The sequence below is a fragment of the Fundidesulfovibrio magnetotacticus genome (assembly GCF_013019105.1).
GTDB lineage: Bacteria > Desulfobacterota > Desulfovibrionia > Desulfovibrionales > Desulfovibrionaceae > Fundidesulfovibrio > Fundidesulfovibrio magnetotacticus.
In genome coordinates, this window is sequence record NZ_BLTE01000001.1 from 500,672 (window position 1) to 612,555 (window position 111,884).

The 111,884-nt window shown below is 67.6% G+C and carries 104 protein-coding genes, 2 tRNA genes and 1 pseudogene (3 of these 107 only partly in view); 58 read left to right on the forward strand and 49 right to left on the reverse strand.

The window, feature by feature from the left end:
* Positions 1–2, reverse strand: a 2-nt sliver of a protein-coding gene (locus NNJEOMEG_RS20870) for an ABC transporter ATP-binding protein (protein WP_173080870.1). The gene continues 1,396 nt to the left of window position 1, outside the view; a 2-nt sliver of its 1,398-nt coding sequence is all that appears in the window; its start codon straddles the left edge of the window (only 2 of its three bases are visible, at positions 1–2); its stop codon lies beyond the left edge, outside the window.
* Positions 1–867 carry the 5' portion of an ABC transporter permease gene (locus NNJEOMEG_RS02290; RefSeq protein ID WP_173080872.1) on the reverse strand. Its footprint begins 9 nt before the window's first position, so only the first 867 of its 876 coding nucleotides appear in the window; its start codon is at positions 865–867; its stop codon lies off the left edge, out of view. The genes NNJEOMEG_RS20870 and NNJEOMEG_RS02290 overlap by 11 nt, the downstream gene beginning before the upstream one ends.
* A 57-nt stretch (positions 868–924) precedes the next feature.
* Here NNJEOMEG_RS02290 and NNJEOMEG_RS20425 point away from each other — a divergent pair, with 57 nt between their 5' ends.
* The 13 genes from NNJEOMEG_RS20425 (at position 925) to NNJEOMEG_RS02350 (ending at position 15,232) form a co-directional block, all read left to right on the forward strand.
* Entirely contained in the window at positions 925–2,073 is a 1,149-nt protein-coding gene (locus tag NNJEOMEG_RS20425) for a glycosyltransferase family 4 protein (RefSeq protein WP_235956798.1), read from the forward strand.
* A 3-nt stretch (positions 2,074–2,076) separates the two neighbouring features.
* Entirely contained in the window at positions 2,077–2,931 is an 855-nt protein-coding gene (locus tag NNJEOMEG_RS20430) for a glycosyltransferase family 2 protein (RefSeq protein WP_235956799.1), read from the forward strand.
* A 20-nt stretch (positions 2,932–2,951) separates the two neighbouring features.
* Positions 2,952–3,512 (forward strand): hypothetical protein, encoded by a 561-nt coding sequence (locus NNJEOMEG_RS02300; RefSeq protein WP_173080874.1) that lies wholly within the window; start codon positions 2,952–2,954, stop codon positions 3,510–3,512.
* A 177-nt stretch (positions 3,513–3,689) separates the two neighbouring features.
* Positions 3,690–4,790: a glycosyltransferase family 4 protein gene (locus NNJEOMEG_RS02305; RefSeq protein ID WP_173080876.1), complete on the forward strand. Its 1,101-nt coding sequence runs from the start codon at positions 3,690–3,692 to the stop codon at positions 4,788–4,790.
* Between the two features lie 198 nt (positions 4,791–4,988).
* Complete coding sequence (locus NNJEOMEG_RS02310; RefSeq protein ID WP_173080878.1) at positions 4,989–6,950, forward strand: monovalent cation:proton antiporter family protein; 1,962 nt, start codon at positions 4,989–4,991, stop codon at positions 6,948–6,950.
* Between the two features lie 176 nt (positions 6,951–7,126).
* Positions 7,127–8,707: a nickel ABC transporter substrate-binding protein gene (nikA, locus tag NNJEOMEG_RS02315; protein WP_173080880.1), complete on the forward strand. Its 1,581-nt coding sequence runs from the start codon at positions 7,127–7,129 to the stop codon at positions 8,705–8,707.
* 509 nt (positions 8,708–9,216) lie between these two features.
* The gene (gene nikB, locus NNJEOMEG_RS02320) at positions 9,217–10,164 is read left to right on the forward strand and encodes a nickel ABC transporter permease subunit NikB (RefSeq protein WP_173080882.1); all 948 of its coding nucleotides are present in this window, start codon (positions 9,217–9,219) and stop codon (positions 10,162–10,164) included.
* 5 nt (positions 10,165–10,169) lie between these two features.
* Positions 10,170–11,000: a nickel ABC transporter permease subunit NikC gene (gene nikC, locus NNJEOMEG_RS02325; protein ID WP_173081204.1), complete on the forward strand. Its 831-nt coding sequence runs from the start codon at positions 10,170–10,172 to the stop codon at positions 10,998–11,000.
* A complete protein-coding gene (locus NNJEOMEG_RS02330; protein WP_173080884.1) occupies positions 10,990–11,814 on the forward strand; it encodes an ABC transporter ATP-binding protein in 825 nt (274 codons plus the stop codon). Before nikC ends, NNJEOMEG_RS02330 begins: the two co-directional genes overlap by 11 nt.
* Positions 11,811–12,578 carry an ABC transporter ATP-binding protein gene (locus NNJEOMEG_RS02335; protein ID WP_173080886.1) on the forward strand — a complete coding sequence of 256 codons (768 nt, stop codon included), beginning with the start codon at positions 11,811–11,813 and terminating at the stop codon, positions 12,576–12,578. Before NNJEOMEG_RS02330 ends, NNJEOMEG_RS02335 begins: the two co-directional genes overlap by 4 nt.
* 84 nt (positions 12,579–12,662) lie before the next feature.
* The gene (locus NNJEOMEG_RS02340) at positions 12,663–13,424 is read left to right on the forward strand and encodes an ABC transporter ATP-binding protein (RefSeq protein ID WP_173080888.1); all 762 of its coding nucleotides are present in this window, start codon (positions 12,663–12,665) and stop codon (positions 13,422–13,424) included.
* Positions 13,425–13,485: 61 nt separating this feature from the next.
* Positions 13,486–14,613, forward strand: a complete 1,128-nt coding sequence (locus tag NNJEOMEG_RS02345; protein ID WP_173080890.1) for a branched-chain amino acid ABC transporter substrate-binding protein — start codon at positions 13,486–13,488, stop codon at positions 14,611–14,613.
* 271 nt (positions 14,614–14,884) lie between these two features.
* The gene (locus NNJEOMEG_RS02350) at positions 14,885–15,232 is read left to right on the forward strand and encodes a DMT family protein (protein WP_173080892.1); all 348 of its coding nucleotides are present in this window, start codon (positions 14,885–14,887) and stop codon (positions 15,230–15,232) included.
* Between the two features lie 174 nt (positions 15,233–15,406).
* Here the strand turns inward: NNJEOMEG_RS02350 and NNJEOMEG_RS02355 are convergent, their stop codons facing one another.
* A complete protein-coding gene (locus NNJEOMEG_RS02355) occupies positions 15,407–15,688 on the reverse strand; it encodes a thiamine-binding protein (RefSeq protein ID WP_173080894.1) in 282 nt (93 codons plus the stop codon).
* 167 nt (positions 15,689–15,855) lie between these two features.
* Here NNJEOMEG_RS02355 and NNJEOMEG_RS02360 point away from each other — a divergent pair, with 167 nt between their 5' ends.
* From NNJEOMEG_RS02360 to NNJEOMEG_RS02400, 9 genes are all read left to right on the forward strand, one after another.
* Positions 15,856–16,101 (forward strand): FitA-like ribbon-helix-helix domain-containing protein, encoded by a 246-nt coding sequence (locus tag NNJEOMEG_RS02360; RefSeq protein ID WP_173080896.1) that lies wholly within the window; start codon positions 15,856–15,858, stop codon positions 16,099–16,101.
* Positions 16,098–16,532 (forward strand): type II toxin-antitoxin system VapC family toxin, encoded by a 435-nt coding sequence (locus NNJEOMEG_RS02365; RefSeq protein ID WP_173080898.1) that lies wholly within the window; start codon positions 16,098–16,100, stop codon positions 16,530–16,532. The genes NNJEOMEG_RS02360 and NNJEOMEG_RS02365 overlap by 4 nt, the downstream gene beginning before the upstream one ends.
* A 14-nt stretch (positions 16,533–16,546) precedes the next feature.
* Positions 16,547–17,458, forward strand: a complete 912-nt coding sequence (locus NNJEOMEG_RS02370) for a branched-chain amino acid ABC transporter permease (RefSeq protein ID WP_173080900.1) — start codon at positions 16,547–16,549, stop codon at positions 17,456–17,458.
* A complete protein-coding gene (locus NNJEOMEG_RS02375; protein ID WP_173080902.1) occupies positions 17,442–18,647 on the forward strand; it encodes an ABC transporter permease subunit in 1,206 nt (401 codons plus the stop codon). The genes NNJEOMEG_RS02370 and NNJEOMEG_RS02375 overlap by 17 nt, the downstream gene beginning before the upstream one ends.
* Positions 18,648–19,367 (forward strand): ABC transporter ATP-binding protein, encoded by a 720-nt coding sequence (locus NNJEOMEG_RS02380; protein ID WP_173080904.1) that lies wholly within the window; start codon positions 18,648–18,650, stop codon positions 19,365–19,367. It begins immediately after the preceding gene.
* A 76-nt stretch (positions 19,368–19,443) separates the two neighbouring features.
* On the forward strand, positions 19,444–20,280 hold the full coding sequence (locus NNJEOMEG_RS02385) for a DMT family transporter (RefSeq protein WP_173080906.1): 837 nt from the start codon (positions 19,444–19,446) through the stop codon (positions 20,278–20,280).
* Entirely contained in the window at positions 20,277–21,161 is an 885-nt protein-coding gene (locus NNJEOMEG_RS02390) for a DMT family transporter (protein ID WP_173080908.1), read from the forward strand. Before NNJEOMEG_RS02385 ends, NNJEOMEG_RS02390 begins: the two co-directional genes overlap by 4 nt.
* A gap of 72 nt (positions 21,162–21,233) precedes the next feature.
* Positions 21,234–22,091, forward strand: coding sequence for a DMT family transporter (locus NNJEOMEG_RS02395; RefSeq protein ID WP_173080910.1), 858 nt, complete (start codon positions 21,234–21,236; stop codon positions 22,089–22,091).
* Positions 22,082–22,798: a hypothetical protein gene (locus NNJEOMEG_RS02400; protein ID WP_173080912.1), complete on the forward strand. Its 717-nt coding sequence runs from the start codon at positions 22,082–22,084 to the stop codon at positions 22,796–22,798. The genes NNJEOMEG_RS02395 and NNJEOMEG_RS02400 overlap by 10 nt, the downstream gene beginning before the upstream one ends.
* 70 nt (positions 22,799–22,868) lie before the next feature.
* Here NNJEOMEG_RS02400 and NNJEOMEG_RS02405 read toward each other — a convergent pair whose 3' ends face one another.
* The gene (locus NNJEOMEG_RS02405) at positions 22,869–23,918 is read right to left on the reverse strand and encodes an OmpA family protein (protein WP_235956800.1); all 1,050 of its coding nucleotides are present in this window, start codon (positions 23,916–23,918) and stop codon (positions 22,869–22,871) included.
* Positions 23,919–24,151: 233 nt separating this feature from the next.
* Here NNJEOMEG_RS02405 and NNJEOMEG_RS02410 point away from each other — a divergent pair, with 233 nt between their 5' ends.
* From NNJEOMEG_RS02410 to NNJEOMEG_RS02435, 6 genes are all read left to right on the forward strand, one after another.
* On the forward strand, positions 24,152–25,432 hold the full coding sequence (locus NNJEOMEG_RS02410) for a magnesium transporter (protein ID WP_173080914.1): 1,281 nt from the start codon (positions 24,152–24,154) through the stop codon (positions 25,430–25,432).
* A gap of 9 nt (positions 25,433–25,441) precedes the next feature.
* Complete coding sequence (locus NNJEOMEG_RS02415) at positions 25,442–26,716, forward strand: Nramp family divalent metal transporter (protein ID WP_173080916.1); 1,275 nt, start codon at positions 25,442–25,444, stop codon at positions 26,714–26,716.
* Positions 26,717–26,787: 71 nt separating this feature from the next.
* Positions 26,788–28,155: a protoporphyrinogen/coproporphyrinogen oxidase gene (locus NNJEOMEG_RS02420; RefSeq protein WP_173080918.1), complete on the forward strand. Its 1,368-nt coding sequence runs from the start codon at positions 26,788–26,790 to the stop codon at positions 28,153–28,155.
* 8 nt (positions 28,156–28,163) lie between these two features.
* A complete protein-coding gene (locus NNJEOMEG_RS02425) occupies positions 28,164–29,261 on the forward strand; it encodes a M24 family metallopeptidase (protein ID WP_268885670.1) in 1,098 nt (365 codons plus the stop codon).
* The gene (locus NNJEOMEG_RS02430; RefSeq protein WP_173080920.1) at positions 29,258–29,701 is read left to right on the forward strand and encodes a DUF4911 domain-containing protein; all 444 of its coding nucleotides are present in this window, start codon (positions 29,258–29,260) and stop codon (positions 29,699–29,701) included. Before NNJEOMEG_RS02425 ends, NNJEOMEG_RS02430 begins: the two co-directional genes overlap by 4 nt.
* Before the next feature lie 483 nt (positions 29,702–30,184).
* Entirely contained in the window at positions 30,185–33,319 is a 3,135-nt protein-coding gene (locus NNJEOMEG_RS02435) for an AfsR/SARP family transcriptional regulator (protein ID WP_217270463.1), read from the forward strand.
* Positions 33,320–33,353: 34 nt separating this feature from the next.
* Here the strand turns inward: NNJEOMEG_RS02435 and NNJEOMEG_RS20435 are convergent.
* The 3 genes and pseudogenes from NNJEOMEG_RS20435 to NNJEOMEG_RS02445 form a co-directional block, all read right to left on the reverse strand.
* Positions 33,354–33,679 (reverse strand): annotated as a pseudogene (locus tag NNJEOMEG_RS20435) (IS481 family transposase); the annotation flags it as partial.
* Between the two features lie 132 nt (positions 33,680–33,811).
* The gene (locus tag NNJEOMEG_RS02440; RefSeq protein ID WP_173080924.1) at positions 33,812–34,840 is read right to left on the reverse strand and encodes a radical SAM protein; all 1,029 of its coding nucleotides are present in this window, start codon (positions 34,838–34,840) and stop codon (positions 33,812–33,814) included.
* 592 nt (positions 34,841–35,432) lie between these two features.
* Positions 35,433–35,508, reverse strand: a tRNA-Lys gene (locus tag NNJEOMEG_RS02445).
* Positions 35,509–35,724: 216 nt separating this feature from the next.
* Between NNJEOMEG_RS02445 and NNJEOMEG_RS02450 the strand changes: the two genes are divergently transcribed.
* The 4 genes from NNJEOMEG_RS02450 to NNJEOMEG_RS02465 all read left to right on the forward strand — a co-directional run bounded on the left by NNJEOMEG_RS02450 (position 35,725) and on the right by NNJEOMEG_RS02465 (position 41,734).
* Positions 35,725–36,780, forward strand: coding sequence for a PSP1 domain-containing protein (locus NNJEOMEG_RS02450; protein WP_173080926.1), 1,056 nt, complete (start codon positions 35,725–35,727; stop codon positions 36,778–36,780).
* A gap of 2 nt (positions 36,781–36,782) precedes the next feature.
* The gene (gene metG / locus NNJEOMEG_RS02455) at positions 36,783–38,726 is read left to right on the forward strand and encodes a methionine--tRNA ligase (RefSeq protein WP_173080928.1); all 1,944 of its coding nucleotides are present in this window, start codon (positions 36,783–36,785) and stop codon (positions 38,724–38,726) included.
* 711 nt (positions 38,727–39,437) lie between these two features.
* Positions 39,438–40,820: an MFS transporter gene (locus tag NNJEOMEG_RS02460; protein WP_173080930.1), complete on the forward strand. Its 1,383-nt coding sequence runs from the start codon at positions 39,438–39,440 to the stop codon at positions 40,818–40,820.
* Complete coding sequence (locus tag NNJEOMEG_RS02465) at positions 40,817–41,734, forward strand: TolB family protein (RefSeq protein ID WP_173080931.1); 918 nt, start codon at positions 40,817–40,819, stop codon at positions 41,732–41,734. The genes NNJEOMEG_RS02460 and NNJEOMEG_RS02465 overlap by 4 nt, the downstream gene beginning before the upstream one ends.
* A gap of 50 nt (positions 41,735–41,784) precedes the next feature.
* Here the strand turns inward: NNJEOMEG_RS02465 and der are convergent, their stop codons facing one another.
* The 12 genes from der to gatB all read right to left on the reverse strand — a co-directional run bounded on the left by der (position 41,785) and on the right by gatB (position 51,679).
* Complete coding sequence (der, locus tag NNJEOMEG_RS02470) at positions 41,785–43,431, reverse strand: ribosome biogenesis GTPase Der (RefSeq protein ID WP_173080932.1); 1,647 nt, start codon at positions 43,429–43,431, stop codon at positions 41,785–41,787.
* Positions 43,432–43,513: 82 nt separating this feature from the next.
* Positions 43,514–43,699, reverse strand: coding sequence for a hypothetical protein (locus NNJEOMEG_RS02475; RefSeq protein WP_173080933.1), 186 nt, complete (start codon positions 43,697–43,699; stop codon positions 43,514–43,516).
* A gap of 21 nt (positions 43,700–43,720) precedes the next feature.
* Positions 43,721–44,272: a cysteine hydrolase family protein gene (locus NNJEOMEG_RS02480; protein WP_173080934.1), complete on the reverse strand. Its 552-nt coding sequence runs from the start codon at positions 44,270–44,272 to the stop codon at positions 43,721–43,723.
* A gap of 75 nt (positions 44,273–44,347) precedes the next feature.
* Positions 44,348–44,698 (reverse strand): cupin domain-containing protein, encoded by a 351-nt coding sequence (locus tag NNJEOMEG_RS02485; protein WP_173080935.1) that lies wholly within the window; start codon positions 44,696–44,698, stop codon positions 44,348–44,350.
* A gap of 13 nt (positions 44,699–44,711) precedes the next feature.
* On the reverse strand, positions 44,712–45,356 hold the full coding sequence (thiE, locus tag NNJEOMEG_RS02490; protein ID WP_173080936.1) for a thiamine phosphate synthase: 645 nt from the start codon (positions 45,354–45,356) through the stop codon (positions 44,712–44,714).
* The gene (gene thiF, locus NNJEOMEG_RS02495; protein ID WP_173080938.1) at positions 45,353–45,967 is read right to left on the reverse strand and encodes a sulfur carrier protein ThiS adenylyltransferase ThiF; all 615 of its coding nucleotides are present in this window, start codon (positions 45,965–45,967) and stop codon (positions 45,353–45,355) included. Before thiF ends, thiE begins: the two co-directional genes overlap by 4 nt.
* Before the next feature lie 9 nt (positions 45,968–45,976).
* A complete protein-coding gene (thiH, locus tag NNJEOMEG_RS02500) occupies positions 45,977–47,080 on the reverse strand; it encodes a 2-iminoacetate synthase ThiH (protein ID WP_173080940.1) in 1,104 nt (367 codons plus the stop codon).
* A 261-nt stretch (positions 47,081–47,341) separates the two neighbouring features.
* Entirely contained in the window at positions 47,342–48,112 is a 771-nt protein-coding gene (locus tag NNJEOMEG_RS02505) for a thiazole synthase (RefSeq protein ID WP_173080942.1), read from the reverse strand.
* Positions 48,113–48,116: 4 nt separating this feature from the next.
* The gene (thiS, locus tag NNJEOMEG_RS02510) at positions 48,117–48,317 is read right to left on the reverse strand and encodes a sulfur carrier protein ThiS (protein WP_173080944.1); all 201 of its coding nucleotides are present in this window, start codon (positions 48,315–48,317) and stop codon (positions 48,117–48,119) included.
* Between the two features lie 35 nt (positions 48,318–48,352).
* Positions 48,353–48,955, reverse strand: coding sequence for a toll/interleukin-1 receptor domain-containing protein (locus tag NNJEOMEG_RS02515; protein ID WP_173080946.1), 603 nt, complete (start codon positions 48,953–48,955; stop codon positions 48,353–48,355).
* A 240-nt stretch (positions 48,956–49,195) separates the two neighbouring features.
* Complete coding sequence (gene mtnA, locus NNJEOMEG_RS02520) at positions 49,196–50,239, reverse strand: S-methyl-5-thioribose-1-phosphate isomerase (RefSeq protein ID WP_173080949.1); 1,044 nt, start codon at positions 50,237–50,239, stop codon at positions 49,196–49,198.
* Positions 50,240–50,248: 9 nt separating this feature from the next.
* The gene (gene gatB / locus NNJEOMEG_RS02525) at positions 50,249–51,679 is read right to left on the reverse strand and encodes an Asp-tRNA(Asn)/Glu-tRNA(Gln) amidotransferase subunit GatB (RefSeq protein ID WP_173080951.1); all 1,431 of its coding nucleotides are present in this window, start codon (positions 51,677–51,679) and stop codon (positions 50,249–50,251) included.
* A gap of 144 nt (positions 51,680–51,823) precedes the next feature.
* Between gatB and NNJEOMEG_RS02530 the strand changes: the two genes are divergently transcribed.
* Both NNJEOMEG_RS02530 and NNJEOMEG_RS02535 read left to right on the forward strand, forming a co-directional pair.
* Positions 51,824–52,072, forward strand: coding sequence for a hypothetical protein (locus NNJEOMEG_RS02530; protein WP_173080953.1), 249 nt, complete (start codon positions 51,824–51,826; stop codon positions 52,070–52,072).
* Between the two features lie 222 nt (positions 52,073–52,294).
* Positions 52,295–52,972 carry a GNAT family N-acetyltransferase gene (locus NNJEOMEG_RS02535; RefSeq protein ID WP_173080955.1) on the forward strand — a complete coding sequence of 226 codons (678 nt, stop codon included), beginning with the start codon at positions 52,295–52,297 and terminating at the stop codon, positions 52,970–52,972.
* An 80-nt stretch (positions 52,973–53,052) separates the two neighbouring features.
* Here the strand turns inward: NNJEOMEG_RS02535 and NNJEOMEG_RS02540 are convergent, their stop codons facing one another.
* The 4 genes from NNJEOMEG_RS02540 to fdnG all read right to left on the reverse strand — a co-directional run bounded on the left by NNJEOMEG_RS02540 (position 53,053) and on the right by fdnG (position 58,649).
* The gene (locus NNJEOMEG_RS02540) at positions 53,053–53,544 is read right to left on the reverse strand and encodes a winged helix-turn-helix domain-containing protein (protein WP_173080957.1); all 492 of its coding nucleotides are present in this window, start codon (positions 53,542–53,544) and stop codon (positions 53,053–53,055) included.
* A 197-nt stretch (positions 53,545–53,741) separates the two neighbouring features.
* Positions 53,742–54,650, reverse strand: coding sequence for a formate dehydrogenase accessory protein FdhE (locus NNJEOMEG_RS02545; protein ID WP_173080959.1), 909 nt, complete (start codon positions 54,648–54,650; stop codon positions 53,742–53,744).
* A gap of 102 nt (positions 54,651–54,752) precedes the next feature.
* Positions 54,753–55,484: a 4Fe-4S dicluster domain-containing protein gene (locus NNJEOMEG_RS02550; RefSeq protein ID WP_173080961.1), complete on the reverse strand. Its 732-nt coding sequence runs from the start codon at positions 55,482–55,484 to the stop codon at positions 54,753–54,755.
* 117 nt (positions 55,485–55,601) lie between these two features.
* Positions 55,602–58,649 (reverse strand): formate dehydrogenase-N subunit alpha, encoded by a 3,048-nt coding sequence (gene fdnG, locus NNJEOMEG_RS02555; protein WP_173080963.1) that lies wholly within the window; start codon positions 58,647–58,649, stop codon positions 55,602–55,604.
* A 1,006-nt stretch (positions 58,650–59,655) separates the two neighbouring features.
* On the opposite strand from fdnG, the gene NNJEOMEG_RS02560 reads away from it, so the two are divergent.
* From NNJEOMEG_RS02560 to NNJEOMEG_RS02570, 3 genes are all read left to right on the forward strand, one after another.
* Positions 59,656–60,519 carry a substrate-binding domain-containing protein gene (locus NNJEOMEG_RS02560; RefSeq protein ID WP_173080965.1) on the forward strand — a complete coding sequence of 288 codons (864 nt, stop codon included), beginning with the start codon at positions 59,656–59,658 and terminating at the stop codon, positions 60,517–60,519.
* The gene (locus NNJEOMEG_RS02565) at positions 60,512–61,285 is read left to right on the forward strand and encodes a 4Fe-4S binding protein (RefSeq protein ID WP_173080967.1); all 774 of its coding nucleotides are present in this window, start codon (positions 60,512–60,514) and stop codon (positions 61,283–61,285) included. Before NNJEOMEG_RS02560 ends, NNJEOMEG_RS02565 begins: the two co-directional genes overlap by 8 nt.
* A gap of 164 nt (positions 61,286–61,449) precedes the next feature.
* Positions 61,450–62,322, forward strand: a complete 873-nt coding sequence (locus NNJEOMEG_RS02570) for a radical SAM protein (protein WP_173080969.1) — start codon at positions 61,450–61,452, stop codon at positions 62,320–62,322.
* Positions 62,323–62,479: 157 nt separating this feature from the next.
* Here the strand turns inward: NNJEOMEG_RS02570 and NNJEOMEG_RS02575 are convergent, their stop codons facing one another.
* Entirely contained in the window at positions 62,480–64,234 is a 1,755-nt protein-coding gene (locus NNJEOMEG_RS02575) for an ARMT1-like domain-containing protein (RefSeq protein ID WP_173080971.1), read from the reverse strand.
* 7 nt (positions 64,235–64,241) lie between these two features.
* Positions 64,242–65,105, reverse strand: a complete 864-nt coding sequence (locus NNJEOMEG_RS02580) for an NAD(+)/NADH kinase (RefSeq protein ID WP_173080973.1) — start codon at positions 65,103–65,105, stop codon at positions 64,242–64,244.
* A 129-nt stretch (positions 65,106–65,234) separates the two neighbouring features.
* Between NNJEOMEG_RS02580 and NNJEOMEG_RS02585 the strand changes: the two genes are divergently transcribed.
* A complete protein-coding gene (locus NNJEOMEG_RS02585; RefSeq protein ID WP_173080975.1) occupies positions 65,235–65,654 on the forward strand; it encodes a DVU0524 family FlgM-associated protein in 420 nt (139 codons plus the stop codon).
* A gap of 120 nt (positions 65,655–65,774) precedes the next feature.
* Entirely contained in the window at positions 65,775–66,098 is a 324-nt protein-coding gene (gene flgM / locus NNJEOMEG_RS02590; RefSeq protein ID WP_173080977.1) for a flagellar biosynthesis anti-sigma factor FlgM, read from the forward strand.
* Between the two features lie 234 nt (positions 66,099–66,332).
* Here flgM and fliW read toward each other — a convergent pair whose 3' ends face one another.
* The 14 genes from fliW to NNJEOMEG_RS02660 form a co-directional block, all read right to left on the reverse strand.
* Positions 66,333–66,842 carry a flagellar assembly protein FliW gene (gene fliW, locus NNJEOMEG_RS02595; protein WP_173080979.1) on the reverse strand — a complete coding sequence of 170 codons (510 nt, stop codon included), beginning with the start codon at positions 66,840–66,842 and terminating at the stop codon, positions 66,333–66,335.
* A complete protein-coding gene (gene csrA / locus NNJEOMEG_RS02600; RefSeq protein WP_173080981.1) occupies positions 66,818–67,057 on the reverse strand; it encodes a carbon storage regulator CsrA in 240 nt (79 codons plus the stop codon). Before csrA ends, fliW begins: the two co-directional genes overlap by 25 nt.
* 71 nt (positions 67,058–67,128) lie before the next feature.
* Positions 67,129–68,679, reverse strand: a complete 1,551-nt coding sequence (gene flgL / locus NNJEOMEG_RS02605) for a flagellar hook-associated protein FlgL (protein ID WP_173080983.1) — start codon at positions 68,677–68,679, stop codon at positions 67,129–67,131.
* Between the two features lie 10 nt (positions 68,680–68,689).
* Positions 68,690–70,813, reverse strand: a complete 2,124-nt coding sequence (gene flgK, locus NNJEOMEG_RS02610; protein WP_173080985.1) for a flagellar hook-associated protein FlgK — start codon at positions 70,811–70,813, stop codon at positions 68,690–68,692.
* Entirely contained in the window at positions 70,814–71,287 is a 474-nt protein-coding gene (flgN, locus tag NNJEOMEG_RS02615; protein ID WP_173080987.1) for a flagellar export chaperone FlgN, read from the reverse strand.
* Between the two features lie 12 nt (positions 71,288–71,299).
* On the reverse strand, positions 71,300–72,529 hold the full coding sequence (locus tag NNJEOMEG_RS02620; protein ID WP_173080989.1) for a peptidoglycan DD-metalloendopeptidase family protein: 1,230 nt from the start codon (positions 72,527–72,529) through the stop codon (positions 71,300–71,302).
* Between the two features lie 42 nt (positions 72,530–72,571).
* A complete protein-coding gene (locus NNJEOMEG_RS02625) occupies positions 72,572–73,690 on the reverse strand; it encodes a flagellar basal body P-ring protein FlgI (RefSeq protein ID WP_173080991.1) in 1,119 nt (372 codons plus the stop codon).
* 68 nt (positions 73,691–73,758) lie between these two features.
* Entirely contained in the window at positions 73,759–74,523 is a 765-nt protein-coding gene (locus tag NNJEOMEG_RS02630; protein ID WP_173080993.1) for a flagellar basal body L-ring protein FlgH, read from the reverse strand.
* 18 nt (positions 74,524–74,541) lie between these two features.
* Positions 74,542–75,558: a flagellar basal body P-ring formation chaperone FlgA gene (gene flgA / locus NNJEOMEG_RS02635; RefSeq protein ID WP_173080995.1), complete on the reverse strand. Its 1,017-nt coding sequence runs from the start codon at positions 75,556–75,558 to the stop codon at positions 74,542–74,544.
* A gap of 14 nt (positions 75,559–75,572) precedes the next feature.
* Positions 75,573–76,358 (reverse strand): flagellar basal-body rod protein FlgG, encoded by a 786-nt coding sequence (flgG, locus tag NNJEOMEG_RS02640; protein ID WP_173080997.1) that lies wholly within the window; start codon positions 76,356–76,358, stop codon positions 75,573–75,575.
* A gap of 13 nt (positions 76,359–76,371) precedes the next feature.
* Positions 76,372–77,157, reverse strand: coding sequence for a flagellar basal-body rod protein FlgF (gene flgF, locus NNJEOMEG_RS02645; protein ID WP_173080999.1), 786 nt, complete (start codon positions 77,155–77,157; stop codon positions 76,372–76,374).
* Positions 77,158–77,222: 65 nt separating this feature from the next.
* Positions 77,223–79,196: a tetratricopeptide repeat protein gene (locus tag NNJEOMEG_RS02650; protein WP_173081001.1), complete on the reverse strand. Its 1,974-nt coding sequence runs from the start codon at positions 79,194–79,196 to the stop codon at positions 77,223–77,225.
* An 87-nt stretch (positions 79,197–79,283) separates the two neighbouring features.
* The gene (locus NNJEOMEG_RS02655; RefSeq protein WP_173081003.1) at positions 79,284–80,150 is read right to left on the reverse strand and encodes a tetratricopeptide repeat protein; all 867 of its coding nucleotides are present in this window, start codon (positions 80,148–80,150) and stop codon (positions 79,284–79,286) included.
* Positions 80,151–80,192: 42 nt separating this feature from the next.
* Positions 80,193–82,577 carry a glycosyltransferase family 39 protein gene (locus NNJEOMEG_RS02660; protein ID WP_173081005.1) on the reverse strand — a complete coding sequence of 795 codons (2,385 nt, stop codon included), beginning with the start codon at positions 82,575–82,577 and terminating at the stop codon, positions 80,193–80,195.
* Positions 82,578–82,690: 113 nt separating this feature from the next.
* Here NNJEOMEG_RS02660 and NNJEOMEG_RS02665 point away from each other — a divergent pair.
* The 16 genes from NNJEOMEG_RS02665 to pnp all read left to right on the forward strand — a co-directional run bounded on the left by NNJEOMEG_RS02665 (position 82,691) and on the right by pnp (position 98,779).
* A tRNA-Gly gene (locus tag NNJEOMEG_RS02665) sits at positions 82,691–82,766 on the forward strand.
* A 79-nt stretch (positions 82,767–82,845) separates the two neighbouring features.
* Positions 82,846–83,388 (forward strand): ribosome maturation factor RimP, encoded by a 543-nt coding sequence (gene rimP, locus NNJEOMEG_RS02670; RefSeq protein WP_173081007.1) that lies wholly within the window; start codon positions 82,846–82,848, stop codon positions 83,386–83,388.
* A 20-nt stretch (positions 83,389–83,408) separates the two neighbouring features.
* Positions 83,409–84,731 (forward strand): transcription termination factor NusA, encoded by a 1,323-nt coding sequence (gene nusA / locus NNJEOMEG_RS02675; protein WP_173081009.1) that lies wholly within the window; start codon positions 83,409–83,411, stop codon positions 84,729–84,731.
* 28 nt (positions 84,732–84,759) lie between these two features.
* Positions 84,760–84,957: a DUF448 domain-containing protein gene (locus NNJEOMEG_RS02680; RefSeq protein ID WP_235956801.1), complete on the forward strand. Its 198-nt coding sequence runs from the start codon at positions 84,760–84,762 to the stop codon at positions 84,955–84,957.
* Positions 84,944–87,898, forward strand: coding sequence for a translation initiation factor IF-2 (gene infB / locus NNJEOMEG_RS02685; RefSeq protein ID WP_173081013.1), 2,955 nt, complete (start codon positions 84,944–84,946; stop codon positions 87,896–87,898). The genes NNJEOMEG_RS02680 and infB overlap by 14 nt, the downstream gene beginning before the upstream one ends.
* Before the next feature lie 6 nt (positions 87,899–87,904).
* Entirely contained in the window at positions 87,905–88,489 is a 585-nt protein-coding gene (locus NNJEOMEG_RS02690) for a hypothetical protein (protein WP_173081015.1), read from the forward strand.
* Complete coding sequence (locus NNJEOMEG_RS02695; RefSeq protein WP_173081017.1) at positions 88,470–89,978, forward strand: hypothetical protein; 1,509 nt, start codon at positions 88,470–88,472, stop codon at positions 89,976–89,978. Before NNJEOMEG_RS02690 ends, NNJEOMEG_RS02695 begins: the two co-directional genes overlap by 20 nt.
* Positions 89,979–90,013: 35 nt before the next feature.
* Positions 90,014–91,588 (forward strand): B12-binding domain-containing radical SAM protein, encoded by a 1,575-nt coding sequence (locus tag NNJEOMEG_RS02700; protein WP_173081020.1) that lies wholly within the window; start codon positions 90,014–90,016, stop codon positions 91,586–91,588.
* Positions 91,585–92,583: a glycosyltransferase family 2 protein gene (locus tag NNJEOMEG_RS02705; protein WP_173081022.1), complete on the forward strand. Its 999-nt coding sequence runs from the start codon at positions 91,585–91,587 to the stop codon at positions 92,581–92,583. The genes NNJEOMEG_RS02700 and NNJEOMEG_RS02705 overlap by 4 nt, the downstream gene beginning before the upstream one ends.
* Positions 92,580–93,287, forward strand: coding sequence for a class I SAM-dependent methyltransferase (locus NNJEOMEG_RS02710; protein ID WP_217270464.1), 708 nt, complete (start codon positions 92,580–92,582; stop codon positions 93,285–93,287). Before NNJEOMEG_RS02705 ends, NNJEOMEG_RS02710 begins: the two co-directional genes overlap by 4 nt.
* Positions 93,284–93,571 (forward strand): DUF503 domain-containing protein, encoded by a 288-nt coding sequence (locus NNJEOMEG_RS02715; protein ID WP_173081024.1) that lies wholly within the window; start codon positions 93,284–93,286, stop codon positions 93,569–93,571. Before NNJEOMEG_RS02710 ends, NNJEOMEG_RS02715 begins: the two co-directional genes overlap by 4 nt.
* Positions 93,572–93,699: 128 nt before the next feature.
* A complete protein-coding gene (rbfA, locus tag NNJEOMEG_RS02720) occupies positions 93,700–94,044 on the forward strand; it encodes a 30S ribosome-binding factor RbfA (protein ID WP_173081026.1) in 345 nt (114 codons plus the stop codon).
* Positions 94,037–95,002, forward strand: a complete 966-nt coding sequence (locus NNJEOMEG_RS02725; RefSeq protein WP_173081028.1) for a DHH family phosphoesterase — start codon at positions 94,037–94,039, stop codon at positions 95,000–95,002. Before rbfA ends, NNJEOMEG_RS02725 begins: the two co-directional genes overlap by 8 nt.
* Positions 95,003–95,040: 38 nt before the next feature.
* Positions 95,041–95,964: a tRNA pseudouridine(55) synthase TruB gene (gene truB, locus NNJEOMEG_RS02730; protein ID WP_173081030.1), complete on the forward strand. Its 924-nt coding sequence runs from the start codon at positions 95,041–95,043 to the stop codon at positions 95,962–95,964.
* Positions 95,965–96,013: 49 nt separating this feature from the next.
* Complete coding sequence (rpsO, locus tag NNJEOMEG_RS02735) at positions 96,014–96,283, forward strand: 30S ribosomal protein S15 (RefSeq protein WP_173081032.1); 270 nt, start codon at positions 96,014–96,016, stop codon at positions 96,281–96,283.
* Between the two features lie 267 nt (positions 96,284–96,550).
* Positions 96,551–98,779 carry a polyribonucleotide nucleotidyltransferase gene (pnp, locus tag NNJEOMEG_RS02740; RefSeq protein ID WP_173081034.1) on the forward strand — a complete coding sequence of 743 codons (2,229 nt, stop codon included), beginning with the start codon at positions 96,551–96,553 and terminating at the stop codon, positions 98,777–98,779.
* A 130-nt stretch (positions 98,780–98,909) separates the two neighbouring features.
* Here the strand turns inward: pnp and NNJEOMEG_RS02745 are convergent, their stop codons facing one another.
* Positions 98,910–99,572, reverse strand: coding sequence for a hypothetical protein (locus NNJEOMEG_RS02745; protein ID WP_173081036.1), 663 nt, complete (start codon positions 99,570–99,572; stop codon positions 98,910–98,912).
* A 354-nt stretch (positions 99,573–99,926) separates the two neighbouring features.
* Here NNJEOMEG_RS02745 and NNJEOMEG_RS02750 point away from each other — a divergent pair, with 354 nt between their 5' ends.
* On the forward strand, positions 99,927–100,688 hold the full coding sequence (locus NNJEOMEG_RS02750) for an SDR family NAD(P)-dependent oxidoreductase (protein ID WP_173081038.1): 762 nt from the start codon (positions 99,927–99,929) through the stop codon (positions 100,686–100,688).
* 21 nt (positions 100,689–100,709) lie between these two features.
* On the opposite strand, the gene NNJEOMEG_RS02755 is transcribed toward NNJEOMEG_RS02750, so the two are convergent.
* From NNJEOMEG_RS02755 to NNJEOMEG_RS20875, 6 genes are all read right to left on the reverse strand, one after another.
* Complete coding sequence (locus tag NNJEOMEG_RS02755; protein ID WP_173081040.1) at positions 100,710–101,618, reverse strand: hypothetical protein; 909 nt, start codon at positions 101,616–101,618, stop codon at positions 100,710–100,712.
* A 69-nt stretch (positions 101,619–101,687) separates the two neighbouring features.
* Positions 101,688–102,359, reverse strand: a complete 672-nt coding sequence (locus NNJEOMEG_RS02760) for a TVP38/TMEM64 family protein (RefSeq protein ID WP_173081042.1) — start codon at positions 102,357–102,359, stop codon at positions 101,688–101,690.
* A gap of 257 nt (positions 102,360–102,616) precedes the next feature.
* On the reverse strand, positions 102,617–103,426 hold the full coding sequence (gene amrB / locus NNJEOMEG_RS02765) for an AmmeMemoRadiSam system protein B (RefSeq protein WP_173081044.1): 810 nt from the start codon (positions 103,424–103,426) through the stop codon (positions 102,617–102,619).
* A gap of 89 nt (positions 103,427–103,515) precedes the next feature.
* Positions 103,516–107,184: a tetratricopeptide repeat protein gene (locus NNJEOMEG_RS02770; protein WP_173081046.1), complete on the reverse strand. Its 3,669-nt coding sequence runs from the start codon at positions 107,182–107,184 to the stop codon at positions 103,516–103,518.
* A 49-nt stretch (positions 107,185–107,233) separates the two neighbouring features.
* A complete protein-coding gene (locus NNJEOMEG_RS02775; protein WP_173081048.1) occupies positions 107,234–108,253 on the reverse strand; it encodes a sigma-54 interaction domain-containing protein in 1,020 nt (339 codons plus the stop codon).
* A 118-nt stretch (positions 108,254–108,371) separates the two neighbouring features.
* A complete protein-coding gene (locus NNJEOMEG_RS20875; protein ID WP_173081050.1) occupies positions 108,372–108,755 on the reverse strand; it encodes a flagellar basal body rod C-terminal domain-containing protein in 384 nt (127 codons plus the stop codon).
* Positions 108,756–108,902: 147 nt separating this feature from the next.
* On the opposite strand from NNJEOMEG_RS20875, the gene NNJEOMEG_RS02785 reads away from it, so the two are divergent.
* Entirely contained in the window at positions 108,903–109,460 is a 558-nt protein-coding gene (locus tag NNJEOMEG_RS02785) for a hypothetical protein (protein WP_173081052.1), read from the forward strand.
* 19 nt (positions 109,461–109,479) lie between these two features.
* On the opposite strand, the gene folE2 is transcribed toward NNJEOMEG_RS02785, so the two are convergent.
* The 3 genes from folE2 to NNJEOMEG_RS02800 all read right to left on the reverse strand — a co-directional run bounded on the left by folE2 (position 109,480) and on the right by NNJEOMEG_RS02800 (position 111,550).
* On the reverse strand, positions 109,480–110,253 hold the full coding sequence (gene folE2, locus NNJEOMEG_RS02790) for a GTP cyclohydrolase FolE2 (protein ID WP_173081054.1): 774 nt from the start codon (positions 110,251–110,253) through the stop codon (positions 109,480–109,482).
* Between the two features lie 56 nt (positions 110,254–110,309).
* The gene (gene nikR / locus NNJEOMEG_RS02795; protein WP_173081056.1) at positions 110,310–110,729 is read right to left on the reverse strand and encodes a nickel-responsive transcriptional regulator NikR; all 420 of its coding nucleotides are present in this window, start codon (positions 110,727–110,729) and stop codon (positions 110,310–110,312) included.
* A 113-nt stretch (positions 110,730–110,842) separates the two neighbouring features.
* The gene (locus NNJEOMEG_RS02800) at positions 110,843–111,550 is read right to left on the reverse strand and encodes a class I SAM-dependent methyltransferase (RefSeq protein ID WP_173081058.1); all 708 of its coding nucleotides are present in this window, start codon (positions 111,548–111,550) and stop codon (positions 110,843–110,845) included.
* Between the two features lie 180 nt (positions 111,551–111,730).
* Between NNJEOMEG_RS02800 and gcvH the strand changes: the two genes are divergently transcribed.
* Positions 111,731–111,884, forward strand: the beginning of a protein-coding gene (gcvH, locus tag NNJEOMEG_RS02805; RefSeq protein ID WP_173081060.1) for a glycine cleavage system protein GcvH. The gene runs 224 nt beyond the window's last position; the window shows 154 of its 378 coding nt (coding positions 1–154); its start codon is at positions 111,731–111,733; the stop codon falls past the right edge of the window.

The window sequence follows — 111,884 nt, forward strand, 5'->3', positions numbered from 1 at the left end:
ATCGGCGAACACCTTCTTGAGCTGCATGAACCACGCGAACCCCGCCAGCAGGAAGGTCAGGGCGAAGAGCGTGCACAGGCCGAGCGCCGTCCAGTCCGGGGTCTGGCCCCAGAGGAGCGTGCGCCGGAAGTGCTCGATGATCGGATGCAGCGGGTTGAGCGACAGGAGGAAGCGGTAGCGCTCGGGCACGGCCGTGAGCGGGTAGACGATGGGCGTCAGGAAGAAATAAAGCTGCATGAAGGCCCCCACCGCGTGCCCGGCGTCCTTGGCGGCCACGCCTACGGGCGCCAGCCACAGCCCCAGGCCCGAGGCGAAGAGCGCCAGCGGCACGTAGCCCAACGGGGCCAGCAGCGCCGTGGCGGGCAGCCCCTCCCCGGTGAAGGCCCGGGCCAGGCACACCAGCCCAAGAGCCACCAGCGATTGCAGGCACAAAGCCAGCACCACGCTGACGGGCAGCACCTCCAGGGGGAAGACCACTTTTTTGACGAAGTTCACGTTCTCGCTCATCACCGTGGCCCCGCGCGCGGCGGCCCCGGCCACAACCTCGAAGCAGGCCAGGCCGGTAAGGAGCGCCAGGGCGAACTCCATCACCCCGCCCTGTCCGGCCCCGCTCCAGGTGGCCTTGAGCACCACCGAGAAGACGAAGGTGTAAACGGCCAGGCTGGTCAGGGGCGTCACCAGACTCCAGAGCATGCCGAGCACGGTGCCCTGGTAACGCCCGGAAAACTCCAGGCGGGTGAATTCGCGCAGGATTTCGCCATGGCGCGCGAAATGGCGGGCCACCCCCAGGGGGGAGGCCAGACGCGCGGTCTGTCGCAGAGTGGAGGCGAGCCCCAGGGGCGGCTGGGCCAGGATGATCTTTCGCATGAACAGGCTTGCCTATTCCAGAAATTTGGCGCATGTCAACGCGCCGGAGACCCCGGCATGCCCAAGGTCCTGCGCGTCGGCATCGACGCAAGCCCCTTAAGCTACCCCTACCGCACCGGCATCGGCCGCTACCTGGAGAGCATTCTGCCCCATGTGGTGGAGTCCGCCGGGGACAGGGCCCGCTTCACGCTCTTCGCGGGCAAGCCCCTGGTGAACCCCGTGGCCCTGGACCTGGTGGAACGAGGCCTGGCGCGGGCGCGCACCGTGAACACCCCCTCGCTCTACGCCTGGCAGCAGACCGGCATGCTGGTCCAGCGCCTTTTCACGCGCCTGGACGTGTTTTTCTCGCCCGACGGGCTCTTTCCGCCCTTCCTGCCCGGCAAGGCCGTGGGCATGTACCACGACGTGCTCTGGGAGGCCCACCCCGAAACGCTGGCCTGGCACATCCGCTCGGTGTTCCGCCTGCGCCACAAGGCCGGGCTCAAGCGCGCGGACCGTGCCCTCACGTGCAGCCAGGCCTCGCGCGGGGAGATGCTGAGGGTGTTCGGCAAGGTGGCCCAGAAACTGGAAATCCTGCCCACCCACGGCGTGGACATGGTGCACTTCCGCCCCCCCGGCGAGGACGAGGCCCACCTGGCCCGCGATTTCCGCGAGCGCCACGGCCTCACCGAACCGTTCCTGCTCACGGCGGGCAACCTTCAGCCCCACAAGAACCTCTCCGTGGTGCCCCTCGCGCTGGACATCCTGCGCCGCGCCGGACGCGAGATCCCCATGCTGGCGGTGGCCGGATTCGGCGACCGGGAGGCCCTGCTGGCCACCCTGCCCGAGGGCTTCCCCAAGGAGCGCGTGCGCTGCCTGGGCTACCTCTCCGAGGCCGACCTCTGCCAGGCCTACCGCCTGGCGCTGGCCTACGTGTTCCCCTCGCTCTACGAGGGGTTCGGGTTTCCCGTGGTGGAGGCCCAGGCCAGCGGCGCGCCCGTGGTCTACGCCGACGCCGCGAGCCTGCCCGAGGTGGCGGGCGACGCCGGGCTGGCCTTCGACCCCGCCTCCCCGGAAGACCTGGCCGCCCGCCTCGCCCAGGTGCTTGACGACCCGGACCTGCGCAAACGCATGGTGGCCAAGGGCTTCGTCCAGTCCTCCCGCTACCGCTGGGACCGCGCCGGGGAAACCCTCTGGCGCGTGCTGCGCGAAACCGCCGGAGCGTAAGCCGTGGCCGCGCTGCCCACGTTCACCATCGTCACGCCCTCCTTCAACCAGGGGCGCTACCTGCGGCGCAACCTGGAGAGCGTGGCCGGCCAGCAGGGCGTTTCCGTGGAGCACATCCTCCTGGACGGCGGCTCCACCGACGACACCCTGGACGTGATCGCACGCCACGGCGGCCACCTGGCCCACTGGCGCAGCGCCCCGGACGGCGGGCAGACGGCATCGCTCATCGAGGGATTTTCGCGGGCCAGGGGCCAGGTCTGGGGCTGGCTCAACTCCGACGACTACCTCTGGGACGAGCGCGCCCTGCTCCACGTGGCCGAAGCCTTCGCGGCAAGGCCCGAGGCGGCCATGGTCAGCGGAGACACCGTGCTCGTCACCGAGGACGAACGGCCCGCCATGCTGGACATGGTGCCCGGCCCCTCGGCCCGCAAGATGCGCTACACCATGTGCGTGCCGCAGCAGTCCACGTTCTGGCGCGCCGAGGCCTACCGCGCCGTGGGCGGCATCGACCCCGCCTTCCGCTACTGCATGGATTTCGACCTCTTCCAGCGCATGAGCCAGGGGCGGGCCATGGCGCGCGTGCCGCGCTTCGTGGCGGCCTTCCGGCTTCAGCCCGCCTCCAAGACAGCCACCTGGGGCGACGTGTACCGCCGCGAGGTGGCCCTGTGCCAGTCCCGCTACGGCAGGGGGGCGCTCCACTGGCTGGCCGTGAAGGCCGTGACCATGGAACTGCGCCTTGGCTCGGCCGCGGCCGAACTGGCGGCCCTGGCCTCGGGGCGCAAGCTCCCCTGCCTGGCCAACTGCCGCTGGGAGCCGTGCCGCGCCTTCGCCAGGAAACGCCACGGGCTTTCGTTCTGAGACGCCTTCCCACCGGCGCGATGCAAGACTCTCTCTTTCCCAGACTCCTGCGCCACCTGCGTCTGAAGCCGGACACCCCGGCCGCCGCCGAAGCCCTGCCCCTCTGGGACGAGGCCCTTGCGCTGGCCCGCCCGACAACCTGGCGCGAGCAACTGCCCATCGGGGACTTCCTCCGGGAATTCGCGCCCCACGCGGCCCAAAGCCGCGACCTGGCACGCACCCTGGTGGGCTGTACGAGCGTTGTTCTGCTCGCCGCCACCCTGGGCGAGGGCGTGGAGCGACGCGCCGGGGAGCGCTTCGCCTCGGGCAGGCCCTTCGCGGGCTACGTGCTGGACAGGATGGGCAGCTTCCTTGTGGAGCAGGCCATGAAGGAGCTGCACGCCGGGGTGCGCTCCGGCCAGGCCACGCGCGGGGGCCGGGCCACACGCCGCTACAGCCCCGGCTACGGCGACTTCCCCCTGGAGGCCCAGGCCCACTTTCTGCGCCTGGCGGGCCCTGCCCTGCAGGGCCTCGGCCTCACGGCCGGGTTCGCCCTGGTCCCGGCCAAGACCGTCACCGCCGTGTGCGGCCTCGCGGACTGATCCCGCGGAGTCCGCCCCATGGTCTCGCGGCGGCGGGAGTCGCCTCCGGGCGCGCCCTCGCGGGCTGAGCGCCGGGAGCGCGCCAGGGCGCTGCCCGCCGCCGACGCCCCCCCGCCTCGTGCGGCATCACGGGCCCTGCCCCTTCCCCTGGGGCCTCCGGGCGGCTATACCTCCTCCATGCGCATCGCCGTCAGCTGCCGCAGCCTCGAATACCCCTCCGGGGGGGTGCGGGAATACCTCGTGAGCCTTTTGGACGCCCTCCTGGAACTGGACCGGCGCAACACCTACGTGCTCTTCCATTCCGACGCCCGCTTCCTGGGCCGCTTCCCGGGGGCCGAGGAGGTCTCGCTGGGCTGCTCCAACCGCCTCGTCTTCGACTGGTTCCGCCTGCCTCCCGCGCTCAAGCGCCACGGCATCGACCTGGCCTTCTTCCCCTCCTCCAACATGCCCCCCGGCGTGCCCTGCAAGGCCGTGGCCGCCATGATGGACCTGGGCTACTTCCACGGCGAATACCGCATGTACCGTCTGGCCGACACGCTCTACATGCGCGTGGCCATGGCCCGCACCGCCCGGCGCGCCGAGCGCCTGCTGGCCATCTCCGGGCACACCAGGCGCGAGCTGGAAGACATCCTGGGCGTGCCCGGCCACAAGGTGAGCGTGACCCACCTGGCCGCCGACCCCCTCTACCACCGCCCCGTCCCCCCCGAGGCCGTGGCGGAACTCAAGTCCCGCCTGGGCCTGACGCGTCCCTTCTTCCTTTACACGGGCAACATCTCGCCGCGCAAAAACCTCAAGGGGCTTCTGGAGGCCTTCGCGGACGTGAAGGACCGCGCGGACGCCGATCTGGTGGTCACGGGCGGCTCGGGCTGGAGCCAGGATTTCGAGCGGTGGGTCGCCGCCCTTGGCCTGGAGGGCCGCGTGCGCCGCCTGGGCCACGTGGAGCGCGCGGACATGCCCGCGCTCTACGCCGCCGCTCTGGCCTTCGTCTTTCCCTCGCTCTACGAGGGCTTCGGCCTGCCCGTGCTGGAGGCCCAGGCCGTGGGGACCCCCGTGGTCTGCTCCACGGCGGCCAGCCTGCCCGAGGTGGCGGGCCAAAGCGCCCTCATGGCCGACCCGGCCGACCGCCGGGCCATGGCCCAGGCCCTGGCGGACGTGGCCGCCGACCCGGCCCTGCGCGCCCGCCTGAGCGAGGCGGGCCGCGCCAACGCCGCGCGCTTCTCCTGGCGCGAGACGGCCCGACAGACCCTGGAGGTCTTCGAGGAGGCGCTCAGGGCCTGAACCTGCGTCCCGGCCCGGGAGACGCAGCGCGCCCAGACCGCCCGGGGCCAGATCGAAAGCCTATTTCCCCTACGGGCCCGAGGGGTTGCGCTCGCCATCGGAATATGCAACCCTTCCGGGACGTTTCGCTCATGCGTAGCATCCCGCATGCGACGCGCCTCTGAAACCGCATCCTTCCAAGCAACGGAGCCTCATCCGATGGATTTGTCGTTCCTGAACGAAATCGTGCTCATTCTCGCAATGAGCGTGGGCGTCATGTTCGCCTGCCACAAGATCGGCCTGCCCCCGGTGGTGGGCTTCCTTGTCGCGGGCGTGCTCTGCGGTCCGGGCGGGTTCGCCCTGGTCAAGAACGTGCATCAGGTGGAGATGATCGCGGAGATGGGCGTCGTGCTGCTCCTGTTCTCCATCGGCATGGAGCTTTCGGCCTCGGAGCTGGTGCGCCTGAAACGTCCGGTCTTCCTGGGCGGGCTCGTGCAAATCGGGCTGACCATCGCCCTCTTCGAGGCCCTTTCCGTGGCGGGCGGCTTCGAATCCAGCCAGGGCCTCTTCTTCGGGTTCCTGGCCGCGCTCTCCTCCACGGCCATCGTGCTCAAGGAGCTGCAGCGCCGCGCCGAGCTGGAGAGCCCCCACGGCCGCATGAGCCTGGCCATCCTCATCTTCCAGGACCTGGCCATCGTGCCGCTCATGCTTCTCACGCCCTTCCTGGGCGGCAAGGGGGGCGACCTGGCCAGTTCCCTGGGCATCATGGCCCTCAAGGGCGTCGGCGTGGTGGGCGTGGTGCTCGTGCTGGCCCGCTACGTGGTGCCGCGCTTCTTCCTCTCGGTGGCCAAGGTGCGCAGCCGCGAGCTGTTCCTGATGGCCACCATCGTGTTCTGCCTCTCCGTGGCCCTGCTCACGGCCAGCGTGGGGCTCTCGCTTTCGCTGGGCGCGTTCCTGGCCGGACTCATGCTCTCGGAGTCGGAATACGCCCTCAACGCCCTGGAGGGCGTGCTCCCCTTCAAGGACATCTTCACCAGCCTGTTCTTCGTCTCGGTGGGCATGCTGGTGGACGTGGGCTTCATCGCCCACAACCCCGGGCTCGTGCTGGGCGCCGCCCTGGCGGTCATCGTGCTCAAGGCCCTGGCCGCCGGAGGCGCGGTGATGGCCCTGGGCTACCCCCTGCGCACCGCCGTCGCGGGCGGCCTGGTGCTTGCCCAGGTGGGCGAGTTCTCCTTCGTGCTGGCCAAGGTGGGCATGGACACGGGGCTCCTGGAGGGCGACACCTACCAGCTCTTCCTGGCCTCCAGCGTGATCACCATGGCCGTGACGCCCTGGCTCATCCAGTTGGGGCCGGTGCTGGCGGCCCGCCTGGGCGGGGCCGCCCCCGCCAACGCCCAGGCCCCCAACGAAAAGACAGCCCTCAAGGACCACCTGATCATCGTGGGTTTCGGCCCCGGCGGGCAGCGCATCGCCCACGCCGCCAAACGCGCCGGCATCGCCTACTACGTGCTGGAGATGAACATCGACACCGTGCGCCGCGAAAGGGAAAAGGGCGAGCCCATCCACTACGGCGACGCCTCCTACCCCGAAGTGCTCCGCCACGCGGGCATCCTGGGCGCGCGCGTGATGGTGGTGGTAATCTCCGACCCCTCCGCCGCCCGGCGCATGGTCTCCGCCGCCCGGGAGCTCTCGCCCGCCCTGCGCATCGTGGTGCGCACCCGCTTCATGGGCGAGGTGGAGGAACTGCTCGCCCTGGGGGCCAACGACGTGGTGCCCGAGGAATTCGAGACCTCCATCGAAATCTTCACCCGCGTCCTGGTGGACTACCTCGTGCCCAACCAGACCATCGAACGTTTCATCCTGGAGGCGCGCGGGGCCAACTACCGCATGCTGCGCACCCCCGCCCTGCCCCAGGACGGCCAGAAGCTCATGACGCCGCAGCTCTCGGGCATGGACCTGGCCGTGCTCACCGTGGAACAGGGCTCGCGCCTCGACGGCAACACCCTCCAGGAATCCCACCTGCGCCGCGAGCACGGCCTCACCGTCGTCGCCGTGGACCGCGACGGCGCCATGACCCTCAACCCCGAAGGCTCCTACCGGTTCCAGGCCGGAGACAAGGCCTACGTCTTCAGCCGCCAGGAGGACATCGTGGACAAGGCCTGGCTCTTCTCCGCCGCCTGACGCCCTTTCCCGCCAAGGAACCACGCCAAGCCCGGGAGCCGTCTCCCGGGCTTTTTTCACCCCTACATTGCACCATTCTTGAAAAAACATGCCACGATATTGACATGAATTTCAACTTAGTGCTACTTCGTGCCACCTGTTCACAAATCGTATCACCTTCACCACGGGGGAAGTCCATGGGTTTCCGGTTGCGCGTCGCGCTCATGCTCTGCTGTCTCCTGCTGCCGCTCCAGGCCCTTGCCGCCGGGAACGAGCTGCGTTTCTCCTGGCAGTCCAACTGCGGGCCGCTCAACCCGCACATGTACTCGCCCAACCAGATGTACGCCCAGAACATGCTCTACGAGCCCCTGGTGAAGTACGCCCGCAACGGCGACATCGTGCCGTGGCTGGCCGAAAAATGGACCGTCTCCTCCGACGGCAAGACCTACACCTTCACCCTGCGCAAAGGTGTGCGCTTCTCCGACGGCACGCCCTTCGACGCCCAGGCCGTGGTGAAAAACTTCGAGGCCGTGCGCGCCAACCTCAAGCGGCACAAGTGGCTCGAACTGGTCAACCAGCTTGATGTCCTCGAAGCCCCCGCGCCCGACACCTTCGTCATGAAGCTCAAGAGCGCCTACTACCCGGCGCTCCAGGAACTCGCCCTCATCCGCCCCCTGCGCTTCCTCTCCCCCGCCGCCTTCCCCGACTCCGGCAACACCGCCGACGGCATCAGGAAGCCAGCCGGAACCGGCCCCTGGCTCCTGGTGGAGTCCCGCCTGGGCGAATACGACGCGTTCAAGCGCAACGACAACTACTGGGGCCCCAAACCCGCCATCGAGAAGATCACCGTGCGCGTCATCACCGACCCCAACTCGCGCCTCACCGCCTACGAAACCGGCGAGATCGACCTGATCTACGGCTCCGGCGGCCACGCCTCGGGCCAGATCGGCATGGACGCCTACCAACTCCTCGCCAAAGACCCCAAGAACGCCGCCTCAGTCTCCGGCCCCCTGGGTACCCGCGCCCTGTGCCTCAACTCCGGGCGCGGCCCCACCGCCGAACTTGCCGTGCGCCAGGCCGTGTCCCACGCAGTGGACAAGGAAGCCCTGGTCAAGGGCGTCTTCCTGGGTGTGGAACAGCGCGCAGACACCCTCTTCGCCCCCTCCATCCCCTACTGCGACCTCAAGCTTCCCCCCTTCGCCTTCGACCGCGCCAAGGCCGCCAAACTCCTCGACGACGCGGGCTGGAAACTCCCCCAGGGCGGCAAGGTGCGCCAGAAGGACGGCAAGCCCCTGGAAATCGACTTCTGCTTCGTTGGCAACGACGCCCTCCAGAAAACCATCGCCGAACTCATGCAGGGCGAACTCGCCAAGGTGGGCATCGCCGTGAAACTCGTCGGCGAAGAGCAGGACGCCTTCGGCAACCGCCAGAAAGACGGCGACTTCGGTTTCATCTTCAACGACACCTGGGGCCCCCCCTACGAGCCCCACGCCATGGTCGGCTCCATGCGTTCACCATCCCACGCCGACTACCAGGCCCAGGTCGGACTGCCCATGAAGGCCGACATCGACGCCAAGATCAGCAAGGTCTTCGAAACCACCGACATCGCACAACGCCAGGCACTCTACACCGACATCCTGACCACCCTGCACCAGCAGGCCGTCTACCTGCCCCTCACCTACATGACCAACATCATGGTCCACGGGAAAAAGCTGACAGACAAAGGCTTCGGCCCAACCAAAAGCGAAATCCCCTTTGAGGCCATGGCCTGGAAATGACGGTCCGGGACAACGCGACAGGCAGGTCGGGGGAGGAGCCTCCGGCGGCCAGGGCTCTGCCCTGGACCCGGCAGTTGCGGCGCGGGTTTCACCGGCTACGGCGTCGCCGGACGGGCGGCCGTGGCGCTGCGCGCCAGGGGGTCGGTTCAATGTCTTTGTCTTCGGATTTCATGGGTAATTCCTTGTTCATCGCCGCTTGCGGCGATGGCGGTCCGCCGGGATAAGCGCTGCTTTGAGCGCGTTCCCGGCGGGTGTCTGCTGCTGTGCTTTGGGCGTTTCCCGTTCCGGGTCACGCCCAGGGCCACCCGGAACCGGGACACGACGGCGTAGCCGGTGAAGCCCGCGAAGCCGTTGCGGGGTCTGGGGGGATCATCCCCCCAGTGGGTCCAGGGCGGAGCCCTGGCGGGAGAGTGCAGAGAGGGCAGCGCCCTCTCTGCCCGCCGGAGGCAACTTCCCTAGACGCGACGGTGGCGTCTGCGCGAAACAAACATCAACCCAAAGGATACTTCATGGCACGCTACATCCTTGGCCGCCTGGCGATGCTGCCGGTGATCCTGCTGGCGGTGTCGCTGGTGGTGTTTTTGATCCTGCGGATGGCGCCGGGCGATCCTGCTCAGTCGTGGCTGCGGATATCGCAGATTCCGCCCACGGAGGAGAACCTTGTCATGGCGCGGGAGTTGTTGGGGTTGGACCGGCCGTTGCCGGTGCAGTACGCCCTGTGGCTGGAGAAGGCGTCGCGTCTTGATTTCGGCCGTTCGTACGTGACGGGCCGCCCCGTGATGGACGAGATCCTGTACTACCTGCCTGCCACGTTGGAGCTGGCGGGGGCGTCGCTGTTGATCACCATGGGCTTGTCCGTGCCGTTGGGCGTGCTGGCGGCTCTCAGAAAGGACAGGCTGCCGGACCATCTTACGCGGGCCATGGCCTTCGCTGGGGTGTCCATCCCCAATTTCTGGTTCGGGTTCCTGCTTGTGTGGCTGTTCTCCATGGAGTTGGGCTGGCTGCCGCCGCTGGGCCGGGGCGGCTGGGAACGCCTGGTGATGCCCGCGTTCTCGCTGGCGCTCATGTCGCTGGCGGTAAACACGCGGCTTATCCGGGCGAGCATGCTGGAAACCATGCACCAGCGGTATGTGTTGTATGCGCGGGCGCGAGGCGTTGGCGAGGGCGCGGTGGTGTGGCGCCACATGTTCGTGAACGCGCTTATCCCGATTTTGACGGCAACAGGGATGCATGTGGGCGAGCTTCTGGGGGGCGCGGTGGTGGTGGAGAGCGTCTTCTCCTGGCCCGGCGTGGGCCGTTTCGCGGTGGGGAGCATCTTCAACAGGGATTTCCCGGTGCTCCAGTGCTTCATGCTGGTGATGACCACCATCTTCGTGGTGTGCAACCTGGCGGTGGACGTGGCCTACGCCGTAGCCGACCCGAGGATGCGCCTGGGCGGCGCGGGAGGCAGGCCGTGAGGCGCATGTTGCGGGAGCACAGGCTGGTCGGCCCGGCCCTGGTCATGGTGGCTCTGCTGGCGTGCATGGCGCTCTTCGCGCCCTGGATGGCCACGCAGGACCCGGACCTCACGGACATCGCGCGCAAGCTGGAACCGCCGAGTTGGGAGGAGCCCCTGGGCACGGACCATCTGGGCCGGTCCATCTGGTCGCGGCTGGTGTACGGCACGCGGGCCTCCATGGGGTCGGTGGCGGTGATCGCGGGGAGCATCCTGGTGCTGGCCTTCGCGGTGGGCGGGTTGTCGGGCTACGCTGGGGGCTGGGTGGACGGGGCGATCATGCGCGTGTGCGACGTGGTGCTCACGTTTCCCACGTTCATCATGGCCCTGTTTCTGATCGGGATACTGGGCACGGGGCTGACCAACGTGATCATCGCCATCGTGTTCACGCACTGGGCCTGGTACGCCCGGATGGTGCGCGGCATGGTGCTGCAGTTGCGCCACCGGGAACACGTGCTGGCTGCGCGGGTGGCGGGCACGTCGGGGGCGATGCTGACGGTGCGCCACATCCTGCCGCCGGTGCTGGCGCAGATGGCGGTGCTGGCCACGCTGGACATCGGGCATATGATGCTCCACGTGTCGGGGCTTTCGTTCCTGGGGCTTGGGGTGCAGCCGCCCACGCCCGAGTGGGGGGTGATGATCGGCGACGCGCGCCAGTACATCCGCACCGCTCCGCAGTTGATCCTGTTCCCGGGGCTGATGATCTTTCTTTCGGTGATGGCCTTCAACGTGCTGGGCGACGCCCTGCGCGACCACCTGGACCCCAACCTGGCGGGGGAGCACGACCATGGACATTGAGCGCCTTCTGGAGATCGAGGAACTGCGCGTGGAGACCGCTGGGGCCGCACCCCGGGAACTGGTGCGCGGCGTGAGCCTGCACGTGGCCCCGGGCGAGGTGCTGGGGCTGGTGGGCGCTTCGGGATCGGGCAAGTCCCTGACGTGCCTGTCGGTGATGGACCTGCTGCCCTCGGGGCTTCGCCGGGCGGGGGGCCGCGTGCGCGTGTCCGGGCGGGAGACGGTGCGCCGGGGCCTGGACGCGGCCATGGTGCTCCAGAACCCTTCGAGCTGCTTCGACCCGGTGATGACCGTCCGGGGGCACTTCAAGGAGACCCTGAAGGCCCAGGGAACCGGCTGGGCGCGGGGCGCGGCCCGGGCCGAAGAGTCCCTGGCCGAGGCGGGCTTCGAGGAGCCCGGCGCGATTCTGGGGCTCTATCCCTTCCAGATGAGCGGGGGCATGCTCCAGCGGGTGGCCGTGGCCCTGGCCATGCTGGGCGGACCGCGCCTGCTCCTGGCCGACGAGCCCACCACGGACCTGGACATGCCCGCCCAGGCGAAGGTGCTGGACCTCATCGACAGGCTGCGCCGCGCGCGGGGCCTGGGGGTGCTCCTGGTGACGCACGACCTCTCCGTGGTGGCGCGTCTGGCCGACCGCGTGGCCGTGATGCAGGACGGACGCCTCGTGGAGACGGGTCCGGTGTCCCGGGTGTTCGAGGCCCCGTCGCACCCCTACGCCCGCACGCTTCTGGCCGCGCACCTGGAACTGCACGAGGCCTTCGAGGCCCGGTCCGGAACCGAGGCCGGGACAGGCGAGCGGACCGGGGAGGCGGCATGAGCCTCCTGCGACTGGAAAAGGTGCGCAAGGCCTACCGGCGCGGCGGGCTCTTCGGCGGGGGGGAGGTCCACGAGGTGCTGCGCGGGGTGGACCTGGAGCTGCACCCGGGCGAATGCCTGGGGCTGGTTGGGCGCAGCGGCTGCGGCAAGTCCACGCTTGGCCGCGTGGTTCTGGGTTTGGAGCGCCCGGACGCCGGGAGCGTGCGCTTCCGGGGGCGCGAGATCGCCTCGTTGAGGGGCGCGGACTGGCGGGCGTTCCGGCGGCGGGTTCAGGTGGTTTTCCAGAATTTCGTGGGCGCGGTGAACCCGCGCTTGACGGCAGGGGAGATCGTGGCCGAGCCGCTGCGCAATTTCGAGGGGCTCGCCGGGGCGGCCCTGGAGCGCCGCGTGGTGGGGCTCCTGGAGATGGTGGGACTCGAAGCTTCGGACGCGCGCAAGCTGCCCGGGCGCTTCAGCGGCGGCCAGCTTCAGCGGGTGTGCATCGCGCGGGCCGTGGCGCCCGAGCCCGAGGTGCTGGTGCTGGACGAATCGGTGAGCTCGCTGGACATGCAGGTGCAGGGCCAGATCCTCGACCTCCTGGAGCACCTGGGGCGCGAGCGGGGCCTGGCGTGCCTGTTCATCTCCCACGACCTGCGGGTGGTCTCGCGGCTGTGCACGCGGCTGGCCGTGATGCAGGAAGGCGTGCTGGAGCACGGCTCCGGGGCGGAGCGGGGCGAGGCCTACGCGGAGCTGGCCCGGGCGGTGCTGCCCGCGCGCCCTTCCTGAGCCGACCGTCTGACAATCTTGCCAATCCGGGGCCATGCGGGGTACAGGGGCCGTTCCTATCCCCCCAAGGAGCGTTCATCCCGCATGGCCCATCTGGTGTTCGAGGACGTCAGCGTCAGTTTCGGCGGTCTCCAGGCCCTCTCCGAGGTCAGTTTCGAGCTGCGCGAGGGCGAGATCCTGGGGCTCATCGGCCCCAACGGCGCGGGCAAGACCACCGTGTTCAACGTGATCACCGGCGTCTACCGCGTGAGCGCCGGGCGCGCCGCCTACGACGGCCGCACCCTGGCCGGGGAGCCGCCCCACCGCATCCTGGCCATGGGCCTGGCCCGCACCTTCCAGAACATCCGCCTCTTCCAGAACATGACGGCCCTGGAAAACGTGATGATCGCCCGCCACGGCCGCACCGGCGCGGGCGTGCTGGGCGCGGTGCTGCGCCTGCCCTCGCAACAGGCCGAGGAGCGCGCCATCCGGGAGAAGTCCCGCTGGGCGCTCGACTTCATGGGCCTTGGCGACATGGAGTCCGAAGAAGCGCGCAACCTTCCCTACGGCCTGCAACGCCGCCTGGAGATCGCCCGCGCCCTGGCCAGCGAGCCCCGCACCATCCTGCTGGACGAGCCCGCCGCCGGGCTCAACCCCACGGAGTCGGCGGCGCTCATGAAGGACATCGAGGCCATCCTGGGCCTGGGCGTCAACGTGCTCATGGTGGAGCACGACATGAAAGTGGTCATGGGGCTTTGCACGCGCATCGTGGTGCTGGAGCACGGCGAGAAGATCGCCGAGGGCGCTCCGGCGGACATCCGCAAGGACCCGCGCGTGGTGGAGGCCTACCTGGGCGTGGCCCATTAGAAACCCGGCGAGCGCCAAGGTCGGCGCGACCCGTTCGGCATCAACCCATCAGGAGGACGACATGGCGAAACGTTTCACGTGGCTTCTGGCCCTGGCCTTCACCCTCTGCGCGGGCGCGGCCTGGGCGGCCCCGCTCAAGATCGGCGTGCTGGCCCCCATCTCCGGCTCGTCGGCCGCCGACGGCAACGACATCGTCAAAGGCGTGAAGACCGCCGTGGAGGTGTTCAAGGCCGAGGGCGGCATGCCCGGCTTCGACGCCATCGAGGTGGAAGTGCAGGACAGCGCCTGCGACCCCCGCCAGGCCGTGGCCGGCGCCAACAAGCTGGCCAACTCCAAGGTCGCCGGCGTCATCGGGGCCTACTGCTCCTCGGCCACCCTGCCCGCCTCCGACGTGCTCAACGAAGAAAAGATCACCATGATCACCCCGGCCTCCACCAACCCCAAGGTCACCCAGCGCGGCTACAAGTACATGTTCCGCATGTGCGGCCTGGACATCCACCAGTCCGACGCGGCCGCCAAGTTCATGAAGGACCAGCTCAAGGCCAAGAGCGTCTTCATCGTGGACGACAAGACCACCTACTCCCAGCACCTGGCCGAGTACGTGGCCGAGGAGGCCAAGAAGCTGGGCATCACCGTGGCCGCCCACGAGCACGTGAACGAAGGCGACATGGACTACTCCGCCATCCTCACCAAGGTGAAGGCCGCCAATCCCGACGTGTTCTACATGAGCCTGCAGAACAACTCCGCCGGCATCCGCATGATCAAGCAGTTCCGTCAGCTCGGCCTCAAGTGCGCCGTGCTCTCCCAGGACGCCGTGTACCATCCCAACTTCATCAAGGAAGCCCCCGAACAGGCCCAGGGCGTGTTCTTCACCTTCGGCTACGCCGACAAGAACTCCCCGGTCTACAAGAAGTTCCTGGAGAAATACACCGCCATGCACGGCGAGCCCGGCGCGTACTCGGCCTACGCCTTCGACTCGGCCTACGCCCTGCTCACCGCCATCAAGGCCGCCAAGTCCACCAAGGCCGACGCCATCCGCGCGGAGCTCATGAAGCTCAACCTGCCCGGCGCGTCCAAGGTCATCAAGTTCCAGGACAACGGCGACTCCGGCTCCAACTACGTGGTCTTCAAGGTGGAAGGCGACAAGTTCAAGGAGTACTGGAACCCCGCCACCGGCAAGCTGTTCTAGCGCCCACGGACGATGATACCCGGGGGATCGCCGCGCGTGCGGCGGTCCCCTTTTGCGTGGCGGCGGGCGGCACGGCCGACGTGAAAGAAGCCTCCGGCGGCCAAAGGGCTGCGCCCTCTGGACTCCCTCGTTGCTTCGCGACGGCGGGTGATCCGCAGGCGCGAGACGACGGAACGTCCAGGACTGGTCCGGCCCGATCAGATGCGATCCTGCCAGATCCGGTCCAGCCCCATCAACACTTCAACAGTCTCTCGAAACCGGAACACCAAGCATGTTCAACCGCACCGTCCTCATCACCGTCGGCCTGCTCATCGCCTCCAACGTATTCATGACCTTCGCCTGGTACGCCCATCTGAAGAACCTGCACTCGCGCCCCTGGTGGCTCGCCGCGCTCTTCTCCTGGGGCATCGCGCTCTTCGAGTACCTGCTCCAGGTGCCCGCCAACCGCATCGGCTACACCACGCTCAGCCTGCCGCAGCTCAAGATCATGCAGGAGGTGATCACCCTCTCGGTGTTCGCGCCTTTCTCCATCTGGTACATGAACCAGCCCCTCAAGCTCGACCACCTCTGGGCCGGGCTCTGCCTGGTGGGCGCGGTCTACTTCATCTTCCGGTCCTGAGGGGAAGCTACGAAAGAACGCCGCCCCGGAGGGCGGCAGGAAACGGCGGGAAATAGCGCGCATTCCCGAGGGCTCGACAGGAGAGCGCCGCCTGAAGCGGCGGGATCGCAAACGCCCCGCGCACCGGCAAGAAGGCATCGCTCAGGGAGCGGCAGTCTCCCCGGCCGGGCGCTCTCAGGCGGGGGCGTCCTGGCCCGAAAGGTGCCCCTGCCTGCCCTTGCGCCAGTGGATGCGCAGCTCGATGAGCAGATGCGTGGAGTCCTTCGAGTTCTCCTCGAAGCACCGGGTTGCCAGTTCCATGAGCTGCTGCCAGCTTCCTTCCACCACCGTGACCGTGGGGCCAGTCTGGTAGGGCAGGCCGCTCGCGCGCACCACCTCCACCAGCCGGGCGATGTGCTGGCTGATGGCCTCGTTCCTGTCCAGGGGGATCATCCGAAAATCCATGACGCAGGGCATGTCGCACCTCCTGCCTGTTGGTCCGTCGAGATCCGACGCCGACTACATCCGCCCGCACCCTACCCCGTCGCCCCGGCCAGCGCCAGCGCGGGCCGCTCCACGGACCGCCTTGCCCGATCTCCCGGCCGGTGCTATCATTGATAGCATCCGGCCCGAAGGACAACGAAATGGCCCAGCTCATCGTGAGAAACCTTGACGAAGACCTTGTTCGTCTGCTCAAACAGCGGGCCGCCGCGAAGGGCGTGAGCGTGGAGTCCGAGCACAGGCGCATCCTGGAGGAGGCCCTGCGCCCCGGGGCCGACGACTTCTGGGACATGGCCCGCAGGCTCCAGGAGTCCTCCAGGCCCCAGAAGACGGACAGCGCCGAACTCATCCGCCAGGAGCGCGACCGCAGAGCCGGATTCGTGAAATGACCCATACCGTTGTCGTGGACGCCAGCGTGGCCGTGAAATGGCTGGTGCGCGAACCCGACAGCGACCGGGCCTTCGCCCTGCGCATGCTGCGCATGGTCGCTCCGGCGCTGCTCGTCGCGGAATGCGGCAGCGCGCTGTGGCGCAAGGTCAAGGCGGGCGATCTGGACGCGGACGATGCGGCGCCAAGGCTCAGGGTGTTGCGCGGCGCCCCCGTGCTTCTCCAGCCCGATCACGAACTGGCCCAGAAGGCCCTGCCCCTGGCGGTGGAACTCGAACACCCGATTTACGACTGCATGTACGTGGCCCTGGCGATCGAACTTTCCGCCCCGCTGATCACGGCGGACAAGAAGCTGGCCTCCCTGATCCGCAACAGGATGCCTGACCGGTGCCGGGTAATCGGCCTGCACGAGATAGAAACACAGCTTTACTGAGACACACACCGCACATGGACTTCTTTCTCCAGCAGCTCATCAACGCCGTGACCCTGGGGGGCTTCTACGCCCTCATCGCCCTGGGCTACACCATGGTCTACGGCATCATCCAGCTCATCAACTTCGCCCACGGCGAGTTCTTCGCGGCGGGGGGCTACATGGGCGTGATCCTCCTGGCCTGGATGGACTCCCAGGGCTACATGCAGACCCACCCCTGGCTGTGCCTCACCGTGGCCTTCCTCCTGGCCATGGCCTACTGCGCCGTGCTGGCCATGGGCGTGGAGAAGGTGGCCTACAAGCCCCTGCGGCGCGCCTCCAAGCTCTCGGTGCTCCTCTCGGCCCTGGGCATGTCCATCTTCCTGCAGAACGGGCTCATGCTCACCCAGGGCGTCTACGACAAGACCTACCCCGGCGTGTACGCCAAGGGAGCCCTCCAGGTGGGCGACTTCAACCTCACCTACCTCCAGCTCATCGCCCTGGCGCTCACGGCCCTTCTCATGGTGGGGCTCAACCTTCTGGTGTTCCGGACGCGCCTGGGCAAAGCCATGCGCGCCACCGCACAGGACCGCGTGATGGCCACCCTGGTGGGCATCAGCTCCGACCGCATCATCTCCCTCACCTTCGCCATCGGCGCGGCGCTGGCCGCCGCCTCGGGCATCCTGGTGGGGCTCTACTACGGCTCCGTGCGCTTCGACATGGGCTTCGTGCCGGGCATCAAGGCCTTCGCCGCCGCCGTGCTGGGCGGGGTGGGCTCCATCACCGGGGCCATGCTGGGCGGCCTGATCATCGGCGCCACGGAAATCTTCACCGCGGCCTACATCTCCGGCGAATACAAGGACGTGTTCGCCTTCGTGATCCTCATCGCGGTGCTCTACTTCCGGCCCACCGGCCTTCTGGGCGAGAACATCAATGACACCCGCGTCTAAAGGGCTTCCCGCCAAGCTGGCCTTCGGGGCCTTGTGGGTCTACCTGCTCGTGTGGCCCATGACCGGCATCGGCGCGCAGGGGCTCGATTTCGTCCCGGCCGCGAAGATCACCGGCGCGGCCCTGCTGGCCGTGCTTGCCTGCCTGGGCCTGTGGAAGCTCAACCGCGCCGGGGGCGACCAGATGGGACGCCTGGGCCGGAGCGTCTCAGGGGCCGCGGCCCGCGTGCCCGTGAAGCTGGCCCTCTGGGGCGGCCTCGCGGCCCTGCTGGTCTTCCCGCTGCTCAGTTCGCGCTACGGCCAGGACGTGGCCATCAACGTGCTGGTCTACGTGACGCTGGGCCTGGGCCTCAACGTGGTGGTGGGCCTGGCCGGGCTCCTGGACCTGGGCTACATCGCCTTCTACGGCGTGGGGGCCTACACCTACGCCCTGCTCTCGGTGCACTACGAACTTTCCTTCTGGCTGGCCCTGCCCCTGTGCGCCGCGCTGGCCGCCCTGGCCGGATGCCTTATCGGCTATCCCACGCTGCGCATGCGCGGCGACTACCTGGCCATCGTCACCCTGGGCTTCGGGGAGATCCTGCGCTTGGTGCTCAACAACTGGATGAAGCTCACCGGCGGCCCCAACGGCATCCTTGGGGTCAAGCCCGCAGCGGTCTGGCTCCCCGACCCGGAGGAAGGCTGGGAGCTCACGCGCATGCTGGTGAAGAGCCCCCTGTCGCAGTATTACCTCATCCTGGCCATCGCGCTCTTCACGGTGCTGGCGGTGCGCCGCCTGGGCGATTCGCGCATCGGCCGCGCCTGGGAGGCCATCCGCGAGGACGAGACGGCCGCCTCCATCATGGGCGTGGACACCTTCCGCCTGAAGCTGCTGGCCTACGCCATGGGCGCGGTGTTCGGCGGCCTGGCCGGAGCCTTCTTCGCGGCCAAGATGCGCTTCGTGTCGCCTGGGTCGTTCACGTTCATCGAGTCGGCCATGGTGCTGGCCATGGTGGTGCTGGGCGGCATGGGCTCGGTGCCGGGCATCGTGCTGGGGGCGCTGGCGCTCATCGCGCTGCCGGAATTCTTCCGCGATTTCGAGAACTACCGCATGCTCGTCTTCGGGGCGGCCATGGCGCTCATGATGCTCTTCCGCCCCGCCGGGCTCATCCCGGCCAAGCGCCTGGGCAAGCGCTCCGAGGAGGACCACTAGATGGACGCCCCCATCCTGGAGCTGCGCGGCCTCTCGGCCGGCTGGGGCCGCGCCCCGGCCGTGAAGGAGCTGGACCTCGCCGTGGCCCAAGGCGAGATCGTGACCATCATCGGGGCCAACGGCGCGGGCAAGTCCACCACGCTCATGGCCATCTCGGGCATCCTCAAGCCCATGGCCGGACAGGTGCTCTACCAGGGCCGCGACGCCTCCACCGTGCCCCCCGAGGAGCTGCCCGCCATGGGGCTCTGCCAGGTGCCCGAGGGGCGGCGCATCTTCCCCCGCCTCACCGTGGCCGAGAACCTGGACATGGGAGCCTTCCGACGCCGCGACCACGACGCCGTGCGCCGCGACATGGACCGCGTGTTCGAGCTTTTCCCGCGCCTCAAGGAGCGCGAGCGCCAGCAGGGCGGCACCCTCTCCGGCGGCGAACAGCAGATGCTGGCCATCGGCCGCGCCCTCATGGGCAGGCCCAGGCTTCTGCTGCTGGACGAGCCCTCCCTGGGCCTGGCCCCGCTCATCGTGGAGCACATCTTTTCCATCATCCGCCGCGTCAACGAGACCGAGGGCATGACCGTGCTCCTGGTGGAGCAGAACGCCAACCTGGCCCTCAAGCTGGCCCACCGGGGCTACGTGATGGAGACAGGGCGCATCGTGCTCTCCGGCACCGGACGCGAACTCCTGGACAATCCCGACATCCGCCGGGCCTACCTGGGCGAATAGCCCTTCCCCGAGGCCATCCCATGCCCATCGCGTCCCTCGCGGCCCCGCCGCATTGCCGCGCGTCCAGAGACCGCCCGTGACCCGCGCCTCGGCGACCCTGGCCCTGGTGGTCACCGCCCTGCTCTGGAGCGTGGGCGGCGTGTTCATCAAGAGCGTGGAGTGGAACCCCCTGGCCATCGCGGGGACGCGCTCGGGCATCGCCGCGCTCTTCATGCTGGCCGTGCTGGGCAGGCCCCGCATCCGCCCGAGCTGGCCCCTGCTTGGCGCGGCCCTCTCCACCTCCCTCACGCTTTTGCTCTTCGTGTGCGCCACGCGCCTGACCACCGCCGCCAACGCCGTGGTGCTCCAGTACCTGGCCCCCCTCTGGGTGGCCATCCTGGCCCCAAGGTTCCTGGGCGAGCCCACCCGGGGGCGGGACTGGCTCTGCCTGGCCCTGGCCCTGGCGGGCATGACCCTCTTCTTCTGGGGCGACATCTCCCCCGACGGGAAGCTCGGCATCATCCTGGCCCTGGCCTCCAGCCTGACCTTCGCAGGCATCCCCCTCTTCCTGCGCAAGCTGGGCGACCAGGGCGGACAGACCGAGGCCGTGCTCCTGGGCAACGCCTTGCTGGCCCTGGGCTGCCTGCCCTTCTGCTTCCAGGGCCCCTGGCCGGACCTCAAGGGCGTGGGCGCGCTCCTGACGCTGGGCGTGGTGCAGACCGGCCTGGCCTACTACCTCTACACCCGGGCCATCCGCCACGTGCGCGCCCTGCCCGCCATGATCATCCCGGTGATCGAGCCCATCCTCAACCCCGTGTGGGTGTTCCTTTTCCTGGGCGAGGCCCCCTCGGCCACGGCCCTGGCGGGCATGGCCGTGGTGCTTGGCGCGGCCACCGTGCAGGGGCTTTTGGCCGTGAAGGACAGGGGCCGATGAGCCTGACCACCGTCAAGCTCTTCGCCACGGCGGTGATCTGGGGCGGCACGTTCATCGCGGGGCGCATGCTCGGCCCCGAGATAGCGCCCCTCTCGGCCTCGTTCCTGCGCTTCGTGGCCGCCAACCTCTTCCTGGTCCCCCTGTGGCTGCTCACCGAGGGCAGACCCAAACGCCCCGACACGGGCACCGCGCTCCTGGTGCTGGGCCTGGGGGCCACGGGCGTCTTCGGCTACAACGTCTTCTTCCTCTGGGGCCTCAAGAGCGTGCCCGCCGCGCGCGCGGCCATGATCGTGGCGGGCAACCCGGTGTTCATCGCCCTGCTCTCGCGCCTGTTCTTCAAGGAACCGCTGGGCCGCGTGAAGGCCATGGGCGTGTGCCTGTGCATCCTGGGGGCGTCGGTGGTCATCGGGCGGGGCAACCCGCTGGAGGTCTTCTCCGGGGCCGTCACCCTGGGCGATGCGGCCATCGTGGGGGCCATGCTCACCTGGGTGGCCTATTCGCTGCTGGGCAAGCGCGTCATGGGCAGGCTCACGCCCCTGGCCGCCGTGACCCTCTCCTGCCTGGCGGGCATGTGCATGCTGCTGCCACCGGCCCTGGCCGAGGGGCTGGCCGCCCAGGCGGCCGGGCTCTCCTGGAAGGGCTGGGCTGCCATCGTCTACCTGGGCTTCTTCGGCACGGGGCTGGGCTTCCTCTGGTTCTACCAGGGCATCCAGCGCCTGGGGGCCTCGCGGGCGGCGGTGTTCATCAACTTCGTGCCCGTCTCCGCCGCCGTGCTGGGCGCGGCCCTGCTGGGCGAGCCTGTGGACGCCTCCATCATCGCGGGCGGCGCGCTGGTGCTCACCGGCGTGGCCCTGGCCAACCGGCCGCCGCGCGCCCGGTAGCCTCTCCTACCGGACCGGTTCGCAATCGATTCTCCTTCCCATGGGGGGGCCGAAGGGGTACAAGCTCCCGCCATGTTCTCGGGATACCTGCTCGTGGCCCTGGCGGCCCTGCTCTGGGGCATGATCGGCCCCCTCTCCAAGTTGGCCATCCAGGAGGGCATGACGCCCCTGGAAGTCGCCTTCTGGCGGGCCTCCATGGCCTGGGTGCTCTACGCCGGACACGCCCTGGCCCTGCGCCGCGTGCGCGTGGACCTGAAGGACCTGCCCTGGGTGGGGCTCTTCGGCGTGGCCTGCATCTTCGGGCTCTTCGCCAGCTACGTGCTGGCCGTGCGCGCGGGCGGGGCGGCGTTGGCCTCCGTGCTCCTCTACACGGCCCCGGCGTGGGTGGCCCTGCTGGCCTGGAAGTTCCTCAAGGAGCGCATGACCGCCGTGAAGCTCATCGCCGTGGCCGCCACCCTGGCGGGCGTGACGGGCGTGAGCCTGGGCCACGGACTGGACGGCCCGGTGAACACCACGGCCATCGCCATGGGCCTGCTCTCGGGGCTCACCTACGCGCTCTACTACATCTTCGGGAAGCTCCTGCTGGGGCGCTACCCCACGCCCACCATCTTTCTCTACGCCCTGCCCGTGGGCGCGGCCTGCATGACGCCCTTCTTCGACTTCGGCCCCCGCTCCCCGGCGGCCTGGACCGCCTGCGCCGTGCTGGCGGCCATGAGCACCTACGGGGCCTACTCGCTCTACTACGCGGGCCTTCGGCGCATCGAGGCCAGCCGCGCGGCCGTCATCGCCACCCTGGAGCCCGTGGTGGCGGCCCTGCTGGCCTTCTCGCTCTTCGACGAGCGCTTCACGCCCCTGGGCTACGCGGGCTCGGCGCTCATCCTGGCCGCCGTGCTCCTGACCATCCTCGGAGGCAGACGCCCATGTACGTGACCCACCCCGTCCCCGCCGACCTGCGCATCCTGGACGACGCCCCCGTTCCGGCCCCGGACCCCGACCTCCTGGCCCGGACGGACGCCCTCTGGGAGTGCGAACGCCTGGAGCGCCCCGGACTCCACGACGGGCGCATCTTCAGCCTGGCGGGGATGGAAGGCGGAACGCTCCACGGCTTCGCCGCGCCCTACCGCTGGCACGTGGCCCGCTGCCGCGAGCCCAAGCGCTTCGCGGCCCTGCCCGTGCGCTCACTGGCCGTGACGGGGCTGGTCACGGCCTCGGGGCATCTCTTCTTCGGTCTGCGCAAGACGTCCCTGGCCATCGAGGGCGGGCTCTGGGAGACGGTGCCCGCTGGCACGCTGCACTTGGGCCGCAAGGAGGAGGACGGCGCGCTCTCCTGGCGCGATCTCTTCCTGGAGGAACTGCGCGAGGAGCTGGGCGTCTCGGCCCCGGCCGCGTCGCTTCGCCCCGTGGCCCTTGTGGAGGACACGGTGACGGGCATCTGGGAGCTGGGCGTGGCCGTGGACCTCCAGGCCGACCACCGCGACGTGCTGGGAGCCTGGGCCATGCTCGAGACCACCGAACATTCGGAACTGGCCGCCGTGCCCCTGGCCGACGTGCCCCGCTTCGTGCGGGAGCGCGGCCCCTCCCTGGTGGGGGCCTGCCCCCATCTGGCGGCCGCCGCCGGGTTCGCCCCGGCTTTGTAGGCCTCTCGCCCGGAAGACCGGGCCGGGCAGGCCCCGACGCGGACCTGCCCGGACGGCCTGATGCGGGCCGCTACTTCATTCCCTTGAACTTGATCTCCACGCGGCGGTTGAGCTTGCGTCCATCCGCCGTGGAGTTGTCGGCGCGGGGCCTGGACTCGCCGAACCCAACCGCCTCGATCCGCCCGCCGTCCACGCCCTTCTTCACGAAGTAGGCTTTCACCGACTGGGCCCTGCGGTTGGACAGGCCCAGGTTGTAGGCATCGGAGCCCACGGAGTCGGTGTGTCCCTCAAGGATCACCAGGGTGTCGGGCTTGGAGCGGATCATGGCCACTCCCTCATCGAGCACGGGCACGAACACGGCCTTGATGTTGTGCCTGTCGAAGTCGAAGTAGATGGACCGGAAGAGCACCACTTCGTCCATCACCTCATCCCAGAGGCCGCACTTGAGGAACGCCAGGCGGGCCGCCTGGTTGCGCAGGAAGTCCTCGCCCTTGACCAGGCAGGAGCAGCGCGACAGGGCGGCGATCTGCCTGTTCACCTCCTCGCCGTATTTGGTGTCGGCGAAGCTCACCACCATGAAGCAGAGACGGTCGCCGTACTTGCCCTGCAGCGCCTTTGCCTGGGCCACGGCGTTCACGCCCAGGTTCTCGTGGCCGTCGGTGAAGAGGACCACGGCCGTCCTGCCGGAGAGCCCGGCCAGCACCTTGTCCAGGTCCTGGAGGCCGGGCCCCATGGGCGTGACGCGACCGTAGGTCTCGTAATCGATGCTTATGGGGTCAATGGCCTTCTCCACGGCCGCCCTGTTGTACGGAGCCATGCCCGCGTACTGCCTGAAGGGCGCGAACGTGTAGACGCCGCTCTGGTAGCCCAGATCGGGCACGAGGTTGTTGAACTCCACCATGGCCGACTTGGCCAGCACGACTTTCGATTGGCCGCCGAGATCGGGGGTCGTCACGCCTTTGTAGAAGAATTTCATGGAGCTGGAGTGGTCCAAGAAGAGGATGAAGTTGTCCACTTTTTTGACAAGCTTCGCTTGCGCCGCCGGTGCGGCGACCGCAAGCATGACGGCGACGGCGAGCACTCCGAACAACATGCGGTGCGTGGAAATGATGCGTTTCATGGTTCCTCCGCTGTTTGTGTTGTATGCAACACCTGCATCGCAAGCACGAGGGCGTGCGGCCCCTCTCGATGTTTGGGGCGGCCATAGCACATCCTGGGGATGAAGGACAGCCTTCAGCGGGAAAAAATGGCCGCCGCCCAGCGCGAAACCGCTGATTTCCCCCCACGGCTTGCCCTGGCCGGGCGGTTGGGTTAGTGCAGCGCTGCCGCGAACGCGCCCCAGAAGGAACCGCCATGGCAGCAAGCAACGCATCCTATTTCGCCAGCGCCCTTTTGGGCAGGCCTGTCATCGACAAACTCGGCCAGCCCCTGGGCGTGCTGCACGACCTTTCCATGGAACGCGGCGAGCGCCTGCCCTACATCGCCGGGCTCGTGGTGCGCAAAGGCCAGGAGACCTCCTGCATCCCCTGGATCGCCGTGGACCTCTTCAACGCCTACGTCATCGCCGTGGACCTGGAACGCGCCCCGGCCGAGCCCTTCGATCCCGACGGCGAGGGCGTGATCCTCGTGCGCCGCGACATCATGGACAAGCAGATCGTGGACGTGGAGGGCGCGCGCCTGGTGCGCGTCAACGACCTCAAGGTGGAGGGCTGCCTGGACGCCCTGTGCGTCACCGCCGTGGACACGGGCGTGCGCGGCCTGGCCCGCAGGCTGGGCCAGGAGCGGCTCTGGGGCTTCGTCTCGGGCCTCTTCCGCAAGGACCTGCCCCACAAGGAGATCAGCTGGCAGTTCGTGCAGCCCCTGGACGACAAGGTCACCTCGCTCTCGCTCACGGTGAGCCGCGACAAGCTCGTGGACATGCACCCGGCGGACCTGGCCGAGATCATCTCCCAGCTGCCCCACGAAGACGCCGAGAAGATGCTCCTCTCCCTGGACGACGAGACCGCGGGCGAGGCCCTGGCCGAGATGGAGCCAGAAGAGGGCGGACGCCTCCTCTCGCGCATGGAGAAGGAGCGCGCCTCCGACATCCTGGAGGAGATGGCCCCCGACGAGGCCGCCGACGTGCTCACCGAGCTGCCCGACGACGAGGCCCAGGAACTGCTGGGGCTCATGGACGCCGAGGACGCCGAAAAGGTCCAGGAACTCCTGGAGCACGAGGAGGACACGGCGGGGGCGCTCATGGTCAACGAGTTCTTCGCGCTGCCCCCGGCCATGACCGCCGAGGAGGCCCTGGGGCACATCCGCTCCAAGGCCCTGGAGACGGAGCTCATCTACTACGTCTACGTGCTGGGCGAGGACCAGCGCCCCCTGGGCGTGGCCAGCCTGCGCGAGATCCTGGGCGCGCCGCCCCAGGCCACCCTCGGGGAGATCATGAGCCAGTCCATCAAGGCCGTGCACACCGACTCCACCGCCGACGAGGCCCTGGAGATGGTGGAGAAGTACGGCCTGTGGGCCGTGCCCGTGCTGGGCGAGGACGGCTCCCTGGAGGGCGTGATCACCGCCGACGACATGCTCAGCCACTCGCTGCGCGACAGCAACCGCCGCAAGCGCTTCCGGGCCAAGCGCAGCTTCTAGGAGATTCCCATGGCCGCCGTCCTGCGCAAGCTCTCGCGCCGCAACATCCTGCTCTTCCTGAGCATCCTCGGCCCCGGCATCATCACCGCCAACGTGGACAACGACGCCGGCGGCATCACCACCTATTCCCTGGCCGGGGCGCGCTACGGCTACGGCCTGCTCTGGATGATGCTGCCCACCATGGCCGCCCTGGTGGTGGTGCAGGAGATGTGCGCCCGCATGGGCGCGGTGACCGGCAAGGGCCTCTCGGACCTCATCCGCGAACGCTTCGGCGTGGGCGTCACCTTCTACGTGATGATCGCCCTCTACCTGACCAACCTGGGCAACACCGTCTCGGAGTTCGCGGGCATCGCCGCCAGCCTGGAGATCTTCGGGGTGAGCCGCTTCATCTCCGTGCCCCTTTCGGCGGCGGCGGTGTGGCTGCTCATCGTGAAGGGCTCCTACCGGATCGTGGAGAAGGTGTTCCTCTTCGCCTGCCTGATCTATCTGGCCTACCCCCTGGCCGCCATCCTGGCCAAGCCCGACTGGATGGAGGTGGCCCGCGCCGCCGTGGTCCCGGACATCCGCTGGGACGGCGGCTACGTGACCATGATGATCGCCATGGTGGGCACCACCATCGCCCCCTGGATGCAGTTCTATCAGCAGGCCACCGTGGTGGAGAAGGGCATCACCCGCGAGCAGTACGCCTTCGCCCGCCTGGACGTGATCGTGGGCTGCTTCCTGGCCATCGTGGTGGCTTTCTTCATCGTGGCCTCCTGCGCGGCGGCCATCCACCAGCAGGGCCTCACCGTGGAGACCGCCGCCGACGCCGCCCAGGCCCTGGCCCCGGCCGCCGGCCCCTACGCCACGCTGCTCTTCGCCGTGGGGCTTTTCAACGCCTCGCTCTTCGCGGCCTGCGTGCTGCCGCTCTCCACGGCCTACTACATCTGCGAGGGCATGGGCTGGGAACTGGGCGTGGACAAGAGCTTCCGGGAGGCCCCCCAGTTCTTCGGGCTCTTCACCCTGTCCATCGTGCTCTCGGCCCTGGTGATCATGGTCCCGGACGCTCCGCTTTTGGCCATCATGTACCTCTCCCAGGTGGTCAACGGGGCCGTGCTCCCGGCCGTGCTGGTGCTCATGCTGCTCATCGTCAACGACCGGCGGATCATGGGCGCCTTCGTCAACGGTCCGGCGTTCAACGCGGTCTCCTGGTTCACGGTGGGGGTGGTCACGCTGCTCACGCTCATCCTCACGGCCGACGCCGTGTGGCCGGGCTTCATGGAGCTCATCCTGCCCAAGGGCTGACTCCGGCCGAAGCGCCGCACGCCTCGGCGCGAAGCTTGCATGTCGACTCCGACCATCCCGGGAGGAACACCATGCGCACGCAATACCTCATCATCGGAGCCGGACCCACCGGACTGGGCGCGGCAAGGCGTCTTTCGGAACTGGGCATCCGCGACTTCCTGGTGCTCGAAGCCAAGGACCACCCCGGCGGCCTGGCCGCCAGCCACCGCGACGCCAAGGGCTTCACCTGGGACGTGGGCGGCCACGTGGTGTTCTCCCACTACGAATACTTCGACCGCATGCTCGAAGACGTGCTGGGCGAGGAGTACCTGGAGCACCGCCGCGAGGCCTGGGTTCGCATCGCCAAACGCTGGGTGCCCTACCCCTTCCAGAACAACATCCGCCACCTGCCCCCCGAGATGGCCTGGGACTGCGTGCGCGGCCTCCTGCCCCATGTGCGCCCGGCCCTGCAGAACGACCATCCCGCCCACTTCCGGGAATGGATCGAGCACGTCTTCGGCCCGGGTCTGGCCCGGCACTTCATGCTGCCCTACAACTTCAAGGTCTGGGCCACCCCGCCCGAGGACATGGACTACAAGTGGATCGGCGAACGCGTGAGCGTGATCGATCTGGAAAAGACCCTGGAAAACCTCGTGCTGGCCAAGGACGACGTGAACTGGGGCCCCAACAGCAGCTTCCGCTTCCCACTCACGGGCGGCACGGGCGAGATCTACCGCCGCGTGGCCGCGCGCCTGGGCGACCACATCCGCTACGGACGCGGCGTGGTCCGCGTGGACGCGCACGCCAAGACCGTCCACTGCGACACCGGCGAGACCTACGCCTACGAGAAGCTCCTCACCACCGGCCCCCTGGACATCCTGGCCCGCGACCGCCTGACGGACGCCCCCGACGCCGTGCGCGAGGCCGCCTCGGGCCTGGCGCACTCCGGCGGCTGGATCGGCGGCGTGGGCGTGGAAGGCCCCAAGACGGACTCCCGCTGCTGGATGTACTTCCCCGAGTCCGACAACCCCTTCTACCGCGTCACCAACTTCCACCACTACTCGCCCAACAACACCCCCGACCCCGACGGCATGACGGTGCGACACCGCGCCTACATGACCGAGGTGAGCTTCTCCGAACACAAGCCCGAGCCAGCTTCCCACCTGGACAGCGTGGTGGACGGTCTTGTAAACGTCTCGCTCATGGCCGAATCGGAACGCGACGCCGTCGTCTCCACATGGGAGATGCGCCTCGACTACTCCTACCCCGTGCCCACCCTGGGCCGCGACGCCGCCCTGCGCACCGTCCAGCCCTGGCTGGAAGGCCACGGCATCTTCTCGCGCGGACGCTTCGGGGGCTGGAAGTACGAGGTGAGCAACATGGACCACTCCGTCATGCAGGGCGTGGAGTGGGCCGAACGCATGGCGCTCGGAAAGCCGGAAACCACCTACGCCCTCTGAGGACTCCCGTGAGCTTCGAACCCTTCGCCCCCGCCGTCTACCAAAACCGGCGGGAAAAACTGCGCGCGCGCATGCGCCAGGCCGGACACAAGGCCCTGCTCGTCTCCCACGCCGCCAACCGCTTCTACCTGAGCGGCTTCGAGCTGTCGGACTCCCAGTGCAACGAGTCCTCGGGCATGCTCCTCATCCGCGTGGACGGCCCCGACAAGCTCCTCACGGACCCCCGCTTCCTCGACGCCGCCCGCCGCCTCTGGCCCGAGGACGACATCTTCATCTACGCCGGGCAGCGCTTCGCCCAGATCCGCGAGTTTTTGTCCAAGACCCACTCCGGCCCCATCGCCTTCGAGAGCCGCGCCATGAGCGTGGACACCCACGGCCACCTGCGCGAATCCCTGGACCTGGCCCCCACCCACGGCCTGGTGGAGGAGCTGCGCCGCTTCAAGGAGCCCGAGGAGCTCAAGCGCCTGGAGCTCTCCTGCGCGGTGAACGAGCGCGTGATGCGCGCCGCGCCCGACGTGCTCCTGCCCGGGCGCAGCGAGGGCGAGATCGCCTGGCGGCTCGAACAGCTCTTCCGCGACTTCGGGGCCACCGAGCTGGCCTTCTCGCCCATCGTGGCCGTGGACGCCAACGCCGCCCTGCCCCACGCCGAGCCCGGCCGCGACGTGGTGAAGGACGAGTGCATGGTTCTGGTGGACATGGGCGGACGCTACGCCGAATACAACTCCGACCAGACCCGCACCTTCTGGGTGGGCAACCGCCCCCCCGACCACTTCCGCAAGGCCCTGGAGCTGACCCAGCAGGCCCAGGCCAAAGCCATCAAGGCCATCCGCCCGGGCCTGACCTTCGCAGAGGCCTACCAGGCCGCCCGGGGCTACTTCGAGCGCTTCGGCGTGGAAAAGGCCTTCACCCACGCCCTGGGGCACGGCATCGGCCTGGAGACCCACGAGTTCCCGAGCCTCTCTCCCGTGGCCCAGGGCACGCTGGAGCCGGGCATGGTGGTCACCGTGGAGCCGGGGCTCTATTACCCCGAGTGGGGCGGCATCCGCTGGGAGCACATGGTGGCGGTGACCGAAGACGGCTGCCGCATCCTGGGACAGGGCGCGTGACGCCGGACCGGAACGGAGGGGCGGCGCACGTCCCTCCGGGCAGCGACGCCGCAGGGGAGACGCGCGGGAACGGAACTTCGCTGGCCTCTCCCCGAAACCCGGCCGCCGGGGGCGGCAAGACGGGCGGCGGAGGCGGCAAGGGCCGTCGACGCCGCGTCCCGGACACCTGGCCCGAACCGGCCCCGCGCAAACGGCGCGATCCCTACGCGGCCCCGCGCCGCTCCGCACGGCTCTACCTGCGCGCCGACCCGGCCCACATCGCCCTGCTGCGCTTCCTGCTGGAGGCCCACGGGCACCTTGGCGTGCTCTCCACCCTGGACAGCCACCGCGCGGTGCTCTGCATCGTCCACTCCCCGGAGAGCGCGACCGAGATGCGCGAATTCCTGGAAGAGGCCCGCGAACTGGTCCCCTTCGAGGTCATCCCCCGCCCCGGCCGCTGAACGACCGCCCCCTTACGCCTCCAGGCAGCGCACCAGCAGCGCGGTGACGTTGTCGCGCGCCCCGCGCTCCAGGGCCAGGCCGACAAAGCGGCCCTTGCCCCGCCCGGAGCGACCATGCCGGGAACACGGATGAGGATCGCTTCCCGGACTTCATGCCTGTCTTTAACAGCCCCCCTGACATTTTCCTTACTGCTGAACCGATGCCGACATGTGAGAGGCACTTGCACACAGGATGTTCCATTTCAGCATGTTAGATCGGATCAGCGTCCGCGCCCCGTGGTCGGCGGCACATCCCGCTCCCCTCCGTCAGCCGCCCGAAACAAAAGGAGCATTTGATCTTTCAAGCAGTTATCCGTATGCAGGACAATCATCGGCACGCCACCGCGTTAGGAGTCCGGCTTGCAGGTTCGCGCCGACAAGTTTTACCCTCACCAGGTCCACGCGCCCCGGTTGTTCCCCCGGGAACGGGTCGTCGAGGATTTCTTGCGCCGCATCGGCACGCGCCGCCCGGACATCGTGGTGGAGGCCCAGGCCGGGCAGGGCAAATCCACCCTCATCCGTCAGATTCTCGACCGGCTCGACACGGCCGCCGTCTGGTTCCAGGTGGACCCGGAAGACCGCGACCCCGCCGTGTTCCTGGCCGCCGTCCAGGCCTGCCTGGCGCGCAGCCTGCCCGCCTGCCCCGACACCGCTCCGGGTGGCCCGGGCAGCGGCGGCATGGCCTCCGCGGACCTGCCCCGGCGCATCGCCCCCCTGCTCCAGGCCCTCCGGAGCTGCCTGATCGGCGACGTCTACATGGTCTTCGACGACCTCCACCACCTGACAGGCCACCTCACGAGCCTTTTCATCCTGGAATACCTGCTCGCCAACGCCCCGCCCCAGCTACACTTCGTCCTCTCCTCGCGCGAGCCCCTGCCCTTCTCCGGCGCAAACGGCCAGGCCGCCGGGCGCTCCGCCGTGCACCTGGGCAACCACGACCTCTCCCTCGGCCTGGACGAGACCGCCGACCTGCTCCACCACGTCTTCGAGCTCACCCCTTCCCAGGACGCCGTGCGCGAGATCGTCGAGCGCACGGACGGCTGGATCATGGGCACGCTGCTCCTGGGGCTGCGCATGGCCAAGGGCAAGAAGCTGCCGGGCGACGACCCTGACGCGTCCCCGGGCGGCGGCATTCGGGACTACTTCCGGCGCAAGGTCTTCGCCCCCCTGGAGCCCGCTTTGCGCCGCCCGCTCATGGCCCTCTCCCTCCTGGAGGAAATCCCCGCGGCACTGGCCGTCGCCGTGGCCCGGCGGCCCGGGGTGGGCGGGGAACTGGACGAGCTGGCCCGTCGCAACCTCTTCGTGCGCCGTCTGGACCCGCAAGGCACTCTCTTCGGGCTCCACCACCTCTTCCGGGAATACCTGCGCGAAAAGGCCCGCGAAGAGCTGACCCCGGAGGAGATCCGGGACGTGCATCTCCAGGCCGGACGCCACTTCTTCGCCCAGGGCAACAACGCCCAGGCCCTGCGCCACCTGCTGGCGGCCGGGGACCACGCCGCCATGGAGGACGTGCTGCGCCGCCAGGGCCTGGCCATGCTCGCGGCCAACCAGACAGCCACCCTCGCGGACATCCTGGGCGGGATGCCGCCCGGGGCGCTCGCCCGCCACGGCTGGTGCGCCCTCTGCCTGGCCCTGGCCCACCTGGACTTCGCCCCCGCCCGGGCGCTCCCCCTGCTGCACGGCGCGCTCCGGGAACTGCGCGCGCGCGGCGACGAACTGGGCGAGCTGGTGTGTCTGGCCCACGTCATCTCCATCCACATCACCACCACCGGGCATTATCGCGAAGGCGAGGAATTCCTGGGCCGCGCCGAGGAGCTTTTCGGGCGCCACGCGCAGTCCCTGGACCCTTCAACCTTCATTCTGCTTTCGCGCAGCCTGGCCATGGGCCATTGCATCTTCCTGGCCGACTCCTACACGGCCACGCTCCACGCGGAGAGCGCCCTTGCCCTGGCCCGCGCGGAAAGCCTGGTGAACTGCGAAGCGGCGCTCCTCCTGGTCCGGGGCTATATTGAGATCTTCGCGGGCCGCCTGAGCCTTTCGCGGCCCTGGCTGGAGCGGGCGGCGGCCATGGTGCGCCGCCCGGAGGTGGGCACGTTCAACTGCATGGCCATCCGGATGATGCTCATCAACTTCCTGTTCCACGACGGAGATTTCGACAACTATTTCCGGCAGAAAGCCCAGCTCGTGGAAGACTACGGCGCGGACATGGTCTCGCAGTCCATCGTGGGGCCGTTCTGCCTGATCTGGGAGATGGACACGGCCATCACCAGGGGAGAGACCGAGGAGGCCCTCCACCTGGCCGCCCAGGCCGGACAGGCCCCGCTCAGCCCGCACCTGGCCAGCCAGATCCTCCAGCTCCAGGGGGTGGCCATGGCCCTGCAGGGACGCCACGCCGAGGCCCTGGATGCGTCCGACGAGGCCACGCGCCTGCGGCGCCGGGCAGGGGGGCTCTATTTCGCCTCGCTCAACCACACCCTCACCGGCCTGACCCTGGGCCTCTGCGGACGCCACGCCGAGGCTCTGGCGCGTCTGGACCAGGGCATCGTGGAGGCGCGCGCCATGCCCACGGCCTACCTGGAGTCCGGGGGGCTTCTGCACCGGAGCTTCGTCCGCCTGGAAACGGGCGACGAGGAAGGCGCGGCCGACGACGCGGCGTCCGCGCTCGGTCTCCTGCGCGCCAACGCCTACCGGCACTTCTGGGGCTGGACGCCCCGGGCGGCCAGGCGCGTGCTGGGTATGGCCGTGCGCCGGGGCATCCACGCGGGCTACGCCCGCGCCCTGGCGGCCAGGCAGCTCGACGAGGCGATCCTGGACGACGGCTCGACCCTGCCGCTGCTCAACTTCCAGACCCTGGGCGGCTTCGCCGTCCGGGCCGCGGGCAGGACCGTGCTGGTGGCCCAGGACTTCACGCCCGCACAACGCGAACTGCTCTGCCTGCTCCTGGCCTCGCCGGAGTTGCGCATGCCCCAGGACGTGGCCCAGTTGCACTTCTGGCCCGACAGCTCCCCGGGAGCGGCGAAGATCAAGTTCGACACCATGGTCTCGCGCCTGCGCAAGACCTTCTCGGGCGCGTTGCCGGGCATGGACGTGCAGCGCTACCTCAACCGGGACAAGGGGATCGTCTGGCTGGAACACTGCCGGGTGGACGCCCTGGAGTTCCAGGAGGCCGCGACGCAGGGCCTGGAGCATTCCAGACTCCGGGAGCACTGGCAGTCCGGCAACGCCTTCGCCAGGGCCGAAGCCTTCTGGAAAGGCGACTTCGCGCCGGGCGTAACGGGGGAGGACCGCACCCGGGCCTTCCGGGACGCCCTCGGCAAGGCCCTGGCCCGCATGGTGCTGGTGTGGGGGGGGCAGCTGGCCGACGCGGGGCGCACGCGCCATGCCCTGGAACTGGCGGAAAAGGCCCTGGCCGCCGACCCCCTGAGCGACGTGCTCTGGGGTCTGCTCTACCGCCTGCACGGGCGGGACTCGGCCCTTCAGGCGCGCCAGGCCCTCAACCGTTTCGTGAAGCTCCTGCGGGACGAAGGCTACCCCGAGGACGAGATCGCCCAGATGGCGGAGGCCATCGCCCGCCCCTGAGGGCGGACCGCGTAGAAGCGCCTCTCTTGCCGTGATGGGGGGGCAGCAGCCCATGTCGGCTCCAGACGCCGCGCACGCCTACGAGCATCAGGTGCTGGGCCACGCGCAACGGGCCGTGCGTGAGATGCGTCAGGCAGTAGTCCAGGATGGCCTTCTCCACGGCTTCGTCCACGCGGTTGGAGAGCGGGCCGCGCGGGCCAGGCATCCGGTCAAGAGCCACTCGGCGCCGAACGCCTGGGAATTCCGGCGAATCTCTTAGGGCTGCTGCCGGGAATAACCGGCAAGTTGGCAGGCCTTGCTCACGCTGCCAAGTTCCTTCGCCAACTCTAGCAAGGCCAGTTTCCTTCGTGCTACCTTCATCGCGGTGGTCCTGACGGTCTCCTCGGTTAGGGTTTGTGAAGTTTCGCAACTCCAGCGCTACCCCAGCCAGGACCGGCATGACCACTTCCTCTTTCGAGGAGGGACTGTCAGGTTATACCTATCTCACTTCACTCAAATAAAAGGCCTCACATAGTCTGAACCGAGACAGCAATGCTCACACTCCTTCAACACAGGAAAACTAGACACAAAATCAGACCTTAACGCCTTGAACACCCCACCATTCCATACATCAACATCTTTATATATATTGCCATAGCGTGGATTTGCTGGCGTGGCCAAACAACACGGAAAAAGATTGCCATGTCTATCGATAAATACGGCAATCGACGGCTGAGGGCAGTGCCTACGGGACACGGGAACCAGAGGCGACGGCAACGAAAGACTTATCTTCTTCCCATAGCGACGCTTAAGCTCCAAAAAATACTCAATGATATGCGAATCACCGTCTGTAATGATAGAGGAAATATCATCAGGAGACGGATCACCTCCCTGTTGCGGCAAAAAATTCTGAATAACTATGCTGTTCGCCTTCATATCCAGTGCAGAAACGATAACATCCTCAGCCTCCAAGTATGTCTCCCTGGTCACCCAGTGTGACAAACACACGGAAACCTTGGAATTCTTACTCCTAAGCAATTCCATGGCCTCAAACTGACGGCCCTTATGCTCATTATAAACACTAATCTGGATCGCATCCACCGGAGACTTTGCCAACTCATCTATTCGTTGGCCAATCAGAAGAGCGTTCGTCGGGAACATCGTCAACTTGCTGTCTCGATGCGCCATCCAAATCATTTCGAAAAGATCACGATGAACAAGTGGCTCACCGCCAACAAAAGACACTCTGACGGCATCCCTCGAAAAGTCAGACTTCAACAACCTATCAAAATCTGAAACCGTAAAATCCATATCCGCAAATTCGCGCGAATTAACACACCGGCTAAAACACTTCGCACACCTGATATTACACTTGAATGTCACAAAGACACCGACACTTACCGGGTTGTACCGCAGAACTTTTTGCCTGCATCCACAGACACAGTAATTATATGCAAATTTTGCGGCATTCACGACTTGAGACGGACGAGGCATACGACGCAAAATCTGCGAAGAAAGCTTAAGAGCTTCAACAAAATTCATCGCCACCCCTAATCACTAACACTATTGATTTGTTTTCTTTTATGGACCATACTCAAAAAATCGCAGCAAATCAATTGGATGACAGCCCGCGAGGCGCCCACTTGCACATTACGGCCTGCCCCGCTGTTATCGGATCATTGCAGCGGTCCAAGACTTCTCGGACAGGCACGCCGCTTGATTCAGACCGCACTGGCTACCTCCCGTCTGCTTTGTTCTGGCTTGTTCCAGCGTTCGGTAGCCGTGCCGTCCAATGCGCCACTGCCGACTGCAGATGTCTTTGAAGGCCAAGCGGGCGAGGCACAGATCCTCGACCGCCAGGAAACACCGCACCCCGAGCAGGTTTTTACTGAGGATGCGTACGACGCGTTCCGCGATGCCGACGCCTTCCGGCACGCTCCCTTCGGATTGGCTTGGGATTCCTGTCTTGCGCTCCTAGCGGTTTCCGGCGCGCCCTGTCCAGCCGGAACTTTCCGGCACGCCTGGACACTGTAAAGCCCCGCCGGGGAGGGCGCGCGGAACGTCGCGCACGCCATCGCTCGCGCAAAACCAAAGAAAAAGGGGTTACGGCTGCTTACCGTAACCCCTGTCTTTCTGGTGGGCCATGTAGGACTCGAACCTACAACCAACGGATTAAGAGTCCGCTGCTCTACCAATTGAGCTAATGACCCGTTTTGCGCTTCAGGAGTTGCCCCCCGTCGCGGAAGAAGGGGATTACGCGTTCAGCCCCACCTTGTCAATCAATCGTCAACAAATTTTCAGAAATTTCTCCGCCGCCCGCCCGTCGGTTCCCCATGCCCAGGGGGATTTGAAGTTCTCCCCGGCTTGGGCTATGGTTGCTTGTTCGACTCATCTTCAACCGCCCGCCGGGCGTTTCGGATATCGCCATGACTACCATTCTGGGACTCAGGTTCCGGGAGAACGGCCAGATATACTACTATTGCGCGCCCAACCAGGTGATTCTGGCCGGGCAGCATGTCCTGGTCAAGACCGATCAGGGACCGGCCATGGCACAGGTGGCCCTCCTGACCGAAAACCTCCCGCAGGACGTGGAGCCGACGGAGCTCAAGCCCATCCAGCGCCTCGCCGAACAGGAGGACCTCGTGCAGCACGAGGAGAACAGTCTCCTCGCCCGCGAAGCCATCCGTCACTGTCGGCGCTGCATCTCCCAGCGCAATCTCGACATGAAGCTCGTGGACGTGGAGATCCTCCTCGACCGCTCCAAGATGATCTTCTACTTCACCGCGCCGGGACGCATCGACTTCCGCGAGCTCGTCAAGGACCTCGTCAAGGCTTACCGCACCCGCATCGAGCTGCGCCAGATCGGCGTGCGCCACGAGACGCAGATGCTCGGCGCCATCGGCAACTGCGGGCAGATGTGCTGCTGCGCACGGTTCATCCGCAAGTTCCAGCCCGTCACCATCAAGATGGCCAAGGAACAGAACCTCTTCCTCAACCCCACAAAAATCTCCGGCATGTGCGGCAGGCTTCTCTGCTGCCTGGCCTACGAACAGTCCACCTACGAGGAATTCCAGCGCCGCTGCCCCAAGATCGGCAAGAAATACCAGACCAACCAGGGCCCCGTGAAAGTCCTGCGCTCCAACATCTTCCGCGAGACCATCTCCGTGTTCAACGAGCACGGCGAAGAGCGGGAACTCACCCTGGAGGAATGGAAGGCCATCGCGGGCGAAACCTGGACGCCCTACATTCCGCCGCAGCAGCAGCCGCAACAACGGCCCAGCGCGCCACCCAGGCCCAGGCCCGAACCGGAATCCGCCCCGGACCAGTCCGACACCGCCACCCACGGCGACGACGGCGAACTCGTGGCCGCCGGACTCCCCGACGACCCCTCCCAGCCCAGGCCCAAGCGCAAGCGCAAACGCAAGCCCAAGCCCAGACGACAGGACGCGCCCCAAGCACCGCACGCCGAACCCGGAGAATGACCGTGGAACGCTTCTACATCACAACGCCCATCTACTACGTGAACGCCAGGCCCCACCTGGGCCACGCCCACACCACCATCCTGGCCGACGCCATGGCCCGCTTCCACCGCGTCATGGGCCACGACGTGCGCTTCCTCACCGGCACGGACGAGCACGGCGACAAGATCGTCAAAGCCTCCAGCGCCGCCGGGCAGACCCCGCAGGCCTACTGCGACGCCATCAGCGCCCTCTTCAAGGATCTCTGGCCCCAGCTTGGCGTCGAGTACTCCCAGTTCATCCGCACCACGGACCCCGAGCACAAGCGGCTTGTCCAGAAGGCCCTGCAACAGGTCTATGACGCGGGCGATATCTACTTCGGAGAATACGGCGGGCACTACTGCTTCGGATGCGAACGTTTCTACACCGAGAAGGAGCTCGTGGACGGCCTCTGCCCGGACCACAAGATCAAGCCCGAATACATCGCGGAAAAGAACTACTTCTTCCGCATGGCCAAGTATCAGCAGTGGCTCCTGGACCACATCAAAGCCAACCCGGAATTCATCCGCCCCGAGCAGTATCGCAACGAGGTGGTGGCCCTCCTGGAGTCCGGCGCGCTCGAAGACCTCTGCATCTCCCGTCCCAAGTCCCGACTGGACTGGGGCGTGGAACTGCCCTTCGACAAGGACTACGTGGCCTACGTCTGGTTCGACGCGCTCCTCAACTACCTCACCGCCCTGGGCTGGCCCGACTCCAAAACCATGGCCGACTACTGGCCGCACACCAACCACCTGATCGCCAAGGACATCCTCAAGCCCCACGCCGTGTTCTGGCCCACCATGCTCAAGGCCATGGGCCTCGAACCCTACCAGCACCTCAACGTGCACGGCTACTGGCTCGTCAAGGACACCAAGATGTCCAAGTCCCTGGGCAACGTGGTGGAACCCCTGGCCCTCAAGGACAAATACGGCCTCTCCGGCTTCCGCTACTTCCTCCTGCGCGAGATGACCTTCGGCTACGACTCCTCCTTCTCCGAAGAGGCCCTCTGCGCCCGCTTCAACTCCGACCTCGCCAACGACCTGGGCAACCTCTTCAGCCGCTCCCTGGCCATGACCCACAAATACTTCGACGGACGCATCCCCCAGGCCGGACAGGGCGGACCCGACGAAGACGAACTGCGCTCCATGGCCAAGGAAGCCTGCCTCAACTTCCAGCGCCTCTTCGAACGCTTCCAGACCGCCAAGGCCCTCGACTCCCTCTGGGAACTCGTGCGCGGCCTCAACAAATACATCGACACCCAGGCCCCCTGGACCCTCTACAAGGAACAGAACCCCTCGCGCCTGGCCACCGTGATGGTCCACGTGCTCGAATGTCTGCGCAAGGTGGCCGCACACCTGCTCCCCGTCATGCCCGAAGCCGCCGCCGCCATGCTCGAACAACTGGGCTGCAACCCCGACCAAGCCGCCATCAACCTCCCCGTGGAAGCCGAAGGATGGGGCCAACTCACCCCCGGAACCCTCGTGGCCAAGGCCTCCAACCTCTTCCCGCGCATCGAGGCCCCCGCCGCCCTCGCGCCCGAAGCGGCCCCCAAAGCCAAAGCCCCCAAGCCCCAGCCCGCACCGGCAGCCCCCGCCGGCCCCAAGGAACCCATCGACTTCGAGGACTTCCAGAAGCTCGACCTGCGCGTCGCCACCGTGCTCGAAGCCACGCCCGTGCCCAAGGCCGACAAGCTCCTCCTCGTCAAACTCGACGCGGGCGATCCCGAACCCCGCCAGGTGGTCGCGGGAATCGCCGAGTTCTGGAAGCCCGAAGACCTCGTGGGACGCCAGGTCGTCGTGGTCGCCAACCTCAAACCCCGCAAACTGCGCGGCGTGGAATCCCAAGGCATGATCCTCGCCGTCAAACGCGAAGGCGGCCTGGAACTGCTGCGCCCTTCCGAGCCCGTCATCCCCGGCAGCGCCGTCTCCTGATCGCAACGCCCCCGAGCAGCCAGCACCAGCCGCCCCGGAGCCACCAGGCCCGGGGCGGTTTTTTATGGCGGACACGCAGGGACTGGCCGGGCATGCAGGCACGGGACTTCGCGACGGCGTAAGGTACGGCAGGGATGAGCGGCTAGGCAGTCGGGGAATATGCCTCCGGCGGCCAAAGGGCTACGCCCTTTGGAATCCCTTTCCGCTTCGCGGGCTTCACCGGAAGGTCTGTGTTGCCGGAGCCGGGCCTTTGCGCGGGGAGAGGCCCGGCTCCGGCTGGCAAGACCCTTGCGGCTGCGCCGCCTGTCGCGCGGGAATTCGCGCAAAGCCGCGAATCCCCGCTCGGGGGGCCGTGGCGCTTCGCGCCAGGGAATCGAGCAAGAATCAATTCTTGGATTTTAAGATGATAATTCCTTGTTCATCGTCGCTTGCGACGATGGCAGTCCGCCGGGATAAGCGCTGCTTTGAGCGCGTTCCCGGCGGGTGTCCCTGAAGCCCCTGGACAACGGCGGCCCAGCCGGGAGAAGAAAGCCCCACACCCCACTCCTGCCTTTGCCGGTGAAGCCCGCAAAGCAATTGCGGGGTCTGGGGGGATCATCCCCCCAGCGGGTCCAGGGCGGAGCCCTGGCGGGTGCAGGGCGGAACCCTGCCGGGTCCGGGCGGAGCCCGGCTGGGTGCCGGGCGGAGCCCTGGCAAGAGAATGGAGGCTGCATGGACGAAGTAGAGCGCCGGTCGTTGGAGGCGCAGGCTGCGGTTGGCCTGGCGTCGTTTCTCACGCCGTTCTTGTACGGGGCGTTGTCGGTGGCCATGCCGACGATGAGCGTGGCGTTCGGGTTCACGCCGCGCGAGATGGCCATGGTGATGATGGTGCATCTGCTGTTTTCCACGGCGTGCATGCTGTCGTTCGGGCGTTTGTCGGACTTCATCGGCCGCAAGGGCCTGTTCATGACCGGGAGCGTGCTGTTCACGGCGAGTTCGCTGCTTGGCGGGCTGGCGCAGGACGCCTGGACGTTGCTGGCGGCCAGGGCGGTGCAGGGCGTGGGCGACGCCATGACGTTCGGGGTGGCGGGTGCGATCCTGTTCGGGATCGTGCCGCCGGAGCGCACGGGCCGGGCGGTCGGTTTCAACGTGATGTTCGTGTTCGCGGGTTTGACGTTGGGGCCGCTGGTGGGTGGCGTGCTCACGTCGTGGTTGTCCTGGCGCGTGACCTTTTTCGTGTGCGCGGCGGCGGGCGTCGCGGCATGGTGGCTGATCCGCCAGGGCTACCGGGAGCGGCCGGGACGCGGCGCGGGGGCGATGCCGTGGGGCGACGCGGCGTGGTTCACGGCCTCGATGCTGGGGTTGATCTTCGGCGTGTCGACGCAGCCGTCGTGGCGCGGGGCGGCGTTGGCGACCGTTTCGGGATGGATGCTGGCGCGTTTTGCGCGGGGCCAGTCCGGGCGGTCGCATCCGCTGGTGGACGTGGACTACCTGGGGTGCAACCGGCCGTTCGCGTTGTCCAACATGGTGTCGGCGCTGGGGTACGCGGCGGCGTTCTCCACAAGTTTCCTGTTGAGCCTGCTCATGCAGACGGTGCTGGGGATGGCGGCGCACGACGCGGGTTTTCTGCTGCTGGTGCAGCCGCTGGTCCAGGCGCTGGCCTCGCCGCTGGCCGGGCGCGTGGCAGACCGGCTCTCGCCCGGTCGCGTGAGCGCGGCGGGGCTGATGGTGCTGGGTGCGGGCCTCCTGGTGGTGGCCTGGGAGGGAAGCGCGGCCACGGCGTGGTGGCTCGCCGGGGTGCAGGTGGTGCTGGGGCTCGGATTCGCGCTCTTCGTGTCGCCCAACTTCCAGGCTGTGATGTCCAACGCGGACGCAGGACACAAGGGGATGGCCTCGGGCCTGATGGCCACCATGCGCGGCCTGGGCATGTGCGCTTCCATGTCGGCCACGGGCCTGCTCTTAGCGTTGCTGGCAGGCGGCGCGGGGCAGGCGGTCCCGGTGGATGCTTTGCGGGCGTGCTTCGTGCTGTTCGGCGTGGTGGGGCTGGGCGCTGCGTGCCTTTCGTGGCATACGGGAGGCGTGGTGTCCACATGCGCGGAGGAGGCGGCGGAATGAAACGTAGGGCATTTCTGACGGCGCTGGGCGTCGCGACGCTGTGCGCGCGCGGCTGGGGCGAATCCTTGGCGGCGGCGACGGGCTGGCCCGTGGTTTACGAGCACAAGGGATCGGTGTTCCTGCTTCCCCCCGGGGGCGGCAAGGGAAGGCGGCTGGGTCGCGGCGGCCAGCCCACGCTCTCGCCGGGCGGGACGCGGGCGGCCTGGGTGGACGATGCGGGCGGCAAGCCCCGGGTGATGGTTTGCGAGACGGCCACGGGCGCGGCGAGCGCGCTGGCCGGACCGGAGGAGTTCCTGCTGTCGCCCCGGTTCTCGCCGGACGGCGCGCGCGTGGCGTGGCTGCGCCGGGGCAAGGGGGGCGACGCGCTGATGCTGGCGCGCCCGGGGCAGGCCCCGACGGAACTGGTGCGCGGCGGCAAAGGCGGGGCGAGCCTCTTCGAGCCTCTGTGGACTCCCGACGGCGCGCATGTGGTGACCCAGGACATGAAGGAGCTGACCTACTGGAGCCTGGACGGCAAGGCGGCGCGCAAGGTTCCTCTGGGGCAACTCACGGGATCGGGGACGAAGATGATCTCCAGCGCGGACCGTTTCGCGGTGCGCCCGGGGAATCCCGGCCAGATCGCGTTCAGCATGGCGGTGGAGGGCACGCCGCTGTTTCGGCGCAAGGTTCCGGACGTGAGTTCGTCGCTGTTCCTGCACGACGCGGGCACGGGAAAGACCCAGGCCCTGACGCCGCCGGAGCTGACGGCCTTCGCGCCCGCATGGACGCCGGACGGCCGGACGCTGGTGTTCTGCGGCTACACGGACGCCCAGGCTGGCGGAGAGTACCCTTTCAGGGTGTGGACGCTGGAGCCCGGCGGCAAGCCCGTGGAGCTTTGCCCGGGGGCCGACCCCATGCCGCCGTCGGGGGCGTGAGCCCGGTCGGATGAGCGCCGGGCGCTGCCCGGCGTCTCCCCCGCCCTCCCTTATCCCTTCTTAGTGCCGGGCCTGGGCGGGCGTTTGCGTCCCGTGCCGGACTTCTCGCCGGGGCGGGTGCTGGAGGGCTTCGACTTTCCCGCACCGGGCTTGCCCGCGCCGGAACGGGGCGCACGGGCCTTGGGAGCGCCAGTTCTCGAACCGGAAGGCTTCGGGCCTGCGGGCTTCGGGGAAGCAGGCCTGGACGAAGCGGTCTTCACCGGCCTGTCCTCGGTCTCCACAGACTTGGCCACCCTGTCCGATCCGGCCCGGGGCGAGCGCTTTTTGGGCGTGCCGGGCTTCTGGGGCGCGGGCCTGGGGCGCTGGATGATGTCGCCGTCCTCGTTGCGCTGGCGGCTGCCCCGGAACATGAGCTTGATGGGCGCGTGGCGGATGCCGAAGAGCTTGCGCAGCTGGTTTTCCAGATAGCGGGCGTAGCTGGCCTTGATACGCTCGGGATCGTTGACGAAAAAGACGAACGTGGCGGGCACGGTGTCGGTCTGGGTGAGGTAGTAGAACTTGGGGCGCTTGCCCTTCACCAGGGGGGCTTGGTGGCGCTCCACGGCCTCGCGCAGCAGGCGGTTGAGTTCGCCGGTGCCCACGCGGATGCGGCACTCCTCGCGAATGGCCCGGGCCGTGGGCAGCACGTCGCGCAGGCCCTTGCCCGTGAGCGCGGAGACGAACAGCACGGGAACGTGGGGGCAGATGCGCAACTCCTCGCTCATCTCCTGCTTCAGGGCCGCAAGGCCCTTGGCGTCCACCAGGTCCACCTTGTTCACGGCCACCATGAAGGGGACCTTCTCCTTGTCCAGGTAGGCGATGAGGCGCTTGTCCTGCATGGCCAGCCCGCCGGGGCCGTCCACGGCCAGGATGGTCACGTCGGCGCGCCGTCCGCTGCCCAGGGCCGTGAGGCTGGCGATGCGTTCCAGGGAGTCCTCGATCTTGGTGCGCCGCCGCACGCCCGCGGTGTCCACGAACACGGTGCGCCGTCCGTCCTTTTCGAAGGCCACGTCCACGGCGTCGCGGGTGGTGCCCGCCTCCTCGCTGACGATGAGGCGCGCGTCGCCCACCAGGGCGTTGATGATGGAACTCTTGCCCGCGTTGGGGCGGCCCAGGAGCGAGAGGGTCAGCTCGGTCTCGGGGCGGTCGGCCTCGTCCTCGAACTCGGGGAGGCGGGCGAGCATGTCGTCCACCAGGGTGCGCATGCCGAAGCCGTGCTCGGCGGAGACCGGGGCCAGGTCCAGGCCCAGGGAGTGGAAGTCGGCCGTGTAGAGGGCCTCCTTCTCGCCGCCGTCCACCTTGTTCACGGCCACCAGCACGGGCTTGCCGGACTGGCGCAGCAGGCCCGCCACGCGTTCGTCCTCGCTGGTGATGCCCTCGCGGCCGTCCACCACCAGGAGCACCAGGTCGGCGGCCTCCACGGCGCGCCGGGCCTGTTCGAGCACGTCGAGCTCCAGGCCCTGGGGGTCTTCAAGGGTGAGGCCGCCGGTGTCGATGAGGTTCACGGGCACCCCGGCAAGCACGGCCTCGCCGTCCAGGCGGTCGCGGGTGACGCCGGGGCGGTCGTGGGTGATGGCCTTGCGCTTGCGCAGCAGGCGGTTGAAGAGCGTGGACTTGCCCACGTTGGGGCGGCCGATGATGGCGATGGTGGCTGGCATGGCGTATCCGTAGCGTGTCCGGCCCGCGAAGGCTAGCGCCCTGGCCGGGAAAAGGGGGATGCGTGCGCGGTAGGGGCCTGCGTCACGCGGCGGGCTCGCCCCGGACGGACCCGCCGGGGCCGTCCGTTCCCGGAGCGTACTCCAGGGAGGGGGGTGATGCCCCAGGAATGCCCTCCCCGTCAACCTTTCCGGCCTGGGAAAGCGCCAGGCAGAGGCGGCGCAACTCCGACACCCGGCGCAGGCGCGCCGTGACGGCCCCGGGGGACATGTCAACCTCCGGCGTCACGGATCACTCCAGGGCCGAGGCCATGTCCTTCACGCCCACGATCTCGGCGTAGACCGCGCCCAGGGCGGCCAGGAAGGCGGCGTGCACCTTGCCCGCCTTCACCTCCTCGTGGCCGAACTCCAGGTCGCGCGTGGCGCAGGCGTCGGCCAGCACCAGGCACTGGTAGCCCAGGTCGAAGGCGGCGCGCACGGTGGCGTCCACGCACATGTGGGTCATCATGCCCGCGAAGGCCACGCGCTTCACGTCGGTCTGGTCCAGGATGTCCTGGAGCCCCGTGCCCCGGAAGGAGTTGGGGAAGTGCTTCACCACCACCTGCTCGCCCTCCGCGGGGAGCACATAATGGTGGAACGACACGCCCCGCGTGCCCGGCACGAAGAACGTGGCCCCGGAACGCGCGGAGAGATGCTGCACGTGGACCACGGGCCAGCCCTTTTCGCGGAACCAGCCCAGGGCGCGCCCGGCCTTGGCCGCCGCCGCTTCGGAGCCGGAAAGCTCCATGGCCCCGCCGGGGAAATAGTCCATCTGAATGTCGATGAGCACCAAGGCCGTTTTCATGGGGGTCCTTCCTGACTGGGGTTTGCGCGCCGCTCCCGGGTCGGCCCGGAAACGGCGTCCGTTGATCCTGCCGCGCTACATCTCCGGCGCGAAGGAAGGCACCAGGCAGACCACCACCAGGGGCGTGGTCCCGGTGTTCCTGATCTGATGCTCCTCGCCGCCGGGCATGTAGATCACGCTGCCGGGACGCACGGCGTTCCACGCGCCGTTGCCCAGCACTTCGCCCTCGCCCTGGTGGAAGAACATTTCGTGCTCCCAGTCGTGGGAATGCCTGGGCGTGTAGCCGCCGGGCTCGATCTCGAAAAGGCGCATGCAGAAGTGCCCGGCCCCGTCGTCCTTGCCGATGAGCACGCGGCCGGAGACGCCCTTGACCTTGTCGCTGTCGAAGGTCACGGCGTCCACCGCCGGGAAATGCTTGAGCTCCATGAACCTGCTCCTTCTAAGCCCGCAGCGCGGCCGCCAGCGAGCGGACCCGGGACTCCACGTCCTCGGCTCCCACGATCTCCGTGACCAGACAGACCATCCTGGCCCCGCAGGCGCGCACCTGGGCGATGTTGTGTTCCTTGACGCCCCCGATGGCCACGAAGGGCAGCTCGATCTTTTCCACCACGTAGCGCAGATAGTCCAGTCCCACGGGGTCGCAGACGTCCTTTTTGGTCTTGGTGGCGAAGATGGGCCCCACGCCGATGTAGTCCACCACGCCCGAGGACTGGGCCGCCCTGGCCTGGGACGGCCCATGCGTGGAGAGCCCCACGATGCGCTCCGGCCCCAGGAGCCTGCGCACCGCCGCGGGGGGGAGGTCCTCCTGGCCCACGTGGACGCCGTCGGCGTGGCACAGGAGCGCCAGGTCCACGTGGTCGTTGACGATGAACGTGGCCCCGTGGGCGCGGGTGAGTTCGCGCAGGGCCAGGCACTCTTCGAGCATGGCCCCGGCCTTCTTGTTCTTTTCGCGGTACTGGAGCACGCGCACGCCCGCCTTGAGGATGCTCTCGGCCACCTCCAGGTTGGAGCGGCCCAGGGAGTGCTCCTCCGAGAGGATGGCGTAGATGCCGCCCGCGAGGAAGTTCTTCATGGCTTCGATCATAGGGGTCTCCTCAGGGCGAAATCCAGGACGATGTCGGCCTGCTTGGCCGCCGCCAGGGTGACGCGGGGGGCCAGGGGCGGGCATTGGGCGGTGGCCTCGGAGGCGAAATCGCCCACGAGGTAGAAATCTTCGCGCACGCGGCGGGTGACGATGCGGTCCGACTCGCCGCAGCCCGCCAGCCCCGAGGCGGCCACCAGGAACACGCCCGTGCCCAGCAGGGCCTCCACGAGCATCTTCTTGGCCTGGGCGGCGTCGAAGGCTTCCACCACCACGTGGCGGTCCCGGAACAGTTCGCCGACGTTATCGGACGTAATGCGTTCCTGCACGGCCCGCACGGCGGCGTCTGGGTTGATGTCCAGGAGGTTCGCGCGCAGGGCCTGCACCTTGGGCATGCCCACCTGGCGTGCGAAGAAGAACTGACGGTTCAGGTTGCTGTGCTCCACCGTGTCGTGGTCCACGACCACCAGGTCCTCGAAGCCGGAGCGCACGAGCATCTGGGCGCAGTTGGAGCCAAGCCCCCCCGCTCCGGCCACGCCCACGCGCACGGCGCGCACGCGCACGAGCTCCTCCGGGGAAAGGTACCTGGCGATGCCCTGGCGGAAGGCGTTCATGGCCGCCTTCTACAGGTACTGCCAGTCCTTGTACACCGGCTGGTAGCCCCGCTGGTAGAGCGCCTGGGCCATCTCGTCCACGCTGCGGGGGTCGGAGATCTCGAACTGGCCTGTAGCGTGCTGGCCGGAGGCGCGCCCGCCCACCTGGGTGCAGACGCCAGCGCTCATGCGCGTGACGCCAAGGCCCAGCAGGTTGTCGCGCAGCCCCGGGCGCTCCCGGGTGGAGAGCGTCACGCCGCCGCGCGGCATGAAGAGCCGGAACGCCAGGATGTATTGCACCAGCTCGGCGTCGGAGACGATCTCGCGCGGGGGGAAGCCCCCGGCGTGGGGGCGCATGCGCGGCGGCGAGACGGCCACCTCGGCGTCCGGGTAGGCGCGCTGGAGCCAGTCGGCGTGCAGGCCCGTGAAGAAGGCCTCGGTGCGCCAGCTGTTGAGCCCCAGGAGCGCCCCGATGTTCAACTGGCGCATGCCCGCGCGGCCCGCTCGGTCCGGGGCTTCCAGGCGGAAGCGGTAGTCGCGCTTGGGGCCTTTGGGGTGCAGCTCGGCGTAGACCGTTTCGTCGTAGACCTCCTGGAACATGGTCATGCCGTCGGCCCCGGCCTCGATCAGCAGGGCGTACTCCTCCTGCGTGAGGGGGTAGACCTCGATGGCGATGGAGGTGAAGTAGCGCTTGAGCACGCGGATGCAGTCCGCCATGTAGGCGGGGGGCGTCTGCTTGCGGTCCTCGCCGGTGAGGATGAGGATGTGCTTGAGCCCGGTGGCCGCGATGGCCAGGGCCTCGGCCTCCACCTCTTCGAGGGTGAGCTTGCGCCGCTCGATCCTGTTCTTGGTGTTGAAGCCGCAGTAGACGCACTGGTTGGTGCAGTGGTTGGCCAGGTAGAGGGGCGTGAACAGCACCATGGCCCGGCCGAAGTGGCGGATGGTCAGGTCCCGGGCCTTCTGGGCCATGGGCTCCAGGTGGCGCGCGGCCGCCGGGGAGAGCAGCGCCAGGTAGTCCTGGGGCGTGAGGCGCTCCTTCTGGAGGGCGCGGGCCACGTGGGCGTCGGTGACGCCAGCCAGGAACCCGGGGAAGTCGAAGCCGTCGTAGCGGCGCAGTTCGTCGAAGATGGTCATGCAAACTTCCTGTGATGCTTCAAGGATTGGACCTTCCGCAGTCCATGGGACTCTCCCGGAGCGCGTCGCCGCCGACCGATCAGAAGACGGTCGGCGGCGACGCCCGCGAGGGGGGACCGCCAGGACAGACCATCACCCCTGCGAGGGGTGATACCCGCGAAGCCATTGCGGGGTCTGGGGGGATCATCCCCCCAGCGGGTGCAGGGCAGCACCCTGCCGGGTCCAGGGCAGAGCCCTGGCCGCCGGAGGCTCTTGCCTCCGTTACTCGTGCAAGAATCCAGTAAGCGGCGACGAGGCCCTGGCCTGCTCGCTCACCGCGCCTGGTCCGGCCAGCCAGGCGGCGCGCCCGGCGGCCACGGCCTGGGCGAAGGCGCGGGCCATGCCCACGGGGTCGGCGGCGGTGGCGATGGCAGTGTTGGCCAGCACCGCGGCCGCGCCCAGCTCCATGCACTCGCAGGCCTCGGAGGGTTTGCCGATGCCCGCGTCCACGATGACGGGCACGTCGAGTTCGTCGATCATGATGGCCACGAGTTCGCGGGTGCGGAAGCCCCGGTTGGTGCCGATGGGCGCGCCAAGGGGCATCACGGCGGCGGCGCCGGCCTCCGCCATGCGCTTGGCGGCCATGAGGTCCGGGCTCATGTAGGGCAGCACGATGAAGCCCTCGGCGGCCAGGATGCGGGTGGCCTCGATGGTCTCCTGGTTGTCGGGCAGGAGGTGGCGGTTGTCGCTGATCACCTCGATCTTGATCCAGTCGCCGCAACCGGCGGCGCGGGCCAGGCGGGCGATGCGCACGGCCTCCTGGGCGTTGCGCGCCCCGGAGGTGTTGGGCATGAGGCGGCAGGACCTGGGGATGTGCGAGAGGATGTTCTCGCTGCCCGCGCCGGGGTCCACGCGGCGCACGGCCACGGTGATCACCTGCGCGCCGCTGGCCTCCACGATGGCCGGGATGATGGCGTTGGACGAATACTTTCCTGAGCCGAGGAACAGGCGGCTTTCGAGCGCCACGCCCCCGATGACGAGCTGGTCGGCCATGGGATCAACCTCCTCCCACGAAGGAGACGATCTCCAGGCGGTCGCCCTCCTTGAGGGCCATGTCCTGCCAGTGCTCCCGGGGTATGATGCGTTCGTTGAGTTCCACCACCACGGCCGAGAGGTCCGCGCCGTAGGCGGCCAGGAGGGCCTCCACGGTGAGGCCCTCGGGGTGGGCGGCGTCTTGTCCGTTGATGCGAAGGTTCATGGTAGGGTGCTTGGCCCGGGCGCGCCGGGCCGCGTTCAGGCGTTGTCGAGAATCTTTTTGAGGCCCTTGTCCAGGCGTTCGTAGCCGTCTTCGGCGCGCAGGTCGGCCACCTGGACGGCCTGGAGCTGCTCGGGGGCGGGGGTGTCGTCCAGGAGCGCGGGGATCACGGGGCTCAGGCACTCGTCGCGGCGGGAGGCCTTGCCCAGGGCGGCCTCCAGCTGTCGGGCCAGGAAGGGGTCGGCCAGGTCCAGGTTCTGGGAGACCAGCAGCAGCGCCACGGGGCATCCTTCCAGGCCCTGCATCACCGAGAGCTCCACCTTCTGGCCGGGCATGATCTCCTCGGGGGCGAACCAGGGCACGTAGCCCAGCTGGCGCAGCTTGACCACGATCTCGGCGGCGCGCTCCTGGTCGGCCTCGTGATGGATCAGGAACACCTTGCGCCCGGCGCGGCTCTTGCCGGAGCGCGTGAGGGCGGCGGCCAGGGCGGCGGCGAGCACCACGCCCACGGCCACAAGGGGCAGCGCGGGGAACTCCCCGGAGCGCAGCTCCCGGGCGAAGGCCACGTAGGCCACCACGAGCGCCACGAGTGCGTAGAGAAGAAACCGTACGAACATGGACACCAACGATTGCATGCGCATGGCAGACTCCCGGCCGATCCGTCCTGGGTTCATCCGAGGGGAACGCCTGCCTCAGCCGACCTGTCCCGGACAGGTGCGCGTACCGTGTCGCGGCCTCCCGCGGCCCCGGACGCCGGGGCGTCCGGCAGGGCGGGCGCGCCGGAGGGCGCTTGTCCCCTCCGGCGCCGCGCGACCCGGCGGCCGCCGCTTCGAGACCCGGAGCGCCCGCGCGCTCACGAGAGCCCCTGGCGCGCCCGCGCTCTATTTGCCCCCGATGATCCGGGCGATGTTCTCCACGTAGGGCGCACGGATGACCCCGCGCTCGGTGACGATGCCCGCGATGAGCTCGGCGGGGGTCACGTCGAAGGCGTAGTTGAACACGCCAACGCCCTGGGGGGTGATCTGGTGCTCGCCCACGTGGGTTACCTCGCGGGGGGTGCGGTCCTCGATGGGGATGCCCGCGCCCGTGGGGGTGGAGAGGTCGAAGGTGGAGGCCGGGGCCGCCACGTAGAAGGGCACGCCGAAGTGCCTGGCCAGAATGGCCACGCCGAAGGTGCCGATCTTGTTGGCGGCGTCGCCGTTGGCGGCGATGCGGTCCGCGCCCACCACCACTTTCTGGACCATGCCGCGCTGCATGAGCAGGGCGCAGGCGTTGTCGCAGGCCACCTTCACGGGGATGCCGTCCTTGTGCAATTCGTAGGCTGTGAGGCGCGCGCCCTGAAGGAAGGGGCGGGTCTCGTTGGCGATCACCTGGATCTTCTTGCCCTGCTCCCAGGCCCCGCGGATGACGCCCAGGGCGGTGCCGTGCCCGGCGGTGGCCAGGGCCCCGGCGTTGCAGTGGGTCATCACGGTGTCGCCGTCGTCGATGAGGTCGGCCCCGTGGCGGCCCATGGCCTTGTTGATCTCGATGTCCTCGGCGTGCACCTCACGGGCCATTTCCAGCCACTTGGCGCGCAGGGCTTCGAGGTTCAGGTCCGGAAGGGCGTGCCAGGCCTTGCGCATGAGTTCCACGGCCCAGCGCAGGTTCACGGCGGTGGGGCGGGCCTCCTCCAGGTCCTTGAGGAGCTTTTCCAGGCGGGCCTTCCACTGGGCGTCGGCGGGGTCCACCTCGCGGGAGGCCAGGTAGCAGCCGTAGGCGGCCGTGACGCCGATGGCCGGCGCGCCGCGCACCACCATGGTCTGGAGGGCGTAGATGGTGTCCTGGGTGTTGCGGCAGACGAAGTATTCCTCGCGCCCGGGCAGGATGCGCTGGTCGAGGAGCACCAGGGCCTCCTGGTCGGGCGAGAACTGGATGTGATCGGTCATTGCGTGGTCCTAGCTCAGCTTTTTGGCCAAGAGTTCGTTGACCAGTCCGGGGTTGGCCTGCCCCCGGGTGGCCTTCATCACCTGGCCCACGAAGAAGCCCATGAGCTTGGTCTTGCCGCCCCGGAAGGCCTCGGCCTCGGCGGGGTTGGCGGCGATCACGGCGTCGATTGCGGCTTCCAGGGCCGAGGTGTCGGAGATCTGCACGAGGCCCTTGGCCTTCACCAGGGCCTCGGGGTCGCCGCCCTGGGCGAAGAGCTCGGGGAATATCTGCTTGGCGATCTTGCCGGAGATGAGCCCGGAATCGATGACGGCCACCAGCTTCGCCAGGTCCGCCGGGCGCAGCCTGGCGGCTTTCGCGGAGATTTTCGCTTCGGCCAGCTCGCGCAGGAACTCGCTCATGATCCAGTTGGCGCTCTTTTTCGGGTCGCCCCCGGCCGCGACGCAGGCCTCGAAGTATTCGGCCACGTCGCGCTCGGCGGTGAGCACGTCGGCGTCGTAGGCGGAGAGGCCGAAGTCCTCCATGAAGCGGGCGCGCTTGGCTCGGGGCAGTTCGGGCAGTTCGGCCCGCCAGCGCTCGAGCTTTTCGGGCGCGATGCGCAGGGGAACGAGGTCCGGGTCCGGGAAGTAGCGGTAGTCGTGGGCCTCCTCCTTGCCGCGCATGGAGACCGTGACGTTCTTCTCGGGGTTGTAGAGCCGGGTCTCCTGGACGATGGGCTCGCCGTCCTCCAGGCAGTCCTTCTGGCGCTGGATCTCGTAGTCGATGGCCTGGCGCACGTGGCGGAAGGAGTTCACGTTCTTGATCTCCGTGCGCGTGCCGAACTCCTTCTGGCCCACCGGGCGGATGGAGATGTTGGCGTCGCAGCGGAAGGAGCCCTCCTCCATGTTGCCGTCGCAGATGCCCAGGTAGACCAGGATGGAGCGCAGCTCCTTCAAGTAGGCCACGGCCTCCTCGGAGGAGCGCATGTCGGGCTCGGAGACGATCTCGATCAGGGGCACGCAGGCGCGGTTCAGGTCCACGTAGCTGGCGTTGTCGGCCTGCGAGTGGATGTTCTTGCCCGCGTCCTCCTCCATGTGGATGCGCGTGACGCCGATGGTCTTGGGCACGGCGTCCACCAGGATGTCCACGCGTCCGCGCTCGCAGACGGGGTTCTCGTACTGGGAGATCTGGTAGCCCTTGGGGAGGTCCGGGTAGAAGTAGTTCTTGCGGGCGAACACCGAGACGGGGTTCACGGCGCATTCCACGGCCATGCCCATCTTGGCCGCGTACTCCACGGCCGTGGCGTTGAGCACCGGGAGCACCCCGGGCATCCCCGCGCAGACGGGGCAGACGTTCTCGTTGGGGTCTTGTCCGAAGGCCGTGGAGCAGGCGCAGAAGATCTTGCTGCGCGTGAGCAGCTGGGCGTGCACCTCAAGGCCGATGACCGCCTCGTACTGGGGCATGGATGAAGGCTCCTGGAAGAATTGGCGGGTCCGCCGGGGCTTGGTCTTACCCCCCGGCGATGGCCGGGTCAATGGTCGGGGCGTTGACTTGCCCGGCGCTTTGTGGTGCAAGATATCCTAGGCCCAAACCCACAGGAGGCAACCATGCGCCCCATAAGCCTGGCTTTCCTGCTTTTCGCCGTCACGCTGCTGGCAGGCTGCTACGAGACCGGTCCTGGTTCTTACGGGGGCTACTCCAACAACGCCTACCAGCAGAACAAGCGCCAAGAGGTGAACTGCAACAACAACTGGCAGAACTGCGTGGCCGTCTGCAACACCATCGCCAACGCGAACCAGAGGGCCGTGTGCGTGGCCAACTGCAACAACGCCCTCAACCAGTGCAAGAGCCGCTGACGCCGAACGTTCCTGAACGAAGCTCCCTATGAAACCGCGCGCGGCCTGCGTTCCGGCCGCGCCCGGCGGAACGCGCCGCACGCCCCGGGCGTTGCCCTGCCCCCGCGTGCGGGCTTCGCGCCGCCCGTGCGCTCCCGGCCCTGCCGGGGCCACACGCCCGCCGACCCGGAAGACGCGCGCGCCCGCCATTGCCCGTTCCATCCCGCCGTGGTAGGGATTGCCATGCCCGTCGACAACACAGAACCCCTCTCAGTCTACCGGGCAGGCCCCGGCTACGACAACTGCCTCGCGGACATGGCCCTGCGCGCCGCGCGCGGGCACCGCAAGCGCGGCCTGCTGGACCATCTCCTGGGCCTGGACCCGCACCGGACCCAGCGCGTGCTGGCCCTCCTGGCCCGCGATCCCCGGCAGCACGCCGGGCGCTACGAGCACACCTTCGTGGCCCTGGTGGACGGCGTCTGCTCCGGCACGGCCACCGCGCGCACGGACCTGCCAGGCGGCTACCAGCCTCTCTCTCCCGACGCCCTGGCCGACGCTTTCGCCCGCCGAGGGCTCACCGAGGTCCAGGCCAGGGCCGCCCTGGACCGCCAGGCCGACTACCTGCGCCTGCTCCCCCTTGCGGGTGAACCCTTCGGACCCGACACGTGGCGCGTGCAGTACGTGGCCGCGCGCCCGGAGAACCGCGCCGGGGGCGTGGCCCGGGGGCTGCTCCGGCGCGTGGAGGCCGAAGCCCGGTCGGCCGGGATCGCCCGGCTCGGAGCCGTATGCCAGACGGGCAATGTCCGGGCGCTGCGCCTTTTCGCGGCCATGGGCTACGAGGCCGAACGGGAGAGAGCCTACCCGCCGGAACTGGCCCACCTGGGCGAGGGGATCGTGGTGTTGGTCAAGCGTCTGGACTGAAGGGGACGCCGAACCAGCGACGCGAAGGCCCGCGACGCTAGCTCCCGGAGGGGCGTCCGGGGCTGGAGAGGCTCAAGGCCTCAGGATTCGGGATCGCCTTCGGATTCGTCGTCTTCGCGCGGGGCGGGAGCGAAGCCCGCCCGCCGGGCCTCCGCGAAGCTCAGGCAGGCCCAGGGGAAGATCTCCCGGGCCTTTTCCACGGCCGAGTTCTCCACGGCGTCGAACCACTGCCCGAACTTCTCCATGAGCAGCCTGCCCGCCGGGGTGAGCCTGTGGCCGCCCTTGCGGCTGCCCGCCTGCTCGATAAGCTGCACGCCCAGCACCTTCTCGGTGCGCCGCATCTTGCCCCAGGCCGCGCGGTAGGACATGCCCAGCGACTCGGCCGCCTTCTTGAGCGAGCCCGTGCGCGCCACGGCCTCCAGGAGCATGCCCCGGCCGGAGCCGAAGAACATGCCGTCCCCGGTTTCAAGCCAGAGACGCAGGCGCACCACGGGAGGGCGAACGTCCGCGAGGCCGCTTTGGGAGGAGGGTTGCGCGGCCGGTTCGCCGGAGCTGACGTTGGGGTCCTTCATGTCGGAAAAGGGGCGTAGCACAGAGCGGACCGGCCGAACAACCCCCGGGGGGCATCCTCATGGGGTGGCACGGACCGGCGCGGAACGCCGCCGGGGCCGCCCCGTGGGGGAGGACGGCCCCGGCCTTGTCCCGGGAGGTCGGCAATCAAGCGGGAAATACGAAGGGGAAGACGCGGCGCGTGGCCGGACTTCGTCGGCTAGCCCAGCAATCCGCTCCAGGGATGCCGGGCCATGGGAACGAATCCCTCCTGCACGGCGCGGCTCTCCAGGGCGCTCATGCCCAGGGCGGCCACGTCCGGGTCCGGCGCGGCGGCCAGTTCCCCGGCATCGAGGCAAAGCACGAACGACTTGCAGCGCTTGCAGGCGTCCACGCGTTCGTACGGCCTGGCCGCATCGCGCAGCACCGCCAGCTCTTCGGGCTCCTCGCAGCAGCAGACGGGGCAGGAGACGCGCTTGTAGGTCCACTCCACGGAGCAGCGCGAGCAGCGCAGGTAGCGGCGGCCGCCGTGGGCCTGGATGTATTCGGAAGGATCGAACGAGCGCCGCATCACGCTCATGTTCGGCGCGCCGCCGCACACGGGGCAGCAGGCGTGCCGCCAGGGGAGGTCCTTCACCAGGGGCAGCAGGTCCTGCGCCTGGCGCTCCACGAAGGGCCGCACCAGTTCCGAACCCGCGAAGAGAAGAACCCGGGAGTCGATGCCCGGGATGTCCCTGGGCTCTCCGAACCCGGCGGCGACCAGCTCGCCCGGAGCCACGGCACCGGATTCGAGGCCGGAGGCCAGGGCGTCCAGCGCGGGGGTCAGGGAGGGGAAGCAGCGGGCCATCACGGGCAGCAGGCTGGAAGCGGCCTGGACCAGCTGGGGGCTCATGTCCTGGAATCCGGAGTCCGCGAGAAGGAACGCGCCCTGGGAGAACCTGTCGGGATCGATGGGAGGCGGGGGCACGGTCCAGCCCGGCGCTGCTTCGCGCAGCCGCGCACGCTCGACCAGCAGCGGGCCGAACGATTCGAGCAGGCCTGCCATGGCGGGGACCTGCTCCAGCGCCCGGGCAAGATCCGCCTCGATGGCTTGTGGTGAGGAAAAAACGGTCTGGGAACAGATCTGCATGCGCGGAGCTCCTTGCCTGACGATGCCTGATGCGATGAAGCGGCGGGCCGCCCGGCGGGATGCGCCCGGGCGGCCCTTAACATGGTGCGACCTGCCGCCGGCCTAGCCCTGCAGGCTGTCGAACAGCTTGCGCAGGGGGGCGACGGCCCCGGCGAGCATGTCCTTGCGGGACATGCGGGGGTCGGCATCCGAGGCGTCGGCCACGGCGAACTTGTGGTACTTGGCGGGCGTGTCGGCCACCAGGTAGATCACCGAAACGTCGTCCTTGTTCAAAAGCGACGCCTTGGGGAACTCCTTCTTCACGGCCTCCAGGCGCTCGCCGGCCTGTTTGAGGATGTCCGCGCGCTCACCGAAGGACATGGCCCCCATGGCGCAGCTTTTCACGCACATGGGCAGCAGGTTGGCCTGCACGCGGTCGATGCACATGTCGCATTTGACGATCTGCTTGGTCTTGGGGTCCTGCCGGGGGATGTCGTAGGGGCAGGAATCCTTGATGGTCTTGAAGTCTTCCTTGGCGGTCTTCTCGGTGTAGAGGATGGCCCCGGTGGCCTTGTCCTGGACGATGGCCCCTTCCACCGTGGAGACGTTCTTGCACGGCGCGTCCACGCAGTGGCGGCAGGCGTCGGGGAAGAAGTACCACTGGACGGTGTCGCCATCCAGGTGCTCGCTGAAGCGCACCAGTTTGAAGTTGTATTGGGTCAGGTCGGGCGGGTTCTGGTGGGAGCCCTGCTGCTTGGTGGGCACGGCGGGGAAGTTCTTCCACTCCTTGCAGCCCACCTGGCAGCCCCGGCAGGCGGTGCAGCGCGTGGTGTCTATGAGGATTGCCTTGGGCATGGTCTCGCTCCTTGTCGTCTTCGGGAGAGCCTTCGGTCTGTGACCGGCCTCGTTGTCGAACGGGCGGGCGCGCGCTGTTTCGCGGGGCGCGCCCGCCCCGGCCTGTCGCGATCGATGCTACAGTTCCGTCACCTTGTCGGCCTTGCGCAGGTTCACCAGGCAGGCCTTGTACTCGGGGATGGTGGTGTTGGGGTCACCCACCGAGGGGGTCAGCCGGTTCACGGCGTCGCCGCACTTGGGCTTGGTCCAGCCGAAGCAGAAGGGCATGCCCACCAGGTGCTGGGTCTTGCCCATGACCTGGAGCGGCTTCATGCGCACCGTGACCATGGCCACGGCCTCCACCTTGCCGCGCAGGCTCTCCACGATGACCACGTCGCCGTTCTTGATGCCCTTTTCCTGGGCCAGCTGCGGGCTCATCTCGATGTACTGCTGGGGCTCGGCTTCCAGCAGGGCCGGGCCGTTGCGGGTTTCGGAGCCGGAGCACCAGTGCTCGGTGAGGCAGTAGGTGGTGAGCACGATGGGGAAGCGCGGATCGCCGTTGGCGCAGAGCTTGTCGAACTCGCTGCCGCTGACGGTCTTCATGCAGGGGTTGCTCATCTGCGCCGAGAACGGGTTCTTGGTCAGCGGGGTCTCCGCCGGTTCGTAGTGCTCGGGCAGGGGGCCGTCCTCGCGTCCGGGGCCGTAGAGCTGGCCGTGGCCGTCGGTGCACATGATGAAGGGGTACTTGCCGCCTTCCATGGCCATGGGCGGCTGCGCGCCGTCGGGCACGTCGCCCGCCCACTTGCCGTCCTCCCAGGCGATGACGGCCTTCTCCGGGTTGTAGGGCTTGCCGTTAAGGTCCACCGAGGCGCGGTTGTAGAGCACGCGGCGGTTCATGGGCCAGGCCCAGGAGAACTTGGGATAGAGGCTGATCTTGGCCTGCATGGGGGTCTGGGTCAGGTCGCGGCGCTTGGCCAGGTTGCCTTCGGCATCCGTGTAGCCGCCGCAGTACACCCAGCACAGGCTGGACGTGGAGCCGTCGGTCTGGAGCAGGGGGAAGCCCGGGACCAGCTGGCCCTTCTTGTACTCCTTGTCCCCGATCTTCACGTCGCGGGTAAAGAAGCCGTTGATCTTCTTGGTCATCTCCTCGGCCACGAACTTCTCGGGGATGTCGTGCTTGAGCACCTGGTCGTGCAGCGCGCCGTTCTTCTTGGCGTCCTTGGCGTAGAGCTTGCGCACGCGGCCCATGAGCTGCACGAACATGTCGCCCATGGCGCGGCTCTGGCCGATGGGTTCGATGGCCTTGTAGTGCCACATGTGCCAGCGGCCGGAGTTGGAGATGGTGCCTTCCTTCTCCGCCCGATAGGCCGAGGGCAGCAGGAACACCTCGGTCTTGCACTTCTTGGGGTCGGCCCCGGGGCGGCGCCAGTTGTCGGTGGTCTCGTTGTGGAACACCTCGCCCACCACCAGCCAGTCCAGCTTGTCCACGGCCTGGCGGACCTTGTTGGAGTTGACGAAGCTCTGGCAGGGGTTGTGGCCGAAGATGAACCCGCCCTTGATCTTGCCCTGGTACATGCGGTCGAACAGGAACAGGTGCGAGCAGTCCATGCCGGGGTCGAGCTTGGGCAGCAGCGCGTATCCGAAGTCGTTTTCCTTGGTGGCGTAATCGCCGAACCAGCCCTTGAGCAGGCTGGTCACGTACTTGGGCCTGTTGCTCCACCAGTTCACGCTCTTGGGGTCGGCCGTGACGGGGGTGTTGGCCTTCATGTACTCGTCGAGCGTCTTCCAGGTGGCGAGAGGGGCGTTGTGGTAGCCGGGGATGTAGCCGTAGAGCAGGGCGTGGTCCGTGGAGCCCTGCACGTTGGGCTCGCCGCGCAGGGCGTTGATGCCGCCGCCCGCCACGCCGAAGTTGCCCAGCAGGAGCTGCACGATGCCCGCCAGGCGGATGTTCTGCACGCCCACGGTGTGCTGGGTCCAGCCCAGGGCGTACAGGATGGTGCCGGCCTTGTCGGGCTTGCCGGTGGCGGCGAAGGCGTCATAGACCTTGGTCAGGTTCTCCTTGGAGACGCCGGTGACCTGGGAGACGAGGTCCAGGTTGTAGCGCTCGTAGTGCTTGGCCAGCACGTTGAGCACGCAGCGGGGGTTGGCCAGAGTCGCGTCGCGCTTGACCATGCCCTTTTCGTCCTTCTCGAAGGCCCAGAAGCTCTTGTCGTACTTCTTCTTTTCGGCGTCGAAGCCGGAGAAGAGGCCGTCCTTGAAGGAGAACTTCTCGCCCACCAGGAAGGTGGCGTTGGTGTAGTTCATCACGTAGTCGTTGAAGTACAGCTTCTTGTCGAGGATGTACTTGCACATGCCGCCCATGAAGGCGATGTCCGTGCCGCTGCGCAGGGGCACGTGGTAGCTGCTGCGGGCCGAGGTGCGCGAGAACTTGGGGTCCACGTGGATGACCGTGGCGCCCTTTTCCTTGGCCTTGAGCACCCAGCGGAAAGAGATGGGGTGGTGTTCAGCGGCGTTGCTGCCGATGATGAGCACCGCATCGGCGTTGCCGATGTCGGTGTAGTGGTTCGTCATAGCTCCGCGTCCGACCGACTCTGCCAGAGCCGGCACAGTGGGGCTGTGTCAGACCCGCGCCTGGTGGTCCATGTGGACTACACCCAGGCTGCGAAGGGATTGGTGCGCCACCGCGCACTCTTCGTTGGACATCTGGGAGGAGCCCAGGCAGAAGCCGGATTCCCAGCGGTTGACCTCAAGGCCATCCTTGTTCTTGAAAACGTAGTCCTTGTCGCGGGTTTCCTTGACCTTCTTGGCGATGCGGTCGAGCATCCAGTCCCAGTCTTTTTCCACCCACTTGTCGCTTCCGGGGGCGCGGTACAGGGGCTTGGTGAGCCTGTTCTCGCTCACGTGCAGGGAGCGCAGGGCCGCGCCCTTGGCGCAGAGGCCGCCGGCGCTGATGGGGTAGTCCGGATCGCCCTCGATGTTGACGATCTTGCCGTCCTTGACGTGGACCAGCGTGTTGCACCCGCAGGAGCAGAAGGGACAGATGGAGATGACCTCCTTGCTGCCCTCGATCTTGAGCCCGGCGGCATAAGCCTGCGCGGGGCTCAGGTCGAGTCCCAGCTGGGTCAGGGTCAGCGTCGCCGCCCCCGCGCCAGCTATTTTGATGAATCCTCGACGAGAAACTTTCATGCGCACCTCCTCAGAGCGTCAAACTTGTCCACAAAGAACGTCCGAAATCCACCTGGGTCCAACAGCCGATCCGGATTCCGCCAGGAGAATGCTCGGCTGATGATCGTGAACGGCACGTGTCGTTCCGGATGCCGCTTTCCCGACACGCTCGCCGGTTGATCCGGGCTGGTTGGCGAAACGGTCGCCGCGCCATCCGAACTTCACCTGCCGTTCCTTCGTGCCGGGGGCCTGCTTCCAGGATGGCCCCGCCCACGAACGTTTTCGTCGTCTTTCCACATCACGAAGGCGGCAGCAAGCGATTTCGGCAAAAAAGTCCAATAATTTTAAGTTGTTAGTTCTAACACATTACCGAGGCGGATGGATGCGATAGACCAGAGAGACGGTCGAAAAGGACGTGGCCAGCCAACCACCGCATTTTCATGCAAAAGTGAGAGGACGCCAAAGGAGGCTTAGGCGACTTTTGACAGACGCGCCTTGAAGAGGGGGAGGACGGAGTTTGAGGGCCTTGGAAGTCGCGTGCCTGGGCGAGACGGGAGAGTCGGTCCTTGAAGGGGGGAGCGGAGTCCGAGGGAGGGGCTCGCCCTATGGGGTGGGACGCGCGGCGTGCCTTCCTCCTTGCTTCGCCGCGCGCCCCGTAAACCGGAACAGGTGGATGGTGAGAAACGCCTATCGATTTTGAATTTCAAATTCAACAACAAACCGTTGCACAGCCCACTGGCGCGGAAAACAGACAGCACGCCGCCGCCCGGTTTGCCCGGCGTGCGCCCGCCCTGGCCCGCAAGGCGTCCGGTCAGGCGCGCCACGGCGCGGTTGAGTCGCCACGAGGTGCCCCACTCGCTTTGCGCGCCCCGCTTCACCGCCGACCTCCTCCGCGTAGTCGTGCGGGGCGATGCCTCGCGCCTTTCGCCATTGAAACAATCGATTGTACGGATCGGCTTCGCCAATCTATACCGCCATCACAAATTGCAGGTTCGAGACTCCGAGGCGAACCCATTGCGAGGCGCTCATGGACGAAAAGACAAGCGGCCCCGGCCGCAGGCTGTTCCTCAAGACACTGGCGGGCTCCGCCGCAGCCCTGGCCGGAGCGGCCGCCCCGGCCTTCGCCTCGGGCAGGCCCCACGCGGGCAGCCTGCTCCAGGTGTGGTCCTGCGGCGGGCTGGCCGAGGCCATGAACCCGGCCAACGCCCTCTACGAGGAGAGCGCGGGCATCCGCATCAGCTACACGGGGGCCTTCGCCGCCGCCCTGGGCAAGTCGCTCCTGGGCTCCTCCACCACGGAGGTTTTCGCCGGGCGCGTGCTGGACCTGGCCAAAAAGCTGCGCCAGGCCGGAAAGATGACCTATTTCAAGCCGCTGTGCTTCACCAGCTACGTGATGGTCACACCGCGCGGCAACCCGGCGGGCATCCGCTCCGTGGAGGACATGGCCCGCCCCGGCGTGCGCGTGGTCCTCGCGCCCGAGGCCTCGCCCCCGGGCGGTGCCGCCGCCGTCAACCTGCTCAAGAAGGCGGGCGTGCACGACGCGGCCATGAAGAACTGCGTGGTGCGGGGCTCCTGCGTGCAGCGCGTCATGGACGACGTGATCGCCGGGCGCGGCGACGTGTCCATCGTGGAGTTGCGGGTCACGCGCATCCCGCTCTTCGAGGGGCGCATGGACGTGGTGGCCATCCCCGAGGCCCTCTTCCCGCCCCCGCCGCTCACCTTCACCGTGGGCGTGATGAAGGACGCCAAAAACCGCGCCCTGGCCGACGACTACGTGAACTTCCTGACCTCGCCCGAAGGCCAGGCCTACTTCGAGCGCGCGGGCTTCATCCCCGCCTTCTCGGACAAGGGCAAGGAACTGGTGGATAAGCTGGGGGTGAAAGATGCCTGACGCCGCAGCGAACGCCCTGCCCCGCTCCCGGGCGGGCTTCTCGTCGAAGGCCTGGCGCAGGGCCTCCCAGGCCCTCTGGCTTCTGTTGCTGGGCCAGTGGTCGTTCTACGGCATCTTCCGCTGCCCGTTCGTGGTGCCCTTCGTGAGCTGCCAGAACTGCCCCGTGCTCACATGCCACGGCCGCCTGTTCAGCGTGTTCTGGGGCTTCTGGGCGCTGTTGCCCCTGAGCGCCCTGCTCTTCGGGCGCGCCTTCTGCGGCTGGGCCTGCCCGGGCGGGCTGGTCAACCAGCTCCTGGGCATGGCCGCCCCGCTCAAGGCCCGCGCCGCCCGCTTCACGCCGTGGTTCGCCCCGGCGGGCGGGCTGATCGCCCTGGCCGTCTGCGGTTACGTCTGGTTCTCCATGGGCCAGCCCCGCGCCAACGTGCCCATCCGCACGGGCGAGTTCTTCCAGGCCGTGGCCCTGACCTTCGAGCACGCCGACCGCCTCTGGATCGTACGCACGGCCGTGGTGCTGGGGCTCACGGCCCTGGGCCTGGGCCTGGCCAACGCCTGGTGCCGCTACGCCTGCCCCATGGGCGCGGCTCTGGAGAGCGTGAAGCGCGCCTCGCTCTTCAAGGTGTTCATGACCCCGGACTGCAACGGCTGCGACGCCTGCCGCAGGGTCTGCGAAATGGGCGCGCGCCCCGCCGAGACCAACTGCACCAACTGCGCCGACTGCCTGGACGCCTGCCCCAAGGACGCCATCCGCCTGGGCAGGAAGCCCTGAACGTGGAACGCGCCGTCCACGGCCCGCCAGGAACCTGCGCACGGAGGGACGAGACCGCCGGAACGCAGGAACCGTCGACTGGCTCCGCCGGGCCGATCCCGGACGAACCGGGAGCGGTCCGGGCGGGCCACCCTGGCGAGGGTCCTGCCTGCCCCGGCACGCGCGTGCACGCCGTCGCGCCGGGGGGCTTCCGGCCGGGAGCCCCTTCCGGTCCGGCCAAGGGCTCGCCGGGGCATCCCTGCTTCGACGATGCGGCCCGCTCAACATCCGGGCGCGTGCACCTGCCCGTGGCCCCGGCCTGCAACATCGCCTGCGGCTACTGCGACCGCCGCTCCGACTGCCCCAACGAATGCCGCCCCGGAGTGGCCTCGCGCCTGCTCTCGCCCCGGGAGGCCGAGGCGGCCCTGGCCGACGCCCTGGCCCGCGACCCGCGCATCCGCGTGGCGGGGGTGGCCGGACCCGGCGACCCCATGGCCATGCCCGAGGCCGTCGTCGAGACGTTCGCCAGAATCAAGGCCCGCTTTCCTTGGCTGATCGGCTGCCTCTCCACCAACGGCCTGGGCCTGCCGGAGCACGTGGACGCCCTGGCCCGCGCGGGCGTGAGCCACGTTACCGTGACGGTGAACGCCGTGCGCCCCGAGGTGGGGGCGCGCATTTACGACGCCGTGCGCTGGCAGGGGCGGGAACTGAGCGGGCAGGAGGGAGCTGGGTTTCTTCTGGAGCGCCAGCGCCGGGGCATCGCGGCGTGCAGGGCGCGCGGCCTGACGGTGAAGGTGAACACCGTGCTGGCGCCCGGCGTGAACGACGCCCACGTGGAGGACGTGGCCCGGGAGGCCGCCAGGCTCGGGGCGGACCGCATGAACTTGATCGGGCTCATCCCCGTGCCGGGCACGCGCCTGGGCGACCTGCCAGCGCCCTGCCCCGGGGTGCTCGCGGCCCTGCGGGGGCGCTGCGCGCGCCACCTGCCCCAGATGCGCCACTGCGCCCGCTGCCGGGCCGACGCGGCGGGGCTGCTGGACGAGGCGGGCTGCTGCTGAACCCTAGTAGCCCGTTGAAAACGTCGATTCTTGCAGCCTGTTCAAAAAACTCGCTGGCAAGGCGCAGGGAAAAAGCCAAGCCCGAAGCGTATTCCTCATACGTGAGGGTTTGGTTTTTTCCCTGCAACGCAGCCAGCGTGGATTTTTCAACAGGCTGCTAGCGGCTGGCGATGGCCGCGTCGAAGAACTTGCCCACGCCGTACTCCCTGCGCCGGAAGAACTTCTCCGGGTCCGGGCCGATGAGCTGCATCTCGGGGTGGGCGCGCTGCACGTCCAGGGCGATGTGCATCTCCTTGGTGCAGCCCGTGGAGAAGGTGGCGTCCTTGCCGGCCCAGACCGGGGGCACGGTGCGACCCATCAGCTCGAAGGCCGTCTCGATGTCCTGGCTTGTCTGGAAGCGCCAGACGTTGATGTAGCCGGAGCGCTGCACCTTCTCCCACATGAACATCAGGTCGTCTGCGTCCATGCCCTCCTCGAAGTGCTCGGCCGGGCTGATGATGAACGTGCCCGCCAGGCGCGCCCGCAGGTGCTTCACGAAGGCGTTGAGCACGCGGATGGCCGTGTCGGTCTCGTGGGGGATGGAGCCCACGATGGCCGAGTAGAACATCACGGTCTTGCCGGAGGCCTTTTCGGCGCGCATGCGCGCGATGATGGCGTCGGCCTTGGCGGTGATCTCGGGCTCGGTGAAGGAGCGCAGCCCCGAGGGCCTGGGCTTGAACTCCGCGTTCAGGTCGTCGCCCGAATCCAGCCGGATGCAGACCACGTCGCGCGTGAACTTCACGGAGGTCTGCATGATGCGCCGGTGGTTCTGCTCGCCCTTGGCGATCACCAGGTCGGACTCCTTCCAGGCCCGGGCGAAGGTGACGCTGGTCTTGTAGAGGTTCAGGCGCTCGCGCGATCCGTCGGAGATCACCAGGAAGGGGTTCTCCTTGATGGCCTGGAGCAGGCCGTTCTTGCTCATGCGCGGGTCGGCCAGGATGCGCGCCCCGGCGAGGGCCTGGACGAGCACGGGGTCCTCCTCGGCGTCCCAGATGGTGGGCGCGTCGAAGAAGAAGCCGTCCTTGAGGGCCAGGATCACGCGGTGGCCCATGCGCAAAAGCGCCCGCACGGCCAGGATGTCGAAGACGATGCCCCCGGCGGAGTCGGGCAGGTAAAGGATCTTCATGGACTTGGGCCGCCCGGGGTCCAGCACCCGGCGCAGCACCTCCGAGGAGGAGCAGCGCGTCAGCTCCTGTTCGATCTGCTCGGGGGAGGGGTTGAAGGCGTCCTCCTCCCAGACGCGGCTCCACACGGAGAGGCACAGGAGCCTGGTGATTTCCAGCATGTCCAGGTCGAAGCGCATGTCGCGGATGGTGGCGCAGTGGAAGCTCAGGCCCGGGCAGGTGCCCAGGGCGGCGCTCATGGCGTGGGAGTCCAGGAAGCGGGCGGCGCGGCGGTTCATCAGGCGCTTGCGGTCGCGGTGGGGGTCGTCCTGCCCGGCCTGGGCCAGGAAGATGGACGTGAGGCGCTTGAGCAGCCGCGAGGGGATGAGCACCGGCGCGTTGACGGCCTGGCGGTACTTGTGGTCGCACAGGGCCAGGATCATCATCTTCTCGTATTCGCCGGGGCAATGGCTCTCGATGAGCTCCAGCACCTGCCGCCACACCCTCGCGTAGGCGTCCATGAGGGAGGGCTCCTGGTGCTTCTCCAGCAGATGGCCCAGCATGGCGTCGGAACAGGGCACGTAGATTTCGTCGGGACCGAGCGCCGCCATGAACCGGATCTGCTCGGGCGAGGCGTTGCGCAGCGGATCGATGGAGTGCTCGATGTGGTTCTCGCTCATGAAGTGCAGAAGCCAGGCGTCCAGGAGCGGATCCTTGCCGTAGCGCAGCTCGGAGGGCTGCCCGATGGTGGGGAAGTGCACGGGAGTCATGGAGCGGTTATCGCTCTCTTATGAATCCCTTGTCCAGGAGTTTGCCGAAATAGGAGTGGCGTCCCACGGCGACGAGGTTCAGGCAGTAGGGGGCGCGGCGCACGCGCACCCAGTCGCCCTGGCGCAGGTCGAAGGTGGCCTGGCCGTCGCAGGTGAGCACCACCTCGGCGGTGGCCTCCTCCACGCCCAGGTCCAGGGGCCGGTCGGTCGGCAGGACCATGGGCCTGAAATCGCACAGGAAGGGGCAGATGGGCGTGAGCGTGAGCACCTGGAGCTCGGGGTGCACCAGCGGCCCCCCGGCGCTCATGGAGTAGGCCGTGGCCCCGGTGGGGGTGGCGGCCACCATGCCGTCGGCGCGGAACCCGCCCAGGCGCTCGCCCCCGAACACCACGCCCACCTTGATGAGCCGGGCCATGGAGCCGCGCACCACCACGTCGTTGACGGCGGGGCTTTTGAACACGCGGCGTCCCTCGCGGGCCACCTCGGCGGTGAGCATGGTCAGGCGGCTCACGGCGAAGCCCTTCACCAGGGCCATCTCCAGGGGCCTGCGCCAATCCTCCCCCGCGATCTGGGTCAGAAAGCCCAGGCGTCCCAGGTTGATGCCCAGAAGCGGCGCCTGGGCCTCGCCCATCTTGCGGGCCACGCTGATCATGGTGCCGTCGCCGCCCAGCACCACGGCAAGGCCCGGCGCGGGTTCGCGACCGATGAAACAGGAGGCGTCGGAGCAGCCTTCTTGGTCGGTGCGGTTTTCCACCACCCGGGCGCGAGCGCCCTTCTCCGCCACCCAGGCGGCGATTTCCTCCGCGAGAGCCCCTGCCTGGGCATCTCCGGACTTGACCACGACGAGCACATCGCGCACGGCTGTCTGCATGCCGCCCGTCTAGAGCAAAGCGCCCCGGGCTTCAAGCCCGGGAAGGGCGCGCCGGGAATTTTCACCCGGCCCCTAAAGAAGTTTCGTCTCACGGCCGATAGGCACCGTGACGAGCGAGGAGAATCGAGAATGGCCGCCAACCCTGCCCTGATCCGCAACATGCTGCGCACCTACGGGCGGCAGGTCACCACCGCGAGGCGGCTGGCGCGTTACAGGCGCACGCTGCGGGCGGCCGGGGCGGAGGACGAGGTCGAGATCTCCCGCGAGGCCAAGCGCCGCGAACTGGTGCACAAGGTGGCCGCGGAGATCGTGGAGAGCCTCATCGTCACGGGATCGGAAAACCCCGTTGTAGTGGACATCAAGAAGGATCTTGAGGCCGCGTTCAGGACGAAGTTCCACTTCGCCTATCCTCCGGAAGAACAGGACTTGCAAATCTTCCGGTTGCTGGGCGACAACGACGCGGTGGAAGTGACCGGCCCGGAGAGGGTGCGCGTGCTGGAGACGCTCTGGCGCATTGCCCTGGAACGGGTCGACGAAACGATGCTCTAGCGGAAGGAGTTCCGCTTCGCATGGGCGCAGCGACTGGCAGGCCGCCTGGGGAGACGGCCTCATCCGAGCAAGGAACCGGGCTCTGCGTCAGGACGGGTTCGCCCCGTCCGGGAGGGGATCATGGACATTAAAAAGATTCTGGGAGGATCGAGCCCCTACATTCAGTCCAAAGTGGAGAAGGGCGAGGAATCCACGGCGTCGGCCAAGGTCGAGAAGGCCAAGGCCAAGGCGAGAAGCCAATCCTCCGGCAGCGGGGACCGGGTTTCCGTGTCGGGAGACGCCAAGCTGGTGGCCGAGGCCGCCAAGGCAGCCCAGGAGTCCCCGGACATCCGGGTGGAAAGGGTGGAGGCCCTGCGCGCGCAGGTGCAGTCGGGAACCTACAACCTCGATTCGCGGCGCATCGCGCAAAAGCTGGTCGAGAGCGATCTGGATTTTCTGAAGTAGCGACGGGCGCACGGCCCGGGAGGAAAGGTCGCATGGACAGACAGGCCCGCTCGCCAGGGTCCGGGGAGAGAAACGCCCGGCCCCTGGCGAGCCGTTTTGCGTTCTTCTGGACCGCACGCGCCGCGGACCCGTCCGTCCCCTCTGGCCGCGCCCAGGAAAGCCAGCGCGAAAAGCCTCCCCCGCATGGCGAGGGAGGCCCGGTTGTTTCGAGTCCATGCGGGCGCGCGGCCCGGATCAGTCCTGGGTGTCCTGGCCGGAAGCGGCGTCCCCGCCCTGCCCCTGGGCCTTGCCAGCGGGCTCCAGCGGTTCGCCGGGGCGGTAGTGCGTGGGGTATTTGGCGTCCACCTGGGGCACCTGGAGGCCTACGCGATCCTCGCGGTTGATCACCACGGGGCCGGTGAGGTTGAGCGTGGTGTCCTGCGGCCTGCCGGGTGGGATGGTGACGGTGACCAGCACGAGCACCTGGCGGATGTTGTCGATGCGCAGGATTTTTCGCTCGGCCTCGCCCACCACCACGTCGTAGTCCTGGATGAAGCTGTAGGGATCGGCCACCATGAGGCCCAGGCGCGGGTCGTTCATGCTTTGCAGGATGACGAAGGGCGAATCTTCCCTGATCTGCACCAAGGTGAATTCGCGCTCCTGCTCGAAGCCGATGAGCCCCCTCGGGAAATGGAGGACCCGTTCGGGAGGAACGCTCAGCGCGCCGATGCGGCTCTGGATCACTCGGTCTTGTTTTTTTGCCATAACGCCGCCGCAGCGAACACGTCCTGTTGATCCGCTTCCATGGCCAAGCGGTTCTGCTCGAGCACGCGCAGGTACACTTCTTCCCTGTAGACAGGAACGTCCTGGGGCACTTCCAGACCGATCTTGATCTGTTTTCCCTGCACCCCGAGAACGGTGATCTTGATTCTGTCGCCCAGGTGGATGGACTCCCCCGGGCGGCGCGTCAGTATGAGCATTCCCGCCTCTTATCCTTGCCGTTGCCCGCGCACCCTATGGCGCGCACGCCGCATTGTCAACGCGCCAGCCGCTACAGATAGTTCATGAGGCTCAGGTTCATGATCATGGAGGTGGACTTGAGCACCGACTGGTAGGCCAACTGCTGCTGGGCCAGGCGCGTCATGAGCTCGGAGATGTCCACGTCCTCCACGGTGGAGAGCTGCTCGGTCTGGTTGAGCTTGAGGTTGTCCAGCACGCTCTTGGACACTATCAGCCTGTTCTCGCGCGCGCCAACGTCGGCGGCGTAGTTGAGGATGGTCTGGCTGGAGGAGCGCAGGTCGGCCAGGCACTGCTGCACGCCGGACTGGTTGTTGGTCTCCAGGAAGGCCACCAGCTTGCCCACGGTCTCGAAGAGGTTGGTGGCTCCCGAATATCCGGCGATCACCACGGGGCGCGCGGCGTTGCTGGCCGGGTCCTGGTAGATGCCGCCGAAGATGTTCTTGCCGATGCCGTTGAGGGCGATACGCTCCGTGGGCGAGATGTCCGCCATGATGAGCGCCTTGCGTGGGCGCACGATGAACATGTCGCCCGCGTCCAGGGCGTTGCCGCCGTTGGAGTGCAGGGTAAGCACGCCGCCGGGGATGTTCAGGCTGGCCATGGAGGACGAGGCGTCGGGCGTTGAGACGTTGGAGAGCACCCACGTCACGCCGCCGTCCAGGCTGTAGGAGTAGCCCACGTCCGAACCCAGGGTGCCGGCTTGGTCGATGCGCACGATCACGTTGTTGGCGAAGACGCCTGCCGCCGTGCCCGTAACGGTGGAGCCCATGCCCTGGAGGGGGTCCACGGCGATGGAGTCCTCGTCGTCGCCCTTGTAGATGGCCGTGGGGCGCACCCACATCCAGGTGCCGTTGGAATCGTTGGTGTTGTTGGCCGCAGTGGCGGTCACGGCGGTGCCGCGGTCCAGCTCCAGGGTCACGCCGCCCAGAGAGAGCTGGAAGCGGTCGGGCGCGCCGGGATCGGAGACGGTCCCCTGGTTCCAGGTGTTGCCGCCGTCGGAGGTCCAGCGGAAGGTGGAGCCGGAGGCCAGGGCGCCGCTCTGGAGGAACTGCACCAGGGTGGTCTTGTCATTGTAGCCGTTGACCCTGAACCCCGCGTTGGACACCACGCCCGCCTGGTTGGTGGTGAGCGTGAGGGTCTCCTCGTAGGGGTTGATGTTGGTCTTCTGGCCCGCGAAGATGGACTTGCCGTCGAATTCGGTGTTGCCCATTGCGACGAGCTGCTGGAAGAGCTGGCGGGCCTCGGCGGCGATCTGGGAGCGGTTGTCGCCGGTGAGGGTGCCGGTGGAGCCCTGCTCGGCCAGCTCCTTGAGCCGCGTGACCACGGTGTTGGTCTGCACCATGGTGTTGTCCGCGAGGTTCAGCCAGCCTTCGGCCATGGAGATGTTGGTCTCGTACTGGTCCATGGCGGCCAGGTTGTCGCGGTAGCTCAGAATGCGGGACATGCCCACCGGGTCGTCGGAGGGGCGGTTGACCTTCTTCTGGCTGGAGGCCTGGAGATTCGACTCCATGAGCTGCGACAGCGTGGTGTTCATGTAGTTCACGCTGCTGCCGTAGATCATCTGCTGGGCGACGCGGTATGCCATGACGCCCTCCTTATTGCTTGAGCCCCAGCACCGTCTGCCACATCTGGTCGGCGGTGGAGATCATTTTCGCCGCAGCCTGGTAGGAGTGCTGGAACTTCACCAGGTTGGACATTTCCTCGTCCAGGTTCACGCCCGACACTTCCAGCTGCCGGTTGTTGAGTTCCTTGGCCAGGGTGTTCTCGAAGTCGTAGTTGAACTTGGCGTTTTCGGTGTCCACGCCCACCACGCCCACCAGGCTGTTGTAGTAGGCCTGGATGGTCTGGGTGTTGGGGGCGTCGAAGGAGGTGCGGATGGACACCTCCTTGGTGCGCAGGCCCGCGATGGCCAGGGCCGTGGAGTTGTCGCCCTGGTTGGCCTCGCCCGCGCCGTTGATGTGCCCGGCGTTGATGAAGCCCGTGTCGGAGCCGCACAGGGGGTTGATGGTCAATGTTCGGGCGTCGTCCCCGGCGAAGAAGGTGTTCACGCCCAGGGCAGCCCAGAGGCCCGTGGCGTCGGTGCCGAAGCCGAAGTTGAAGCCGCTGGCGGCGTTGATCTGGAGCTGGTTGTTCACCACCGAGGCGGTGAGCATGCTCCCGAAGGTGTTGTTGACGGCCTGGGCCACGTCGGCCAGGGAGTGCTGCGTGGGGTCGAAGAGCTGGATGCCCGCCGTGCCAGCGTCGAAGTCGATGAAGCCGCTGGAGACCAGCTCTCCCGTGGAGCTGTTGTAGACGTACAGGGTGGACGCGCCGGACTGGAGCTTGTTGCCGAAGGCCAGGCCGGAGGAATCCGAGCCCAGGGCCACGGAAGCGTCGCGCGCCGAATAGGTGCCCGTGACGTCGGTGAACATCTTGGTGCCCGCGCCCTGGCTGTGGATGCGGTTGGTCTCCCAGACGATGGTGTCCACCAGGGCTTCCAGGCGTTCGCGGTAGCGGCCTACGTTGTAGTCTCGCAGCTGGAAGTTTCCGGCGAGGCTTCCCCCCGTCACGCGCGTGGTGTTGTCCTGGCCGTTGAAATACATCTGCGGCGTGATGTTCACGGGCGTGGCCGCAGACTGGTACCAGAAAAGCCCCGACTTTGGCACGATGGTGAAGGAGTCGCCCACCTGGAGCTGGCCGGTGGGGGCGATGCCCGCGTTGGAGGACTGGCCGAAGTAGATGCTCAGGTTGCCCGCGTCCACCGAGAGGCCCTCGGGCCGGGCGGAGAAGGTCTTCACGGCGCCGGAGTCGCTGCGCAGCCAGGTGACGCCGCCGTCCAGGGACACCTGGAACTGGGCCGCCGAACTGCCCGAGGAGACGTCGCCGGCCTGCACCACGCGCACGGTGTACTCGAAGTCGTCGCGCCCGGAAAAAAAGACCGTGCCGTCGAAGCTGGAACCCGGCGTGAGATTCTTGATCACCTTGTTGCTTTCGAGCGCCACATCATAGTGGTTGATACCGTCCACGAAGGTGTGCCCGGCCTTGTCCATGATGATCAGGTTGGCCCCGCCGTTGTCGATGACGTTGATGTCCACGATCTCGGCCAGGGCGCGGATCTTGCGGGCGCGCTCGTCGAGCAGGCCGTTGGCGTTCTGTCCGGGCGGATTGTTGTGCACGGCCAGCTGCGCGTTGAGGCCCGCGATGTCCTCGAAGAGGGTGTTGAGGGTGTCCACGTCCTGGGCGATGTAGGATTCGGCCTGCTGCTGGATGGTGTCCAGGTCCGAATCGGCCTGGCGCAGGATGGAGATGAGCGTCTGCGTGTCCGAGAGCACGTTCTGGCGCTGCGGGTAGCTGGAGGCGTCCAGGGTGAGGTTCTGCCAGTCCTGGAAGAACTTGGTCATGGCCAGGGACACGCCGTCGGAGTTGGCCTCGTTGAAGACGGACTCCACGGAGCGCATCATCTGGTAAAGCGCGTTGTAGCGCTCGGACGAGGAGGCCTTGGAATTGTAGGAGGACTCCACGAAGTTGTCGAACATGCGCTGGATTTCGGCGGCGCGCACGCCCGTGCCGATCTGGCCCGGGGTGGAGTCGACGTAGAGGTCGTCCTGGAAGACCACCCGCTGGCGCGAATACCCGTAGGTGTTCACGTTGGCGATGTTCTGGCCAGTGACCTCGATGGCCACCTGCGAGGCGTTCAGCGCCTTCTGGCCGCTGTTGAGGAGCGAGGAGATGCCGGGCATTTACAGGGCCCCCCTCAGGATTGCCGGAGCGGGCTTCGTGCTGGCGAAGACACCCTTCGGGCCGTAGGATTCCTTCTTGGGCGTGAGCTGCTTCTTGAAGAAGTCCACGTAGGTGGTGGACTGGTCGAAGAGGGCCAGGGCCAGGGAGTAGCTCTTCTCCGCCTGCTTGGCGCAGGTCTGCTCCAGGCGGTCGATGCGCTCGAGCAGGGCCTCGGCGTCGGCCCACCGGTCGCCGAAGGCCCCTGCGACGTCCTTCAGGCGCTTGGCGGCCGGATCCATGGCCTGGATGAGCCGACGCACTTCCTTGCGCTCGCCCATGAGCTGGCGCATGAGCTCCTGGATGGAAAACTCCTGAGCCCCCACGGACTGGGGCTTGAATTCCTTCAGATGGGTAAACTCTTCCTCCTGGAGGAAAAGAAGCACCTTGAGCGCCTGATGCTGGCGGGTAAGATTTTCCAGGATGCGCTTGGTCATGGCGTTCTCCTCCTAGAGCCTGGGCACGGCCAGCCGGGGGTCCGGCGCGGCGGCGAGCATTGGCCCGCCTGCCTTGGCCGGGTCCACCGCCTCTTCGCCCACGCGCACCTCGAAGTGCAGGTGGGGGCCGGTGGCCCTGCCCGTCTGTCCCACCTCTGCAAGGAGCTGGCCAGCCTTGACGGCCTGCCCCTCGGCCACCGCGTTGGAACGGTTGTGGCCGTAGAAGGTGCGCATGCCCCCGGCGTGCTCCAGCACCACCAAGTTGCCGTAGCCGCCCTTGCGCCCGGAGAAGACCACCGTGCCCTCGCGCGCGGCCACCACCGGCGTGCCCTCGGGCGCGGCGATGTCGATGCCGCCGTGCCACGCCCTCTGCCCCGTGAAGGGATCGCGCCGCCAGCCGAAGTTCGAAGTCAGCTCGCCTTCCACCGGCTGCACCATGGCCCCGGAGGCCAGGGCCGCGTCCTGGGCGGGCAGGTACTGCGCGCCGGGCAGGCCCAGATGCTGGGAGGGCGTGCCGGAAAGCGGGGGACCGGGAAGCGGCCGGGAGCTACCGGGCCTGCTCCCGGCGTTGGGCGCGGCGTTGGGCGCGGCCTGGACCACCTCCTGCCCCTGGCGCAGGCCCTGGGTCCGCAGCGGATTGAGGGCCCCCTGCCCCCTGGGGTCCGTCGTGCGGGCCTGGGGTCCCGTGGGCGTGGTGGCGAAGGCCGTGGAGCGAAGCCCGGCCATCCCCTCCGTCCGGGACTGCTGCTTGCCCGAACGGGCGGCCAGCTGGGACTCCATGAAGTCCGCCAGGCCCAGGCCGCCTTTTTTGGCCATGGACTTGGAGAACTCCTCGTCGAACATGGAGACGTACTGATCTTCGTAGCTCGAGTGGAGCAGGCCGTCCTTGGGCACGGTCTTGCGCATCTCTTTGAGCAGCTGGGTGATGAACACCGACTCGAAGCCCTCGCAGGCCTCGCGCAGCTTCTTGGCCTCGGTGTCCCCGGCCTGGGTCATGGCCTTGTTCTGGGCCTGGCGCGCCAGGGTGTTCACGGCCTGGGGGTCCATGCCGGCCGCCTGGGCCTTTTCGGGGGTGAGCGAATCCAGGATTTTGCCGAAGGCCTTTTCCGGGGCCTGCCCCCCCGCGCCGTGGGCCATGCGCCCCCCTGCCCTTCCGGCCTGGGCGTTCCCCGGGGCCGCCGGGGACGCGGGAGCGGCCGGGGCGGTCTGGGGCTTGGCTGGCGCGAGGGGGGAAAGGCTCATGGCGTCTGCTCGCTTGTCCGTGCGGTTCCGGGCGCGGCCGGGCTAGATCACTTCCAGGTCGGCGTGGAGCGCGCCGGCCGACTTGAGGGTCTTGAGGATGCTGATGAGGTCGCGCGGGGTGGCGCGCAGGACGTTCAGGCCCTCCACCAGTTCCTGGAGCGTGGCGCCTTCCACCATGCGCAGCTTGCGGTTCTCCTCGTTGGCGGCCACGTTGGTCTCGGGCGTGACCACGGTCTGGGCGCCCAGCGGGGCGAAGGGCAGCGGCTGGGAGACGTCGGCGGACTCCTGGATGAGGATCTGGAGGTTGCCGTGGGTCACGGCGGAGCGCGTGAGCTTCACGTTGAGGCCCACCACCACGGTGCCGGTCTTTTCGTCCACCACCACGCGGGCCTTGTTGTCCGGGGTAATCTCCAGGTTCTCGATGACGGCCATGAGGGGCACCAGGTTGCCCTTGCTCTGCTCGGGGATGTCGAGCTTCACGGTGGAGGCGTCGGTGGCGCGGGCGAAGCCGCCGCCCAGGGCCTGGTTGATCTTCTTCACGATGGCCATGGAGGTTGTGAAGTCCGGGTAGCCCAGGTTGATGGTCAGGTCCTGCTGGTTGTTGAAGTCGAAGGGCACGGCGCGTTCCACGTTGGCTCCGCCGGGGATGGTGGCCACGGTGGTGACGTTCTTGGTGGCCGAGGCCGCCGCGCCCGAGGCGGAGAAGCCGCCCACGGCCACGGGTCCCTGGGCCAGGCCGTAGATTTCGCCGTCCACGCCCTTCATGGGCGTCATGAGCAGCACGCCGCCCAGGAGGCTGGAGGCGTCGCCCAGGCTGGAGACGGTAACGTCGAGCTTGGTGCCGGGCCGCGCGGCGGCGGGCATCTGGGCCGTGACCATCACCGCGGCCACGTTGGCGGGGCGCAGGGCGCGCTTGTCCACGCGCACGCCCATCTTGTCGAGCATGTTCCAGATGGACTGGATGGTGAAATCCGAGCCGCGCTTGTCGCCCGTGCCGCCCAGGCCCACCACGAGGCCGTAGCCCACCAGCTGGTTGGTGCGCACGCCCGAGAAGGAGGCCACGTCCTTGATGCGCGCGGCGAGAGCCCCCGAGGGGGCCAGCAGGGCCAGAACGACGGCCGCCGCCAGAAGGTTGCGTGCGGTGTTGGTCTTCATGCTCATTCTCCCGCGGCCTGCCCCCCTCCCCCGAGTGGAGCCGGGCCGCTTCCACGTTGTCGCGTAGGCTGTTTCTAGTAAGGCCAGATGTTGTCCAGGACGCGCGAGAGCCAGCCGGGCTTCTGGCGGTCGGCCAGAACGCCCGTGCCGAACATGTCCACCTGGGCCTCGGCCAGGGCCGAGGAGGAGACGGTGTTGTCCGGGCCAACGTCCATGGGGCGCAGGAGGCCGCGCACCACCATGATCTGCGTGTCTTCGTTGACGCGCACCTGGCGCGCGCCTTCCACCTGCATCACCCCGCCGGGCAGGATGTTCACCACCCGGCAGCCGATGGTGTAGGTGACGGTGGACTCGCGGCTGGTTTCACCGTCGGAGTCGAACTGGTTGTTGGTGCTGTTCTTGATGATGGGCTGCCCGGTCCCCACGTAGCCCTGCATGCCCAGAAAGCCCGCCACGTCGATGCCGGTGGCGCCCTTGAGCTGACTGTTGCCGGGGATGGGCGTCATGGAGTGCTGGTTGAAGTAGTTGTCAACCTGGTCGGTCATGGAGTTCTTCTTGTTGGACTTGGTCTTGGACTTGTTCTTGGCGTTGGACTTCTCCACCACGTTGACCATGACGATGTCGCCGATGCGCCTGGCCCGGTTGTCTTCGTAGAGGTAATAGGGCTGGGCGGCCTGGGAGTAGAGCGAACCCGGGTTGTGCGCCGGGGACGGGGCCTGGGTGACCGGCGGCGTGAGAGAGGACATGGGCGAGGGAACGTGCTTGGCCGGAGGGGCGCAGGCCGAAAGGGCCGCCGCCAGGGCGCAGACCGCCAGTGTCTTGGTTTTCCTGAAATTCATGGCTCGACTCCTTGCCGACTAGCGGACCACGACGGTCTGGGCGTCCTGGACCACGGCAGCCAGCTCCTTGCCGCTTTGCATGTTTCGTACCGTTATTTGCGCCCCCTTGGCTCCGTCGCTCAGGGCGGTCACGGGCATGGAGAGCGAGATGGCCCGGCCCTTCCAGAGGCAGGTGACCTTGTCGCCCTTCTGGATGGCGGGCATGAGCTCAACCGTCTCGCTGGTGAGGGGCATGCCCGGATTGAGGGAATAGCGGGCGCGCACGGGGGTCGGGTCGCCCTGGAAGTTCCAGGGGGTTCCGCGCACCAGGGCCAGGTTGCGCCGCTCCCAGGAGATCTTCTCGGGGCCGATGGTCCCTTCCTTCACGTTGATCGGCCTGGACGCCACGGGCACAACCCGCCAGAGGTTCACCTGGGCGCTCACGGCGTGCTGGCGCAGGACGCGGCCCTCGGGCGAGCTGACCGTGAGGCGCAGGTTCACCCGCCCGGGAACGAGGGTCCCCGTGGACTCCACCGTGAGCTTCTCCAACTCCTCGTCGATGAAGAGCTGGCCCGGCAGGGCGATGTCCTTGACCTCGATCTCGCCGTCCTGTCCCGTGAGGTTCGCCGTCAAATAATCGACGATGAGCCGGTCCACGGTGTTCTCGGCCACGGGTTTTCCGCCGCCCTTGCGCAGCACCAGCTGGCCGGGCACGCTGAAATTGGCCTGGGCGCCGGGGAAGAGGCGGTCCAGGTCTTCGAGGATCTTCTGGCGCGGCAGGGTGATCTGCCCTTCGCGGCCCGGGAAGGGCCAAAGGGGCGTCGAGGCCAGGATGCGCCAAATTTCGGGATCGATGCTGCCCACGGGCTCGGCCACGTCGCCCAACATCACGCGGTCGCCGGTCACGGCCACGGCGGGGCGGAACTTGAGCTTCCAGTCCATGGTGTTGCTCGCCCCCAGGCTGGCGGAGGCGAAAAGGCCCAGCAGGGCGACGATCCCCAGGAGGACGGCCAGGGCGGGGCCTATGCGGCGCAGGGTGTGGATGGAGACGTTCATGGCATGCCTCCGGGCTAGCGTTTGAGGTTCACGGCGGTCTGCAGCATGGCGTCGGCCGTGGAGATGGTCTTGGAGTTGGCCTCGTAGGCGCGCTGGCCCACGATGAGCCCCACCATTTCGTCCACCATCTGCACGTTGGACATCTCAAGGAATCCCTGGACCAGGGTTCCGGCGTTCTGGTCGCCGGGGGTGAGCTCCTGGGCCGCGCCGGAGGCCTCCGATATCTGGTAGACGTTGCGGCCCAGGGCGGTGAGGCCCGGGGGGTTGATGAAGGTGTAGAGGGGGATGGTGGTGGTGGCCAGCACGTTGCCCTGGCCGTCGGTGGCGTTGATGACGCCGCGCTCGGTGATGACGATGTTGGTGGCCTGCTGGGGCACCGTGAAGGCGGGCTGGAGCGTGTAGCCGTTGGCGTTGACCACCGTGCCGTCCTGGTTGAGCTTGAAGGCCCCGGCGCGGGTGTAGACATCGTTGCCGGCCGCGTCCTGCAGGCGGAAGAAGCCCTGGCCGGAGATGGCCACGTCGAGCTGGTTGCCGGTGTTCTGGAAGTCGCCCTGGGTAAAGAACTTGTGCACCGTGGTGGGGCGCACGCCCATGCCCACCTGGAGGCCGGTGGGCAGGCGCGAGCCGCCCTCGTTCTGGGTGCCGGCCACGGCGAGGGTCTGGTACATGAGGTCCTCGAACTCGGCGCGGCTTTTCTTGAAGCCCAGGGTGTTCACGTTGGCCAGGTTGTTGGCCATGGTGTCTATCTGGAGCTGCATGGCCACCATGCCGGTGGTGCCTGTGTACAGTGAGCGCATCATGATCCGTATCCCCCTACCTGGTCTCGCCGACCTTGGTCGACGCCTGCTGATCCATTTCCTGGGTGCTGGAAATGATCTTGGTGTAGGCCTCGAAGGAGCGCTGCACCTCGATCATGGCCACCATCTCCGACACCACGTTCACGTTGGCCTGCTCCAGGTAGCCCTGGTAGACGCTGGTTTTGGAGCGGTCCACGGGCTGGGTGACGGGCTGTGAGTTGTTGGGCCCGGTGAAGAGGCTTTGGCCGTATTTCTTGAGCTGCTTGACGTCGGGCACGTCCACCACGTCGATGGAGCCCACGATCTGTCCGTCCACCGTCATCTGTCCGTCGCCCGTGACGGTAACGGTCTGCCCCTCGGGAATGGCCACCGGCCCGGCCTGTCCCATGACGGGGTAGCCCTGGTTGGTGACCAGCATGCCCTGGTTGTTGCGATAGAACTGCCCGTTGCGTGTGAGGAACTGGCCTTCCGGGGTCTGCACGCGGAAGAATCCGGGCCCGGAGATGGCCAAGTCCAATGGGTTGCCCGTTGCGTTGAGCCCGCCCTGGGTGGCGTCCACGGTCTGTTCGGCCAGCCTGGGCTTTGCCACCACGAGGGGTTTGGGCAGGAGCTGCTTCTGCTGGAGGTCGTTTCGCGCGTCGGGGCTGTAGTCGGTGGCCATGCGCTGGAACACGTCCTGGAACGAGACCCTGTCGGCCTTGTACCCGGCGGTGGTCACGTTCGCCAAATTGTTGGCGACCATGGCCATCCTGGTTTCGTTGCTGAGCGCTCCGAACAGCGCGCTGATTGAGCTTTGTTGCATGACGGCGCTCCTCCTCGTCCCCAAGGACAGCAGGAAGCGTGCCAGCAGGAAGGCGGGACGGGCGCTTAAGCGGGAGCCGCCTCCCCGACGCCCGGGAAGCCAGGAGGCTCCGTGCCGTGCACCTCGCGCCAGGTGTCGGCGAGGAACCGGAGGAAGTCCGCGTCTTCGGGGACGGTGGTCAACTCGGCGACCTCGGCTTCGCAGGTGTAGCGGTGTTTCCCGCCCAACAGGAGTGCTTGGCGCATGGATTCGCGCGCTTCTTCGAAACGCCCCAGGAGAAAGAGCGTATAGGCTCGGTTCCCTAATACCATGTCCTTATCCGTGGTATGCGGCAAGGCCCTGTCTAAGGCCTCCAGTGCAGAATTCAACGCCTCCGTGCGCTGAGTCACGTCCTTCCAGAGCACTTTGGCCTGAATCAACCGATCACAACCTATTCCATTCCTGGCTGTTGCCACATGTCGCTGCACTTCCGGACTGGAGCAAACACCAAAACGGCGTTCCACCTCATCAAAAACAGCAAGCTCGTCTTTGTCTTTGCCTATGTTGCCGAGTGCCATACCTTTATTGACGAGAGCCAGGACAACCAACTTTTGGATGCCTGACTCCGTAGCGGAACCAAACCGTCGATCCACCTCATCGTAGGCGGCAATCGCCTGCCTGAGGCTCACTTTCCTGCCCAAAGCCCTGCCCCTGCACACCAGGGCCATTGCCACCTGTTCGCGAATGCCGGGATCCGGGCTGGTGCCGTAACGCCGATCGATCTCCTCATAGGCCGCTAGCCCTTCTTGTAAACGGCCTGCCCCCTCCAGCGCGATCCCTTTATTGAATAATGCCAACGCAACCCGCTCCTGCACCGCGCGGTCGTCGAATCCACCGAAGCGGTGCACTACGTCCTCGTAGGCGGCGAGCGCTTCTTCCAGTCGGCCCTCCCCCCCGTGGTGAGCACCGGTATTCACCAAGGCCATGGCCACCTTTTCCTGAATAGCGGGGTCGCTGGAGGAGCCATAGCGCCGGACCACCTCAGCATAGGCCGCCAGCGCGTCCTCCTTACGGCCTTCCCTGACAAACCCAAGCCCCTTGTTCACAAGGGATGACGCGACTTCCCTCTGCGCGCCGAGATCGGGAGAGTTACCGAATCGCCTGTCGATTTCGTCATACCCGGCCAACTCCTCGGCATATCGTCCGGCGTCGCGCAGCGAGACGGCCTTGGCGAACAATGCCTTGGCGGCGATCTCGTCAGAGGCCCCTACAAAAGCGGCCGCTTGCGCAAAATAGTCCAACGCAGACTCTTTGCGCCCAGAATAATACTCAGTAATCCCCTTTGCATACAGATGGTCCGCCGTATACTTTGATTCAGGAATATCTTTCAGGTCACGCCCAACAACATCAACCACTCTGCATTCCTGTTCAACACCATCAATATTTACATCACCATCATGCGCCTGCATAGTCCTCTCAAATGACTTTTTCAGCATCTGTACAGCATCGTTAAAATCACAATGACGCTGTTTAACGTCTTCCTCAACCCTATCTATACTATCTTTTACCTCCCGCGCCCGACTTTCAACATCCATAAGGCCACGTTGTATATTGGCTATTATATTCTCGCGTTCTTCGTCCAACCAAGCCTGCGCTTGTTCCTTCGCCTGCTTTCGCGCCTCCTTCCCAGCCTCTCTGTACGTAAGAAACCCACCAGCCCCAAGCAGTATCGTTATCAACAATGCAAACATATCTACCGAGCGCCCCGTATCACCAATGCGCCCCTCTTGAAGCTGTAGCCTACCATCCATTGATTTTCCGCGCTCTTCTTGAATTTTCTCCATGCCTTCTCGGCGGACCTGTTCCACCTCGCGATACTTCTCGAGTTCCCTCTCGAGCTTCTCCATGCGTTCGACAAGAACGGAAACATCCGTCGAGTGCTGCTCTGCAGCAGACTTCTGCTGAGCCAGCGCCACCGTGACGACCGGAAGATACATCACCCAAAGCATGGCAAGCAGTAAAGCGACACAAGATGCCCGAAAAATACACGCGATGATCATCGATGAACCACCATGCGACTTTGTTTGCTGGCACACTAAACCAAACAACAATGGCTGCGCAACAACTGCGCTTAAAGCGCGTCAGGCTTACAGGGCCGGAGGCTCCGTGCCCTGCACCTCGCGCCAGGTGTCGGCTAGGAACCGAAGGAAGTCCGCGTCCTCGGGGATTGAACGACCGGAGGCGTCCTGCACCTCGCAGGCGTAGACGCGCTCGCCGTCCACGCGCAGGGCCTCGGACAGGGGGGCACGGGCCTCCCCGGCCCGGCCCAGCAGGAAGAGCGCGTAGGCCTGGTTGCCCTGCACCGTGGGCGGGTCGTCGTGGAAGTCCAAGGCCTGGCCCAGCAGGCGCAGGGCCGCCCCCAGGCCCCGGCGTTTCCGACGCGACGCCGCGCGGGGCTTTGCCCGCATCAGAAGAACGAAGCCCAGGGCGTTGCGGGCGCGCGCGCCGTGCAGCAGTCCGTCGGCATCACCGGCAAGGGAGGCGCGACGCGCGGCGCGCGCGAAACAGCGCGCCGCCTCGCGCTCGCGGCCCAGCTTCAGCAGCAGCGTGCCCCGGTTGCACAGCGCCGCAGCCTCATCCGCCGCCGCGCCCGGACGGCCTGAGCCCTCAAGGCGCTTCAGGAGCCTGTCCGACAGGTCCAGGGCCTCCCGCGCGCGCCCCTGACCGGCCAGGAGCACCACCGAGTCGCCCAGGGCGGCGTCCACCCGGGCGGCGATCGTTTCGTCGAGGGAATCCAAGTAGTCTCGCGCAAGTTCCTCGAAGGCGTCCAGGGCCTCCCCGTCCATGCCCAGGGCGTCGAGCATCGCCCCCTGGGCGTGGAGGGCCTCGGCCCTCTCGGCCGGTGCGGCGTCCGGGATGCGGGCGGCGTCCTGGAAGCAGTCCAGCGCCCCGATGCGGTTGCCCCGCTCGCAACGCGCCCAGCCGCGCTCCAGAAGCCTGCCGGCCCGGCTCACTGCGGTCGGGCGCCCTGGGGATTGCCGCGAGGACATGACCCCCTAACGGGGCAACCTCTTGGGAGGCACGAAGGCGGCCGGGAGATCCGGGGTCTCCAGGGAGAGGTCCAAAAAGCCCACGGCCAGGGCGCGTGGATCGCCGGGGGAGAATGTGGACTCTGCGTCCTGGTGGTTGGCGCGCGCGAAGCGGAACTCCACCCTGCCCTGCCCGGCCCGGCCCGGCAGGGTCATGGATTCCGCCACCTCCTGCCCCGGGGCCAGGTCCTCGTGCAGGGACACCGGCTCGCCGTCGTGCAGGATCTCCACGCGCTGCCCGGGGATACGGTTGGTGAAGCGGTATTCCAGTCGCAACGGTCCGTCCTGGGGCAGCACGAAGGACATGGCGGCAGACCGGCCCGTGGCCCAGCGCATCAGGAGCCCGCCCGGCAGAGACTCCAGCTTGTCCAGGCCCTCCTCGCGCACGTCCAGGGTCCGGCTGAGGAAGCGGGCGTTCGAGTCCTCGCTCAGGAGCGTCAGGCGGCGCAGACGCACCTGCCCCAGGGCCCCCGCGCCGTTGTCGGCGTGGGTCGCTCCCGCCAGAAGCGTGGCCCTCAGCCACAGCTGCCGGTAGGGTCCAGGGACCTGCACGCGCGCCAGCAGGCTCGTCTCCCCGGCGGGATCGCGTTCGTCCAGCAGGGGGTTCCAGGGGCCGTCGTCGAAGCGGCAGTCCACCGCGAGCCGGTTGCCCGGGGCCAGCAGGGCGAAATCGGCCAGCAGCACGAGGGGGGACGGGGCGTCCTCGCCCTGAGTCTCCAGGAGGTAGACGACCTCGCCGGGGGAACGCTCCCGGGTGGGCACGAGGTCGCAGCCGAAATAGGGTGAAACCGTCAGGTCGCGCAGGGACCAGGCCCTGGCCCACACGTCCCGGGGGTCTGCGGTGAGTCCGACCGAAACGCCCCCGCTCGCCAGGGGGATGCGGGGCGAACGGCCCAGCACGGCCTGATAGAAACGGTAGCCCCCCACGCGGGCCACGGCGGCGGACTCCCCGAAGAGATATCGGAAACTGGCCTCTCCGTCGAAAAGATGGCCGAAGGCGACATAGTTGGTCACCAACACGGCGCGCACGGATTCCTGCGCCGGGTCCAGGCGCTGCCCAGCCGGGAGGCCGTCGCCGCCCATCTGCCGGGTGTACCAGTTGAGGCCCTCGAAGAGGTTGAGGTCATGGAAGGCGGCCATGTCCCCGGAAGCGAAATTGGCGCGCAAGGTCCTGGCGGCTTCACGGTAAGACCCCATGTTCCACCAGGTGGCCACCACGCCCTTTTCCGTGTAGTATTCACTGCCCCAAACCCAGGTGAAAACCCCGCCCAGCGACATGCAGACGAGCAAGGCGAACCATGGCCTGCACAGTGGGCGCGGGGCCAGGAGGTCCAGCCCCTCGGCCGCCAGGAGCATGGCCACGGGCAGGAGAAAACACAGGTGCACGGGGTAGAGATGGCTGGCGTACTGCACCGCCACCAGCGCGAGTGGCGGCGCGGCGAACACGACAAGCAGGAACGCCGCCGGGTTGCGGCGCAACGCAAGCGACGCGGACCCCGCGAGCACGAGCAGGGCCGTGGCCGCCCAGGCCCAGGGCCACACGGCCCCGAAGGCCAGCACGCCTTCGAGGGCCGCCGCCACCTTGGCCAAAGCGGCGGCGAAGCCCTTTCCTGCATCGAGTACGGCGTCGTGACGGCCGAATTTGGCCTCCCAGAGGAAGACGGCCGCGGGGGAGGCGCAAAGGACCGCCCCCAAGCCGTAGCCCGCCACGGACGACAAAGAAGGGATTCCGCGCAGGACCGACGAGGCGGCCGCGGCGCACCACTGGGCAGCCAGGGCGAGCAGCCCCCCGTAGTGGGCGAACGCCACGGGAAGGTTGGCCAGCAGGTTCCGCCGGGAGTCCCGGGAACGGCCCTCGCTCAGGTAGTTCAGCAGGCAGCCCAGCCCGAGGGTGAAGAAGAGACCCATGAGAGCGTAGGGACGCACCTGCCGGGATATCCAGATGTGCAGCGGATGAACGGTCAGCAGAGCCATGGCGGCAAGGGCCGCGAAGCGCCCGCCAAGGTGGCGCTCGCCCACCCTCCAGAGCGCCAGGAGCGTGAGGGTGCCGCCCAGGGCCGAGGGCAGGCGCAGCCAGAAGTCGGAGGCGCCGAACAGGAGCAGGATCTTATACAGATAATAATAAAAGGGCGGGTGGACCTCGACCTTGAGCGAAAGATCAAGGATGTATTCCCAGGATTTGGAAGCATTCTGGACAACGAGTATCTCGTCGGTCCACAAGGAAGGCGCGCCCAGGGCCCAGAAGCGCAAGGCCGCGCCGACGGCAAGGATAAGGACGGCGGCCAGGGGGAAGTCCAGATCGTTTTCGCCGGGGAGCCGGTCCCGGCCGAAAATGATGTCCCGCTCACGCATACTGTAATGCTATCAAAGGGGGCATGCCGGGCGCAAGGCCGGTCATTTCTCGACCGCGCGGAGCAAAAGGCTTGACACGCACCCCGATCCGCATAATATGAAGCACTTTGCGAGCGGGTGTAGCTCAGTTGGTAGAGTACAAGCTTCCCAAGCTTGGTGTCGCGAGTTCGAATCTCGTCGCCCGCTCCAAAAAAATCCTCATGACGTCCGGGTTCGCCCGAACGATTACAGGGGTGGGCCAATTGGTTCGGTCCACTTTTTTTTTGTTATGACGCAAGAAACTGAAAAAAAACTCACGCGAATCCGCGACCTTGTTGAGCCCTTTGCGGAGAGCCTGGGGCTTTCGCTCTGGGGCCTGGAGATGGTCGGCGGCGACGGACGCCCCACGCTCCGGGTGTTCCTCGACGGCCCGGAAGGGGTGGACGTGGAACACTGCGCCCAGGTGAGCCGCCAGCTCGGGCTGGCCCTGGACGTGGAAGACCTGCTGCCCGGGGCCTACCACCTGGAGGTTTCCTCTCCGGGCCTGGAGCGCCGCTTCTTCGCCTTCGAGCAACTGGCCCCCCACGAGGGCCGCGAGATCGACGTGACCCTGGCCCTCCCCGTGAACGGGCGCAAGCGCTTCCGGGGCGTGCTGGACTCCGCCCGCGACGGCGCGTTGGCGCTCACCTGCGAGGGCAACGCCCTGCGCTTCCCCTGGAGCGACGTGACCCGGGCAAGGCTGGTCCATCATTTTGAAACGCCCGAAGAGCTCAAGGCCAAGGGCAGAAAGACTTCCAAGGCAGACAAAGCCGCTCCCGCCGAAAAGGCGTAGCGGCATCCGGAGGACCTTCCATGGGCATGGAGCTTCGCAAGGCCATCGACCAGATCAGCAAGGACCGCGGCATCGACCGCGACCTGCTCATTGACACCCTCGAAGAGGCCGTGCGTTCCTCGGTCGCCCGCAAGTTCGGCGACCATATGGACATCGAGGTCAGCTACAACGACGAGGCCGGCGAAATCGAGGTGTTCCAGTTCAAGATCGTGGTGGACGAGGTGGAAGACCCCCTCTCCGAAATCAATCTGGAAGATGCCCGCCTGGTTGACCCCAACGTCCAGATGGACGACGAACTCGGCTTCAAGCTCAAGGTGGAGGATCTGGGACGCATCGCGGCCCAGTCGGCCAAGCAGGTCATCATCCAGCGCATGCGCGACGCCGAGCAGGAAATCATCTACGAGGAATACAAGGACCGCAAGGGCGAGATCGTCTCGGGCATCGTGCAGCGGCGCGACCGCGGCGGCTGGATCATCAACCTCGGGCGCACCGAGGCCATGCTCCCCAAAGAGGAGCAGATCCCCCGCGAGCGCTACAAGCGCGGCGACCGCGTGCAGGCCTTCATCATCGAAGTGCTGCCCAGCGGACGCGGACCCCAGATCATCATCTCGCGCACCCACCCGGACTACATGGCCGCCCTGTTCAAGCGCGAAGTGCCCGAGGTCTCCGACGGCACGGTGCGCATCCTGGGCGTCTCGCGCGACCCGGGCTCGCGCGCCAAGGTGGCCGTCTCCTCCAAGGACCGCGACGTGGATCCCGTGGGCGCGTGCGTGGGCGTGCGCGGCTCGCGCATCCAGAACATCGTGCAGGAGCTGCACGGCGAGCGCATCGACATCGTGGTCTGGCATCCTGAAATCGCCACCTTCGCGGCCAACGCCCTCTCGCCCGCGCGCATCACGCGCATCATGGTGGACGAGGACGAGAAAACCCTCGAGGTGGTGGTGCCCGACGACCAGCTCACCCTGGCCATCGGCCGCAAGGGCCAGAACGTGAAGCTGGCCGCCAAGCTCCTGGGCTGGAAGATCGATATCTTCACCGATTCGCGCTACTCCGAGCTCAACGCCGCGCGCGCGGGCATGGAGCAGCTGGCCAGCGTGGCCGAGATGAACATGGAGAACTTCCTGGCCGCCGGCTTCGACACCGTGGCCATGCTCGCCGAGGCCACCGATGAGGAGCTCGACCGCATCGGCGGCATGACGCCCTCCAAGCGCCAGGACCTGCGCGCCGCCATCCGGCTGCTCCTGCCGACGCCCAAGCCCGAGGAGAGCGAAGAGGACAACCCGGACGAAGCCCCCGAGGCCTCTGCCGAGGTCGCCCCGGAGACCGATGAACCCAAGGAATGAACCGTACGCGGGGCCGGTGCGAACCTGCATGGTCTGCCGCCGCCGGTTCCCGAAACATGAACTGACGCGCCACATCTGGAACGGCGATCTCACGCCGGACGTGGCGCAGATCCTGCCCGGAAGGGGCTATTACCGATGCGCGGGGGAGGCCTGTACGGCCAAGTTCCCCAAACGCGCCGCCGCCGCGAGGAAAGGCAAGGGGGAAGGCAAACGTGACGAAGCTTAGGGTCCGCGACCTCGCCAAGGAGCTGAGGGTCAGCAACAAGGACATCTACCAGGCCTTGCGGGAACTCGACATCCGCGTGTCCAGCGACATGGCCACGCTGGAGGACGACCAGATCGCCCAGGTGCGCTCGCGCATCAGCCAGGGCCTGTCCAAGTCCGAAGTGGTGCAGAGCCAGTCCCAGCCCGGGGTGGTGGTGCGCCGCCGCCGCCATGCGGCCGAATCCCATGCCGCGGCGTCCGGCGAGCCGCAGGCCCAGGCAGCGCCCAGCGTCCAGGAGCCCCCCCAGGACGTGCCCGGCGCGCCCAAGGAAGCCCCCGCACAGGCAGCGGAGCAGGCCCCCCGCTCCAAGCCCCGGCGCAAAATGATCGAGACGCCACCGGCCAGGATCATCTCCCAGCCCGAGCCCGAGCCCAAGCCCGACGTGGCCGAACTCCCCGTGGTGCACGAGCACGAGTTCGCCGCGCCCGAGCCCGAGGCCCCGAAGGCACAGGCACAGGACGAGCCGCAGGCCCCCGTGGCCGCGCAGGCTCCCGAGGCTCCCGAGACCGCCGAAGTCCCGCAGGCTCCCGAGGCCGTCAAGCCCCAGGACGAAGCCCAGGCCCCCGAGGCCGCCAAGCCCGCCGAAGCCGCCGAGGAGGCCCCTGCCGCCGAAGCCGGAGCGGAAAAGCGCGCCAAGAAGCCCAAGCGGGAAGTGGCCATCGGACCCCAGGTGCGCATCATATCCATGCCCGAGCCCCGCGCCCCCGAAGCGCCCCGCCCGGCCGCCAGCCAGCCCGGCGGATACCGCCCCGGCGGCCCCGGCGGCCCCGGCGGACCGCGTCCCGGCGGCCCCGGCGGACAACGCCCCGGCGGACCCGGCGGACCGCGCCCCGGCGGACCCGGTGGACCGCGTCCCGGCGGACCTGGCGGTCCCCGCCCCGGCGGACCCGGCGGCTTCGACCGCCCCGCTCCCGCGCCGGTGCCCGAATCCGACGACCGCAAACGCCGCAAGGACAAGCGCGTCGTGGAATTCGGCGCGCAGGCGCCCTCCGACGACGGCGACCGTCGCGGCGGCGGCAAACGCCGCATCGGCGAGATCCAGGACCGCACCGGACGCGGCGGCAAGCAGCACAAGAAGAAGAAGAGCGGCGACCAGGTGGCCCAGATCATGGCCGCCCAGGCCCAGGCCCAGCCTCAGAAGGCCGTCAAGCGCAAGATCCGCATGGAAGACGCCATCCGCGTCTCCGAGATGGCGCGCCAGATGAACCTCAAGGCCCAGGACCTCATGAAGGTGCTGCTCTCCATGGGCATGTTCGCCACCATCAACCAGTCGCTGGACTACGAGACCGCCGTGCTCATCGCGGCCGAGTTCGGCTACGAGGTGGAAAAGAGCGGCTTCGACGAGGACCAGTTCCTCACCGCCGAAGAGCAGGACGCCCCCGAGACCCTCAAGCCCCGCCCCCCCGTGGTGACCATCATGGGCCACGTGGACCACGGCAAGACCTCGCTGCTGGACGCCATCCGCTCCACCAACGTGGTCATGGGCGAGGCCGGCGGCATCACCCAGCACATCGGCGCGTACCACGTGGCCACCCCGCGCGGCGACGTGGTCTTCTTGGACACTCCCGGCCACGAAGCCTTCACCGCCATGCGCGCCCGCGGCGCCAAGGTGACGGACATCGTGGTCCTGGTCGTGGCCGCCGACGACGGCGTCATGGACCAGACCCGCGAGGCCATCAACCACTCCAAGGCGGCCGGCGTGCCCATCGTGGTTGCCGTGAACAAGATGGACAAGCCCGGCGCGGAGCCCGACCGCGTGAAGCGCGAGCTCTCCGAACACGGCCTCGTCAGCGAAGACTGGGGCGGCGACACCATCTACGCCCACGTCTCGGCCAAGCAGCGCACGGGCCTCGACGGCCTTCTGGAGATGATCCTCCTCCAGGCCGAAGTGCTCGACCTCAAGGCCAACCCGGACAAGCGCGCCAAGGGCCACATCATCGAGGCCAAGCTCGACAAGGGCCGGGGCCCCGTGGCCACGGTGCTCATCGAGGAGGGCACGCTTAACCAGGGCGACGCCTTCGTCTGCGGCCTCTTCTCGGGCCGCGTGCGCGCCATGTTCGACGACCAGGGCCGCAAGATCAAACACGCCGGACCGGCCATGCCCGTTGAGGTGCAGGGCTTCGAGGGCGTGCCCGAGGCGGGCGAGGTGTTCAGCTGCGTCGAGGACGAAAAGGTCGCCCGCCGCATCGCCGAGACCCGCATGCACAAGCAGCGCGAACGCGAACTGGGCAAGGCCACCAAGCTCACCCTGGAGACCTTCCTGGCCTCGCGCGGCGAAGCCGAGGCCCAGGAGCTCAAGCTGGTGCTCAAGGCCGACGTGCAGGGCTCCCAGGAGGCCATCGCCGAGGCGCTGGGCAAGCTCTCGGGAGACAAGGTCAAGGTGCGCATGATCCACGCGGGCACCGGCGCCATTACCGAATCCGACGTGCTCCTGGCTGCCGCGTCCGGGGCCGTGGTCATCGGCTTCAACATCCGCCCGAGCGTGAAGGTCAAGGAACTGGCCGAACGCGAAAACGTGGACCTGCGCTTCTACGACATTATCTACAAGCTGGTGGACGAGATCAAGGCGGCCATGACCGGCATGCTGGCCCCGGTGCTCAAGGAGCAGTACCTGGGCCAGGCCGAGGTGCGCCAGGTGTTCAGCGTGCCCAAGGTGGGCATGGTGGCCGGCTGCGGCGTGCTCGACGGCAAGATCGGGCGCAACTCGCAGATACGCCTCCTGCGCGACTCGGTGGTCATCTACACCGGCAAGCTCGCCAGCCTGAAGCGCTTCAAGGACGACGTGAAGGAAGTCACCAAGGGCTACGAATGCGGCATGGGCCTCGAAAACTTCAACGATATCAAGGTCGGGGACGTGATCGAAGCCTTCGAGACCGTCGAAGAGAAAGATACGCTGGATTAGCGAGGCATGACCGCGCAAGGACTCAACCGCCTGGAACAGGAGGGTCGGGCACGCCCGTCCCTCCTTTTCGTGTTCAGGGTGTTGCTCTGCGTCGCGGTAATTTCGGTTCTGTCGGCCGCCTACACCAGCCTGCCCCAGTGCGCCTACTGCCAACTGGCCGCACCGTTCAAGACCGGAGTCACGGGGCTGAGCTATCTTCTGGAATGCAGCAACTTACGGCAAAGCGTCCAGAACGTGGACAACCTCGTTGAAGAGACGTCGGAGGTCTCCGGCTGGACCCTCCTGCGCCCTGCCGATCCGTCCCGCCCGGGTCAGATCGTCCTGAAGGTCAAGAAAGATCGCCAGGACTGCATCTTTTACCCTCGCATGTCCGGCGCGGAGGCCTTCGTGGAGGTCTGGGAGGACGGCCAGCCCAAACGCCTGGCCGCCGCCACTGGCGCCGCCGCGTGGAGCCCCATAGGCCGCCAGCACGTGGTCGAACTGTATTGCGCCGAAAACGGCGCCCGCCAGGACATCGACGTAAACCTGCGCATCGTCTTGAACGGACGCTGGGCCCAGCTCTGGATGAAGGATGGACGGATACTCTTTTAGGTCGCTCAGATGGTGGGGCCTCGCCGTACTGACGTCCCTGGCCTGCGCGGCCCTGCCTTACGCCCTGGGCACTTTGTGGCTCAAAGCCTCTTTCGGCTTCGACAGGGCTCAGTATCTGGCGCTTATCTCGGATTCGATCCACTACTGGCACGAGACCCTGAACATGGCCCGTGTGCCCCTGGATACGGGCTTCTACGGCTACCAGGAGACCCATGCGCCCCTGGGCCGCTATGGCGTTCACGCCCCCTGGGTGATCCTGGTCTACGCCCTCGGCGTGAAGCTCTTCGGGGCCGCCTCCACACTGCCCATCACCCTCAACGCCTGGCTGTTCGGCTTGGCGATCCTGGCATATCAGGCCATCACGCGGGCGCGCGGCATCGACATGGCCGCACTGGTCGCCCTTTGCGCCCTCTACGGTCCATTCCAGCTGGGATTGGCCTGGATTTTTCCGGACATGCTCAACGTGTCCCTGGTCGTGGTACTGGCCGCAATGGCGCGGCGCGCCCTCAATGATGAGGGCGACCGCCCCTTTTTCTGGGGCATGTTGGCCGTCAGCATCCCCATGGTGCTCATCCGAAAAAGCTGGCTTCCCCTACTTCCCCTGTTCGTAGCGCTGCACTTCATGAAGCACCGCAGGGTATGGAAAAGCTATTATCTGGCCACGGCCTTCGCCGCTCTGACCACCTGGGCTGCCTACACCTATGCCACTGCCCCCTACCATTTCGCGGAAACGCTGCAGTTCTTCAAGTTCACGGATCTCTTCCGCGGCGGCATGGAACAATTCTCGAAAATGGTTTCCTACAGTGCCACATCGCTCTTGCACATCCACCGCGAGATGTTCTACGGAAATCTCTTCGGGTTGACCATCCTTGCCGCCTCTCTTGCCGGTGCAGCCACCTCCCTGCTCCGTCGCCGTCTGGGCGAGGCGCTCTTCCTGCTGCTCACGCCCCTCACGGCGTTTCTCTATATTTTCGGCCACTTCTTCAACGGCATCATTGCCGTGCGCCATCTTTCCGCCGTTTTTCTCCTGGGCCTTATGACTTCCGTGCTGGGCCGCCAGAAAACGCTTTACGCCTTGTTCCTAGTGGCGAACCTCATTCTGTACCCGGCCTTCCTGGAAGCCTTCCAGAAGCTTACGCTTCCGGAATACGCCGCAAGCGGCGTCCACGAGGCGCTGGCCGAACTGCGCCCGATCCTGGCTCGGGAGATGGTTCACACGGCCGGGGGCGACCCCTGGCTCAACACGGTGGCCACCCAGGACTATTACCGCTCGCTGCTGGCGCTGCCACCCGGTTTCGCCTTCAACGCCGTGCGGCCGCAGCACCCGTCCTTCAAGCCACCCCTTCGCTCGCGCTATGTTCTGCTCTCCGATCCGGAGCTCTTCCTGCCCCTGTTCCCCGCGCCGCCGCGCCTGATCCTGCGTACGTTCGACGGGGCCTACCTCTACGAGAACACTGGGGCCGCCTCGCAAGCCAAGGACACCCAATGATCGCGGGGTACTCTTCCTCTCCAATCCAGGACGCCATGAGCGCTTGCGCAGCCCCGACCGAAGCTCCTCGCGTGGTGGTGCTGCGGCCGTTCATGGTCATGTCGCGGGCCTCCTATTCGGCCCCGGTCACGCCTCCCATCGGACCGGCCTACTTGAGCGCCGTCCTCGAGCAGGCAGGCTACCGCGTGTCCATGATCGACGCCGTGGCCGAGGCCATCCACCAATTGCGCGCGTCCGACTGCGGCCGTTTCAATCTTCAGGGCCTTCGCGTCGAGGAAATCGTCGAGCGCATCCCGGAGGACGCAGCCATTCTGGGCGTTTCGCTCATGTTCTCCCAAGAATGGCCCATGCACCGGGAACTGATACTGGCCGTGCGGGCCAAGCGCCCCGACCTGGTCATCGTGGTCGGGGGCGAGCACCCAAGCGCGCTGCCCGAATTCGTCCTGAACGACTGCCCCGCGGTGGACCACCTCGTGACGGGCGAGGGGGAGCTGCCCTTCCTCCACCTGGTCCACGCCCTGTACACGGGGGGAGACATCGGCCGCATCCCCGGCGTCTGGACGCGGGACGCCGACGGAGTACCGGTCGTATCCGCCCGCCCCGAACGTCTGGCCTCCCTGGCCGGGCTGCCCCGTCCGGCCTGGCATCTGATCCCCGTTCAGGCCTACTTCCTGGACAACTGGACCATGGGCATCGCCATGGGGCGCAACATGCCGGTGGTGGCCACCAGAGGCTGCCCCTACCGTTGCGCCTTCTGCTCCAGCGCCACCATGTGGACCACCCGCTACGTCATGCGCAGTCCGGCCGAAGTGGTGGACGAAATCGAGTGGCTCATGCGCGAATACGGGGCCAACAGCTTCGACTTTCTGGACCTCACTGCCATCGTTCGCAAACGCTGGACCCTGGATTTCTGCGACGAAATCACCCGGCGGGGCCTGGACATCACATGGCAGCTGCCCTCTGGCACACGCTCCGAAGCCCTTGATGCCGAATGCCTGGCAGCCCTCAAGCGGGCAGGATGCCGTTTCCTGGTCTACGCCCCGGAGAGCGGCTCCGAACGCACGCTCAAGGCCATCAGCAAGAAGATCAGCCTGGAAAACATCGAGCGCAGCATCCGCCAAGCCGTGGCGCTCGGCATCACGGTGAAGATCAACCTGATCATCGGCTTCCCGGACGAAACGACGCAGGATGTCCTAGCCACCCTGCGCTTCGCCCTGCGCATGGCCCTTGCCGGCGTGCACGACTGCAACATCTCCCTCTTCTCCTGCTACCCCGGGTCGGCCATCTATCGCGGCCTGCGGGAGCGCGGCATGGCGCCCCCTCCGGGCGACGCCTACTTTCATGAACTGATCGCCCAGTTCGACATGACCCAGAAGACCACCACCTGCGCCCAGGTCCCCGGCGGGGTGCTGGCCGGCGTGCGCATGGCGGGACACGCCCTGTTCTACGGCCTGGCCTACCTCTCCCGGCCCGGGCGCATCCTCTCGCTTGCGGCGCGCCTGGGCAAGGAAGGCTTCCGGGCGTCCAACCTCTTCGAACAACGCCTCTCGGACATGTTCGCACGCATGCGCATGCGCCGCTCCCACAAGAGCAAGGAACGCCACCCGTGACCCCGCGTCCCTCCGGCCCAGTCCTTCTCTCTCTGGTGCTGCCGTGTTTCAACGAACAGGGCGTCATCGCCCGCACCCATCAGACGATCCTCGCCAGCCTGGGCTCCCTGCCTGATGTCGAGTTGGAGATCGTCTACGTGGACGACGGCTCCGGGGACGACACCCCGAAAATCCTGGCCGGGCTGGCCGCATCGGACTCACGCGTGCGCGTGGTCTGCCTCTCGCGCAACTTCGGACACCAGGCCGCTGTGACCGCCGGATTGGACCACGCCCGGGGCCACGCCGTTGCCGTCCTGGACGCCGACCTCCAGGACCCCCCCGGGGTGGTCCTGGAAATGCTGCAGGCCTGGCGGCAGGGCTTCGACGTGGTCTACGCCGTGCGCACCAAGCGCAAGGAAACCGCCTGGAAGCGCGCGGCCTACTCCGCGTTCTACCGCATGCTCTCTCGCCTGGCCCATGTGGACATTCCCTGCGACAGCGGCGATTTCTCGCTCATGGACCGCGCCGTGGTGCAACGCCTCAAGGAACTGCCAGAGCGCAACCGCTTCGTGCGCGGCCTGAGGGCCTGGGTCGGCTTCCGCCAGACCGGCGTGGTCTACGAGCGCCAGGCACGCCAGGGCGGAGAAAGCCATTACTCTTTCTGGAAACTGGTCCGTCTTGCCCTGGACGGACTCTTCAACTTTTCGACCCTGCCGCTCACCGCCGTTTTCGTCATGGGGCTGTTCATCAGCGCCGTATCCTCCCTTGCCGTGCTCGGCCTGATCCTCTTCAAGCTCACCGGCGCGTCCATCATGGGGCACACCGCCCAGGACCTTCCCGGCTACACTTCCGTGACCCTGGCCATCTTCTTTTTCGGCGGGGTGCAACTGGCCAGCCTGGGACTCATCGGGGAGTACGTCGGTCGCATCTATATGGAGGTTAAGGGCCGCCCGCCCTATCTCGTGCGTGAGGTGATGAACGGCGAGGCCCGGCCCGCGGGGGAGAAGGCCCGGTGAGCGAGTTCGACAGGTCCGCCTCCAGTTACGGCCAAGTGGTCGGCCAGGCCGTGGCCTTCAGCGGCCAGGAGCACGCCTTCTTCCTGCGCGTCAAGGCGGACATCCTGGCCGGAATGCTCGCGCGCCAGGGCCTGGCCGGACGCGCCACGATGCTGGACGTGGGCTGCGGCGTCGGCCTTATGGACGCCATGCTTGGGCCCCACTGCGGATCTCTGACCGGCGTGGACGTCTCCAGCGCCTCGCTGGACATGGCCCGGACCAATTGCCCCGACGGCGACTTCCGGCACTACGACGGCCAACGTCTCCCCTTCCCGGAGCAGACGTTCGACCTGACCTTCACGGTCTGCGTGATGCACCACGTGCCCCCCGCCGACTGGCCCGGCTTCGTGCGGGAGATGGCCCGCGTGACCCGTCCGGGGGGATTGGTGGTGGTCATGGAGCACAACCCCTACAACCCGTTGACGCGTTATGTGGTCTCCCGGGTGCCCTTCGACAAGGATGCGGTGCTCCTGCGGCCGGGACGGACGCGCGCCCTGCTGCGCGAAGCCTGTCTGGAGCGCCTGGAAGTTCGCCACTTCCTGTTCACGCCCCTGGGACACGCCCTGGCAAGACGCTTCGACAACCTGCTCGCCTGGCTGCCCCTGGGCGCGCAATACCTGGCCTGCGGCCGGGTTCCGGCCTCGGGAGCGACCGGTGCGAAATGATCGTCGGCGTGCTCACCCTGGAATTCCGCCTGCACGGCAACGACTCCCTCAAGGGAAAACGCAGCGTGGCCCAGCGGCTCAAGATGAAGCTGCGCAACAAATTCAACGTGGCCGTGAGCGAGATCGCCCACCAGGACATGCTGGACACCCTGGCCCTGGGAGTGGTCACCGTGAGCCCGGACGCCAAGCACGCTCAGGGGCTTCTGCAAAAAGCACTGAACATGGTGGTTGCCGCCGACGAGGCGGAACTTATCTATGACGACATCGAGTTGATCGGCCCATGATGAGCCCCTCGCTCCGCCACGGACCGGCCTGCCGCCGCCCCAACATCTAAGAAGGGATTCCAAAGGGCGAAACCCTTTGGCCGCCGGAGGCTTCTCCCACGAAGCCCCTCGCCCGCAAGGATACGATCATGCCCCGCAACAACGAAGGCCCCTCGCGGCGCTCCATGCGCCTGGCCGACCAGATCATGCGCGACCTGGCCTCCCTCCTGGCCATGGAACTGGCCGATCCCCGGCTGGAACTCGTGACCATCAGCGGCGTCCGCCTCAACTCGGACCTCTCCGTGGCCACGGTCTACTACACCATGCACGGCGACGCCGAGCGCTTCAAGGCGGCCGAGTCCGCGCTGTATCAGGCACGGGGCCTCATGCGCTCGCGCCTGGCCAAGGGGCTCAACTCCAAGTTCGTGCCGGAGCTGCGCTTCGCGCGCGACGAGTTCCTGGAAACCATGGTCTACGGACAGCCCCATGCGTGACGTGCTCGACGCCCTGCGCACAGGCTCGCGCTTCCTTGTGGCCTCCCACGCCAGCCCCGACGGCGACGCCATCGGGGCCATGGCCGCCATGGGCCACCTGCTCAAGGCCCTGGGCAAGGAGGCCGTGCTCTACAACGTCTCCGGACTGCCCGAACACCTGGCCTGGCTGCCCATGCCCGGCCCCGTGCACGCCGAACTGCCCCGCGACCTGGCCTCCGGCGGCTTCGACTGGATCGTGGCCCTGGACTGCGGCGACGACCGCCGCGCCGGAAAGGCCCTCCAGCAGGCCATGGCCGAGCGCCCCACCCTGGTGATCGACCATCACATCGACAACCCCCGCTGGGGCCGCGTCAACTGGGTGGAGACCGACCGCTCCTCCACCTGCGAGATGGTGGCCGTCCTGACCGACGCCCTGGGCGTGGAGCTCTCCGGCCCCCTGGGCCAGGCCGTGTACCTGGGCGTGGCCACGGACACCGGGCACTTCCGCTTCGAGAACGCGAGCCCGCGCTCCATGGAGCTGGCCGCTCGCCTGGCGCGCCTGGGCCTGGACGTGGCGGGGATCAACGAGCGCATCGAGAACCAGTGGAGTCTGGCGCGTTTCCGGCTCTGGAGCGAAGTTCTCGGGGGTCTTTCGCTCTCTTTTGGTGGACAACTGGGGGTCATCCGCATTACGAGCGATCAGCTTTCCAGGTTGGGAGCCACAGCGGCCGACACGGACGGGCTCACGAACTTCGTGCTGCGCATCCGTGGATGCCGGGTCGCCCTGTCCCTGCGCGAGGACGGCGAGGGTTCCGTGAAGCTTTCGTTGCGCTCCGTGGCCGGGGTGAACATCCAGCCCGTGGCCGCCGCCTTCGGCGGAGGCGGGCACAAGGGCGCGGCGGGCGCCACCCTGGAAGGCGGCATCGGAGAGATCGAACCTCGCGTGGTTGAAGCCCTGAGCGGCGTGCTCGGGTCCTGAAACCGCGACAAGCCTTTCGCACCGGGATTTCCTGCATCGTGACCGATTCGCCTTCCTCCCCGCGTCCCCCCCAGCAGCACGGCGTGCTGGTGCTGGACAAGCCCAAGGGACCCACGTCGGCGCGCTGCCTTGAAGTGATCAAGCGCCGCCTGGGCCAGAAGAAGATCGGCCACGCCGGAACCCTGGACCCCATGGCCACCGGAGTGCTGGTGGTCTGCCTGGGCGAGGCCACCAAGCTGGCGGGCTACCTCACCGAGGGTTTCAAGGTCTACACGGGCCACCTGCGCCTGGGCCAGACCACCGACACCTTCGACGCCGAGGGCCGCGTCACGGCCGAGGCTCCCTGGGAGCACGTCTCCCCCGAGGCCGCCCGGGACGCCGTGCGGGCCTGGATGGAAAAGACCACCCAGGAGATTCCGCCCTACTCCGCCGTGAAGGTGGACGGCCAGCGCCTCTACAAGCTGGCCCGGGAGGGGCGGGATGTGCCGGAGGTGATCAAGCCGGTGCGAGTTTTCGACGCGGAAACGCTCCATGTGGAGCTTCCGCTGATCCATTTCCGGGTGAAAGTGAGTCCCGGCGCCTACGTACGCTCCCTGGTCCACAGCCTGGGGACGCGACTGGGTTGCGGGGCTCACCTGACCGAACTCACCCGGGAAACCAGCCATCCCTTCGGGCTCTCCGAGGCCGTCTCCCTGGACGACCTCGTGGACAACCCGGACCGGCTGGCCGAACGGCTGATCCCCCTGGAGAAGGCCCTGCCCCACTGGCCCCGCCTGGCGCTTTCCGAAGCCCAGGCCCGGGCGGTGCGAGACGGCAAGCGCCTGCCCCTGGAGGATCTGCCCGGACCGGAGACGCGGGCGGTGCTCGTGACCCCGGACGGCCTGCCGGTGGCCCTGGCCGAACCCCAGGACCTGGATGGCGCGAGGCGCTGGGCCATACTGCGCGGGCTCAACCCCGCATGAGGCCCACGGCAATCGTGCCCCCCCAACGAGACAAACGGAGGATACCGCTGTGGTCATGAACGCTGACGACAAGCTCAAGGTGATCGAGGAGTACAAGACCCACGAGGGAGACACCGGCTCCCCCGAGGTGCAGGTGGCCCTGCTGACCAGCCGCATCACGTACCTGACCGACCATTTCAAAGCCCACGCCAAGGACTACCACTCCCGCACGGGCCTGCTGAAGCTGGTGGGCCAGCGCCGCAAGCTGCTCAATTACCTGAAGAACAAGGACGTCAACCGCTACCGCACGCTCATCGCGCGCCTGGGCATCCGCAAATAGCGCTGCTCCCCGGCCGGCCCGGACCTCCCGGGCCGGCCGGATTCCTCCATCCCCCACGGGCCGCGCGGTCCGCCTAGGGGTCCCGGAGGGCGTAACCCCCTGCCTGCCGAGGCTTCCAGCGAGAAGCAGCGGCAACCGACTGATGCAGGCCGACCCCGAACGTCGTTCGCGCGCCAGGGCCCGGGAGCCCCGGTTCCCGGCCCCCGGCGCGCACATCACGTTCCGGGAAGGCCCCCCCGAAACCATCTACAACTACGAGGTCATTCTATGGGTCTTCTCGACAAAGCCATCAGGCTCGAACGCACCGTGGGCTCCAACGCCATCATGATGGAAACCGGCCGCATGGCCAACCAGGCCGACGGCTCCGTGTGGGTGCAGTGCGGCGGCACCGTGGTGCTCGTCACCGTGTGTTCCCAGTCCCTGGAGTTCGACAAGGGCTTCTTCCCGCTCACCGTCGAATACCAGGAAAAGCTCTACGCCGCGGGCCGCATCCCCGGCTCCTACTTCCGCCGCGAAGTGGGCCGCCCCTCCGAGCGCGAGGTCACCGTGGCCCGGCTCATCGACCGCCCCCATCGCCCGCTCTTCCCCAAGGGCTTCCGCGACGAGGTGCAGATCATCGCCACCGTGCTCTCCGCCGACGGCATCAACGACCCCGACGTCCTGGCCGTGAACGGCGCTTCGGCCGCGCTGCACATCTCCAGCGTGCCCTTCATGGGCCCCATCGCGGCCGGACGCGTGGGCCGCATCGACGGACAGTTCGTGCTCAACCCGCCCTACCAGATCAGCGCCGATCAGACCGATCTGAACATCTTCATCGCCGCCTCCCGCGACGCCGTGGTGATGGTGGAGGGCGGGGGCAACTTCGTCTCCGAGGAGCTCATCGCCGAGGCCCTTGAGTGGGGCCACCAGCAGATCATCCCCCTTATCGACATGCAGGAGGAGCTGCGCGAAAAGGCCGGCAAGGCCAAGATGGCCTTCACCCCCCCCGTGGAGAACGAGGCCCTCAAGGCCGTGGTGGCCCAGGCCGCCCAGGGAGGCCTGGAGGCCGCCCTCTCCATCATCGACAAGATGGAGCGCCGCGCCGCCCGCAAGGCCCTGCGCACCCAGGTGGTGGAGGCCGTGAAGGCCGCCTTCCCCGAGGAGCCCGCCCTGGCCGGCAAGGCCGCCGAGATGCTCGAAGGCATGGAGAAGAAGTTCATGCGCCAGCGCATCAAGGATACCGGCGTGCGCATCGACACCCGCGACACCAAGACCGTGCGCCCCATCGAGATCGAGGTGTCCATGCTGCCGCGCACCCACGGCTCCTGCCTCTTCGCGCGCGGCGAGACCAAGGCCCTCTGCGTGGCCACCCTGGGCTCCACCGGCGACGAGCAGCGCATCGAAACCCTGGCGGGCGAATCCTCCAAGCGCTTCATGCTTCACTACAACTTCCCGCCCTACTGCGTGGGCGAGGTGAAGCCCCTGCGCGGCCCCTCGCGCCGCGAGATCGGCCACGGCCTCCTGGCCGAGCGCTCCATCGCCCCGGTGCTCCCCGCGCCCGGCGAGTTCCCCTTCACCCTGCGCATCATCTCCGAGGTGATGGAGTCCAACGGCTCCTCCTCCATGGCCACGGTGTGCGGCGGCTCCCTGGCCCTCATGGACGCGGGCGTGCCCATCAAGGCCCCCGTGGCCGGCGTGGCCATGGGCCTGATCAAGGAAGACGACCAGTTCATCGTGCTCACGGACATCCTCGGCGACGAGGACGCCATGGGAGACATGGACTTCAAGGTTGCCGGCACCGCCGAGGGCGTCACCGGCATCCAGATGGACATCAAGATCACCGGCATCCCCCAGAACGTGATGCGCCAGGCCCTGGAACAGGCCCGCGAGTCGCGCCTGCACATCCTGGGCAAGATGAACGAGACCCTGGCCGCGCCGCGCACTGAGCTCTCGCCCTACGCGCCCCAGCTCACCGTGGTGGAGATCAACCCCGAAAAGATCCGCGAAGTGATCGGACCTGGCGGCAAGGTGATCAAGGCCATCACCGCATCCACCGGGGCCTCCATCGACATCGACGACTCGGGCAAAATCTCCATCTTCGCCCCCACCCAGGAGGCCATGGAGCGCGCCAAGGAAATGGTGCTCTTCTACGACCAGAAGGCCGACGTGGGCCGCAACTACCAGGGCAAGGTGAAGAAGATCATCGACTGCGGCGCGGTTGTGGAGATCCTGCCCGGCCTGGAAGGCCTGGTGCACGTCTCCCAGCTGGACATCGGCCGCGTGGAGAACGTCACCGACGCCGTGGCCATGGGCCAGGACCTGGAAGTGAAGGTGATCGCCGTGGAGCCCAACGGCCGCGTGCGCCTCTCGCGCAAGGCCGTGCTGCTTGAAGAGCAGGGCGAAACCATCGACCTCAACGACTTCGCGGCGCCCTCGCGCCCGCGCGGCGACCGTGACAGCCGCGGCGGCGACCGCCGGGGTGGCGACCGCGGCGGCCGCGACCGGGGCCGCCGCTAGGCGACCCGAGGCCGGATACGGATAGATACGAAGGGGGGCGAAAGCCCCCCCTTTTTGTATTACTTCTTCCCCCGGGTTCGGGTTGGGCTAGGCAGCCACCTGCTTCCAACTGGAGGAGTGCGGGGACAGGCTACAGCTTCTTCATTTCTTTATTTTTCTTTTGTTGCCCCTCAAGCTTTGACAATTCTTTGGAGTCATACTCTACTCCTGATTCAATCTCAAAGTTATTTCCAGAGATATAAGCTATAATTCTTGTGCTTTTTGTTTCCCACTGGACATACTCTGAATATCCACCAGTAGCTATTGCCATACCAATTTCACTTGGCCGCCCCTTGTAAAGTGAATTTTTCCAGAGCTTGTCATGCTTATTAGGCTTGCCATACTTTTCTGTCAAGGAACTGACGAGCGGCTGAAACGATTCATAATACTTGTTGCTTTTATTTGTAAAAACCTTGAGCAGCGTGTACCTTGCTCTCGTTAGTTTGTCGTCGGTAAAGTAATACACCAGAAGTGTTTCTTCATCGAGAATTTCCGTCAAATACCCAACCCGCCCAGAGTCTTCTTTGAATACACTTCCATGTTCAGTGGACATCACCTCGGACTTTGACATCCCCCATTTTACGCCTCTAAAGTCCATCTCCTCTGCGTATGCCATGGTGGCGATGAACAACACAAGGACAATTACGAATGCACTATTTTTCATACAATCCTCCATACTTTCTCTCGGAAATACCGCCACCACGGCTGTCTTGGCAACAGAATCCAAAGCCCCATGCAACATCGCTGTCAACAATTGATATCATACGACTTAATTCAAACACTTAGCTATCCCCATAGGGGCATCACTGCACAAACAGCCTCTTGTTTATCCCTGTTCTACTCCTCTCGCTGAATGTTTCTGACAGTGCATCCTTGATCTTTTCCCATTGATCATCTGAAAAATGGATGCCGCCGTCACATGCATTCTTCCTTTGCATATCAAAGACTCGGGCATTACAACCCACACCGCGTCCTGAACATTCACCAAATTCTGAGAGCATATCATCCTCACGTCCTTGACAGCGGACACGGTTTTGTCATGATTCCGCGATACTGTTCACGCAGGACGCCGGGCGCATGGGCTCCCGCGACGCCGTACGGAGGAGCCATGCTGCTCAAGGACAAGACGCTCATCATCACCGGAGCCTCCATGGGCGTGGGCCGGGCCCTGGCCGAGGCCCTTGCCGTGCTGGGCTCGCGCCTGGTGCTCAATGCGCGCGGGGCGGAAGACCTGGAGGACGCCTGGCACGCCTGCGACATGGTGGGCGCGCAGGCGGTTGCCGTGCCCGGCGACGCCTCCAAGGCCACCACGGCGCGCGCCCTGCTGGAGGCGGCCCAGTCCCTGGGCGATTTCGTGGGCTTCGTGCACTGCGCGGGCGTGCTCAACCCGGGCCCCCACGTCTGGGAGATGGACTGCGCGGGCTTCGACGAGGTGTTCTCCTCCAACGTGAAGGGCGGCTGGATTCTGGCCCGGCACTGCGTGCCTGTGCTGCGCAAGGCGGGCTCCGGGCTGGCGGTGTTCGTGGGGTCGGGAGCGGCGTCGGTGGTGCAGCCCGGAATGGGGCTCTACTGCGCGGCCAAGGCCGCCGAGGAGCACCTCTGCCGCCAGCTGGCCGCCGAGGCCCCGTGGCTCACCTGCTTCGTCTACAGGCCGGGGCTGGTGGACACGCGCATGCAGCACCAGGCCCGCAACGCCCTGGGCGGCGGCGCCGAAGCCCTGCGCGCTCTTTTCCGCCCCTGGAAGGAGCGCGGACGCCTGATCATGCCCGAAGAGTCGGCCATGGGGCTCATGCGCCTGCTCCTGGGCGAGTGGAAAGACCTCTCGGGCCACACCTTCGACATGCGCGACAGCGACGCCCCGGTGTTTTAAGGCGCGCCCGGGCGCTCCACGCTAGATGTTCTGCTGCCTGGGCACCTTCTTGGGCGCGGGCAGTTCCGACTCAGGAGCCTTGGCCGGGGCCTTGGCGGGGGCCGTCTCGGCCGCGGCAGGGGTCTGGTCGGCCTGGGGCCGGTCGGGCCGGTAGTCCTGCGGCAGGGCCACGGGCAGTTCGCGCACGGTCATGCCTTCCCCTTCGCCGTTGCGCACCGTTACGCGCAGGGACTCGATGCCCATGCCCTCGGGCAGGAAGATGTAGCCCGTGCGGGTGGCCCCGGGCGGGATGGGGTCTTCGTTCCAGACGTTTTCCTGAAGGTCGGCCCGCACGATCTCGCGCATCTCGCGCGAATCGTGCTGGTGTGAGGCCACTCCCACGATGGTTCCGGCCGAACCGCCGAAGATGGTCCCTGTCCAGATGAGGGCCGGGTCCTTCACGGGGCTGAAGAGGTAGGCCAGCAGTCCGAAGCCCGTGCCGATGGCCGCCCCGATGGCCGCGCCCTTCGCGCCGTTGGTGAACATGTTCTTGGCCTGGTCGCTCAGGGGGAGCTTCGCCATGGCCAGGCGCATGGCCTCGCCAGGGGAGTAGACCAGGTATTCGGCGTCCTTGGCCACGCCGCGCACGTCTTCGAGGAGCACCTGCGGCTGCCCGGGCCCTTTGTTCTTGAGCACCAGCACCACGGGAAGCAGCTTGGTGCGCGTGAAGTCGTAGCCCGCCGAGTTCTGGGTGGCGCGCACGGCCGCGGCGTCCCACTCCGGGGTGACGGCGGCCTGGGGGAATCCGGCGGGCTCCATGGCCACCTTCACCGTTCCGGGAGGCAGCTGCGCATTCTTGGCGGCGCACCCCGCCAGGGCCAGGCAGACCAGCACGAGGATCAGGGCCTGAACAACGGCCGGACGTCTCACGGGAACCGGTTGGGTATCCATGCACACCTCCGTCGATATATTACGACACGATGAATAATCGACAAAACAATATTCCGCAAGATTTTCCCGTCATCCCCTGCGGCGCGCCAGCGCGGGCAACACGGCACAGACGGCCAGGAGCCCCATGGCCAGGGCGAAGTCCGAACTGGCGAAGTCCGAAACCGTGCGCACCTGCTCCAGCCTGCCGCCCGTGAGGGCGTAGATGAAGGAGCTTGGCAGCACGCCCAGGCCCGTGGCCAGCAGGAAGCGCCTTTTGCGGATTCCCGAGAGCCCGGCCGCCACGTTGACCAGGAAGAACGGCGTGACCATGAGCAGCCTGGCCGAGAGCACATACCAGAATCCGTTGCGGGCCATCTCCAGGCTGGCCTTGGCCAGCGTTCGCCCGAAACGGGCGTGGAGGGAGCGGTAGAACAGATGGCGCGTGGCCGCAAGCCCCGCCAGCCCCCCGGAGAGGGACATGGCCACGTTGAGGGCGACCCCGGCCTCCAGCCCGAAAAAGAAGCCCGCCAGCACCTTCAGCAGGGCGGCCACGGGGATGGGGCAGTTGATGGCCACGCTCCCCGCCGCCAGCATACCCAGCCAACAGGCCGCCGCATTGGCCTGCACAAAGGCCCGGTGGCGCAGGGACCACTCGCGGGCCGCGTCCAGAACCTCGTCGGCGCTGGCCCCCCAGGCCGCGAAGGCCAGGACCAGCACGGCCGCCAGGAGCCACCAGGGCAGGGCGCGACGCCAGGAACCCATCGGACGAGCGCCGGACGGGCGCACGCGGGCCTTGGCGGCGTCCGCGGGGGAGCCTGGCGGGGAGACCGGCCGGGAGTCGGTGGGATGATGCGGGGGCGTCTGTTGCATGGGGTCCATCGGAAGACGTTGCCGACGAAGGAGCCGGACTGCCGGACTGCCGGACTGCCGACCAAGGGGAGCATGCACGCCCGCGTCCGTTCGCGCAACCTCCGCCTAGCCCCGCCCCGTGACGGCCCCGTGACGGCCTTCCAGCGCCCTCAGCTCACCAACACGCCCGCATAACCCACCACGCTGGAGAAGTCGCCCGTGACCTCGCCCGAGTTGGCGTAGGCCGCCAGTTCGGCCCGTTTCGCCCCCAGCTCCAGGGCGATCATAAGGCCCAGGGTCATGGGCAGCACCCCGCACATGGTGATGCCCTCGGCGCGCACCACCTCGTGGAGCCCGGCCGGATCGAGACGCAAGACCGCCTCCAGGGCCATGAAATCAAGGCTTTTGGCGCGTTCGGCGTTCTCGAAATGGCTCATGTCGGAGGAGACCACCAGGCTCGCCCCGCCCGGCAGGGCGCGCAGCACCCCGGCCATGGCGGCCGCCGCCCGGGAGAGCGCGGCCAGTGAGCGCTCGGCCACGCACAGGGGCACCCCGCGGAAGCCGGGCTTCACCTGGCCCAGAAAGGGCAGAAGCACCTCCAGGGAATGCTCGCGCTGGTGCGCCATGGCGTCGGAAGCCAGCCGCGGCTCGGCCTCCAGGAGCGCGCGGGCCAGGGGCTCGTCCACATCCATGACGCACGTGGGCGTGATCCAGCGCCCCTTGTCCCACACGGCCAGGGAAGCGCCCAGGCCGGTATGGTTGGGGCACAAGAGCAGGAGGTTGTCCGAAAGATTGGCCTGGGCCAGGGTGAGCCCGGCCACGCGGCCCGAATAGACGTAGCCCGCGTGGGGGGCCATGGCCAGCAAGGTGTGTTCCTCCCGCCTGGGAGGCGCGCCCCGCAGGCAGGCGCGGACCTCGCGCTCCAGGGCGTCGGGCTGAGCGGGGTAGAACCTGCCCGCGACGAAGGGTTGGCGGATCATGGACCTGACCTTCCGTTGGTTGGAGATGCTCACGGCACTCCTCCCTAACACTTCGCCCGAGCGAGGCAAGCCCCGCCGACGGGCGTGGATCAGGGAGGTCCGGCCAGCCTGCCCGCGCTCTCCTGCAGCGAGCGCGCGGCCAGCTCCGAGGCGGCCATGCGGCCGTAGAGGCCGTTGGGATCGGCGTCGCGCAGCTTCTGCAACACGGAGCGCCAGGAGTCCAGGTCGCCAAGGGCGCGGTGCAGGGCGGCGGTCTTGAGTCGGATGGCCCCCCACTGCGGCCCACCCTGGGCCACTTCGGTTTCATACTCGGCGCACAGGCCCAGGGCCTCGCGGTTGCGTCCCAGGCCCTGGCTGGCCTCGATCATGGTGAGCAGGGCGTCCTGGGCCATGCCCTGGTCCTTGGCGGACTCCTTGAAGAGGAAGCGCGCGTCGGTGGACCAGAGCAGGGCCTTCTCGAAGTCCTGGCGCTCCAGGGCCGTGCGGGACTGGTAGTAGACGGCGTAGGCGCGCTTGGCCGGATCGAGCTGCTGGTCGGCGGCGAGCCTGGCCCAGAGCAGGCGGGACTTGGCCTTCTGGCCCGTGTGCTCCAGGGCCATGGCCTGGGCGAACTCCAGGGCGCGGCGCGGGTTGTCGGCCATCTTCCAGGAGGCGACCTTCTGGAGCGTCTCCAGGACGGCGGGCCAATCCTGGTGCTCGCGCAGGATGGTCAGAACGAGGGCCAGGGCCTTCTGGGCGTCCGGCGTGGGGCCTTTGTCCAGGTAGGTTCTGGCCATTTCCAGGGCCTGCTTGGCCTCGCCCTGGTAGTACAGGGCCAGGGCCACGCCGAGGCGGTCGCGATCGGAGAGGATGTTGCTGCGCTCGGCCAGGAAGGGGTACTGCCTCCAGAGTTCCAGAATGCGCTTGTAGTTCATCTCCTCCAGGAGCGGCCCCACCATCTTGGCGTAGGCCTGAGCGCCCAAGTCCAGGGCCTGGCCCTCCAGGACGTCGCCGGGGAAGGTCTTGGCGAAGCGCCGGGCCAGATCGAGGGTTTCGGGATACTGCTCCTTGTAAAGCCGCCACATGGTCAGCTTGAGCAGGGCCAGGGGGGCCAGCGGGCTCTTGGGATATTCGTTGATGATGATCTCGTAGATGCGGTCCGGCCGGATGTCCGTGGGGTCCGCGAAGGCCTTGAACATCTCCTGGAGGGTGGGGGCGTCGTTGATGCCCTGCTCCGCCAGGCGCATCATGGCCATGAGCGCGCCTTCCTTGCCGGGGTAGTTGCGGATGGCCATGTCGTAGAATTCGCGGGCCGCATCACGCTTGCCGAGCTTGGCGTTCACGTCGCCCAGACGGGCGAGGACGAGGTCGTTGGCGCTGTCATCGGGGACGAGGTTGTAGAACCAGAGGTAGTCGTCCTTTGCCTTCTCGAACTCGCCCAGCTTGTAGGCGATGTCGGCCGCCACGCGACGCATGGAGGGATTCTCCACGTAGTAGCGCGGCCAGCGCTTGTCCACGTAGTCCACGATCTTGGAAGCCTCGCCGTATTCGCCCAGTTCCAGGAGGGTGCGCGAGAGGCCCAGGGCCGCGTCGCGCGCGAAGCGGCTTTCGGGGTGTTTCTGGAGCACGTCCTTGTAGGCCTGGGCGGCGCGTTCGTAGTTGGCCTTCGCGTCGCCCTTCTTGGCCTGTTCGAGGTAGTGCTCGCCCCAGTACACGTCGATGAGGGGGATGTCCTCGTCGAGGCCGTACTTGTTGCGCATGAGGTTGAAGTAGGCCCTGGCCTCGGGAAGGTTTCCCTGCTTGAGGTTGATGGCCCCCAGCTTGATGAGCGCGCGCGGGATGCGCTGGGACTTGGTGTTGAAGTTCAGGGCCTGCTGGAGGGCGTCGTTGGTCTCCACGAAGGCCTCGGGCATCTTGTCCTTGTTGCGGGCGAAGAGCACTTCGGCCTGGAGATAGAGGGCCTGCTCGCGCAGGTCGTTGGTGATCTCGGTCTCGGGCTTCTCCAGGGTGAGGCGGGCCACTTCCATGGCCTTGTCCAGGTCGCCCCGGGCGAAAGCCTGCTCGCCGGTGATGAAGAAGGTGGTGTTGGAAAGGGTGTCCTTGGCGGGCGGCCCCTGTTGCCCGGCGGCAGGCGGCGGCGCATCCTGGCTCTGGGCAGGGGGCGCGGGCAGCGGCGACGGGCCGCCCTGAGGCTGCTGGCCGTCGGGGGCGGCGGCCTGCTGCCCTGGAGCGGGCTGCGCCGGGGCCTCCTGCACGGGGGGCTCGACCTTGGAAAGGTCCAGGGCCTGCCCGATGCTGCCCTTCACTTCCGCCGGAGCCGGAGCGGCAGGCGCGGCCGGGGTCGCGGGCTGCGCCGCCTGCCCGGGCGCGGCGGCCGGGTTCTGCTGCCCGGATTGCTGGACAGGCGCTTGAACGGGCTGCGACGCTGGGGCCTTGGAGTCGGCCGCTCCCTGTGGCTGCCCGGGCGCGGGCAGCGGGGTATTCTGGGAGGTTTGCAGCTGCGGGGCCTTGGTCCCGGCCGGGGTTTGGGGCTTCTGAACAGCCGGAGCTGCGGGTTGCTGGGCGGCCGGGGCTTGGGGCTGCTGGACGGCCGGGGCTGCGGGAGCGCCCTGAGGGGCGGTGCGCGAGAAATCGATGGCCCCGCCCACGTTGCCTCCGACGGCCTGGGGGGGGGCCTGGGACGGAGCCACGGCCTGAGGGGCGGCGCTGTGGGGGGCGGCCGGGGACGGCGCGGGGGCGGCGGGGCTCGGGCCAGGAGCCGGAGCAGCGGGCGTGGCGGGCTCGGGAGGCTGCACCGCGCCGCCGATGCTCCCTTTGACGCCGCCCGCTTGCGGCGGGGCGGCCGGGGTGGGTTCTGGGTCGGACGCCGGGGCCGGCACGGCGCCCGGCGTCGGGACAGGACCCGTGGAAGCCGGGGCCTGCCTGGCGTCGCGCCACGCGCCGGGACCGGCGGCCTGGGGCGCGGCCACGCCGATGGCCCCCGTGGCCTCCCGCGTGGGGGCGGCGGAAGTGGGAGCCTGAGAAGGCGCGGACGGAGCCTGGGCCTGCACGGGGGCTTGGACAGGAGCCTGCACGGGGGTCTGGATCGGGGCCTGCACGGGCGCGGGCGGCCGGGGCTGCACCTGAGCCTGGGAGGGAGCGGGACCGGCCGGGCCGGACGGCGACGGCTGGGCCGGAGCCTGCACGGGCGCCTGTGCCGAGGCTGTCGGCTGGGGCGGCACGGGCGCGGGCGCGCCCGGCTGTTCCAGCCCGGCGATGGGGGCCGTCACGGAGGCCCGGGGCTGGGTCTGCTCCTGGGCCTGGGGGGCCTGTCCGGTCCCGCCTGGCGTTTCCGGTGCGGGGGCCGGGGCCTCCCCCGGCGGGGCCTGTCCGGGCTCCGGCGCGGGAGGCTTCCACTTGGCCCCTGCCGGATCGAAGAACACCTGGATGGTCAGGCCCTTGTCGCCGGAGGGGGTGGTCACGAAGCCGAAGGATTCGTTGGCGGTTTCCAGCACGAGCACGTTGTCCGCCGCCGCGAGGGCCGCCACGTGGCGCGTCCTGCCCGTCGGCTGGGGCGGGGCCTTGAGCTTCACCCCTGCCGGGAAGAGGGCCTCCACGCGCCGGGGGCCGGTGCGCACCACCACGGGGGCCGGGGCCTTGCGCGGGAACGTGAGGGTGATCTGGTCGGCCAAGGGTCCGGCCGTGAGGGCGTAGGTCTGGGCTCGAGCGCCGCCGGGGGCCGCGAGGAGGAGCATACACAGGCAGAGGAACCAGGCGATCCTGGCAATGGGGCGCGCCATCACGGACACCCAGCAAGCAAGAAGCGCACCAGGCCTCACGGGGCGCGCCTTAGGCCCCCAGCATGTTTTTCTTCTTGAGCTTTTCGATGAGCGTGGTCCGCTTGATGCCCAGGATCTCGGCGGCCTGGTTCTTCACACCCCCGGCCATCTCCAGGGACTCGGCCAGCAGGCGCTCCTCGATTTCGTCGAGGAACTCCTTGAGGCCCATGCCCTTGGCCTTGAGGTCGGCCACCACGGGCCAGTCGAACCCGGCGGGCCTGGCCGCCGGGACTGCTGCCGGGGCGGGCGGGGCCTTGCCCACGTCGTCCCAGATCTTGCGGGGCAGGTCCTCGGGGCGGATGTGGTCCTCGTCGCAGAGGATGGAAAGGCGCTCCATGAGGTTTTCCAGCTCGCGCACGTTGCCGGGCCAGGAATAGCTCAGGAACACCGAGGACGTTTCGGCGGGCACCGCCAGCACCGGGCGCTCCTTCTGGGCGCAGAAGCGCTCCAGGAAGCAGCGCGAAAGCAGGAGCACGTCCTCGCCGCGCTCGCGCAGCGGGGGCAGGTGCAGGGGGATGACGTTCAGGCGGTAGAAGAGGTCTTCGCGGAAGCGCCCGGCGGCCACCTCGGCCTCCAGGTCGCGGTTGGTGGCGGCCACGATGCGCACGTCCACCTTCATGGTGCGCGTGCCGCCCACGCGCTCGAACTCCTTCTCCTGGAGCACGCGCAGGATCTTCACCTGGAGCGAGAGGTCCATCTCGCCGATCTCGTCGAGGAAGATGGTGCCGCCGTCGGCCAACTCGAAGCGGCCCGCGCGGTTGCGGATGGCGTGGGTGAAGGCCCCCTTCTCGTGCCCGAAAAGCTCCGACTCCAGCAGTTCCCTGGGGATGGCCCCGCAGTTCACCGGCACGAAGGGCTTGTCTCGGCGGCGGCTGTTGGCGTGCAGCGCCCGCACCAGGAGTTCCTTGCCCGTGCCCGACTCCCCCGTGACGAGCACCGTGGAATCCGTCGGGGCCACCTTGGAGAGCACCGTGAACACGCCGGTCAGGGCCGGGCTCTTGCCGATGATGCCCGAGGTGTTCAATTCCATGCGGAATCCCCTTGAAGAACGTGCATGGCCGAACGGTGTCAACATTATGACGCAAAGTCAAGGGGAATGCGCTGAAAAAGACCGGCCCGCGCGGATTTCCGGGCCATGGGAGGGCGGTTCAGGCCATCAGGTCCAGCACGGAGCCGGTGGTCTGCTCCAGGGTGCGCACGGCCACTGCGTTGGCCTGGAAGGCGCGCTCGGCGGAGGAGAGGTTGACCATCTCCCGGGCCACGTCCACGCTTCCGCCCTGATAGGGCTGCACCCAGGCGCGTTCCTGGGTTTTCTGGTCGGTGGCGATGTCGAAGGAGGGCTCGGCCATGGTCTGGCCGAAGGCCACGGAGTGCTCGGAGATGGCGTTGATGGTCGCCGGTCCAGAGGAGATCACGGTGCGCACGGGCTGGTAGCCGTCGGTGGAGAGGTTGGCCAGGTTGCGGGCCGTGTCCTCGGCGGCGTGGGTGAGGGCCCCGAGGGCCTGCGCGTTGAGGTTGGGGATGATGCTCATGGCCGTCTCTCCCTTCCTTGCACTGTGCGCACTCCGGTGCGGTCTGTCAACGGCTGCCGGGCTCTCTCCGGGGGGACTGCCGGAGAGGGCACCGGGCGGAGCGCGCCGGGTGTTGCGAGGGCGCTCCGTCCGGGATAACGTGGCCCCATGCGCCCCCTCGCCCTCACGGCCTGCCTGGCCGCGTGCCTGCTGCTGGCCGCCTGCGCCCAGGAGCCCCCCGAGCGCCGCTCCTACCGCAACGACGCGGTGGGGCTGCGCTTCCACCCCGCCAAGGGCTGGACCGTGGCCGAGACCACCGAAGACGGCTGCACCTTCGCCGTGGAGGCCTCCAACGGGCCGGACCTGCGCTTCGTGATCTGCCTGAGCCCGCCGCGCACGGACATCCTGCTCACGCAGAACGCGTTCGTCTCCTGCGAAAACGTGAAGCAGTACGTGGCGGAATCGCTCAAGGGCATCAAGCCCACCTGCATGCGCGGCGGCGCGGGGGACCACTTCGGCTACGACACGCTCTACGCGCGCCTTTTGCGCGGCGGCGACGGCAAGGTGCGCGTGCAGTTCGTCAACCACGTCTTCGCGCCCGTGAAGGGACGGCTGCTCCAGGTGATGGCCTACGCCGTGGCCGACGACGACAAGCAGGCCCACGCGCTCTTCGACGCCAACCGCGCCGCCCTCTTCGCCATGATGCAGTCCGTGCGCCTGCGCTGAGGCCGCTACCGGCCGCGACTTACGCCTTCTCGCGCTCGATGCCCGCCACGGCGCAGTGGTTGTGGATGGACTCGAAGCTCTCCACCTCCACGGCGTACCAGGTCACGGCGGGATGCTCCTCCAGTGCTTTGGCCATGGAGCGGGCCACGTCCTCCACGAAGCGGGGGTTGTCGAAAGCCGCCTCGGTGACGTGCTTCTCGTCCTCGCGCTTCAGGAGGGCATACACCGGGGAGGACCCGGCCGCCTCGGCCATGTCGATGAGTTCCTCCAGCCAGACGAAGCCCTTATAGCGGCAGCGCGCGCGCACCACGGCGCGCTGGCTGTGCGCGCCCTGGTCGCTGATGGCCAGGGAGCAGGGGCACACGGTCATCACGGGCGCTTCCACGCCCAGGGTGATGCGGAAGCGCTCGCCGATGAGGTCGCCCTGCACGGTGCAGGCGTAGTCCATGGTGGAGGCGGCCCCGGAGGCGGGAGAGGAGCGGCGCACGAAATAGGGAAAGCGCACGGTGACGTGGGCGTTGCGGGCCTCCAGGCGGTCGCGCACGCCGGCCACCAGGCCGCGCAGGCTCTTGTAGTCCAACGCGCCGCCCAGGCTCTCCAGGGCCTCCACGAAGCGCGACATGTGCGTGCCCTTGAACTCGGCGGGCAGGTCCACGGCCATGTCCACCTCGGCCACGGTGTTCTGCGTGCCGTTGGCGCGGTCGCGCACGGTGAGCGGCAGCCGGATGGAGCGGATGCCCACCCGGTCGATGGGGATGAGCACCTCGGAGGGGGAGGATTGGATGTCTTTCATGGAGTCTCGCGGGCGGGCTGCCTGGCGCGGACCGGAGGGACTTCCGTCCCGCCGCCCTACACCAGCCCCCGCCCCGTGGTGGTGAGGGTGAGCTTGCCGTGCTTCACGCCCTTGGTGGCGATGAGCCGGTCGGCCAGGCGTTTGATGGCCTCGCCCGCGCCCTTGAGGATGAGCACTTCCAGGCAGTTGTGGTGGTCCAGGTGCACGTGCACGGTGGTGAGGATCACGTCGTGTTCGTCGTGCTGGATCTCCACCAGGCGCTGGGAGAGGTCGGAAAAGTGATGGTCGTAGACCAGGGTGAGCACGGCGGCGATCTCGCCCTCGCCCACCTGCTGCTCGCGCTCCACCAGCACGCCCCGGATCAGGTCGCGGATGGCCTCGGAACGGTTGGGGTAGCTCTTTTCCTCGCAGAGCGCGTCGAACTTCTCCAGCAGGTCGGAATTGAGCGACACGCCGAAGCGGATGGTCTTGCCCATGGCGACTCCCTTGATCCGCCGGGCCGCAAGACGTGGCGCTGCGGCCGTACGCGGCGGTTGTTGCGCGCACCATTCCGGTTTCGCGCAACAAAATCAATGCCCCCGTGACGGTTTCACTCCGGCAGGGACAGCTCCCAGAGGTTCACGGTCACCTCGTAGCCCTCCACGGGCACGGGCTCGGTGAGGAGCTTGCGCACCGCGAAGCCGTCGCCCGCCAGGCGCTCCCACACGGGACGCGAGACGCTGCGCCGGGGCTCCGCCAGCCAGATGCGCCCGCCCGGGGCCAGGTGGTCGCGGAAGAGCCGGGTGAGGGGGTGGTAGAAGCGCGTCTCGTAAACGATGTCGCCGCCCCACATCACGTCGAAGGCCCGGGGCTTGAAGGCCGGGGCGCACCAGTCCATGCGCGTCCAGAGCGGCCCGTCCACGCCGTTCAAGCGCGCGTTCTCCCGGCTGAAGTAGACCGCGGGCCATTGGTGGTCCATGCCCACCACCCGCGCGCCCAGCCACGCGCCCACGATGCCCGTGAGCCCCAGCCCGCACCCGATGTCCAGGCAGGCCTTGCCGCGCACCAGCTCCCGGTTGCGCCCCAGCCAGCGGCAGAGCAGCATGCTCGCGGGCCACAGCTCCGCCCAGTAGGGCATGCGCTCGTCCTCTCCGAACTCCTCGCGGCCCAGGTTCTCCCAGAGGGTCTCCATGTCCGCCGTGCGGTGGAGCTTCCAGGTGCGGCCCAGTTCCTCCACGTGGAGGCACTGGCGCTCGCCCCGGGTGTAGTCGGGCTGGCAGGGTGCGGTCTGCGGGGCCTTGGCGGCCGTCTCGGGCATGGCGGTCTCCTCCGAAGGCGGCCCTGATACCCGCAAGCGCGCCCCCGCGCAAGGCCGGGGCCACCCCCGCCCCGCGCCTTCTTGCGGCGAGGAAAACCTTGCCCCCCGAAGCGCCAGGGGCTAAAGTCCTCCGGTTTTCGGCGCACAGCCCGCGCACACCCCTGAAGGAGACAACATTTTATGTATCCCGCAGACATCAAATACACCCCCTCCCACGAATGGGCCAGGATCGAAGGCGACACCGCCACCGTGGGCATCACCTCCTTCGCCCAGGAGCAGCTGGGCGACATCACCTTCGTGGACCTGCCCGCCGTGGGCGCGCAGGTCACCCAGG

Coding starts and splice junctions, on each gene's coding strand:
- NNJEOMEG_RS02390 (WP_173080908.1), top strand. CDS start 20,277: ATGAGCCTGACCACCGTCAAGCTCTTCGCCACGGCGGTGATCTGGGGC.
- nikR (WP_173081056.1), bottom strand. CDS start 110,729: ATGGGCAAGACCATCCGCTTCGGCGTGTCGCTCAATTCCGACCTGCTG.
- folE2 (WP_173081054.1), bottom strand. CDS start 110,253: ATGAAAGACATCCAATCCTCCCCCTCCGAGGTGCTCATCCCCATCGAC.
- NNJEOMEG_RS02365 (WP_173080898.1), top strand. CDS start 16,098: ATGACCCATACCGTTGTCGTGGACGCCAGCGTGGCCGTGAAATGGCTG.
- NNJEOMEG_RS02310 (WP_173080878.1), top strand. CDS start 4,989: ATGGATTTGTCGTTCCTGAACGAAATCGTGCTCATTCTCGCAATGAGC.
- NNJEOMEG_RS02440 (WP_173080924.1), bottom strand. CDS start 34,840: ATGAATTTTGTTGAAGCTCTTAAGCTTTCTTCGCAGATTTTGCGTCGT.
- NNJEOMEG_RS02650 (WP_173081001.1), bottom strand. CDS start 79,196: ATGATCATCGCGTGTATTTTTCGGGCATCTTGTGTCGCTTTACTGCTT.
- NNJEOMEG_RS02585 (WP_173080975.1), top strand. CDS start 65,235: ATGGCCGCCAACCCTGCCCTGATCCGCAACATGCTGCGCACCTACGGG.
- NNJEOMEG_RS02400 (WP_173080912.1), top strand. CDS start 22,082: ATGTACGTGACCCACCCCGTCCCCGCCGACCTGCGCATCCTGGACGAC.
- NNJEOMEG_RS02690 (WP_173081015.1), top strand. CDS start 87,905: ATGACCGCGCAAGGACTCAACCGCCTGGAACAGGAGGGTCGGGCACGC.
- NNJEOMEG_RS02370 (WP_173080900.1), top strand. CDS start 16,547: ATGGACTTCTTTCTCCAGCAGCTCATCAACGCCGTGACCCTGGGGGGC.
- NNJEOMEG_RS02375 (WP_173080902.1), top strand. CDS start 17,442: ATGACACCCGCGTCTAAAGGGCTTCCCGCCAAGCTGGCCTTCGGGGCC.
- nikB (WP_173080882.1), top strand. CDS start 9,217: ATGGCACGCTACATCCTTGGCCGCCTGGCGATGCTGCCGGTGATCCTG.
- NNJEOMEG_RS02530 (WP_173080953.1), top strand. CDS start 51,824: ATGCGCCCCATAAGCCTGGCTTTCCTGCTTTTCGCCGTCACGCTGCTG.
- csrA (WP_173080981.1), bottom strand. CDS start 67,057: ATGCTCATACTGACGCGCCGCCCGGGGGAGTCCATCCACCTGGGCGAC.
- NNJEOMEG_RS02565 (WP_173080967.1), top strand. CDS start 60,512: ATGCCTGACGCCGCAGCGAACGCCCTGCCCCGCTCCCGGGCGGGCTTC.
- rbfA (WP_173081026.1), top strand. CDS start 93,700: ATGCCCCGCAACAACGAAGGCCCCTCGCGGCGCTCCATGCGCCTGGCC.
- flgL (WP_173080983.1), bottom strand. CDS start 68,679: ATGGCATACCGCGTCGCCCAGCAGATGATCTACGGCAGCAGCGTGAAC.
- NNJEOMEG_RS02700 (WP_173081020.1), top strand. CDS start 90,014: ATGAGCGCTTGCGCAGCCCCGACCGAAGCTCCTCGCGTGGTGGTGCTG.
- NNJEOMEG_RS02580 (WP_173080973.1), bottom strand. CDS start 65,105: ATGCAGACAGCCGTGCGCGATGTGCTCGTCGTGGTCAAGTCCGGAGAT.
- NNJEOMEG_RS02465 (WP_173080931.1), top strand. CDS start 40,817: ATGAAACGTAGGGCATTTCTGACGGCGCTGGGCGTCGCGACGCTGTGC.
- NNJEOMEG_RS02755 (WP_173081040.1), bottom strand. CDS start 101,618: ATGGATACCCAACCGGTTCCCGTGAGACGTCCGGCCGTTGTTCAGGCC.
- NNJEOMEG_RS02535 (WP_173080955.1), top strand. CDS start 52,295: ATGCCCGTCGACAACACAGAACCCCTCTCAGTCTACCGGGCAGGCCCC.
- NNJEOMEG_RS02800 (WP_173081058.1), bottom strand. CDS start 111,550: ATGCCCGAGACGGCCGCCAAGGCCCCGCAGACCGCACCCTGCCAGCCC.
- mtnA (WP_173080949.1), bottom strand. CDS start 50,239: ATGACCGATCACATCCAGTTCTCGCCCGACCAGGAGGCCCTGGTGCTC.
- NNJEOMEG_RS02760 (WP_173081042.1), bottom strand. CDS start 102,359: ATGGGTTCCTGGCGTCGCGCCCTGCCCTGGTGGCTCCTGGCGGCCGTG.
- flgG (WP_173080997.1), bottom strand. CDS start 76,358: ATGATGCGCTCACTGTACACAGGCACCACCGGCATGGTGGCCATGCAG.
- flgF (WP_173080999.1), bottom strand. CDS start 77,157: ATGCAACAAAGCTCAATCAGCGCGCTGTTCGGAGCGCTCAGCAACGAA.
- NNJEOMEG_RS02620 (WP_173080989.1), bottom strand. CDS start 72,529: ATGAGCCTTTCCCCCCTCGCGCCAGCCAAGCCCCAGACCGCCCCGGCC.
- NNJEOMEG_RS02395 (WP_173080910.1), top strand. CDS start 21,234: ATGTTCTCGGGATACCTGCTCGTGGCCCTGGCGGCCCTGCTCTGGGGC.
- NNJEOMEG_RS02335 (WP_173080886.1), top strand. CDS start 11,811: ATGAGCCTCCTGCGACTGGAAAAGGTGCGCAAGGCCTACCGGCGCGGC.
- NNJEOMEG_RS02715 (WP_173081024.1), top strand. CDS start 93,284: ATGATCGTCGGCGTGCTCACCCTGGAATTCCGCCTGCACGGCAACGAC.
- nusA (WP_173081009.1), top strand. CDS start 83,409: ATGGGCATGGAGCTTCGCAAGGCCATCGACCAGATCAGCAAGGACCGC.
- NNJEOMEG_RS02420 (WP_173080918.1), top strand. CDS start 26,788: ATGCGCACGCAATACCTCATCATCGGAGCCGGACCCACCGGACTGGGC.
- NNJEOMEG_RS02300 (WP_173080874.1), top strand. CDS start 2,952: ATGCAAGACTCTCTCTTTCCCAGACTCCTGCGCCACCTGCGTCTGAAG.
- thiH (WP_173080940.1), bottom strand. CDS start 47,080: ATGACCATCTTCGACGAACTGCGCCGCTACGACGGCTTCGACTTCCCC.
- NNJEOMEG_RS02505 (WP_173080942.1), bottom strand. CDS start 48,112: ATGGCCGACCAGCTCGTCATCGGGGGCGTGGCGCTCGAAAGCCGCCTG.
- thiS (WP_173080944.1), bottom strand. CDS start 48,317: ATGAACCTTCGCATCAACGGACAAGACGCCGCCCACCCCGAGGGCCTC.
- NNJEOMEG_RS02660 (WP_173081005.1), bottom strand. CDS start 82,577: ATGCGTGAGCGGGACATCATTTTCGGCCGGGACCGGCTCCCCGGCGAA.
- NNJEOMEG_RS02460 (WP_173080930.1), top strand. CDS start 39,438: ATGGACGAAGTAGAGCGCCGGTCGTTGGAGGCGCAGGCTGCGGTTGGC.
- NNJEOMEG_RS02360 (WP_173080896.1), top strand. CDS start 15,856: ATGGCCCAGCTCATCGTGAGAAACCTTGACGAAGACCTTGTTCGTCTG.
- NNJEOMEG_RS02515 (WP_173080946.1), bottom strand. CDS start 48,955: ATGCGCATGCAATCGTTGGTGTCCATGTTCGTACGGTTTCTTCTCTAC.
- NNJEOMEG_RS02330 (WP_173080884.1), top strand. CDS start 10,990: ATGGACATTGAGCGCCTTCTGGAGATCGAGGAACTGCGCGTGGAGACC.
- NNJEOMEG_RS02545 (WP_173080959.1), bottom strand. CDS start 54,650: ATGCAGATCTGTTCCCAGACCGTTTTTTCCTCACCACAAGCCATCGAG.
- nikA (WP_173080880.1), top strand. CDS start 7,127: ATGGGTTTCCGGTTGCGCGTCGCGCTCATGCTCTGCTGTCTCCTGCTG.
- NNJEOMEG_RS02770 (WP_173081046.1), bottom strand. CDS start 107,184: ATGGCGCGCCCCATTGCCAGGATCGCCTGGTTCCTCTGCCTGTGTATG.
- NNJEOMEG_RS20425 (WP_235956798.1), top strand. CDS start 925: ATGCCCAAGGTCCTGCGCGTCGGCATCGACGCAAGCCCCTTAAGCTAC.
- NNJEOMEG_RS02695 (WP_173081017.1), top strand. CDS start 88,470: ATGGACGGATACTCTTTTAGGTCGCTCAGATGGTGGGGCCTCGCCGTA.
- fliW (WP_173080979.1), bottom strand. CDS start 66,842: ATGGCAAAAAAACAAGACCGAGTGATCCAGAGCCGCATCGGCGCGCTG.
- der (WP_173080932.1), bottom strand. CDS start 43,431: ATGCCAGCCACCATCGCCATCATCGGCCGCCCCAACGTGGGCAAGTCC.
- nikC (WP_173081204.1), top strand. CDS start 10,170: ATGTTGCGGGAGCACAGGCTGGTCGGCCCGGCCCTGGTCATGGTGGCT.
- pnp (WP_173081034.1), top strand. CDS start 96,551: ATGGGTCTTCTCGACAAAGCCATCAGGCTCGAACGCACCGTGGGCTCC.
- NNJEOMEG_RS02340 (WP_173080888.1), top strand. CDS start 12,663: ATGGCCCATCTGGTGTTCGAGGACGTCAGCGTCAGTTTCGGCGGTCTC.
- NNJEOMEG_RS02480 (WP_173080934.1), bottom strand. CDS start 44,272: ATGAAAACGGCCTTGGTGCTCATCGACATTCAGATGGACTATTTCCCC.
- NNJEOMEG_RS02550 (WP_173080961.1), bottom strand. CDS start 55,484: ATGCCCAAGGCAATCCTCATAGACACCACGCGCTGCACCGCCTGCCGG.
- NNJEOMEG_RS02560 (WP_173080965.1), top strand. CDS start 59,656: ATGGACGAAAAGACAAGCGGCCCCGGCCGCAGGCTGTTCCTCAAGACA.
- rimP (WP_173081007.1), top strand. CDS start 82,846: ATGACGCAAGAAACTGAAAAAAAACTCACGCGAATCCGCGACCTTGTT.
- NNJEOMEG_RS02345 (WP_173080890.1), top strand. CDS start 13,486: ATGGCGAAACGTTTCACGTGGCTTCTGGCCCTGGCCTTCACCCTCTGC.
- flgA (WP_173080995.1), bottom strand. CDS start 75,558: ATGAACGTCTCCATCCACACCCTGCGCCGCATAGGCCCCGCCCTGGCC.
- thiE (WP_173080936.1), bottom strand. CDS start 45,356: ATGATCGAAGCCATGAAGAACTTCCTCGCGGGCGGCATCTACGCCATC.
- NNJEOMEG_RS02725 (WP_173081028.1), top strand. CDS start 94,037: ATGCGTGACGTGCTCGACGCCCTGCGCACAGGCTCGCGCTTCCTTGTG.
- thiF (WP_173080938.1), bottom strand. CDS start 45,967: ATGAACGCCTTCCGCCAGGGCATCGCCAGGTACCTTTCCCCGGAGGAG.
- NNJEOMEG_RS02575 (WP_173080971.1), bottom strand. CDS start 64,234: ATGACTCCCGTGCACTTCCCCACCATCGGGCAGCCCTCCGAGCTGCGC.
- NNJEOMEG_RS02750 (WP_173081038.1), top strand. CDS start 99,927: ATGCTGCTCAAGGACAAGACGCTCATCATCACCGGAGCCTCCATGGGC.
- amrB (WP_173081044.1), bottom strand. CDS start 103,426: ATGATCCGCCAACCCTTCGTCGCGGGCAGGTTCTACCCCGCTCAGCCC.
- NNJEOMEG_RS02410 (WP_173080914.1), top strand. CDS start 24,152: ATGGCAGCAAGCAACGCATCCTATTTCGCCAGCGCCCTTTTGGGCAGG.
- NNJEOMEG_RS02785 (WP_173081052.1), top strand. CDS start 108,903: ATGCGCCCCCTCGCCCTCACGGCCTGCCTGGCCGCGTGCCTGCTGCTG.
- NNJEOMEG_RS02305 (WP_173080876.1), top strand. CDS start 3,690: ATGCGCATCGCCGTCAGCTGCCGCAGCCTCGAATACCCCTCCGGGGGG.
- flgM (WP_173080977.1), top strand. CDS start 65,775: ATGGACATTAAAAAGATTCTGGGAGGATCGAGCCCCTACATTCAGTCC.
- NNJEOMEG_RS02405 (WP_235956800.1), bottom strand. CDS start 23,918: ATGAAACGCATCATTTCCACGCACCGCATGTTGTTCGGAGTGCTCGCC.
- NNJEOMEG_RS02775 (WP_173081048.1), bottom strand. CDS start 108,253: ATGGAATTGAACACCTCGGGCATCATCGGCAAGAGCCCGGCCCTGACC.
- NNJEOMEG_RS02415 (WP_173080916.1), top strand. CDS start 25,442: ATGGCCGCCGTCCTGCGCAAGCTCTCGCGCCGCAACATCCTGCTCTTC.
- NNJEOMEG_RS02540 (WP_173080957.1), bottom strand. CDS start 53,544: ATGAAGGACCCCAACGTCAGCTCCGGCGAACCGGCCGCGCAACCCTCC.
- NNJEOMEG_RS02630 (WP_173080993.1), bottom strand. CDS start 74,523: ATGAATTTCAGGAAAACCAAGACACTGGCGGTCTGCGCCCTGGCGGCG.
- NNJEOMEG_RS20875 (WP_173081050.1), bottom strand. CDS start 108,755: ATGAGCATCATCCCCAACCTCAACGCGCAGGCCCTCGGGGCCCTCACC.
- flgK (WP_173080985.1), bottom strand. CDS start 70,813: ATGCCCGGCATCTCCTCGCTCCTCAACAGCGGCCAGAAGGCGCTGAAC.
- NNJEOMEG_RS02680 (WP_235956801.1), top strand. CDS start 84,760: ATGGTCTGCCGCCGCCGGTTCCCGAAACATGAACTGACGCGCCACATC.
- NNJEOMEG_RS02485 (WP_173080935.1), bottom strand. CDS start 44,698: ATGGAGCTCAAGCATTTCCCGGCGGTGGACGCCGTGACCTTCGACAGC.
- flgN (WP_173080987.1), bottom strand. CDS start 71,287: ATGACCAAGCGCATCCTGGAAAATCTTACCCGCCAGCATCAGGCGCTC.
- NNJEOMEG_RS02625 (WP_173080991.1), bottom strand. CDS start 73,690: ATGAGCATGAAGACCAACACCGCACGCAACCTTCTGGCGGCGGCCGTC.
- NNJEOMEG_RS02380 (WP_173080904.1), top strand. CDS start 18,648: ATGGACGCCCCCATCCTGGAGCTGCGCGGCCTCTCGGCCGGCTGGGGC.
- NNJEOMEG_RS02450 (WP_173080926.1), top strand. CDS start 35,725: ATGACTACCATTCTGGGACTCAGGTTCCGGGAGAACGGCCAGATATAC.
- NNJEOMEG_RS02475 (WP_173080933.1), bottom strand. CDS start 43,699: ATGTCCCCCGGGGCCGTCACGGCGCGCCTGCGCCGGGTGTCGGAGTTG.
- gatB (WP_173080951.1), bottom strand. CDS start 51,679: ATGCCCCAGTACGAGGCGGTCATCGGCCTTGAGGTGCACGCCCAGCTG.
- NNJEOMEG_RS02350 (WP_173080892.1), top strand. CDS start 14,885: ATGTTCAACCGCACCGTCCTCATCACCGTCGGCCTGCTCATCGCCTCC.
- NNJEOMEG_RS02355 (WP_173080894.1), bottom strand. CDS start 15,688: ATGCCCTGCGTCATGGATTTTCGGATGATCCCCCTGGACAGGAACGAG.